The 114,241-nt window shown below is 44.8% G+C and carries 119 protein-coding genes and 1 other annotated feature (1 of these 120 cut by a window edge); of the genes, 76 read left to right on the plus strand and 43 right to left on the minus strand.

The window, feature by feature from the left end; genetic code table 11:
• Nucleotides 1–997: 997 nt before the first annotated feature.
• From ACSW3C_RS14120 to efeO, 3 genes are read right to left on the minus strand one after another with little or no spacing between them, the layout of a single operon-like run.
• The gene (locus tag ACSW3C_RS14120; protein WP_486563402.1) at nt 998–2,740 is read right to left on the minus strand and encodes an FTR1 family iron permease; all 1,743 of its coding nucleotides are present in this window, start codon (nt 2,738–2,740) and stop codon (nt 998–1,000) included.
• Nucleotides 2,721–3,992: an iron uptake transporter deferrochelatase/peroxidase subunit gene (gene efeB / locus ACSW3C_RS14125; RefSeq protein ID WP_486563404.1), complete on the minus strand. Its 1,272-nt coding sequence runs from the start codon at nt 3,990–3,992 to the stop codon at nt 2,721–2,723. Before efeB ends, ACSW3C_RS14120 begins: the two co-directional genes overlap by 20 nt.
• Before the next feature lie 3 nt (nt 3,993–3,995).
• Nucleotides 3,996–4,847 (minus strand): iron uptake system protein EfeO, encoded by an 852-nt coding sequence (gene efeO, locus ACSW3C_RS14130; protein WP_486563406.1) that lies wholly within the window; start codon nt 4,845–4,847, stop codon nt 3,996–3,998.
• A 511-nt stretch (nt 4,848–5,358) separates the two neighbouring features.
• On the opposite strand from efeO, the gene ACSW3C_RS14135 reads away from it, so the two are divergent.
• The 9 genes from ACSW3C_RS14135 (at nt 5,359) to ACSW3C_RS14175 (ending at nt 14,213) form a co-directional block, all read left to right on the plus strand.
• Nucleotides 5,359–6,273 carry an MBL fold metallo-hydrolase gene (locus ACSW3C_RS14135; protein ID WP_486563408.1) on the plus strand — a complete coding sequence of 305 codons (915 nt, stop codon included), beginning with the start codon at nt 5,359–5,361 and terminating at the stop codon, nt 6,271–6,273.
• A gap of 90 nt (nt 6,274–6,363) precedes the next feature.
• A complete protein-coding gene (locus ACSW3C_RS14140; RefSeq protein ID WP_486563410.1) occupies nt 6,364–7,188 on the plus strand; it encodes a YihY/virulence factor BrkB family protein in 825 nt (274 codons plus the stop codon).
• Complete coding sequence (locus tag ACSW3C_RS14145; RefSeq protein ID WP_486563412.1) at nt 7,185–7,856, plus strand: response regulator transcription factor; 672 nt, start codon at nt 7,185–7,187, stop codon at nt 7,854–7,856. Before ACSW3C_RS14140 ends, ACSW3C_RS14145 begins: the two co-directional genes overlap by 4 nt.
• The gene (locus ACSW3C_RS14150; protein WP_486563414.1) at nt 7,853–9,232 is read left to right on the plus strand and encodes a sensor histidine kinase; all 1,380 of its coding nucleotides are present in this window, start codon (nt 7,853–7,855) and stop codon (nt 9,230–9,232) included. The genes ACSW3C_RS14145 and ACSW3C_RS14150 overlap by 4 nt, the downstream gene beginning before the upstream one ends.
• Before the next feature lie 75 nt (nt 9,233–9,307).
• Nucleotides 9,308–9,706, plus strand: coding sequence for a hypothetical protein (locus ACSW3C_RS14155; protein WP_486563416.1), 399 nt, complete (start codon nt 9,308–9,310; stop codon nt 9,704–9,706).
• On the plus strand, nt 9,703–11,820 hold the full coding sequence (locus ACSW3C_RS14160) for an MMPL family transporter (protein ID WP_486563418.1): 2,118 nt from the start codon (nt 9,703–9,705) through the stop codon (nt 11,818–11,820). Before ACSW3C_RS14155 ends, ACSW3C_RS14160 begins: the two co-directional genes overlap by 4 nt.
• A gap of 782 nt (nt 11,821–12,602) precedes the next feature.
• Nucleotides 12,603–13,145 carry a sigma-70 family RNA polymerase sigma factor gene (locus ACSW3C_RS14165; RefSeq protein WP_486563420.1) on the plus strand — a complete coding sequence of 181 codons (543 nt, stop codon included), beginning with the start codon at nt 12,603–12,605 and terminating at the stop codon, nt 13,143–13,145.
• Between the two features lie 16 nt (nt 13,146–13,161).
• Nucleotides 13,162–13,320 (plus strand): YvrJ family protein, encoded by a 159-nt coding sequence (locus tag ACSW3C_RS14170; RefSeq protein WP_486563656.1) that lies wholly within the window; start codon nt 13,162–13,164, stop codon nt 13,318–13,320.
• A gap of 353 nt (nt 13,321–13,673) precedes the next feature.
• Nucleotides 13,674–14,213 carry a peptidoglycan recognition protein family protein gene (locus tag ACSW3C_RS14175; RefSeq protein ID WP_486563422.1) on the plus strand — a complete coding sequence of 180 codons (540 nt, stop codon included), beginning with the start codon at nt 13,674–13,676 and terminating at the stop codon, nt 14,211–14,213.
• Nucleotides 14,214–14,989: 776 nt separating this feature from the next.
• On the opposite strand, the gene ACSW3C_RS14180 is transcribed toward ACSW3C_RS14175, so the two are convergent.
• The 3 genes from ACSW3C_RS14180 to ACSW3C_RS14190 all read right to left on the minus strand — a co-directional run bounded on the left by ACSW3C_RS14180 (nt 14,990) and on the right by ACSW3C_RS14190 (nt 17,167).
• Nucleotides 14,990–15,142: a YvrJ family protein gene (locus ACSW3C_RS14180; protein ID WP_486563423.1), complete on the minus strand. Its 153-nt coding sequence runs from the start codon at nt 15,140–15,142 to the stop codon at nt 14,990–14,992.
• A gap of 692 nt (nt 15,143–15,834) precedes the next feature.
• Nucleotides 15,835–16,029: a hypothetical protein gene (locus ACSW3C_RS14185; RefSeq protein WP_486563425.1), complete on the minus strand. Its 195-nt coding sequence runs from the start codon at nt 16,027–16,029 to the stop codon at nt 15,835–15,837.
• Nucleotides 16,030–16,906: 877 nt separating this feature from the next.
• Complete coding sequence (locus tag ACSW3C_RS14190; protein WP_486563427.1) at nt 16,907–17,167, minus strand: hypothetical protein; 261 nt, start codon at nt 17,165–17,167, stop codon at nt 16,907–16,909.
• A gap of 246 nt (nt 17,168–17,413) precedes the next feature.
• Between ACSW3C_RS14190 and ACSW3C_RS14195 the strand changes: the two genes are divergently transcribed.
• A complete protein-coding gene (locus tag ACSW3C_RS14195) occupies nt 17,414–18,769 on the plus strand; it encodes a sigma-54 interaction domain-containing protein (RefSeq protein ID WP_486563429.1) in 1,356 nt (451 codons plus the stop codon).
• A gap of 175 nt (nt 18,770–18,944) precedes the next feature.
• A complete protein-coding gene (gene brnQ / locus ACSW3C_RS14200; RefSeq protein ID WP_486563431.1) occupies nt 18,945–20,279 on the plus strand; it encodes a branched-chain amino acid transport system II carrier protein in 1,335 nt (444 codons plus the stop codon).
• Nucleotides 20,280–20,333: 54 nt separating this feature from the next.
• Here brnQ and ACSW3C_RS14205 read toward each other — a convergent pair whose 3' ends face one another.
• Nucleotides 20,334–22,469 carry a type IA DNA topoisomerase gene (locus tag ACSW3C_RS14205; protein ID WP_486563433.1) on the minus strand — a complete coding sequence of 712 codons (2,136 nt, stop codon included), beginning with the start codon at nt 22,467–22,469 and terminating at the stop codon, nt 20,334–20,336.
• 208 nt (nt 22,470–22,677) lie between these two features.
• On the opposite strand from ACSW3C_RS14205, the gene pdxR reads away from it, so the two are divergent.
• From pdxR to ACSW3C_RS14245, 8 genes are all read left to right on the plus strand, one after another.
• Nucleotides 22,678–24,111 carry a MocR-like pyridoxine biosynthesis transcription factor PdxR gene (gene pdxR, locus ACSW3C_RS14210; protein WP_486563435.1) on the plus strand — a complete coding sequence of 478 codons (1,434 nt, stop codon included), beginning with the start codon at nt 22,678–22,680 and terminating at the stop codon, nt 24,109–24,111.
• Nucleotides 24,112–25,039: 928 nt separating this feature from the next.
• Nucleotides 25,040–25,375: a PadR family transcriptional regulator gene (locus tag ACSW3C_RS14215; RefSeq protein WP_486563437.1), complete on the plus strand. Its 336-nt coding sequence runs from the start codon at nt 25,040–25,042 to the stop codon at nt 25,373–25,375.
• Complete coding sequence (locus ACSW3C_RS14220; RefSeq protein ID WP_486563439.1) at nt 25,376–25,915, plus strand: DUF2812 domain-containing protein; 540 nt, start codon at nt 25,376–25,378, stop codon at nt 25,913–25,915.
• 32 nt (nt 25,916–25,947) lie between these two features.
• The gene (locus ACSW3C_RS14225) at nt 25,948–26,889 is read left to right on the plus strand and encodes an ABC transporter ATP-binding protein (protein ID WP_486563441.1); all 942 of its coding nucleotides are present in this window, start codon (nt 25,948–25,950) and stop codon (nt 26,887–26,889) included.
• A complete protein-coding gene (locus ACSW3C_RS14230) occupies nt 26,882–28,096 on the plus strand; it encodes an ABC transporter permease (RefSeq protein WP_486563443.1) in 1,215 nt (404 codons plus the stop codon). The genes ACSW3C_RS14225 and ACSW3C_RS14230 overlap by 8 nt, the downstream gene beginning before the upstream one ends.
• Nucleotides 28,097–28,696: 600 nt before the next feature.
• Entirely contained in the window at nt 28,697–29,530 is an 834-nt protein-coding gene (locus tag ACSW3C_RS14235; RefSeq protein WP_486563445.1) for a gluconate 2-dehydrogenase subunit 3 family protein, read from the plus strand.
• 15 nt (nt 29,531–29,545) lie between these two features.
• Nucleotides 29,546–31,291 (plus strand): GMC family oxidoreductase, encoded by a 1,746-nt coding sequence (locus ACSW3C_RS14240; RefSeq protein ID WP_486563447.1) that lies wholly within the window; start codon nt 29,546–29,548, stop codon nt 31,289–31,291.
• A gap of 119 nt (nt 31,292–31,410) precedes the next feature.
• Complete coding sequence (locus tag ACSW3C_RS14245; RefSeq protein WP_486563449.1) at nt 31,411–32,247, plus strand: cytochrome c oxidase assembly protein; 837 nt, start codon at nt 31,411–31,413, stop codon at nt 32,245–32,247.
• A 319-nt stretch (nt 32,248–32,566) separates the two neighbouring features.
• On the opposite strand, the gene ACSW3C_RS14250 is transcribed toward ACSW3C_RS14245, so the two are convergent.
• From ACSW3C_RS14250 to ACSW3C_RS14260, 3 genes are all read right to left on the minus strand, one after another.
• Complete coding sequence (locus ACSW3C_RS14250; RefSeq protein ID WP_486563451.1) at nt 32,567–32,698, minus strand: hypothetical protein; 132 nt, start codon at nt 32,696–32,698, stop codon at nt 32,567–32,569.
• A 146-nt stretch (nt 32,699–32,844) separates the two neighbouring features.
• Complete coding sequence (locus ACSW3C_RS14255) at nt 32,845–33,600, minus strand: AAA family ATPase (RefSeq protein WP_486563453.1); 756 nt, start codon at nt 33,598–33,600, stop codon at nt 32,845–32,847.
• A 294-nt stretch (nt 33,601–33,894) separates the two neighbouring features.
• Nucleotides 33,895–34,482, minus strand: coding sequence for a LysE family transporter (locus tag ACSW3C_RS14260; protein ID WP_486563455.1), 588 nt, complete (start codon nt 34,480–34,482; stop codon nt 33,895–33,897).
• A 55-nt stretch (nt 34,483–34,537) separates the two neighbouring features.
• Between ACSW3C_RS14260 and ACSW3C_RS14265 the strand changes: the two genes are divergently transcribed.
• Entirely contained in the window at nt 34,538–35,149 is a 612-nt protein-coding gene (locus tag ACSW3C_RS14265; RefSeq protein WP_486563657.1) for a helix-turn-helix domain-containing protein, read from the plus strand.
• Nucleotides 35,150–35,209: 60 nt separating this feature from the next.
• Here the strand turns inward: ACSW3C_RS14265 and ACSW3C_RS14270 are convergent, their stop codons facing one another.
• From ACSW3C_RS14270 to ACSW3C_RS14290, 5 genes are all read right to left on the minus strand, one after another.
• Complete coding sequence (locus ACSW3C_RS14270; protein ID WP_486563457.1) at nt 35,210–35,776, minus strand: NADPH-dependent FMN reductase; 567 nt, start codon at nt 35,774–35,776, stop codon at nt 35,210–35,212.
• 14 nt (nt 35,777–35,790) lie between these two features.
• Nucleotides 35,791–36,846 (minus strand): LLM class flavin-dependent oxidoreductase, encoded by a 1,056-nt coding sequence (locus tag ACSW3C_RS14275; RefSeq protein ID WP_486563459.1) that lies wholly within the window; start codon nt 36,844–36,846, stop codon nt 35,791–35,793.
• A 2-nt stretch (nt 36,847–36,848) separates the two neighbouring features.
• On the minus strand, nt 36,849–37,793 hold the full coding sequence (locus ACSW3C_RS14280) for a ring-cleaving dioxygenase (protein WP_486563461.1): 945 nt from the start codon (nt 37,791–37,793) through the stop codon (nt 36,849–36,851).
• A gap of 50 nt (nt 37,794–37,843) precedes the next feature.
• Nucleotides 37,844–38,287, minus strand: coding sequence for a MarR family winged helix-turn-helix transcriptional regulator (locus ACSW3C_RS14285; protein ID WP_248512508.1), 444 nt, complete (start codon nt 38,285–38,287; stop codon nt 37,844–37,846).
• An 85-nt stretch (nt 38,288–38,372) separates the two neighbouring features.
• Entirely contained in the window at nt 38,373–38,840 is a 468-nt protein-coding gene (locus tag ACSW3C_RS14290) for a DUF4306 domain-containing protein (protein ID WP_486563462.1), read from the minus strand.
• 176 nt (nt 38,841–39,016) lie between these two features.
• Here ACSW3C_RS14290 and ACSW3C_RS14295 point away from each other — a divergent pair, with 176 nt between their 5' ends.
• Genes ACSW3C_RS14295 through ACSW3C_RS14315 form a run of 5 tightly spaced genes read left to right on the plus strand, consistent with a single transcriptional unit; the run spans nt 39,017 to nt 43,005 of the window.
• A complete protein-coding gene (locus tag ACSW3C_RS14295; protein WP_486563463.1) occupies nt 39,017–39,694 on the plus strand; it encodes a response regulator transcription factor in 678 nt (225 codons plus the stop codon).
• Nucleotides 39,691–40,746 carry a sensor histidine kinase gene (locus ACSW3C_RS14300; RefSeq protein ID WP_486563464.1) on the plus strand — a complete coding sequence of 352 codons (1,056 nt, stop codon included), beginning with the start codon at nt 39,691–39,693 and terminating at the stop codon, nt 40,744–40,746. The genes ACSW3C_RS14295 and ACSW3C_RS14300 overlap by 4 nt, the downstream gene beginning before the upstream one ends.
• Before the next feature lie 41 nt (nt 40,747–40,787).
• Nucleotides 40,788–41,510, plus strand: coding sequence for an ABC transporter ATP-binding protein (locus ACSW3C_RS14305; RefSeq protein ID WP_486563465.1), 723 nt, complete (start codon nt 40,788–40,790; stop codon nt 41,508–41,510).
• Nucleotides 41,507–42,250: an ABC transporter permease gene (locus tag ACSW3C_RS14310; RefSeq protein ID WP_486563467.1), complete on the plus strand. Its 744-nt coding sequence runs from the start codon at nt 41,507–41,509 to the stop codon at nt 42,248–42,250. The genes ACSW3C_RS14305 and ACSW3C_RS14310 overlap by 4 nt, the downstream gene beginning before the upstream one ends.
• Nucleotides 42,247–43,005, plus strand: a complete 759-nt coding sequence (locus tag ACSW3C_RS14315; protein WP_486563469.1) for an ABC-2 transporter permease — start codon at nt 42,247–42,249, stop codon at nt 43,003–43,005. Before ACSW3C_RS14310 ends, ACSW3C_RS14315 begins: the two co-directional genes overlap by 4 nt.
• A gap of 52 nt (nt 43,006–43,057) precedes the next feature.
• Here ACSW3C_RS14315 and ACSW3C_RS14320 read toward each other — a convergent pair whose 3' ends face one another.
• Complete coding sequence (locus ACSW3C_RS14320) at nt 43,058–44,641, minus strand: DUF4179 domain-containing protein (protein ID WP_486563470.1); 1,584 nt, start codon at nt 44,639–44,641, stop codon at nt 43,058–43,060.
• Complete coding sequence (locus ACSW3C_RS14325; RefSeq protein WP_486563472.1) at nt 44,631–45,158, minus strand: RNA polymerase sigma factor; 528 nt, start codon at nt 45,156–45,158, stop codon at nt 44,631–44,633. Before ACSW3C_RS14325 ends, ACSW3C_RS14320 begins: the two co-directional genes overlap by 11 nt.
• Nucleotides 45,159–45,362: 204 nt before the next feature.
• On the opposite strand from ACSW3C_RS14325, the gene ACSW3C_RS14330 reads away from it, so the two are divergent.
• The 4 genes from ACSW3C_RS14330 (at nt 45,363) to ACSW3C_RS14345 (ending at nt 47,429) form a co-directional block, all read left to right on the plus strand.
• The gene (locus tag ACSW3C_RS14330; RefSeq protein ID WP_486563474.1) at nt 45,363–45,521 is read left to right on the plus strand and encodes a hypothetical protein; all 159 of its coding nucleotides are present in this window, start codon (nt 45,363–45,365) and stop codon (nt 45,519–45,521) included.
• Nucleotides 45,522–45,940: 419 nt separating this feature from the next.
• On the plus strand, nt 45,941–46,351 hold the full coding sequence (locus ACSW3C_RS14335; protein WP_486563476.1) for a GNAT family N-acetyltransferase: 411 nt from the start codon (nt 45,941–45,943) through the stop codon (nt 46,349–46,351).
• Nucleotides 46,352–46,492: 141 nt separating this feature from the next.
• Nucleotides 46,493–46,936 (plus strand): NUDIX hydrolase, encoded by a 444-nt coding sequence (locus ACSW3C_RS14340; protein WP_486563477.1) that lies wholly within the window; start codon nt 46,493–46,495, stop codon nt 46,934–46,936.
• 73 nt (nt 46,937–47,009) lie between these two features.
• Nucleotides 47,010–47,429 carry a GNAT family N-acetyltransferase gene (locus tag ACSW3C_RS14345; protein WP_486563479.1) on the plus strand — a complete coding sequence of 140 codons (420 nt, stop codon included), beginning with the start codon at nt 47,010–47,012 and terminating at the stop codon, nt 47,427–47,429.
• 98 nt (nt 47,430–47,527) lie between these two features.
• Here ACSW3C_RS14345 and yedF read toward each other — a convergent pair whose 3' ends face one another.
• From yedF to ACSW3C_RS14360, 3 genes are all read right to left on the minus strand, one after another.
• The gene (gene yedF / locus ACSW3C_RS14350; RefSeq protein WP_486563481.1) at nt 47,528–47,767 is read right to left on the minus strand and encodes a sulfurtransferase-like selenium metabolism protein YedF; all 240 of its coding nucleotides are present in this window, start codon (nt 47,765–47,767) and stop codon (nt 47,528–47,530) included.
• The gene (yedE, locus tag ACSW3C_RS14355) at nt 47,757–48,959 is read right to left on the minus strand and encodes a selenium metabolism membrane protein YedE/FdhT (protein WP_486563482.1); all 1,203 of its coding nucleotides are present in this window, start codon (nt 48,957–48,959) and stop codon (nt 47,757–47,759) included. The genes yedF and yedE overlap by 11 nt, the downstream gene beginning before the upstream one ends.
• A gap of 168 nt (nt 48,960–49,127) precedes the next feature.
• Nucleotides 49,128–49,694, minus strand: coding sequence for a nitroreductase family protein (locus ACSW3C_RS14360; protein ID WP_486563484.1), 567 nt, complete (start codon nt 49,692–49,694; stop codon nt 49,128–49,130).
• 161 nt (nt 49,695–49,855) lie between these two features.
• Between ACSW3C_RS14360 and ACSW3C_RS14365 the strand changes: the two genes are divergently transcribed.
• Nucleotides 49,856–50,407 carry a hypothetical protein gene (locus tag ACSW3C_RS14365; RefSeq protein WP_486563485.1) on the plus strand — a complete coding sequence of 184 codons (552 nt, stop codon included), beginning with the start codon at nt 49,856–49,858 and terminating at the stop codon, nt 50,405–50,407.
• 126 nt (nt 50,408–50,533) lie between these two features.
• Nucleotides 50,534–52,057, plus strand: coding sequence for a Na+/H+ antiporter NhaC family protein (locus tag ACSW3C_RS14370; RefSeq protein WP_486563487.1), 1,524 nt, complete (start codon nt 50,534–50,536; stop codon nt 52,055–52,057).
• Nucleotides 52,058–52,155: 98 nt separating this feature from the next.
• Here the strand turns inward: ACSW3C_RS14370 and ACSW3C_RS14375 are convergent, their stop codons facing one another.
• Nucleotides 52,156–52,308 (minus strand): hypothetical protein, encoded by a 153-nt coding sequence (locus tag ACSW3C_RS14375; RefSeq protein WP_486560570.1) that lies wholly within the window; start codon nt 52,306–52,308, stop codon nt 52,156–52,158.
• 508 nt (nt 52,309–52,816) lie between these two features.
• Between ACSW3C_RS14375 and ACSW3C_RS14380 the strand changes: the two genes are divergently transcribed.
• The 10 genes from ACSW3C_RS14380 (at nt 52,817) to ACSW3C_RS14425 (ending at nt 66,168) form a co-directional block, all read left to right on the plus strand.
• Nucleotides 52,817–54,421 (plus strand): sensor histidine kinase, encoded by a 1,605-nt coding sequence (locus tag ACSW3C_RS14380; protein ID WP_486563489.1) that lies wholly within the window; start codon nt 52,817–52,819, stop codon nt 54,419–54,421.
• Complete coding sequence (locus ACSW3C_RS14385) at nt 54,414–55,088, plus strand: response regulator (protein WP_486563491.1); 675 nt, start codon at nt 54,414–54,416, stop codon at nt 55,086–55,088. The genes ACSW3C_RS14380 and ACSW3C_RS14385 overlap by 8 nt, the downstream gene beginning before the upstream one ends.
• Nucleotides 55,089–55,441: 353 nt before the next feature.
• Nucleotides 55,442–56,419, plus strand: a complete 978-nt coding sequence (locus ACSW3C_RS14390; protein WP_486563492.1) for a tripartite tricarboxylate transporter substrate binding protein — start codon at nt 55,442–55,444, stop codon at nt 56,417–56,419.
• Between the two features lie 72 nt (nt 56,420–56,491).
• A complete protein-coding gene (locus ACSW3C_RS14395; protein ID WP_486563494.1) occupies nt 56,492–56,935 on the plus strand; it encodes a tripartite tricarboxylate transporter TctB family protein in 444 nt (147 codons plus the stop codon).
• Between the two features lie 16 nt (nt 56,936–56,951).
• A complete protein-coding gene (locus tag ACSW3C_RS14400; RefSeq protein ID WP_238079001.1) occupies nt 56,952–58,463 on the plus strand; it encodes a tripartite tricarboxylate transporter permease in 1,512 nt (503 codons plus the stop codon).
• Nucleotides 58,464–58,483: 20 nt separating this feature from the next.
• A complete protein-coding gene (locus ACSW3C_RS14405) occupies nt 58,484–59,863 on the plus strand; it encodes an SLC13 family permease (RefSeq protein WP_486563496.1) in 1,380 nt (459 codons plus the stop codon).
• Nucleotides 59,864–59,886: 23 nt separating this feature from the next.
• The gene (gene prpB / locus ACSW3C_RS14410) at nt 59,887–60,789 is read left to right on the plus strand and encodes a methylisocitrate lyase (RefSeq protein WP_486563498.1); all 903 of its coding nucleotides are present in this window, start codon (nt 59,887–59,889) and stop codon (nt 60,787–60,789) included.
• A gap of 16 nt (nt 60,790–60,805) precedes the next feature.
• A complete protein-coding gene (locus tag ACSW3C_RS14415) occupies nt 60,806–61,945 on the plus strand; it encodes a PrpF domain-containing protein (protein WP_486563499.1) in 1,140 nt (379 codons plus the stop codon).
• Between the two features lie 28 nt (nt 61,946–61,973).
• Nucleotides 61,974–64,664 (plus strand): aconitate hydratase AcnA, encoded by a 2,691-nt coding sequence (acnA, locus tag ACSW3C_RS14420; protein ID WP_486563500.1) that lies wholly within the window; start codon nt 61,974–61,976, stop codon nt 64,662–64,664.
• Nucleotides 64,665–64,986: 322 nt separating this feature from the next.
• Nucleotides 64,987–66,168 carry an MFS transporter gene (locus tag ACSW3C_RS14425; protein WP_486563658.1) on the plus strand — a complete coding sequence of 394 codons (1,182 nt, stop codon included), beginning with the start codon at nt 64,987–64,989 and terminating at the stop codon, nt 66,166–66,168.
• A 127-nt stretch (nt 66,169–66,295) separates the two neighbouring features.
• On the opposite strand, the gene ACSW3C_RS14430 is transcribed toward ACSW3C_RS14425, so the two are convergent.
• A complete protein-coding gene (locus ACSW3C_RS14430) occupies nt 66,296–66,724 on the minus strand; it encodes a GatB/YqeY domain-containing protein (RefSeq protein ID WP_486563501.1) in 429 nt (142 codons plus the stop codon).
• A 138-nt stretch (nt 66,725–66,862) separates the two neighbouring features.
• Between ACSW3C_RS14430 and ACSW3C_RS14435 the strand changes: the two genes are divergently transcribed.
• Together ACSW3C_RS14435 and proS are read left to right on the plus strand one after the other, a co-directional pair.
• On the plus strand, nt 66,863–67,606 hold the full coding sequence (locus tag ACSW3C_RS14435; RefSeq protein ID WP_486563502.1) for a hypothetical protein: 744 nt from the start codon (nt 66,863–66,865) through the stop codon (nt 67,604–67,606).
• Between the two features lie 44 nt (nt 67,607–67,650).
• Nucleotides 67,651–67,865, plus strand: a binding site (T-box leader).
• 48 nt (nt 67,866–67,913) lie between these two features.
• The gene (gene proS / locus ACSW3C_RS14440) at nt 67,914–69,350 is read left to right on the plus strand and encodes a proline--tRNA ligase (RefSeq protein ID WP_238078988.1); all 1,437 of its coding nucleotides are present in this window, start codon (nt 67,914–67,916) and stop codon (nt 69,348–69,350) included.
• 29 nt (nt 69,351–69,379) lie between these two features.
• Here the strand turns inward: proS and ACSW3C_RS14445 are convergent, their stop codons facing one another.
• Nucleotides 69,380–70,111 (minus strand): HAD-IIB family hydrolase, encoded by a 732-nt coding sequence (locus ACSW3C_RS14445; protein WP_486563503.1) that lies wholly within the window; start codon nt 70,109–70,111, stop codon nt 69,380–69,382.
• Entirely contained in the window at nt 70,080–71,300 is a 1,221-nt protein-coding gene (locus tag ACSW3C_RS14450) for a glycosyltransferase (RefSeq protein ID WP_486563504.1), read from the minus strand. Before ACSW3C_RS14450 ends, ACSW3C_RS14445 begins: the two co-directional genes overlap by 32 nt.
• Nucleotides 71,301–71,569: 269 nt before the next feature.
• Between ACSW3C_RS14450 and ACSW3C_RS14455 the strand changes: the two genes are divergently transcribed.
• Complete coding sequence (locus ACSW3C_RS14455) at nt 71,570–72,535, plus strand: c-type cytochrome (protein WP_486563505.1); 966 nt, start codon at nt 71,570–71,572, stop codon at nt 72,533–72,535.
• Nucleotides 72,536–72,591: 56 nt separating this feature from the next.
• On the opposite strand, the gene ACSW3C_RS14460 is transcribed toward ACSW3C_RS14455, so the two are convergent.
• A complete protein-coding gene (locus tag ACSW3C_RS14460; RefSeq protein ID WP_486563506.1) occupies nt 72,592–73,788 on the minus strand; it encodes an alanyl-tRNA editing protein in 1,197 nt (398 codons plus the stop codon).
• A gap of 81 nt (nt 73,789–73,869) precedes the next feature.
• A complete protein-coding gene (locus ACSW3C_RS14465) occupies nt 73,870–74,226 on the minus strand; it encodes a hypothetical protein (RefSeq protein ID WP_486563507.1) in 357 nt (118 codons plus the stop codon).
• Between the two features lie 238 nt (nt 74,227–74,464).
• Here ACSW3C_RS14465 and ACSW3C_RS14470 point away from each other — a divergent pair, with 238 nt between their 5' ends.
• The 4 genes from ACSW3C_RS14470 (at nt 74,465) to ACSW3C_RS14485 (ending at nt 77,380) form a co-directional block, all read left to right on the plus strand.
• Nucleotides 74,465–75,382 carry a carbohydrate kinase family protein gene (locus tag ACSW3C_RS14470; RefSeq protein ID WP_486563508.1) on the plus strand — a complete coding sequence of 306 codons (918 nt, stop codon included), beginning with the start codon at nt 74,465–74,467 and terminating at the stop codon, nt 75,380–75,382.
• 122 nt (nt 75,383–75,504) lie between these two features.
• Nucleotides 75,505–75,705 (plus strand): PLDc N-terminal domain-containing protein, encoded by a 201-nt coding sequence (locus ACSW3C_RS14475; RefSeq protein ID WP_486563509.1) that lies wholly within the window; start codon nt 75,505–75,507, stop codon nt 75,703–75,705.
• Entirely contained in the window at nt 75,702–76,598 is an 897-nt protein-coding gene (locus tag ACSW3C_RS14480; RefSeq protein ID WP_486563510.1) for an ABC transporter ATP-binding protein, read from the plus strand. The genes ACSW3C_RS14475 and ACSW3C_RS14480 overlap by 4 nt, the downstream gene beginning before the upstream one ends.
• Nucleotides 76,598–77,380 (plus strand): ABC transporter permease, encoded by a 783-nt coding sequence (locus tag ACSW3C_RS14485; protein WP_486563511.1) that lies wholly within the window; start codon nt 76,598–76,600, stop codon nt 77,378–77,380. Before ACSW3C_RS14480 ends, ACSW3C_RS14485 begins: the two co-directional genes overlap by 1 nt.
• A 70-nt stretch (nt 77,381–77,450) precedes the next feature.
• On the opposite strand, the gene ACSW3C_RS14490 is transcribed toward ACSW3C_RS14485, so the two are convergent.
• Complete coding sequence (locus ACSW3C_RS14490) at nt 77,451–77,687, minus strand: hypothetical protein (RefSeq protein WP_486563512.1); 237 nt, start codon at nt 77,685–77,687, stop codon at nt 77,451–77,453.
• Nucleotides 77,688–77,708: 21 nt separating this feature from the next.
• Nucleotides 77,709–78,014, minus strand: a complete 306-nt coding sequence (locus tag ACSW3C_RS14495; RefSeq protein WP_238078967.1) for a DUF3243 domain-containing protein — start codon at nt 78,012–78,014, stop codon at nt 77,709–77,711.
• Nucleotides 78,015–78,160: 146 nt separating this feature from the next.
• On the opposite strand from ACSW3C_RS14495, the gene ACSW3C_RS14500 reads away from it, so the two are divergent.
• Entirely contained in the window at nt 78,161–79,165 is a 1,005-nt protein-coding gene (locus ACSW3C_RS14500) for a hypothetical protein (protein ID WP_486563514.1), read from the plus strand.
• Between the two features lie 22 nt (nt 79,166–79,187).
• On the plus strand, nt 79,188–79,607 hold the full coding sequence (locus tag ACSW3C_RS14505; protein WP_486563516.1) for a hypothetical protein: 420 nt from the start codon (nt 79,188–79,190) through the stop codon (nt 79,605–79,607).
• A gap of 183 nt (nt 79,608–79,790) precedes the next feature.
• On the opposite strand, the gene ACSW3C_RS14510 is transcribed toward ACSW3C_RS14505, so the two are convergent.
• Nucleotides 79,791–79,985: a CsbD family protein gene (locus tag ACSW3C_RS14510; RefSeq protein WP_486563518.1), complete on the minus strand. Its 195-nt coding sequence runs from the start codon at nt 79,983–79,985 to the stop codon at nt 79,791–79,793.
• 208 nt (nt 79,986–80,193) lie between these two features.
• On the opposite strand from ACSW3C_RS14510, the gene ACSW3C_RS14515 reads away from it, so the two are divergent.
• Complete coding sequence (locus ACSW3C_RS14515; RefSeq protein WP_486563519.1) at nt 80,194–80,586, plus strand: hypothetical protein; 393 nt, start codon at nt 80,194–80,196, stop codon at nt 80,584–80,586.
• 57 nt (nt 80,587–80,643) lie between these two features.
• On the opposite strand, the gene ACSW3C_RS14520 is transcribed toward ACSW3C_RS14515, so the two are convergent.
• A complete protein-coding gene (locus ACSW3C_RS14520) occupies nt 80,644–81,453 on the minus strand; it encodes a flagellin N-terminal helical domain-containing protein (protein ID WP_486563520.1) in 810 nt (269 codons plus the stop codon).
• Nucleotides 81,454–81,829: 376 nt separating this feature from the next.
• On the opposite strand from ACSW3C_RS14520, the gene tatA reads away from it, so the two are divergent.
• Together tatA and tatC are read left to right on the plus strand one after the other, a co-directional pair.
• Nucleotides 81,830–82,024 carry a twin-arginine translocase TatA/TatE family subunit gene (tatA, locus tag ACSW3C_RS14525; protein ID WP_486563521.1) on the plus strand — a complete coding sequence of 65 codons (195 nt, stop codon included), beginning with the start codon at nt 81,830–81,832 and terminating at the stop codon, nt 82,022–82,024.
• Between the two features lie 13 nt (nt 82,025–82,037).
• Nucleotides 82,038–82,850, plus strand: a complete 813-nt coding sequence (gene tatC, locus ACSW3C_RS14530) for a twin-arginine translocase subunit TatC (protein ID WP_486563522.1) — start codon at nt 82,038–82,040, stop codon at nt 82,848–82,850.
• A 56-nt stretch (nt 82,851–82,906) separates the two neighbouring features.
• On the opposite strand, the gene ACSW3C_RS14535 is transcribed toward tatC, so the two are convergent.
• Nucleotides 82,907–83,038 carry a hypothetical protein gene (locus ACSW3C_RS14535; protein ID WP_269135807.1) on the minus strand — a complete coding sequence of 44 codons (132 nt, stop codon included), beginning with the start codon at nt 83,036–83,038 and terminating at the stop codon, nt 82,907–82,909.
• A gap of 146 nt (nt 83,039–83,184) precedes the next feature.
• Between ACSW3C_RS14535 and ACSW3C_RS14540 the strand changes: the two genes are divergently transcribed.
• Nucleotides 83,185–84,918: a methyl-accepting chemotaxis protein gene (locus ACSW3C_RS14540; protein ID WP_486563523.1), complete on the plus strand. Its 1,734-nt coding sequence runs from the start codon at nt 83,185–83,187 to the stop codon at nt 84,916–84,918.
• A 62-nt stretch (nt 84,919–84,980) separates the two neighbouring features.
• A complete protein-coding gene (locus ACSW3C_RS14545; protein WP_486563525.1) occupies nt 84,981–86,189 on the plus strand; it encodes an MFS transporter in 1,209 nt (402 codons plus the stop codon).
• 15 nt (nt 86,190–86,204) lie between these two features.
• Here ACSW3C_RS14545 and ACSW3C_RS14550 read toward each other — a convergent pair whose 3' ends face one another.
• Nucleotides 86,205–87,851 carry an SLC13 family permease gene (locus ACSW3C_RS14550; protein ID WP_486563527.1) on the minus strand — a complete coding sequence of 549 codons (1,647 nt, stop codon included), beginning with the start codon at nt 87,849–87,851 and terminating at the stop codon, nt 86,205–86,207.
• A gap of 722 nt (nt 87,852–88,573) precedes the next feature.
• Complete coding sequence (locus tag ACSW3C_RS14555; protein ID WP_486563528.1) at nt 88,574–88,771, minus strand: hypothetical protein; 198 nt, start codon at nt 88,769–88,771, stop codon at nt 88,574–88,576.
• 141 nt (nt 88,772–88,912) lie between these two features.
• Here ACSW3C_RS14555 and ACSW3C_RS14560 point away from each other — a divergent pair, with 141 nt between their 5' ends.
• The 6 genes from ACSW3C_RS14560 (at nt 88,913) to ACSW3C_RS14585 (ending at nt 93,751) form a co-directional block, all read left to right on the plus strand.
• Nucleotides 88,913–89,242: a L,D-transpeptidase gene (locus ACSW3C_RS14560; protein WP_486563659.1), complete on the plus strand. Its 330-nt coding sequence runs from the start codon at nt 88,913–88,915 to the stop codon at nt 89,240–89,242.
• 81 nt (nt 89,243–89,323) lie between these two features.
• Nucleotides 89,324–89,743, plus strand: coding sequence for a metallothiol transferase FosB (gene fosB / locus ACSW3C_RS14565; RefSeq protein WP_486563529.1), 420 nt, complete (start codon nt 89,324–89,326; stop codon nt 89,741–89,743).
• Nucleotides 89,744–89,813: 70 nt separating this feature from the next.
• Nucleotides 89,814–90,389, plus strand: a complete 576-nt coding sequence (locus ACSW3C_RS14570) for a nucleotidyltransferase domain-containing protein (protein WP_486563531.1) — start codon at nt 89,814–89,816, stop codon at nt 90,387–90,389.
• Complete coding sequence (locus ACSW3C_RS14575) at nt 90,386–90,895, plus strand: P-loop NTPase family protein (RefSeq protein ID WP_486563533.1); 510 nt, start codon at nt 90,386–90,388, stop codon at nt 90,893–90,895. Before ACSW3C_RS14570 ends, ACSW3C_RS14575 begins: the two co-directional genes overlap by 4 nt.
• A gap of 23 nt (nt 90,896–90,918) precedes the next feature.
• Nucleotides 90,919–91,458, plus strand: a complete 540-nt coding sequence (locus ACSW3C_RS14580) for a DUF3267 domain-containing protein (RefSeq protein WP_486563535.1) — start codon at nt 90,919–90,921, stop codon at nt 91,456–91,458.
• 1,258 nt (nt 91,459–92,716) lie between these two features.
• Nucleotides 92,717–93,751, plus strand: coding sequence for a CotH kinase family protein (locus ACSW3C_RS14585; protein ID WP_486563537.1), 1,035 nt, complete (start codon nt 92,717–92,719; stop codon nt 93,749–93,751).
• 202 nt (nt 93,752–93,953) lie between these two features.
• Here the strand turns inward: ACSW3C_RS14585 and ACSW3C_RS14590 are convergent, their stop codons facing one another.
• Nucleotides 93,954–94,259: a winged helix-turn-helix transcriptional regulator gene (locus ACSW3C_RS14590; protein ID WP_486563539.1), complete on the minus strand. Its 306-nt coding sequence runs from the start codon at nt 94,257–94,259 to the stop codon at nt 93,954–93,956.
• Between the two features lie 101 nt (nt 94,260–94,360).
• Between ACSW3C_RS14590 and ACSW3C_RS14595 the strand changes: the two genes are divergently transcribed.
• Nucleotides 94,361–95,203 (plus strand): VOC family protein, encoded by an 843-nt coding sequence (locus ACSW3C_RS14595; RefSeq protein ID WP_486563541.1) that lies wholly within the window; start codon nt 94,361–94,363, stop codon nt 95,201–95,203.
• Nucleotides 95,204–95,931: 728 nt separating this feature from the next.
• On the opposite strand, the gene ACSW3C_RS14600 is transcribed toward ACSW3C_RS14595, so the two are convergent.
• The 3 genes from ACSW3C_RS14600 to ACSW3C_RS14610 all read right to left on the minus strand — a co-directional run bounded on the left by ACSW3C_RS14600 (nt 95,932) and on the right by ACSW3C_RS14610 (nt 98,244).
• Entirely contained in the window at nt 95,932–97,074 is a 1,143-nt protein-coding gene (locus tag ACSW3C_RS14600) for a hypothetical protein (protein ID WP_486563543.1), read from the minus strand.
• A 236-nt stretch (nt 97,075–97,310) separates the two neighbouring features.
• Nucleotides 97,311–97,469 (minus strand): hypothetical protein, encoded by a 159-nt coding sequence (locus tag ACSW3C_RS14605; protein ID WP_486563544.1) that lies wholly within the window; start codon nt 97,467–97,469, stop codon nt 97,311–97,313.
• Nucleotides 97,470–97,500: 31 nt separating this feature from the next.
• A complete protein-coding gene (locus tag ACSW3C_RS14610; RefSeq protein WP_486563545.1) occupies nt 97,501–98,244 on the minus strand; it encodes a helix-turn-helix domain-containing protein in 744 nt (247 codons plus the stop codon).
• 1,185 nt (nt 98,245–99,429) lie between these two features.
• Here ACSW3C_RS14610 and ACSW3C_RS14615 point away from each other — a divergent pair.
• From ACSW3C_RS14615 to ACSW3C_RS14650, 8 genes are all read left to right on the plus strand, one after another.
• Nucleotides 99,430–100,221 (plus strand): VTC domain-containing protein, encoded by a 792-nt coding sequence (locus ACSW3C_RS14615; RefSeq protein WP_486563546.1) that lies wholly within the window; start codon nt 99,430–99,432, stop codon nt 100,219–100,221.
• Complete coding sequence (locus tag ACSW3C_RS14620) at nt 100,190–100,861, plus strand: DUF4956 domain-containing protein (RefSeq protein WP_486563547.1); 672 nt, start codon at nt 100,190–100,192, stop codon at nt 100,859–100,861. Before ACSW3C_RS14615 ends, ACSW3C_RS14620 begins: the two co-directional genes overlap by 32 nt.
• Nucleotides 100,862–101,000: 139 nt before the next feature.
• Nucleotides 101,001–101,567 (plus strand): sigma-70 family RNA polymerase sigma factor, encoded by a 567-nt coding sequence (locus ACSW3C_RS14625; RefSeq protein WP_486563548.1) that lies wholly within the window; start codon nt 101,001–101,003, stop codon nt 101,565–101,567.
• Complete coding sequence (locus ACSW3C_RS14630) at nt 101,564–102,670, plus strand: DUF4179 domain-containing protein (RefSeq protein ID WP_486563549.1); 1,107 nt, start codon at nt 101,564–101,566, stop codon at nt 102,668–102,670. The genes ACSW3C_RS14625 and ACSW3C_RS14630 overlap by 4 nt, the downstream gene beginning before the upstream one ends.
• 137 nt (nt 102,671–102,807) lie before the next feature.
• Nucleotides 102,808–103,887, plus strand: a complete 1,080-nt coding sequence (locus ACSW3C_RS14635; protein ID WP_486563550.1) for an AI-2E family transporter — start codon at nt 102,808–102,810, stop codon at nt 103,885–103,887.
• Nucleotides 103,888–104,206: 319 nt separating this feature from the next.
• A complete protein-coding gene (locus tag ACSW3C_RS14640; protein ID WP_486563551.1) occupies nt 104,207–104,974 on the plus strand; it encodes a DUF4184 family protein in 768 nt (255 codons plus the stop codon).
• A gap of 77 nt (nt 104,975–105,051) precedes the next feature.
• Nucleotides 105,052–105,456 (plus strand): DUF4440 domain-containing protein, encoded by a 405-nt coding sequence (locus ACSW3C_RS14645; RefSeq protein ID WP_486563552.1) that lies wholly within the window; start codon nt 105,052–105,054, stop codon nt 105,454–105,456.
• A gap of 39 nt (nt 105,457–105,495) precedes the next feature.
• A complete protein-coding gene (locus ACSW3C_RS14650) occupies nt 105,496–105,981 on the plus strand; it encodes a hypothetical protein (protein WP_486563553.1) in 486 nt (161 codons plus the stop codon).
• Between the two features lie 25 nt (nt 105,982–106,006).
• Here the strand turns inward: ACSW3C_RS14650 and ACSW3C_RS14655 are convergent, their stop codons facing one another.
• A complete protein-coding gene (locus ACSW3C_RS14655; RefSeq protein WP_486563554.1) occupies nt 106,007–106,333 on the minus strand; it encodes a CHY zinc finger protein in 327 nt (108 codons plus the stop codon).
• 75 nt (nt 106,334–106,408) lie between these two features.
• Here ACSW3C_RS14655 and ACSW3C_RS14660 point away from each other — a divergent pair, with 75 nt between their 5' ends.
• Complete coding sequence (locus ACSW3C_RS14660) at nt 106,409–106,684, plus strand: hypothetical protein (protein ID WP_486563660.1); 276 nt, start codon at nt 106,409–106,411, stop codon at nt 106,682–106,684.
• A 41-nt stretch (nt 106,685–106,725) separates the two neighbouring features.
• On the opposite strand, the gene ACSW3C_RS14665 is transcribed toward ACSW3C_RS14660, so the two are convergent.
• Nucleotides 106,726–107,427: a hypothetical protein gene (locus ACSW3C_RS14665; protein ID WP_486563555.1), complete on the minus strand. Its 702-nt coding sequence runs from the start codon at nt 107,425–107,427 to the stop codon at nt 106,726–106,728.
• 94 nt (nt 107,428–107,521) lie between these two features.
• Between ACSW3C_RS14665 and ACSW3C_RS14670 the strand changes: the two genes are divergently transcribed.
• The 5 genes from ACSW3C_RS14670 to ACSW3C_RS14690 all read left to right on the plus strand — a co-directional run bounded on the left by ACSW3C_RS14670 (nt 107,522) and on the right by ACSW3C_RS14690 (nt 112,181).
• Complete coding sequence (locus ACSW3C_RS14670; protein WP_486563556.1) at nt 107,522–108,793, plus strand: acetyl-CoA hydrolase/transferase family protein; 1,272 nt, start codon at nt 107,522–107,524, stop codon at nt 108,791–108,793.
• A 103-nt stretch (nt 108,794–108,896) separates the two neighbouring features.
• Nucleotides 108,897–109,247: a rhodanese-like domain-containing protein gene (locus ACSW3C_RS14675; RefSeq protein WP_486563557.1), complete on the plus strand. Its 351-nt coding sequence runs from the start codon at nt 108,897–108,899 to the stop codon at nt 109,245–109,247.
• Between the two features lie 210 nt (nt 109,248–109,457).
• On the plus strand, nt 109,458–110,279 hold the full coding sequence (locus tag ACSW3C_RS14680; RefSeq protein WP_248512413.1) for an ABC transporter permease: 822 nt from the start codon (nt 109,458–109,460) through the stop codon (nt 110,277–110,279).
• A 4-nt stretch (nt 110,280–110,283) separates the two neighbouring features.
• Nucleotides 110,284–111,066 (plus strand): ABC transporter ATP-binding protein, encoded by a 783-nt coding sequence (locus tag ACSW3C_RS14685; RefSeq protein ID WP_486563558.1) that lies wholly within the window; start codon nt 110,284–110,286, stop codon nt 111,064–111,066.
• Between the two features lie 14 nt (nt 111,067–111,080).
• Complete coding sequence (locus tag ACSW3C_RS14690) at nt 111,081–112,181, plus strand: ABC transporter substrate-binding protein (RefSeq protein WP_486563559.1); 1,101 nt, start codon at nt 111,081–111,083, stop codon at nt 112,179–112,181.
• Nucleotide 112,182: 1 nt separating this feature from the next.
• Here ACSW3C_RS14690 and ACSW3C_RS14695 read toward each other — a convergent pair whose 3' ends face one another.
• The 4 genes from ACSW3C_RS14695 to ACSW3C_RS14710 form a co-directional block, all read right to left on the minus strand.
• Nucleotides 112,183–112,410, minus strand: a complete 228-nt coding sequence (locus tag ACSW3C_RS14695; RefSeq protein ID WP_486563560.1) for a hypothetical protein — start codon at nt 112,408–112,410, stop codon at nt 112,183–112,185.
• 501 nt (nt 112,411–112,911) lie between these two features.
• Nucleotides 112,912–113,133: a hypothetical protein gene (locus ACSW3C_RS14700; protein ID WP_486563561.1), complete on the minus strand. Its 222-nt coding sequence runs from the start codon at nt 113,131–113,133 to the stop codon at nt 112,912–112,914.
• Between the two features lie 430 nt (nt 113,134–113,563).
• A complete protein-coding gene (locus ACSW3C_RS14705) occupies nt 113,564–113,782 on the minus strand; it encodes a DUF2188 domain-containing protein (RefSeq protein WP_238078925.1) in 219 nt (72 codons plus the stop codon).
• A 33-nt stretch (nt 113,783–113,815) separates the two neighbouring features.
• Nucleotides 113,816–114,241, minus strand: partial view of an XRE family transcriptional regulator gene (locus ACSW3C_RS14710; RefSeq protein WP_238078924.1) — the 3' portion only. 759 nt of this gene lie beyond the right edge of the window; only the last 426 of its 1,185 coding nucleotides appear in the window; the start codon falls outside the window, past its right edge; it ends in the stop codon at nt 113,816–113,818.

A 114,241-nucleotide genomic window follows, 5' to 3' on the forward strand; every position in this document is an offset into this window, starting at 1 on the left:
TGTGCTCTTATAAGTTGGATACCGGAGTAAAGCGCTTTGCCGCTTTGCGATAATTTACACCGGAGGTGCAAATTTCGCAGGGCTTCCCCTTGTGAGAGTAGCACGTCGCTGGGCAAAGGCCATCCCTTGTGGGGGATGTTTTTTTTGTGTATTAAAAAAACAGATACCGCAAGGTATCCTAATAGATCTTGTTAAAAATTTTAAAATTCTTGCATGAATAGATGGCTAGTAAAGCGGATTTGCCGCTTCCCTGTGAGAGTAAGATATCAGATACCGCCAACTTGTAAGAACCGATGGTAGTAAAGCGGCAAAGCTGCGTCCCTATGAGAGTAGGACGTCGCCGGGTAATGTCCATACCCTGTGTAGGATGGATTATAATATGGCGAATGAGACTTGGTGAGTTGCGATAGAGATCGTTGATTAGCAAAGCCACTTGGCACCTGATTAACATCAGCTTAGACAGTTGTAATATTATCCGTGTCAAAAATGTTCTTCATTATATGTATTGTTTATCACGGCCTAAACGGAATGGCTCACTGCTTGAGAACAATTCAGGTAGATTTGCCATGGCAATTCTTCTTATAAAGATAGCCAGGCAGGTGCTGCAGTCTTAAGCTGATAGCAGACACGCTGGAGAACCTCAGGCCACGCAAAACATGGTCTCTCCTGTCATAATCCCCATGGCCAAAAAGGTCCCCATGACATCGTCTATCCCCGATTAAATCCATTCTATCACCGTCTAAACGGAATGGAGATCACATATTAAATTATCTCCTCAATAGATCTTCAGCTATGTGCAATCAGTAAACGAACTACAAAAGTAATTCATACTAACCATGCCTACCTAAGCTATCTCCCGAAACCTGACTATCCCAGCTGATCGGACGTTACTATAATAAATGCTCCAAACCAAATCTCACGACCTCTATATTCACACAAAAAAACTGCAGCCTCATCAGAAATCTGATAAGGCTGCAGCTTGCATCGATAGACAAATTCAATTTGTAGAAAGCTCTTGTTTCCTCTTGTAAACCATTGTTCCCGCGATGACGAGCAGCAGGAGTGATTGGCCAATCAATGTTTCTTGAGTTGGGTAGAAGCCGATGAGGTTGATGATCGGCAGCCCCGTGATGATATGAGTTGGTAAGACATCCGTCACTTGTAGCATGTGCAGGCTGACGCCTATGATTTTAAAGGCTAGCAAGTAAATGAGCACGGTTGCTACGGCGAAGAAACGGTGGACCGGGATCCGTCCGGTAATCCGCAGCAATACGACGGTCAGGATGGCTAGGATGGCAAGTGCCACTAGAATGCCTGCAATGAACTCACTGGTCGGCATCTTAGGCGCGATGCCTGCGTAGAAGACGATGGTTTCGGCACCTTCCCGGGCGATGGAGAGGAAGCTGATGGCTCCCATAGCCCATACGCTTTGCTTGGAGATGGCGTGGTTTAGGCGCTTGGAAATGTATTGATTCCATGATAAGACGGTCGATTTGCTATGCAGCCAGACGCCTACGCCAATCATTAGAATGGCAGCGGCCAGGCCGGTGTAGCTTTCCATTTTCTCGCGGCTCGTACCAATCGTCACGGACTGGAATAAAGTCGACATGAGAATTGCAACTAATATACTTACGAGAATGCCTGCAATGGCGCCTCCGTAAATCCATCGCTTTCCTTGTTCTTGGTTGGCGCGTTTGAGAAAGGCGAGCAGCCCGATGATCACTAGAAGGGCTTCGACGCCTTCGCGCAGCATGATGAGCGCGGAGTCCCAGAAATGATAGGAGGTGTCTTCCGTCAACAATGATAATTCGGTATGCAAGGTATCAATTTTCTTGGTCGCCTCCTCTGCCTTCACGGGTTCATTACTCAGATCGCTGATAATGAACGGCAGATCGTTTTCAATCTTTTGATACAACGTGGCGTTCTTTGTTCGAATTTCACCTTCGACATTGGGCCAGGTGACAATAAATTCACGGAGGATTTCCGCCGCTTCGTCATATTGCTTCTGCTGGATGGCTTCTTTACTTTGCTCCAATTGGCCGATCAGTGTGGCGACAGTATAGGTACCTGTCGTTTTAGAAGCTTGTTTACCTGCGGCAAAATCGTCAATGGCGGCTTTTAATGCGTCGTATTGGCCGCTGATTTGCTCGAAATCCGTTTCGTCTGCTGCGAGTGCAATCCGCATAAATGACATTTGAGTTTCGATTTTACCGTAAGCCGCAATATCCTGCTCGCGGACCGGTCTTTCATTTTTAGTCCAAGATGCGAGAAACTTCTTGGTGGCTTCTTCAATTGTCTGCTTGTCATTCGTGGAGATGGCTGTCTCCAGTTCAGTAAGGGCCGGTTGAATGGCCTTCTTGAATGCTGCGCGCTCCGCGGCTTCATCGACCGGGTTTTCCTTTTTCTCGAATGCATGCAGTGCTTTTGATAAATCAGTTAGTGCGGCAAGCTTTTGCTCCTCGTTCGATGCTGCCAATGCAGCTTGGAGCTTATCCGAGACGCTTTGTGACGCTTCTTTGTCAGTCGGCGTCATCGTCTTCCATGTTTCTTCAAATTGCTGAAGTGCTGCAGTCGCTTCTTGGTCCTCACCTGCTTTTGTGCTCATGATGGCGTCTCCAATGGCGATATATAAATCGCTGAACGACGTTTGCTCCGCAAATACAGGCTTTTGAGCGATCAGCAGCAGACAGAACAAGAAGAGGACGGGAATTCGTAAGTAGTTAGTTGAAAAGTGCTTCACCAATATAACTCCCTTTTTGAATACCAGGGAAGCAAGCGAACAGCGCACTGCCTCGGTGTGTGATGTATTCATTTAATTTATCGGCCCGTCCAAATTTCCGCTGGATCTTAATGAATTGCTCCGGGTCTTTTTGAAATGAAATGAAAAGCAGACCCGCGTCATACGTTCCTGTAGAATCGATGATACCGGATGAATAGGAGAAGGAGCGGCGTAAAATGCGCGTGCCTGCTTCTTTCGCCAGGCGAACATGTGAATCTGCCGGCATGACCGGCCGTCCGGAGGCATCCTTTTCTTCCAAGTCGACCTCATCGAACTCTTGCTGTTTGCCGAGCGGTGCACCGGAATCACGATGGCGTCCAAATGTCGCTTCCTGTTCACCTAGTGCAGTACGGTCCCACGTTTCCAAATGCATTTGAACCTTCCTTGCAACTAAGTAGGTTCCCCCTGTCAGCCAAGGCTTGGATTCATTCGGATTGATCCATACGACTTCGTTCATGTCGGTTTTGCTTCCAGTATTTATATTGGCAGTGCCGTCTTTAAAGGCGAATAGATTCCGCGGTGTTTGTTTTTTATTTTTTTTCATCGGGAATGAGTTAAAGCCAGCTTGCGACCATTTCAATGAAACCTTGCCGGATACCGCGCGAATCAGGTTTCGGACTGCATGGAATGCGACTTGCGGATCGTCAGCACACGCCTGGATGCATAGTTCGCCGCCTGTGAAGGCTGGATCCAGTTGATCCTTAGGGAAGTGAGGAAGATCCTTCAATTCTTTCGGTCGCTTGGATGCCAAACCGAATTCAGGACGGTCGAAAAGGGAAGGGCCGACCCCGAAAGTAAGTGTCAGGTTAGCTGCATCCAATCCTTTGGCTTCCCCTGTATCCTTCGCAGGAACGTATCCATTTGTCGAGGTATCTCCCACCGGTTCTCCATTCATTAGACGGACGGAAAGCGGTGTCCATGTTTTAAAGATGTCCTGAAGCTCCTTCTTGGTTTTAACAACGACGTCCAAAGAGGCAAAATAAATGTGCGTCGGGACGTCTGTCGCAATACCGGATTGATGGGCGCCGTAAAATTTGATTTTATTCTTGGCGGTTTCATCATCATCGGGCATTGCCATGCCAAATACATTGAGAACGCTGCCGATGCCGGATGCGCCAATCATGACGCCTGCAGCTCCAACGCCGGTATACTTCAGCATTTGGCGGCGGGATATCTTTTTCTCGTAGAACTTTTCTTCTTTTGGTTCGCTCATGTATTATCCCTCCATGATGATGCCCATGTTGCTAAGCGGTTCACCGAGATGATTAACAGCTTCTGATAATGCTTTTGTATCTTCCGCAGTCAGTTGTTCATAGGAAATAAAACCGCCCTTGCCATCTTCATATTTTGATAGTAATTCATTGATAGCGGAAAATTTCTCTGTCAATTCCTCGACAAGTGCAGGGTCCTTCTTGCCAATCTTGTCTTGAAGGATTGTAAAAATCTTTTCTGCTCCTTCGATATTTGCTTTGAAATCATAGAGGTCAGTATGGGAATAAATCTCTTCCTCACCTGTAATCTTTGAAGTTGATACTTCATTCAATAAGTCTACGGAACCAGTAATCATCAAATCTGGCGTGACTTCAACAGTTTCCACACGGGCCCGGAGTTCTTTCGCATCTTTGAGTAATTGATCGGCAATGTCTTCGTAGCCAGCTGTTGTGTTATCCACCCATAGGCCGTATTCTATTTTATGGTAACCCGTCCAATCTTCCTCTCCCTTGCCTTCCTCTTGTAAGTCGGCCAGGCGTGCGTCAATCCGAGGATCAAGATCTCCGAAGCTTTCTGCAATCGGTTCAGACCGTTCAAAGTACATGCGGGCAGTCGGATAAATTGCTTTCGCTGTCTCCAAATCACCTTCTTTGACAGCAGTTACGAATTTCTGCGTCTCCAAAACAAATTGATCCATCTGCTCTAATGCGAATTGTTTGTATGCGTCTGTTTCAGCTGTTAAATCTACCACAGCTGTCTCTGTTGTATTTGAACTTGGCTTAGCTTCTTTTTCCGTACAGCCCGCCAAAATGATACCTACTGTTACGATAATGGAGGCAAGTCCTTTTGATTTCATAGGGTACCTTCTTTCTATTTTTTTGTACATTATTAATGATAATCATTCTCAACCAGTTGTCAATGCAATTTTAACGTCCTTTTTATGACAATTAGCTGAGATGAAATTGATAATTCATGTAGTAGGCAATTTAATGGAAGGTATTTTGCAGTAGAGCACTAGATAACCGGCTTGAGCGCCAGGGAATCAATGTGACCGCCAGAAGTCCGAAGCGAACTCCAGAAACCCGGTGCCAATGCCAGAAACCACGGATGAACTCCAGAAACCCGGTGCGAACGCCAGAAAACCAGGATGAACGCCAGAACCCCGCCGCGAACGCCAGAACCCCGCCGCGAACGCCAGAAAACCAGAATGAACGCCAGAACCCCAGCACGAACCCCATCCAAATCCCAAGCCAGAGGCATTTCATAGAGTCGCTCTCAATGAGTTGCCATGGTCACTGAAGAAAGAGTTTTTCATTGAAGAGATGATCCTTAATTTCATAAAATAGGGAAAAGGGGGATTTATCAAGATGCGTTATTCTAATTTGGATGATGTGGATGTAACTGGTTCGTTCAAAGATTTGCTGCAATGGCAGTGGGAGCGCCGGAAGAAACGAAAAGATTTGTCTTATCAGCATCCCCAGGCGGAAATCAAAGAGGTCAGCTGGCTGAAGGGGAATCGGGATGTGCCATCCATTACGTTCATTGGACACTCCACTGTGTTAATTCAGCTTGGGGGCGTGAATTTAATTACGGATCCGATGTGGGCGAACTGGCTGGGCATGTACCGGCGGCTGACTGAGCCAGGTTTGCGTCTTGATGAATTGCCAGAGATTGATATTGTGCTGCTTTCCCATAGTCATTATGACCATCTCCATTATCAGTCGATCAAGCGGCTGCCGGGGAAGCCGAAGTTTTTTGTGCCAGCGGGGCTGAGGCGTGCATTTGAGCGGCATGGTCTTTCCGATGTGCAGGAGTTTCACTGGGGAGAGCGTGCTGACTTTAAATCGCTCTCGCTCACATTTGTTCCTGCGCAGCATTGGACCAAGCGTACGCTGTTTGATACGAATCGGTCACATTGGGGCGGTTGGGTGATTGAGCCTGATAATGGGCCGACTGTCTATTTTGCAGGAGACAGCGGGCATTTCCGAGGTTTCAAGGAGATCGGAGAACGGTTCTCCATTGATTATTGCCTTATGCCGATCGGGGCGTATGAGCCCGAGTGGTTCATGAAGAAACAGCATGTGAATCCGGAGGAAGCAATTCAAGCGTTCCTTGATACGAAAGCGTGCCACATGATCCCAATCCATTTTGGCGCCTTCATGCTGGCCGATGATACGCCGAAGGAAGCGCTGGACCGGATGCATGCGGAATGGAACAGGCTGAAGATGGATCCCTCCCGTCTTCATGTGCTGCAGCTCGGGGAGTCACGAAAACTGACATAAGGTTTTGGATGCGTTCGAAGCGGATAGTGAATGTTCAATGGAATGAATGCGTACACTTGTTTCAAGGCTTTTTCATAAGAAAAGGAGACGATGACCATCATCCGAAACGTAGCGGTCCGCTTTTTCAAAGAGCGATTTTTCGACCAGGCTGCCCAGACGGCCTATTATCTATTGCTTTCGATGTTTCCGTTCCTCATTTTCCTCTTTTCGCTTCTCAGCTATTTGCCGGTGAATGAACAATGGCTGCTGGCATTCATTCGTCCATTTGCGCCAGAAGAGGCGTATGTCATCATTGAACAGAATGTCAAAGGCCTACTTTATAAAGTGCAAGGCAATGTCCTCTATACCAGTCTCGCTGTGGCGTTCTGGCTGTCTTCTGTGGCCGTCCAATCGCTTGCCCGGTCACTTGACCTGGCGAACGGCTACATCCGAAAATACGGCATTCTGCAGGCGATTATCCGGGACCTGGGGGTGACGCTGCTGTTTATGGCTGTCATTTCGTTATCGCTATTTCTGCCTTTGATCGAACGGTCCCTGCATGAGGTCGTGTCATACTACGATACCCTGGAGGATTGGCGAGGCTGGCTCTATGTATGGCCTTTGCTGAAATGGGGAATCGGGACGCTGTTCCTGTTCAACTTTTTTCTTCTCTTTTACAAGGTAGTGCCGACGGGGAGAATGACATTGATGGAAGTGCTGCCCGGTGCAGTGTTTTCGGCACTCGGCTGGCAATTGTTCTCGCTCGTATTTGACGGGTATGTGCAAAAGGTGGAGTATAATCGATTATATGGCCAAATATCGGGTGTCATTCTGCTCGTCCTCTGGTTTTATCTGACGGCGGTCATCATCCTGGTTTCCGGGCTGTTGAATGCGGAATGGCGCAAAGCATTGAAAAGGAAGGAGAGGTCTGGATGAATATATTAGTTGTGGATGACGATCCGCATATTTTGGAGCTGGTGGCGATTCACTTGACGCAGGCAAGGTATACCGTGCAAAAAGCATTGAATGGCATGGAGGCGCTCGCCTTGCTTGAAAAGAATGTGCCAGATCTCGCAGTTGTCGATGTCATGATGCCCGGAATGGACGGCTTCACGCTGACGAAAAAGCTGCGGGAGGCCGATGTGCCGGTTTTATTGCTGACGGCAAAAGGGGAGCTAGAGGACAAGGAAAAGGGCTTTCTGGCCGGGTCTGATGATTACGTCGTCAAGCCGTTTGAGCCGAAGGAGCTGCTGTTCCGCATCAATGCCATTCTGCGGCGTTACGATAAAGCGGTCGGGGTGCAGATCGAAGCCGGTCCCTTGCAGATCAATCGACAGAGCTATGAAGTTACGGTTGGCAATAAAGTGCTACTCCTGCCACTTAAAGAATTCGAGCTGCTGTCTCTACTCGCATCCAAACCGAATCATGTATTTGAGCGCGATTTCCTGATTGAGCGTGTCTGGGGTTACGATTACGCAGGGGACGAGCAGACGCTCAATGTCCATGTGAAACGGCTCCGCGACAAACTTGGCAGCCTCGGAGATCCTGTCCGAATTACGACTGTGCGCGGCGTTGGCTATAAGCTGGAGACAGATGACGTATGAAGTCGTTATACGGAAGGTTTCTGTCTTTCACAGTCGGCATCATGATGACGAGCGCACTGGTCGCCTTTCTCGTTGTCAATACATATTACCACCAGCAGCTCAAAGGAAAAAATGACGCAAAGAATATGAACATTGCCGAGCAAATTGCGTCATTCATCGAGAACGACGAGGAACTTGACCTCGACCTGTATTTGCAGACGCAAGCTGCGATCGGGTACAAGCTGTATATTGTGAATGAAAATCGGGAGGCGGTTCTGTACGGCGCGCCTTTCAGGAAAATGGACCTTCCGGCCGCTACATTGGACGACGTGCTTGCAGGTGATTCCTACCACGGGATGCGCGACTTGAAGACGGAGACATTCATGACGGGATTCTTCTCCGATCAGCTGGCGAACACGGTCGGCGTGCCGTTCACGCATGGCGGGAAGAATTATGCATTGTTCATGCGGCCGGATATTAAGTTCCTGTTCACGGAAGTGCATTATTTGCTGGGCGGCATGGTCATTGTCATGGCGATTTTCAGTTTACTGTCGATGCTAATTGTCGCAAAGAAGCTGATCGAACCGATTACCATGCTGACAGCTGCCACGAAAAAAGTAGCGCAGGAGCGTTTTGATGAGCCAATCGATATTCAGCGGAGGGACGAAATTGGCCAGCTGGCGAGTAGTTTTCAAAAGATGGTCGATCGGCTCCAGCAGAGCGACCGAATGCGGAAACAATTCATCAGTGACGTGTCGCATGATTTTCAGTCGCCGCTCTTAAACATTAAAGGGTATGCGACGTTGCTCCTGGACCCGGCTGTCCGTGAAGAAGAACGCACGAACTACGTCAGCATCATCAATTCCGAGACGGATCGGCTGTCGACGCTCACAAAGCAGCTGCTTCTCCTTACGTCACTAGACCAATTGGAATCCCCATTGCGCTACAAACGGTTCCGCCTGGATGAGCAATTAAAAGATATTGTCCGGAAATATCGATGGGCGTTGGAGGATAAAGTGCTGTCCTTGTCCATGGATATTGAGGAGATCGAAGTCGAGGGGGATCCTGCATTCCTCGAAAAAGTATGGGAAAACCTGCTCTCCAACGCGGTGAAATACACAGAGGAAGGCGGGGAAATTGAAGTGGCGGCAGTGAATAGGGAAGACTGTGCCACAGTCACGGTGCGTGATACAGGCATCGGCATTCCTGCGTCTCATTTTGACAAGCTTTATGAACGATTTTACCGGGTCGATGATTCCCGCACACGGAATATCGAAGGGACCGGACTTGGGCTCTCCATCGTCCAACAGGTCGTCACACTCCATAAAGGAACGATCGAAGTGGCTAGTGTCGAAGGCGAAGGAACGACATTTACCATTACCATTCCGAAACTGTAATGTCTTGTTCATGTTCCGTTCATGTTGAGGTTTTATGATAGCCATATAACATGAACGGAATAGGAGGAAAATAGAATGCAAGAAAAATGGAGTTTACGGTTGATTCGGGTGGCGGCGATTTTTGGTGTAATCGGTGCGTTTTTAGGTTCCCACATGGCAGGTTCGGGTTCCTATGCATTCCGGCCGATCCACGCTCATATTCTCGTAGTCGGTTGGTTGTCTGTCTTTGCATGGGGTGTATTTTATAAGATTTATAAAGTGCGCGCTAAAAAGCTGGTGACCGTCCACGGCTGGTCTGCTATTTTAGGATCGATCGGGTTAACGGCGGGAATGTGGTTTCAATTCATCCAGCCATTCGGTGTGAATGAAACCTTCTCTCTCATTTTCTATATCGTCGGTGGAAGCATTCTCTTGCTAAGCTTTGCGCTCTTTGTCATTGTGATATTGTTTGTCCAAAAGGATGGCGATAAATGACAAAAGCGAATACGAGAAAACGGTTCTGGTGGCTCTCCGTCGCGGTTTGGATTCTTCTGGCAGGCGTGCTGTCTGCCTTAGCTCCAGGAGGCAAAGAGTTTGTCGTTGCCAATAAAGACGGCGGGCTGCCTTCTGATGCGGCATCCATCATCGCCGCTCACGAAGTGGAAAAGTATTTCCCGAATGACGGCGGGCTGCCATTATTCGCTGTGTTCCATACGGACCAAGGGTTTTCAGAAGAGGAGATTACAGAGACTGCGAAAGCAGTTGAATCTGCTCTGGCAAGCGATGAACAATTCAAAGACATTGAAGTGCTGCCGCTTTCCATGCTGCAGAAGGAGCAACGGCAATCGTTTGTTTCAGAGGATGAGAAAACGTTTTTCATTCCGCTCTCCCTGCCTGAATCATTGGAAGGGAAGCAGCTGAATGAGCTGGTCAGTGCTGTGAAAACGGCTGCAGAAGCCGATTTGAATGATAAAATCGAAGCATCCTTGACGGGGCCGGCAGGGATTGCATCGGATGCGGTTGAGTTATTCAGCCGGGCGGACTTGGTGCTGCTTTTGTCGACAGTCGGTTTGATCCTTGTGTTGCTGCTCGTCATCTACCGTTCTCCGCTGCTGACGCTCATTCCGCTCGTTGGCGCAGGCATCGTCTATGCCTTGGTGGATCGAATCATCGGATTTGCGACGAAAGAGGCATGGTTCGGAGTCGACAGCCAAGCGCTGTCCATTATGACGATTTTGCTGTTTGCGGTCGTAACGGATTACTCCTTGCTCATCTTCTCCCGGTATCGGGAAGAGTTGAAACGGCATGAAAATGCTAGTGCGGCCATGCGCGAAACGATGCGCCATGTGCGGGAGCCGATTTTCTTTAGCGGCAGCACGATCGTGTTAGGAGTGGCGACGCTCTTCTTCGCGCTTTATGAACCATACCGCAATTTTGCACCGGTCTTCGCGATTGCTGCCGCTGCCATGTTAATAGCAGGTTTGACACTGCTGCCTGCGTTGTTTGCTTTGATTGGCAGAAAAGCATTTTGGCCGGTCATTCCAAAGTACGGAGAGGAAACGATCGAGAAGAAAACGGTCTGGGGGAAAGTGGCGCGTGTGGTGACAGAAAAACCGCTCCGTTTCATGATTCCCATTATCCTTCTTCTTATCTTAGGAGCTTGGAATGTCACGAATATGAAGGAATCCTATGATTTGATCGCTTCCTTCCCGGAAGATCTCTCTTCCCGGGTCGGATATGAACGGCTCGGTGATGCATTTTCGGAAGGCAGCTTGGCTCCAGGTTCACTCCTCATCGTATCTGACAAGGAGCTGAATCAAGAGGGTCTCCAGTCCGTCGTCAACGAAATCAAGGAAACTCCCGGTATTGCGAATGTGACGGCGCAAGGCAATCCGCTCAATGCGGATGGGAATGCTGCAAAATTCTCCATAACATTTAAAGGGAATCCATATGACGCGCAAGCGTTGGATACCGTGCTTACGCTGCGGGAGAATGCAGCTTCTTTATTGAAAGACGCCGGGCTGTCTGGCGCTGAGTTGCATATTGCGGGAGAGTCCGCAATCAATGCTGACGTACGGGATGTCAATGACCGGGATACATGGGTTGTCATGATTTTGATGACGATTTTGATCACGATCATGCTTGGATTGCAGACGAAGTCAGTTGTGGCCCCGATTTATATGATGGGCAGTATACTTCTATCATTTGCGGCGACGCTCGGACTTTCGTACTTCCTGTTTGGGGTTTTTCTAGACTTAGATGGCATCAGTTACCGAATGCCGCTCTATGCGTTTGTTTTCCTCGTGGCACTTGGCGTGGACTATTCGATTATGTTGATTGCGCGAATTCGGGAGGAAATGAAAGCATTGCCGTTTGATGAAGCGGTGCGGAGAGGTCTGGAACGGACGGGTGGCGTCATCAGTTCGGCCGGTTTGATTCTCGCGGCGACATTCCTCGTCTTAGCGACGATGCCTATTTATGAATTGAAGCTGTTCGGGTTCATCATGGCACTTGGGATTCTGATTGATACGTTTATCGTCCGTCCTCTGCTCATCCCGGCAATCCTCGTCAAATTAGGCAAGTGGAGCTTCTGGCCGAAAAAAATGTAAAAGTTTTCATGAAAGGCATCTCTGTTGGAAGGACAACAGGGGCGCCTTTTCCATTTGATAAAACAGTTTAAAAGCAATCCGCTTTTTCCGTTAGAAGAAGACTGATCAAATGAAGTCCTCTGCCTAACTTTACCGCACTTGAACCTATATACGAGCAGTCTGTGAACGAGCAAGAGAACTTCTCCATTTTAGTGTTTCTATTATGGATAAATTTCCTTTTTATCATAACCTTGTTTTAATTTACGACCGAAAACTAAATGGATAGATGTTGACTACTAGCAGGCTAGGCATATGTTACCTTCCTTAACTTTCCCGTGAAAAAGTGGTTACTTTATATAAAAGGAACACTCTTCAGAAGGTTGAAACTAAAAAATGTTTCCTTTCGTCTAATGATTAAGTTGTCCCAGGGAGAGGACGGAAATGGTTAATAAGCGGATGGATCTGTTGAAAGTGGCGGAGTAATTAACACGATCTCCACATATTTTTCTGATGCCAAGTATGTAGAGGACTACTCTAAACCAACTGAACAAGGAGTTGATTGCGGCTACTATTTGTCACTAAAGAACGTGAAGGGGAATGGCTCTTGATTGGAGTTGTAAGAGATGTTCATAGCCGTTAATAAAAATTTATTACTTTAAAGACAAATAGGTAATACTTCCTGTTTGTCTTTTTTAATCACTAGGTCTATTGGGTTTTATTTTAAAAGGGTTGTATTTAGTCCTTTTTTTCCACCTTTAATAGTTATAATAAAGAACACAGACTCTATTAATTGGGGGGTATTTATGTTAATTAATGGTCGTAGTATAAGAAACCCTTTAATAATTGGATTTTTAAGTATTGATAGTAATCGACAATTGTACAATGAGTATCTCTTGAGCAATTCAATAGAGTTAAAAGAAAAAATCAATAAAAGATTTTATATTTATTGTTATAAGGCCAGGTTAGTGTCATATTTCTCCAAAACGATTTATTTTGAAGCAATCAATTATGATAAAAAGATTCGAAAATTCTCGGAGAATACTCTTTTAATCCTGGACAAGCCAATCAGTGACGGAAATTCGAGTTTAATTGAACAAATAAAAGATGATAGTATCAATAAATATTCTCTGGAGAGTAACAATATTGAAGATTATATAAACGACTCTAGACTGCTTAACGCAGTCAAAAATTTAACGGAAAGGCAGAAACAAATACTGTATTTAGCCTATATTAAAGATTTGAAGGACACGGAGATATCAAAATTATTATTAGTTTCCCAACAATCGATTAGTAAAACAAAAAATAATGCCTTGCGTAGAATTCGAGGTGAATTGGATGCTAGATGAAATTACGATTATTCAAATGATAGGTAATGGAGCTTTTCCTATTCTAATTACAATATATTTGTTACAACGATTTGAAAAAAAGATAAATAAACTTGAATTGGAAATACATGAGTTGATTCATGCAATAGATGTAACGAAGAGCTTGGAATATAAAAAGGTAAGGAGTAAAGTATAGTTAATCGAGGTCTGCTCTACAACGAATCAATTGTTAAGCAAAAAAACTAACCACTCAGGAACCCCTCAAGACAAAAAACTTGATCATCTCACTGAGTAAGCGCCTAACTTCAATAATGTGAAAAATTTTGCTTTAACATAACAGGAAAACCTGGATTGGGCACGTTCTGCGTGTTCTTTCTGGGTATTTTTTTGTGAAAAAAAGGAAAAGAAAACGTCCCTACTTGAAAATCTCAAAGAAGGGACATAAATAAAGTAACATAAATTACGAAAAAAATTTAACGTAGGTTGTAAATTTCCTCTTAACTCCCCTTTAAGTAATAACAAAAAATAATATGAAAGAGGGGAAAACCCATGGCTAAAACTTATCAACCAAAACCTTCTATGACTACTAGAAGCCAATGGGGGGCAACAGCACCTAGTTGTACTCTTCCTAAGTTAGCAAAGAGTTCTGTTACTCAAATCATAGTTCATCACTGTGCTTCTAATAACACCACTGTTTCTAAACGGACAGAAAATCAGCATCAGAAATGGTTGCAAGATTATTTTAAAAGCATTAATTACTGTGACTTGGCTTATCATTTTACTATTGGGAAAAACGGTACGATCCTTGAAGGCAATCCTAGTATTAAAGTGGGTTATCATGCAGGTAATGCTAATAGTTATTCTATTGGTGTTTCCGTTCATGGTAACTACGAAGAGCGGTCTTTTACTGCAACCCAAGAATCTAGATTAGTAAATCTATTAGCATGGCTTTGCTACGATTACAACATAGAGCCATCTAAAATAGTTGGTCACAAGGATATATCTGCAACATTATGTCCAGGTAAAAATATTTATAGCAGAATGCATGCTATTCGTAATGCCGTATTTGCTAAACTTTACCCGGACTGAGTTCAGTAACAAATCTAAAGAAAGATCAAACAGACTACGAAAAATTAATCCGTAGTCTGTTTAATTTAGAGCTATGAGATCTAAAAGGGGGCCAAACGATAATTGGATATGGTGGAAGCTTCATTCTTATAGAAAGGAGAAGAGGCCATTGGGGCATTATCTAGTGCTCTCTTTCCTCTACAGCAGCGCTTTCTATTTCAAGTATTCCTTTCCCAAAACCGTGATTGCATTCTTAATAGGCTAGAGGATATGATCTTTTCTCTAGAGGAGTTACACAGACCTCGTTTCGATAATCGTGGTGAAAGATAGTTCCTCCGAATGAAAAAAGGGTTCGGTCAAAGGTTGAGCGTTTTGTAGTTTATTATGGTTTTCGTTATGAATTCTGCCACCCGGGCGGCGGTAATAGGAGAATCGATAGTCAAATACATACGAATCACTATCTGTTGCCTGCCACTCTTTGGCCATTTTGAACAAGCAGGCACTGACTGCTCGGTAAACTTTACAAGCAAATGGGAAGCTTGAAGTTAATATTTGACGAACTCGTTACCTTCATAAAGAGAGTTTCCTCTTTTACGAAGTATAGTGGTAAGTCTGGGCAATTGAACTACGTCCTTGGAGATCTGATTCTGACAGAGGAATTAATTGATTGTTTATCCTAAAATTGAATGAAGTATTATGAAACTGAAGATGGATATGTCTTTTGGAATTATGGAGGAGAACAAGGAGCAAGGACCAAACATGTGTAGGTTCAGTGTCCTTTTCCATTCGTCAAGTAGTCATTTTCTTTTTATGGATATGATTTTAGCTAATTCTTGTATTACTTGTTCTAATCTTTCTATTTTTTTTTCGAACCGGTGTAATAAGTAAACCGTCATCACAATCGGAAAACCGAAATTCCCTATCAATTGAAATAAATCGACGTCACTCATTTTACATCCTCCTCTAATGTACGTATTAGTTTCACTAGTTCTTTTTTTGTTATGAAGGAACTGACATTGGCTTCGTTTTAATGTAAAGGGATAAAAATAAAGAATACTACAACCAGTAATATAAAAATCCACAAAAAAGAGCTATTCGGTTGTGAATAGCTCTCAGAGCGTAGACAAAAGCATATTAATTTGTTGTGGCGTATAAAAATAATATACAACCGCTACTTACATTTAGATTCCTAGTAAAGTTGATTTACGCTTCTGGCGTCGCTTTCCGGGGGGCGGGCGGTGAGCCTCCTCGTCCGCTGCCCTCCCTGTGGGGTCTCACCTGTCCCGCTGATCCCCCAGGAGTCGACGTCTTCCGCTCCAATCAACGGATGTTCTGCTAACAAGGTATGTTGTTATTAATAATTAATATGATAGACCTCGTATAAAAGAAGTTTAGAGAGTCTTCATGTATTTACTCAACAATTAAGAAATTGTATTAAAGGCAGGGAGCGCAACGAAGACTCCTATGGGAATAGCTTGAGCTGAAGACCCCGCAGGAACGGAGTGACGAGGAGGCTGAAGCCAAGCCCATGGAAAGCGAAGTTGCGCTCACTGCCGATTGGTATATGCAATTCTATTCATCTCAAAGTGACTTTGTCTACAGTCTGAGAGCTATTCGGTTGTGAATAGCTCTCTGTTTTGATTTACTTTGGGATAATCTCTTTATCAAGAAGCTCAAAAAAATTGGGGATATTTACTTTGTTGATATTCGGTAATTTGGATAGTACTTTCAATTTTAGTTCTTGTTCGAGATCATTTCTTTCCTGGAAGTTAGTTTTTGACAAGACACTTTGAATCTTAGGCTGCAACATTTCCAATACTTCGATATCTTCAAGCATATCAATATCCTCCTTTTTATTAGTTACAGTATTTTTGGGAACACAGGTTCTTATTAAGTGTAAATTAAAAGCCTTTTATTTTAAAGGCTTTTAATTTACTATATATACAAAACAAAAGATTGTTTATTTAAATAGAACGTCTTGACGTTTTCTTCCTCTGGGGAATTTCCGTATATTCACAAGTGGATAAGTGACAAAATTTGAAAGGGTTATCAAAGGGGAGTATCAATATTTCGTTGTACAACTATATCAACTATATCACTACTATATCATATTAAAGAAAGCTAAAAAAATTTGTGTGCCGACAATTATTTAGCACTTTTTAATGCGAAGAGTTGTTTTTATATTTTTATGTTTTGATCAAAGACAATAAAATGGATATACGAATAGTTTTAACTATGTTGTTAACATTATTTTATAAAATTAATTAAATTAATATATTATTTAAAAATATATTTGATGAAAAAAAGATGATATTTTGAACCATGGCAAAAGAATCAAGAATATTAGAGAGTTAGCGTATGATAATGTCCTAAATAAATTCATTCCCAATGCCGGGGGCTACCGGGGAGCCATCTTATTTGCCATTTTCGTGAGTATGTTTGAAACCAAAACAGCACACCATATTCACTTTCCCTTATTAACGAAGCGGTCGGCAGATTGCCGTTCCGTGAAAATGAAATGCTTGGCTTGTACCGGCGATTGTCGGGTTTATTACGGGATTGATCTTGCACGCGATCTTTTCAAAGAAACCAGTTGAGGTGGCTGTTGTGGCGGAGACGGACAGAGATGCAGAAGTAGAATTGAAACTAAAACGACGGAGCCCTATTACAGGGGGTCCGTCGTTTTTAATTGCTGACTTACTGAAATACTAAATTTAGTTTGCCGTTTTCAAGCGACAGACTGGCATTGAATTGATTGCCATTGTTGGCGGTGAAACCTTCGAAGAACTCGCCAGCAAGTTGCCTTCAATTGCTTGGTAAAGGACTCGTCCTTTAGTCGTCAGGGAAACAATATTCTTCGTCACGGAAATATAGCCATGCTTTTTTATCATTTCGATCAACCTGCTTTGTGTAACTTCCGTCCCGAACCCCTCAATTTCTTTCGGGATATCAGTTTCATCCATTTGATAAAACATTCCAAAGGCAATCCGCTTTTTCCGTTAGAAGAAGACTGCTAAAATAAAATGAATTCAGCGTAAGCAAGTAGCAAATAATAAAAGGGAATCTGCCATGTCTTGTGGAACAAACAAGACAAGGAGGGATTGCTTGTGGTGAAGAAAATTTTGTTTTATGTCGTTATGCTGGCCATTATCATTGCACTGCTTCTGTTCTTTCGAAATGTGTAAGCAGTGATTAAACAGCGTGGAGTAAGGTGGGGTTAGATGATACGAGACTTGGAAAATTTCAAACGGTTATCGGATTTTGATAATGTTCTGGTCGTTGATAATAAAGGGAAGACGCTTTACTATGACTTGGCTGACTTGAATGTGTTGTCCAAGTTAGGCCATCGCCCGGAGGATTTCTTAGGCAAGAAAGTCACTTCGTTTTATACGAATTTAACAGATGAGAACAGTACCATTATGACGGTATTACATACGGGTGAAGCGATGACGATGGTCCACCAGAAACTCGTAACGAAAACAGGACAAACCTATGATTCGCTCAGTTCCACATATCCGATTGAGGAGAATGGTGTTGTGGTCGGCGCCATAGAATTTTCCAAGCATTTTTATTCAAAAGAGCATATGCACTACTTGGATCACTACTCCACCCATAAAATTTACCGAAAAAACAATACAGTTTATACGATAGACGATCTCATTACGCAGAATGAGGGAATGAAAGCGATCAAAGAAAAAATGGAGCGCATTGCCCAGCATGATTCAACTATCCTGATCTATGGAAAGACAGGAACGGGAAAAGAGATCGTGGCACAGGCGATCCATAATCGAAGCAACCGTTTTGGCCAGCCGTTTATCACGTTGAATTGCCGTGCCTTGTCTGAAGATCGGGCGGATCAGGTTCTATGGGGAACAGAGTATGACGGAGAAACACAAATCGGCATTGTTGAACAGGCGAATGGCGGTACGTTATTCCTTGACGGTATTAATGAATTAAGCCCTCAGCTTCAAGCCAAGCTATTGCAGGTAATCGAAGAAAAGACAATCCGCCGCTTAGGAGGAACAACGGATATCCGTTTAGATGTCCACCTCATTTCTTCGACCAATGAAGAGCCGGAAACATTATTACAAGAAAAGCGGATGCGTGAGGACTTTTATTACCGTGTCGGTGTTATTCAAATCGACTTGCCTGAGTTGAAAGAACGGAAAGAGGATATTGAACTGCTCGTCTGGCAGTTTATCCGTTTTTATCAGCAACATATGAATGTAGCGATTGAGGCAGTGGTGCCAGAGGTCATCCAATTGTTCCATCAATATTCGTGGCCGGGCAACGTTAGAGAACTGAAAAATGCCATTGAGACAGCCATTAATCAAATGCAGGAAGGTGTCATTTCCGTAGATGATCTGCCAAGAAAAATTCGGCATCACGAAAACCGGCTGGATGTACCGGGAGAGCGGAAAATAATGGACTTAAAAGAGAAAGTCGATGAGTATGAAAGAGCGATTATTGCAGAGGAATTGAACAAGGCAAATGGCATAATTGCAGAAACGGCGCGGCGGCTGGGCGTTTCCAAGCAGACATTGAAATACAAGTTAACGAAATATGAATTAAGGTAAAAATTTTTTGACGAGAGAGGGAAAAAACTTCCCCTCTTTTTTTTATGGAGACGTTCGGTATAGTGAAAGAATAGAAAACATTCTTATTACAAGGACAACAAATGATGGAACGGTCGTTAATGAAAGATTTGAAAACGGTTCCATCCAAGAGAGAGACAACGAAGAGGTGAACAGAATGGGACAAACGATTCGACATAGCATCATTTTAGGCTTTGCCTTGTTTGCGCTTTACTTTGGCGCAGGGAATCTCATATTTCCGCCGAGCATTGGTAATATGACAGGGACGGATTGGATTCCGGCGTTAATCGGATTTTGTATTACGGGCATCGTCCTGCCATTACTTGCGGTCATTGCAATCTTAAACGCAAACGGGAAATTTGAAGAGCTGACTAGACCAATCAGTCCTTGGTTTTATGCTGTATTTAATCTGGCTCTGATGGTCGGCATCGGAATGTTTGTCACGATTCCTAGAATGGCGGCGACTACGCATGAACTAGGAGTGGGCATTTTATTTCCTCAAGTACCTCAAATTGTTACGATTGTCTTGTTCTTCGCCATCAGTTTTTACTTTGCGATGGACAAGTCGAACGTCATTGATAAAATAGGGAAAATCCTTACACCGCTTTTGGTGATCATCTTATTATTCATCGTCGGAAAAGGGATTTTCTCGCCAATCGGAACGCCGATTGACACGGGTTCCAAGGCTCCTTTTTCAGATGCCTTTATCAGCGCCTACCAAACAGGTGATGTCGTAACAGGTATTTTATGTGCGCCGATCTTTATTGCGGCAATTATCGGTTATGGATATCGAGGAAGACAAGTCCGTAAAGTCGCATTGACGGGGACGGTCATCGCAGGAATCGGGCTGTTGATCGTATATGGCGGCTTGTTGTTTATCGGAGCGAGCGGCAGCTCGGTGTTTCCTTCCGATATTGAGAGCACGGCGCTTGTTTCAGAAATTGTTCAGCACTTGCTTGGAAACTTCGGTTCAATAGCATTAGCCATTGCCGTTGCGCTGGCATGTTTAACATCTACGATCGGCGTGATGGCCGTGATTGCAGACTTCTTGCATAAATTATCGAAAGAAAAAATCAGTTATCGGGTATGGGTATTCATTATCAGTGTAGTTGGAATCGCAGTTGGCTCCATGGGAGTCGGTAAAATTGTGGACTATGCGATGCCGATTTTCACAGTGCTGTACCCTGTCGCGATCGTGTTAGTGTTCTTAGGTGTCTTCAATAAATTCATCCCCAATGCCGGGGGCTACCGAGGAGCTATCCTGTTTACGATTTGCGTGAGTACGTTTGAAACGATCACAGCCCATCATATTCACATCCCTTTCATCAGTGAAGCGGTCGGCAGATTGCCGTTCAGTGAAAATGGATTTGCTTGGCTCGTGCCAGCACTCATCGGGTTTATTGCAGGGTTGATTTTGCACACGCTCTTTTCAAAGAAACCAGTTGAGGCGGATGTTGCTACTGAGCCAGACAGCGAAGCAGAAATAGAATAAAAACAAAAACGACGGAGCCCTATACCAGGTGCTCCGTCGTTTTTAATTGCAGATTTATTGAAACACTAAATTCAATTTACCGTTTTCAAGCGAAAGACTAGCATTGAATTGATTGCCATTGTTGGCGGTGAAACCTTTGATTACGTTTGTTTTTCCTTTAGTACAGAGCAGTTTCACTTGAGCGGGCGTCAGCTTTTTCTTTAAATAAAGGCCCGGAAAAGTTTGTTTGCAGCCATTTTTATAGTTGCTGCAGCCATAGAAGCCTTTACGAGCTAAAATCATGCCGGTTTTGCAGGCTGGACACGGCGCCACTTCAACCGTTTGATAGGAGCCGCGGGATTTGGATGGGCGGGGAGGCACTGCTGTTGCATCTATTGGCTTCGCCTCCAATTGCCTTGGCACTTCCACTAATAATTTGGCAATGAACTTCGCAATATTATCGAGAAAATGCTGGCTCGTTCCTTCGCCATTCCCGATTTTTCGCAAATACGCTTCCCATTTGGCGGTCATCGAAGGGCTCGCCAACAAGTTGCCTTCAATTGCTTGGCAAAGGACTCGTCCTTTAGCCGTCAAAGAGACAATATTCTTCGTCACGGAAATATAGCCGTGCTTTTTTATCGTCTCGATAATGCTGCTTCGAGTCGCTTCGGTCCCGAGCCCCTCAATTTCTTTCAGAATATCGGTTTCTTCCTTATCTTCGACGAGCTTCCCACATGTTTTCATCATCGTAATGAGCTGGCCTTCCGTGTACGGCTTCGGCGGCATCGTCTTGCCTTCTTTGATGCCAATTTTACTCGACACGGGTTCCCCCTGTCGAAGTGGCGGCAAAGCAGGTTCTTCCTTGTCATCTTTCGAGCTTTTGAATAAAGACTTCCAGCCGATGTCACGCTCGGTCTTCCCGGTTGTGAAGAAAGGCAGACCGTTCACATCGGTTGTCACTTTCGTTTCTGTATAGAGATAATCACGGTGGAACATGGCGAGCGTGGTCCGCACAATTTCTTCGTATAAATTCCGCTCGAGCGGCGACAAGCGGCCAAGGACGGCCTGCGTCGGCACCTTTTTCGTCGGGATGATCGCGTAGTGCTCCTGAACTTTAGAGCTGTCCACATAACGCTTACTTGGCGAAAGGGAAGCGACCTGAAACGGCTCGTTAATGAGTTGTTGATAGGCCCCGACCTGATCTTTCAAATAAGCAAATTCATTCGGCGTAATATGCCGGGTATCAGTACGGGGGTAGGTGACGAGCTTTTTCTCGTATAGCCCCTGCATGATTTTCAAGACATTCGCAGGGCTCGTCTTCCACCTGCGATTTGCCGTCGCCTGCAAGGTGGAAAGCGAGTGGAGCTGCGGTGGCGGCGTCCGTTTATCCGCATGAGTGACGGACATGATAGTGCCGGGTGAATCCGGCCGGATGCCATGCTTCGCGAGCAATTCCTGTACAATTTCCCGCTTCGGCTCTTTCACTTTCGCCTTGCCTTTATACGTGCCATGCTCCGCCCGAAACTCTGCTTCCACCTCGAAAAACGGCTCCGACACAAACGTCTCGATCTCCCTTTCGCGTTGATAAATCAGATAAACTGTCGGCGATTGCACCCGGCCAATCGGAAAAACTTCCTGCACTCCTTTAGCCTTTAAGAGCAACGTATACAGCCGGGAGCCGTTCATCCCGACAAGCCAGTCGCTGATCTGCCGGGCTTTCGCCTCCTCATACATCATCAAGTCCTTGCGATTGTCCCGAAGATTCGCAAACCCTTTGCGGACTTCGTCGACCTCCAGCGAATTAATCCAGAGACGCAAAATCCTCTGATTGCGGGCGCCCGTCTGGTTGTAAATGCTATAGAAAATATTCGAACCTTCCCGATCCACGTCACAAGCATTAATAACGGTATCTGTCCCGCGAATTAATTTCTTCACCACTTGAAACTGCTTGAACTTCCCTTTCGCCACTTGAAACTCATAACGGTCTGGCAAGATTGGCAGGCTACCGAGCGACCAACGCTTCCAGGATGGATTATATGCATGCGGCTCTTTCAGTTCGACGAGGTGGCCGACACCCCACGTAATATAGGCGCCTTCTGGAAAGGTTGGGCATGGGTTAATTTCTAAGTAACCTTCGTGTCGACGTGTGGAAAAAGCGTCTGCATATGCTTTGGCTTGGGACGGTTTTTCCGATAAAATAACTGGCTTCACAATAGGCCCTCTTTTCTTTATACGATGAAACGTTAGTTCTATTATTATCGCATAAATAGAGGAAGTATACGAGTTGAGGGCAAGAATCTAAAGTAAGAATAGTTTTCACGAAGGTTTAAACAAAGCGGATGTCTAGGAGGTGATATAATAGCCTTAATTATATCGTTTTGAAAATAATTGAAAACTTATAAATAAAGGGTGGAGTATATTGCAATTTATGCTGGACCGTTCAATAAAAAAACCTATGTATAGGCAACTTGTAGAACAAATAGAGAATGGGATTATATCGGGAGATTTATCTCAAGACCAGCCATTGCCATCTGAACGTGAGTTAGCAAAAAAGTTACAGATAAATAGGAGTACAGTTGTGACTGCTTATGATGAGCTAGAGGCGATCGGATTAATTGTCAGAAAAAAAGGAAGCGGCACTTATATAAATACGGATATATGGGGACTAACTCAAAAAAGGGTCCCCAATTGGGGGAGATATGTAGAGGATGGCTCATTTCTTCCAAATCTTCCGTTAGTACAGAAACTTCGTAATGAAACGGATCAAAAAGGAATGATTAACCTATCAAGCGGGGAACTTGCGGCAGATTTACTACCTAATGTCCAATTCGCTAGGATTTTTAAGGAGCATGCGTTTGATGAGCACTTAGGTTACGATCATCCTTTAGGCGATGAAGGATTACGGGAGACCATTTGTAAGCATGTAAAAACATATAAAAATATGGATGTTGAGCCGGATTCCGTATTGATTACATCGGGTGCTCAGCAAGCAATCCACCTCATCGTTCAATGCTTGTTAAAACCAGGGGATACTGTAGCGATTGAAGACCCATCCTATGCATTTTCTTTACCGATCTTTCAATCATTTGGTGTTAGAACTCTATTACTACCAGTTGATCAATATGGCGTAAATCCTGATGATATTGAAACTTTACAAAGAAAATATCGAATTCGCATGCTCTTTTTAAATCCTGATTATCAAAATCCTACGGGCACAAAAATGTCTCTGGAACGCCGAAAGAGAATATTGGAATTATCCTCAAAGTACGGTATTCCCATAATAGAGGATGATCCTTATAATTTGACATCTTTCGACGGATGCATTGGACCTACGTTAAAGTCAATGGACGGTAATGAAAATGTTTTATATATTAGTTCGTTATCTAAAGTTGTTGCATCAGGACTACGCATTGGCTGGATTATTGGTCCCGAAAAGGTGATCAAGCGTTTGTCGGATGGCAGACAGCAAATCGACTTTGGCCATAGTGTTTTTCCTCAATGGATAGCGAATCAATTTCTAAATTCCCCCCAATTTGAAAAACATGTTTCAAATTTACGGATTCAATTGAGGGAGCGTAGGAATGCGTTAATTTTAGCATTGGACAGCTTATCTAATGAGGTTACATATTTAGTGCCACAAGGCGGAATTCATTTATGGTGTAAAATAACTGACGAAATTGATGAATATAAGCTACTTGAAGAATCCATGAGAAATGGTGTTTCATTTGTACCTGGGAGAATAATGGGCTCAAAAAGTGGGTACGCCCGATTTACTTATGGCAAAGGTAACGGAGCTTCAATACAAGAAGGAATTTCAAGGTTTGTCAAAGCGCTAAGAAGTTATGGGGTTTAATGTTTGAAAAGTATCTACATTATTCCCTAGAATTGAGTTGCTGTGGTACATATTTCAGGGAACGAGTGCCTGGTCAAAGGGTTTCAAGGGGATCCAATAAGCATAATAAGAACTTTTTAGACGGCTCTTGGGACATGAAAAAAATGATTTTTCACTGTTCACGAACCGTCCTCCGTTGTTAATAAAATATAGCTATCGCTATAAAAGTCACTATAATAATAAATGGAATTGTTAAAACATAAACCCATAGTAGACTGGAAAAACTTTTTCCCCCGTTGTAATCTCTATTCATAGAGTTAGCTACGGATATGGTCACAATTAGTCCGATAGCTAAAACAATGAATACAAAAATGGCTGCAACTATAAGAGCTACCTTCATGCCTTACTCCTTTTTATAAATAAATTTTTTATTCTATACGTTATAATTTTAAAATATAAAACGTTTCCGAGAACCATCCACTTAAGCATGATTTAAACCAACCACTTTTCAAGGGAATTGTATTATCTTAATAAGGATAAGATTGTTTATTATGTACATATGATTTTACGAAGATATGTCCACATCACACAAATTAATAGCGGTATCCGTCCCGCAAATTAATTCCTTCACCATTCATGTAAAGAAATGAAGTATTGGTGGAATTAAATCATTTTATCACAATGAACTTGCAATGCTCGGTTAAAGTTAGACACTAAGTGGGACCGATAAAATCAGGGGAAGAAAAAACATTTACGTAATGTTTTTTCTTCCCCTTTTTATTTCCAGTCTAGAAAATTATTTATCAAAACGATGGACGTAGTCTATGTAGCCATCGTCTACAACTAGCCCAAAGGGAATATCATTTATTAGATTGACACATATATCACTTAATGATATATTTCATTTATTGATATATCGTTAAGTGATATATGTGAGCAGGAGGAAAATATGGCTAGAAATCGTTCATTAGAGATGGGAGAGCTTACGGATACGGCTTATTACATTCTCTTGTGCTTTGTGCAAGAGAATCATGGATATGTCGTAATGCAGGCGGTGGAAGAGATGACAAAGGGCCAATTCTCCATTGGACCGGCATCTCTGTATTCCACGATTCAGAAGCTGCAGGCCGCCGACTTAATCGAAATTACAGAACTGGGGGATAAAAAGAAGAAAACCTATCGGGCAACGGGAAAAGGGATTGAGCTGCTAAAACAGGAAGTGGAGCGCAGACGGGATATGGTGCAACATGCTGAGGAAATTTTGAAGAGTGCGGGTGAATTGTAAATGACAAAAACTAAATATATTTTTAGCGGCGGCTTGGCATTTACAGAACATAGCGATATGGAACGATTACGGGAGCTTGCTAGTGAGGGGTGGCTGCTGGAAAAGATGCATTGTCTTGGATATGTGTTACGGAGTGGAAAACCGCAAGATATCGAGTACTCGCTGGATTATCAAAAGAGGGCGGATGAGGAGTACTTTACATTCTTTGAGATGTCTGGCTGGACACATGTTTGTTCAGTTGGTAAGGAAATTCATATTTTTAGTGCGCCGGCGGGAACGACTCCCATTCATACGGATCAACTGACCACTATTGATAAATACGAGACGCAAAAGAGATATATGGGGATCATTGCGTTGCCGACTTTGGTGATTACACTTTTGCTATCCATGGTCGCTATGCTGAGTAATTACGGCTGGGTGCCTAAAGGGATGGGAAATGCTTCCGGAATATTGAGCTACCTGTCCTCCTTGGTATTAATTTTCACGGGGATGCCTTACATCGGATGTAGCTATAAATTAAGCAGACTGCGAAGGGGTTAATGAATATACAAAGAGAAGGGGAGGGGTTCAAAGTGGAAACTGTTTTAACAGTGACAGGCTTAGGTAAATCATTTAAGAATAGAAAGGTGATCGAAGATATCTCCTTTGAGGTGAAAAAAGGGGAGATTATGGCGGTTTTAGGGCCGAATGGAGCCGGAAAGTCGACAACCATCCGAAATATAATGGGGATCATGTATCCAGATGAAGGAACAGTTCATTTTCATGGCTGCCAGCCAGGTGATATTCCCCGCCATAAAATCGGATACTTGCCGGAGGAACGAGGCTTGTATAAAAACGTGAAAGTAATGGATATGATTTTATATTTAGCGGAGCTGAAGGATTATCCGCTAAAGAAAGCTAAGCAACGGGCGCTTGACTACTTGAAAAGACTAGGTCTGGAAGGAAAGGGGAATGTCTCGGTTGAAGAGCTCTCCAAAGGAATGGGGCAAAAAGTGCAATTTATCGGTTCCATCATACATGAACCCGAATTGCTAATTTTGGATGAGCCATTTTCCGGTTTGGACCCGGTTAGTCAAGAAGTATTTAAGACGGAAATTCAGAACTTGGCCAACAATGGTACAGCCATATTGTTGTCTTCGCACCAGATGAACATGGTGGAACAAGTATGTGACCGTTTGTTTATGATCAATCGAGGCAAGAAAGTCATTTATGGCACGCTGGAAGATGTGAAAAATCAGTATGCTAATTTTAAATGCACAATCAAAGGGACAAATGCCCTTCCTATTTTGGAATCAATCCCTCAGGTGCAACGAGTCGAAACCCGAGACGAGGCTACGATTTTATATCTCGAACAAGATATCAAACCGGCTGCATGGCTGCGCTCGCTTCCCGATCACCTGAATATTCAAGAGCTGTCGATCGATCGGATTTCATTGCACGAGATTTTCATTGATGTCGCGACAGGCAACCACTCGCAGCTGGTAATTGAGAAGGGAGAGGAAGTACATGCGTAATAGTTGGAAAGTGGCCCGTTGGGAAATCAGGCGGAATTTAAAAAACAAATCCTTCTTGATTTCATTAATTAGCACACCGATTATCTTTATGCTGTTTGCATTTGTCCCTTCCTTTTTTAATAAAGAGTCGAATGAGAAGATTACTGTACATGTGCTGGATGAAATCGGTGTTTATAAACAAGTCGTACAAGCAGCGACTGAAAACGAAGCGAACTGGGATGTTCAAAGGACAGAGGCAAGCGAGTCTGAATTTCCAAAGCTTGTTAAGGAACATGATCATACAGCCTATATTGCATTAACAGAAGAAGGGCTGGAGAACGGAAAGATTCGTGTATATACGAGCAAAGACATTCACGACCGTTTCTTAAACGAAACAGGCATACTGGTCGAGCCGCTCCGTCAACAACAGTTAAATCAATCGGGACTGACCGATCAACAATTGACTATTGTGGAAAAGGGAATTCAAGTGGAAGCTGTTTCGTCCGGAGAGGAAGCGGCGGCTGCAGTGGGAGAAGCCGACAGGATGAAGCATTTGATTCCAGGAGTGGTAGCCGGGATCGTCCTCTTTTCAATCGTCATGACAGGCATGATGATTTTCACGTCAGCATCACAAGAGAAGAAAGAGAAGGTTGCAGAAATCGTCCTCTCCTCGGTTACGACAACTGAACTCATGCAAGGGAAAATTATCGGTTACTTTGTCCTGGGAATTACGCAAGTGACAGTCTGGCTGCTCTTTTTAATTCCGATTGCGTTGTGGAAAATCGATTTTCCATTATTGGAATACCTATTGGTTCCGCAACTGCTCGTGTTATTGTTTATTGCTTTGACGGGTTACCTTCTCTTCGCAGCCATCTTTGTCAGCATCGGGGCTACGGTTGAAGATATGACAGCGACAAGCAATTTCCAAGGAATCGTTATGATGCTTCCATTCTTGCCGTTTGTCTTTGCAGGACCACTTCTTAGCGATCCAAATGGGCTAATCGCCAAAGTGCTGACCTTTGTTCCAATTACGGCACCCAGTGTATTGCTATTCCGACTGGCTCAGCTGGAACAATGGCCTTGGGTGGAAATTATGATCTCCATCGCCGTACTACTGCTATCTATTTGGTTAGCAATGAAAGCAGCGGGGAAAATCTTTAAAATCGGTATTTTGATGTATGGTAAAAATGCGACACCGAAAGAGATTTGGAAATGGATGTGGACATGAGTGCCATCTCTTGAGGGATAATAAGTTCTGCAGATCGGCTTTCCATACTGCGACAGCCGCTGTAGCAATAAGCAACCACCATTTGTTGCAGATGGGCAGGGTGGTTACTCTTAGCAATAAACCGCACTTCATGCGGGTGTTAGTTGCAAATGACTGGGTGTTGGCGCACCTGGTCTTTTTTGTATATACATATAGCAGCGGGCAGCTGTAACAACACGACATGTGAAGGTTGGAAACTCCCAACCTACTTTCGGGCTTATAAAACATCCCACTCTGCAAAAGTACGTTGAAACCCATGATCGCAAACTGTGTGGAAAGAAATTTGTATATGAACCCCTTGGTACCAACCTCACCCAGCTGTTTAACATCCCCTGACTTATCTCTGGCACTCTGTCGGAGAAATATTATGAATCCTTCTCCCTGTAGCACACACCAACTACTCGAATCCCAACTATCTCTACTAAAGCCTTACTTCATTTACCGTCACCTCCATTCAGGCGGTTCTTCTTTTCTCTTACTCCTTCAACTATATGAATACGATTGGATGGTTTTGGAAAGCATGGATAGAAAGTATGCAGTCAAATAAGGAGGAGTCATGCAGTGTCAGAGAAACCAACAGAGACAAACGGCAATAAAGGGATGAGCCGGCGTACATTTATTAAGAATACAGGGCTTGTGGCAGGGGGGCTTGTCGGGGGCGGCCTGATCGGTGGATTGTTGACGAATCAGCTGCAGCAGAAGCCGGAAGTGGCACCCGCCATGGAGAGTAGTGGCGGCCTTCAGGAAGCCCGGGTATTTTTTAGCCGTGTCGAGGACTTCGATATCCTTTCGGCGGCAACCGAGCGCATTTTGCCGAAGGACGAGCTGGGACCGGGGGCTATTGAGCTGGGGGTTCCGTACTTTATTGACAAGCAGTTGAATACGGACTGGGGCAGCAATGCGAAGGAATATATGAAAGGTCCGTTTGTCTTGAATATGAAACATACAGGCAATCATAACCAAAACAAAGACCAGGACAGCCAGGGGCCGAATGCGGATACGCAAGTCCCAGTGCCTTCCCCGCGGTATCAGACAAAAATGACAAGGTCAGAAATTTTCATTCTCGGACTCCGGGAAATGGACCGGGTCGCCCAGGAGGAGTTCGGGACCCGATTCGTGGAGGCGAATCCGGATCAGCAGGATGATGTGTTAAAGAAGTTTGAAGCCGGAGCGTACGAGCTTTCGGGTGTGGGCTCGCAAAACTTCTTTAACCTGCTCCGTTCGTGCACGTTGGAGGGCGCTTATTGCGATCCGGTATACGGCGGGAACAAAGACATGATGGGATGGAAGATGAAGGAATATCCAGGGCCTCGGGCAAGTTATGCCGCTCAGGTCGACGCAGAAGAGTTCATCGTGTTGGACCAGCAAAGCTTACGGAATTATCAAGGACATTAAGGGGAGGTATTTGATATGGTAACAAAGTTGAAAAAAGTAGATGTAGTTGTCGTGGGAACTGGCTGGGCAGGCGGTGTCATTGCGGCGGAATTGTCGAAGGCAGGCTATAAGGTGGTTGGACTGGAGCGCGGAAAGAATCAAGTTCGTGAAGACTATATCGGCGTGAAAGATGAACTTCGTTATACGAATCGTTATGAAATGATGCAGAATCTCTCGTCTGAAACGATTACATCCCGGAATTATCTTGACGAAGTCGCATTGCCAGTGCGGACACGCCATGAATTCATGGCGGGGACCGATCTTGGTGGCGGAAGTGTCCACTGGGCAGGTGCCACGTATCGTTGGAAGCCGTACGATTTTGAAATTCGAACAAAAACGATTGAGAGGTACGGCAAGGATAAAATCCCGGAAGGCATGACGATCCAGGATTGGGGCATCACGTATGAGCAAATGGATAAATACTATGATAAGTGGGAGAAGACGGCGGGGATTTCCGGAGAACCTGATCCGCTTGGACCCGAACGCTCAAGCGATTATCCAAATCCGCCTATGAAGGAATCTGTTCCAATCAAGTTGTTTAAAGAAGCGGCAAAGAAGCTGGGCTATCACCCTTATCAAGTACCTGCAGGCAATCTATCGCAATCTTATACAAATCCGGACGGCGAGGCGATGAACGCTTGTATGTATTGTTCATTTTGCACGCAGTATGGATGTGACTTCGGGGCCAAATCTGACCCGCTTGTCACGGTATTGCCAACGGCCATGAAGACAGGGAATTATGAGGCAAGGGTATCCGCTAATGTGCGTCGTGTTCTCTATAAAGGAGGAAAGGCGACAGGAGTCCTCTATGTAGATACAATGACGGGTGAAGAGTTTGAACAGCCTGCGGATGTCGTCGTGCTGGCAGCATTCTCCATTACGAATAACCGGTTGCTCTTCCTGTCAGGAATCGGCCAGCCCTATGATCCGAACACGAGAAAAGGAGTCATCGGCCGGAATTTTAACGGCCAGTTTGGCATCACGTTCCTTGGGGCCAGAGGGTACTTTAAAAATCAAAAGTTTAACTACTATGCGGGAGCAGGCGCTTTAGGCGGCACACTCGGTGATTTCGCAGGTGATAATTTCGATCATACAAATCTAGATTTCATCAATGGCGGCGGCATTGAGATGCGTCAATATGGACAAGGCGCCATCGCAGGAAACCATGTGCCAAAGGGAACACCGACATGGGGACCGGAATTCAAGAAAAACTCCATTTTCTATACCAATCGCTCACTGATCGTATGGTACACGTCTGCCATCATGTCGTGGTGGCATAATTATACGAGCCTTGATCCGACGTACAAAGATGAACACGGCGATCCGTTGCTTCGAATCACGAATCGGTATACGGACCAAGACCGAAACATCGCCAAGTTCGGTATTGAAAAATGCCGGGAAATCATGGAGGCCATGGGCGCGGACATTATTGACGAGGATGAAGTGCCGCAGGAGTTCGACCATGTGTATGACGGCGGGCACTATGCCGGAGGGGTAATCATGGGAGCCGACCCGGCAACATCCGCGGTGAACAATTACTTGCAAATGTGGGATGTCGACAACCTGTTCGTCGTCGGCGGATCCGCTTTCCCTCAATTCGCCGGCCACCATCCGACCGCGACAATCGGTGCTCTCGCATACCGGGCGGCAGAAGGCATTGAATTGTATTTGAAGAACGGCGGCCAATTGGCTGAGCGTAAACACGAAAGCAGCACGGTATGATCAAAGATAGGCACGTCTCCTAGGAGGCGTGTCTTTTTTATCGCTCCTAGGGCTATCAAATAAATAAATGCTGCACTCATAGAATAGGATAGTCATAAAGGAAAGGGGGAATTCTGCTTTTGAGCCTGCTCGACATGCTGCTCCTCGAAAACCTGACATGGCGCTGGCACTGGTTGATCATCCTTACATGCCTTGCCGTTTTATACAGCTTTCTATTACATCGATTTGGAAAAAACGAAGTGGTGCGCATGCAGCCCATCTCCTTTTCTCTCGGATGCCTTCTTTTGTTTCTCATGCTTGGAAGCCCCTTTGCAACACTCAACCATATCTCCTTCACCTTGCATATGGTGCAGATGAGCGTGCTGTTCTTCTTCGTGTCGCCTTTGCTGATGCTGGGCATCCCGGAACCGTGGCATGATTTCATAATAAAAACGAAGCCTGCGTGGTGGCCCTCCATCCCTTTCACTTCCGTAACATTCCTCTCCACCTTCTCCATCCTTTTTCTTCTGTACCATATTCCCAGCATCCTATCCATCCTTGTTGCCTATCCCGTTTTTCAAAAGAGCTATCTGCTTCTTCTCTTCCTCTTATCATTCGGCATGTGGCGGCCGCTCGCTTCGCCTGATCCGTTAATGCGCTTCTGTGAATGTAAAATGAAAAAGTATGCGTTTTGGAGCGGCCTGGCCATCATGCCCGCCTGCTTGCTATTTGTGGCATCCGCCTTTCTCGAAAATGCCCATAATCCATTTCTACTCCAACTCGTCGCCCACCTATGCGGTCCTGGCTTCCTCGACTCCTTTCAGCTTCCCGTCCAACCGAAATACGACCGCCTGCTAGCCGGCACACTCATGCTGGTCTTGCACAAAGCCTCCCTCGTCTTCACGCTAAAATGGCAACGCCTTGTTTCGGCAGATTTCTACGATGAATTGGATAAGGAAACCTCCACGAAGTGCTAGCAAGCTGAGCTTTGCGGTCTAAGCGTGGAGAGGTGGGGAAAAGACAAGCCTTCCGATGAAAAGTTTCAACTTCTTGGGGAATGAGCATCGACTTCCAGGTGTTTTCTATGGCCTCTCACCAACTCGGTGATGGACGACGTGGGGCATTCCTCTGTTCATAGTCAAGCCGGGAAGCATGAATTGTAGTCAAGTGGTGATCAATTCAATTTTGCCGGTGATAGACTTGTTTCAGGCGGTGATAGCAGTGATTTACCCGGTGATAGAACCCATTTACCCCGTGATAGCGACCTGGCAGCTTTCGCAGCGAAATACGATCGATTCACAATAATAAAAGGGCACCCACCGCTTTACCACCGAGTTGAATGGCGTTACCACCGACTCTAGGTACTTTACCACCGACCTGCACCCCCTTACCACCGCCTCTCACACGATTACCACCGTTTCTCGCCATGTTACCACCGACTCGCCAATTTTTCCGATCCAAATTAACTTGTCACACACCTCATTCCAATAAAAAACGCCCCCCAGGGCTAACAACCATTAAAAGGACAACCTAAGATAGAAGGTTGTCCAGATTTTCTATTGCGAACTTGATTCCTATTGAAAAAGATGATGGAGCAAACGATCTTTGTCATCAAAAAATTGTTTCATAATCGAATAGTGTTCAGTCTCCTCCAACGTCGTTTCGTGCATCCCGTCTTCCGTAATTTCAAGTATTTTGGAAAGCGGGTGCGCCATGACAATGGGTGAATGAGTGGAAATGATGAACTGTGACCCCTCTAAAACAAGTTCATTCATGCGTGCCAGTAAAGAGATTTGCCGTAGGGGTGACAACGCGGCTTCCGGTTCGTCCAAAATATACAAGCCATTTCCACTGAACCGTTCTCTAAAAACGGCAAAAAAGGATTCTCCATGCGATTGCTCGTGCAGTGACACGCCTCCGTACGAATTGATAATTGGAGGAGCCGAGGTTAACTGTCGATCCAATTCCTCAATATTAGTGGCAACGTTATAAAAACTTTCGGCACGAAAGAAGAAATGATCAGTCGGCCGCTCAATTCCTCTCACTAGTTGCAAGTATTGATCGAGTTGCGAGTGCGAATCAAAGCTGGAGAAATTGAAATTCAACGTACCGCCTTCTGGATTAAAACCATAGGCAACCGCGATCCCTTCCAACAAGGTGGATTTCCCCATCCCGTTCTCCCCAATAATATACGTAATATTTGGATGAAACTGCAGTTCATTCAAGTTCCGTATAAAGGGGAGGGTAAAGGGGAATGTGCCATGAGGCAGTTGTTCCTGCCGCAAGCGGACGGACCGGATATATTGAGAATTTGCGTCTAATTTTGTCACAGGAAAATTCACTCCTTTTCAGTAGGGATTTTAGCAATCCGGATAGCGGCTTCATCCCGCAGCTGAGCTACGAATTTGTCAACAGAAACTCTATCTGCATTTGGTTTGAGCGGATTCCAAATGTAATGGCGAGGGCTACTGCCACCCCGATAAGAAAAAGTATGATGTATTTTCTCATTCTCTGCCTTCTTCCAAATAATCTCTTTTCGTATTGTACGAATGAGGGGGAAGGAAGTTCCAGTATTTGTAGGGAAGAGATGAACCTTGAAGAGGTGAGCACGTGGTATGAGTTGTTTATTTTACGAGAATTGTAAATGCACTATACACCAATAAAACTGCCATCAAGAGATTAAACGGTTTTTGATATTGCTTTACGACAGTTTGCAAAAGGGAGCCAAGTAAACTCCATGTAAATGTGCTTAGAATGCCGACGATACCTAAAAAAGCAGACAGCATGAGATAGCTGCTCATTGACGAATAGTAGGGAAGAATATATGTAGATACGACCGCAACACCATATAGAATGGCTTTCGGATTAATAAATTGCAGTAGCGCGCCGATTAGAAAAAAATGCGTATGCTCCTTGCCGTAGCTATCGTTGCCTGCGTCTTTGCTCGTCAAGATTTTATAAGCTAAATATAACATGTAGCCTACGCCAAAGAGGGATAATGGCAGTTCGATCGCAGGCATGAGGTTTAACAGCAAACGATTAAACAGTAAACAACACAGGATAATGATAAAAAATCCTAAACCGACGCCGACACAAAAGGTTGTCGTTTTTTTTAATCCATGCTTGTTAGCAAACGCCATGGCCATCAAATTATTAGGACCCGGCGTAAAACTGGTAACCACTACAAACAGTAAAAACGATAGAACTGGCATCAAAAATCCCCCTTTAATTAGTTTTGTATAACGTCTATAATGATCTTTATAACGTATTCGTTTTATTGTACAGAATAGACGCTATATTGTAAATAGAGGAGGAGTGAGTTTGATGGAAGACATTCAACGCATTCTTGCAAGAAATTTAAAGGCGATCAGGGAGAGGGAAAAGCTCAGTTTGGAAAAGGTCTCTGAGTTAAGTGGAGTCAGTAAAACCATGATTGGACAAATAGAGAGAGGGGAATCGAGCCCTACGCTGACAACAATTTGGAAGATAGCCACTGGGCTGAAAATCTCTTTTACGTCGCTCATTCACAACCCGCAGCCTGACACGAAGGTCGTTGCACGAAATGAAATTCAAGTCTTAACTGAAGACGAGGGGAAGTACAGAGTCTATCCCGCTTTCCCCTTTCAAGAGGACAGACGTTTTGAAATATATTCGGTTGAAATTGACGTGGAAGGGGAATTGAGTTCTGCCTCCCATAAGCCGGGTACGGAGGAATTTATCACTGTTTTTGATGGCGAGTTGACGATACGGGTGAACGATTGTGAGTATGCCTTGAGAAACGGAGATTCCATCCGATTCAAAGCAGATCGGCCTCATACGTATTGGAATTCTGGAGACCGGGTAGTTCGATTAAGCATGACAATTTATTATCCAGAATAAAGTGCGATCCAAAAGAAAGGGAATTGACCAGAAGAACATTCCGATCAATTCCCTTAATGCTTAGAAATCATATTCTTCATCTTGTTTCTTGCGGATACCCTCGAACGCTTCTACAGTCAATACGGTATCCTCCACTAGCCGCTCCAAACGGAACAGGACATCGTCATTGATAATCTCTTTGCGTAAGAAGTCTTTTTCTTCAATAAAGACATAGGTGGGGACGATGTTCGCTTTCATATAGGCTAAAATCGGTTTTAATTGTTGCTCGACCATCAAGTAGTGCTTTGATGTGCCTGCTGTGACGATCATGCTTACGACTTTATCCCGGAAGGCATTGACAGGCAGCAAGTCGAAAATATTCTTTAGGGTTGCGGGAATGGAAGCTTGGAACGTAGGTGTGCCGAGAATAATGGCATCAGCTCCCATAACCGTCTCAGCAACCAATTTGGTATCCCCGTCGTACTCAAAGTAATTACGACCGTCACTGAACTCGACTGTATAGTCGGCCAAATCAAGTAAGGTGACCTCATGCTGCGGGTATTTATTTTGAAGCATCTCGACGGCCGTTACTGCGGCTGTCCTTGTTTTTGAGCCTACAATAGAGCCAGCCAAAACAACAATTTTCATTTGAATCCCCCTCGTTATTTGGCAGTATATTTTTTAATCGCCGGTATGATCTCTGTTCCGATTATTTCTATGTTTTTCATAATCTTATCGAATGGCACGCCGCCAAAATCAATTTGCGCCATGAAACGCTGCATGCCATAGAGTTCATATTGATACAAAAGTTTTTCAATGATTTGCTGCGTGCTTCCAACCATTAACGCGTCACGTGTATCAGGAGCTTGAGCGAATTGCTGTTTTGGATAGCCTGCACCGCGGATGGCAATGAAACCACCATTAATATGTGGATACATACCTTGCAACGCTTCTTTTGTTGTGTCTGCGACATAGAACAAGCTTGTTGTGGCGATTGGCAATGTTGCGGGATCAAAACCGCTTTGTTCTGCCGCCTCACGGTAGGAGTCAACAGAGTGTTTGAAATTGATGGCTGGTCCACCTAAAGTCGTCAGCATCATCGGAATCCCCATATACCCGGCTTTAATGGCACTGGCAGGCGGTCCGCCGACTGCGCGCCAGATGGGAATTGTCCCGTTCACAGGCTGCGGCAGGATCTGGGCATTTTCAAGGGGAGGACGGAATTCGCCATGCCATGTTACCCGTTCCTCTTCATTAATCTTCTTAAGGAGCTCTAATTTCTCTTCGAAAATCTCCTCGTAATCCTGTAAATCTACTCCGAGCAAGTGGTATGCACCGACACGGGAGCCTCGTCCAGCAACGATTTCTGCTCGTCCCCCTGAAATCAAGTCGATGGTGGCAAAATCCTCATAAACACGAACGGGATCCGACACACTTAAGACGGTTGCGGAGCTCGTAATTTTAATGTCAGTTGTCGCTTGTGCGATAGCCCCTAGCACGACCGTATGGGCTTGCGTTGTAAAGTATGTTTGATGGCTCTCGCCAACACCGAACACATCGATTCCTGCTTGTTCGGCTAGTTTTGCTGCCTCGATTAACTCATGAATTCGCTGCTGGGCGGACACCCGGTCGCCCGTTAGCGGGTTAGGAATGTGATCGCCTAGAGAATATAGTCCAAATTCCATTCCGTTTGATGGATTGATACGATATTGTTCCATGCTTATTCCTCCTCAATGGGTTGTAGTTTTTGTTCGATTTCGTGGCGGCGTCCCTCTAAAAATGGCGGCAAATCCAGTTTTTCACCGAGCGTTTCGATCGGCCCGTCGATTGTGAACCCCGGTCCGTCCGTAGCAATTTCAAACAAAATGCCGTTTGATTCGCGGAAGTATAGGCTTTTGAAATAAAACCGATCCACAATGCCAGAAGAATGAAAGCCGCGTTTGCGCACTTGCTCATCGTAGTAGGCGAGTGCTTCTTCATCTTGTACACGAATTGCCAAATGATGAATGCTACCACGCCCTGGTTTTTCGGCAGGTCCATCCATGGCTTTCACGACGATTTCGCCGAACAGTTCACCGTTAATTGATTGGTAAATAGCTTCTTCTTCCGAACGCGATACTTCGGTATAGCCGAATATGTCCGTAAGCGTACGTCCTATCTTCTCGAGCCGGCGCACCGTGATTTCAACGGGACCCATGCCTTGAATTTGATGTTCAGCAGGAGCGGATGATTGTTCCCAAGTTTCCCAGTGGTCGATTTTTTGTCCATACGACGGTACCAGCACCATCCGCAAGCCTTCTGCGTCTTCAAAGTGCAGGGCAGGTCGGCCGGCGTATGTTGTGATCTCGCTATGTTGTACGCCAAATTCTTCAAAACGGGATTTCCAAAAAGTTAAACTCGCTTCAGAGGGAACAAGCAAACCGATTCGGGTAATAGCGTTCGTACCTCGGTGCGTGCTGCCGACAAACGGCATTTCAAAAAAGGATAACTCCGTTCCAGGACTGCCTGTTTTGTCTCCGTAAAATAAATGATACATTGACGGATCATCTTGATTCACCGTCAGCTTCACCCGGCGCAACCCAAGTATGTCGCGGTAAAAACGATTATTTTGCTTGGCGTTTTTCGTAATCATTGAAATGTGGTGATGGCCTGGTATTGGATACATAGTATGTTCCTCCTTTTTCATTTGACTAATCAAGTGATTTGGTAAAAAAATTACCGGTCCGGCAATTTCTTCTGCTCACTATTTTTATGCACACGTGACATGAGCGTATATAACGTCTTTTTCTCTTCCTCCGATAAACATTCATCGAAAAAAGAGGACTGGAATGCAAGCTGAGCATCAAAGGCATTTTCTAATTTGTTACGGCCTTTATTTGTTAATGAAATCGTTTTAGTCTTCCAATCCTGTTTGCGTTCAATGAGTCCGTCTTTTTCAAGGCGAGCGAGCATACGCGAAATACCCCCTTGCGTCACGGTCACCTTTTCAGCCAACTCACTTTGTGTCAAAGGCTCGTATGTTGAGATCTGCATGAGTACATCAAACTGGGCTGTCGTTAAATCATAGGGCTTTAAAAATTCATTGGAGAGCAAATTGCTCTGATGGGTGAATCGAGTCAGTCTCAGCCAAATTAATGATCCGCGTGTATTTCTTTGCATATGTGCATCACTCCCTTTCCTTAGTTTCACTTTACTACTCAAGTGATAATTTTGCAAGGATTTTATCTTGAATTCAATATAACTATTACTTACCTATTATTTTATTCGTACCCAGCGTGAGATGAACGATCAGTTCAACTGATAAAACCGCTAGTACAAGAAAGAACCACGAGAGCAATTGGAGCCCATATGTCGGTGATTGCTTTAATAGGAAAAATATTAAAAGGGAGCCAAATAGGGAAAAACCATAAAAAATGCTTAAAGTCCGCCGAGTTCCTTTACTCAACCAGCTGACCGCCTGCTGCAATAGCAGAATACTTGAAACTAGCATGAGCAAAGGGAAGAAAGGGGAAAACTTAGCTGCATAGAAGAAGTGATCAATCGGCAATATTGTATCCGGGGATTCGATGGTTCCTTTCAGCAGACTTGTGAAGATCGCTGTATGTTCCCATTCCCAAGGTTTGGATAAGAGGGCTGAACCTTCGTACCAAGTTACGAAACTTGAAAATAGGAATACAACTGAGCTGATTACGACTATAACTATACTCCGCATCCTGTTGCCTCCTTACTGAAAAGGATACTATTGGTTAGACGTTTGCAGATTGGAAGAGTTACTCCTGCAAAGTTACAAATTTACATAAGTAAGCTGATTAAGCTGATTGGAAATTAGATTCCTATGTTAATGTTATAATATAAGACAATTTCGAAACTTAGAGTGAGGGATGCTGCTTGAGAAGAAGCGTATTATATATTGAAGATAATGAGAAGATAGGCAGTTGGGTGAAAGAAGAATTAGAACAGCGAGGATTTTCCGTTCAATGGCTGCTTACTGGAGAAGGAGCCGAAGAACAAGTAAAACAGCATGAAATTGTTATTTTGGATATCATGTTGCCTGGCTTGGACGGATTTACTGTAGGTAAACGGCTAAAAAAGGCAGCTCCTGCTGTTCCAATCTTGCTGTTATCCGCTCGAACATCGATACATGATAAGGTAGATGGTTTACAATTTGCTGATGATTACGTTACGAAACCATTTCATACAGATGAATTAGTGGCAAGAATAGAAGTGTTAATCCGTAGAAACGGTGGAAACCATTCCGAACGTATTTCATTAGGAAATCATATTGAAGTAGATCCAGAGATTCAAATGGTCTATGACAAACATACAGGAGAGGAAATTATTCTAACAGGGAAACAACATCTAATCTTAATGTATTTCTTACGCCATCCGAACCAAGTGTTACCGAAAGAACAAATTTATGAAGCGATTTGGAACGAACCTTATATGACTGGCGATAAAACAGTATTGGTCCATATCAGTCGGTTGCGCCAAAAGCTGGAACGGTATCCCGATTCCTCGGAGATTATTGAAACGTTGAAGGGAATTGGCTATCGGGTGAAACTATGAAACAGAATAGATCATTATTTCATCGTTTTCTAATGGGTCATTTTCTATTTATCTTTTTTCCTCCCATTGTGCTCATTCTTCTCCTTATGCCCATTGGGTTTTCGGGTATTAATGAAGAAGATCTGAAAACGGTAAACCAATTTTACTTTATCCTGCTTTTGTTTGGTTTTATTATGATCGCGTTTGTTGTCATGTCTTGGCTGTTCTTTTTAAGACTTCGTAAGCGTGTTACCTACTTGCAGGAAGTCATGTCATTTTCAGCTGCAACTAACTCATTTCCTAAACCACTATCTGTTCAATCGGATCGGATGGATGAAATCGATCAGTTAGGAAGTTCATTTAATTGGATGATTCAGCAGCTTGAAGACAGTCAAAAACGCGAATATGAAGAGGAATTATTACGACATCGGCTCATTGCAAATTTATCTCACGACTTGCGAACACCTCTTACCATTTTGAGAGGGCATGTCACGAAATTAAATAAAGAATCAATGAGTTTAGAAGGTCATAATTCATTGACAGAAATGAACTATACGATTTCAAGAGTCGGAGAACTCATGGATGATTTACTTTCTTATACATTGCTTACTTCGGGGAAACATCCATTTCACCCTACTTCAACAGACATAGGACGCTTGGTACGAGCATCTGTTGCTTCGTGGTATCCCGTTTTTGAAGAAAAAGAAATTCAGCTCGATGTTGAGTTGCCAACAGAGGAAACGTTTTATTGGGATGCAGATCCTGCCTGGATATCACGGGTTTTGGATAATTTATTTCAAAACATTCTTCGCCATGCAGCAGATGGGAAATATGCAAACATTGTAGTGGATATAGAAAAAGAACAGATCATTGTGGCAGATAGAGGGCCAGGTATGGATCACTCTTCTTATGAGCAAGGGGCGGGAATTGGTTTATCGGCTTCCCATTATATGTTGAAAAAAATGAAGCTGAAAGCGGAATTTACATCAAATGAAGTTGGCACAAGAGTCGTGATTGGCAGAGCTTTACCTAAAGTTAACCCAGAAGTAAACAACATGATAACCGAGATGTAACTTTGCTTCCTTATAATGAGAGCCATAACAGCAGAAAGGGCGTGTTATGGTTGCTTACAATTACTAACTTAGTCAAACATCGCGGAAATCATGAAATCTTATCAGGTATCAGTTTTGAAGCCAGGCCAGGCAGAGTAACTGGTTTTTTAGGTCCAAACGGGGCAGGGAAAAGTTCTACACTTCGCATTTTGCTTGGATTGGATCGTGCCACCTCTGGGAGCGCACTAATTGATGGAAAGCCATTTGCAGAATTGCAGAATCCACTTTCAACGGTAGGTGCTGCACTTGATGGATTTGGAGCGCATCGTATGCGAACGGGACGTGCACACTTGCGATGGATTGCCCGAGCTGCAGGATTGCCTCGCTCGCGTGTCGAGGAAGTTCTGGAAATAGTAGGTTTGACAGACGCAGCGGGGAAACGGGTCGGCACTTATTCCCTTGGTATGGGAAGAAGACTTGGGATGGCGGCTGCATTACTTGGAGATCCTGAAATATTGATTTTGGATGAACCCGTAAACGGGTTGGATCCAGAAGGAATTCGCTGGATTCGGACATTTTTACGTGAACGTGCTGCGTCCGGAAAAACGGTACTGCTATCCAGTCATTTAATGGGCGAGCTAGCAGAGACTGTGGATGATGTGGTGATCATTAATCGTGGAAAAGTCGTGGCAAATGGAACTTTGGAAGAAGTAATCGGTAGCCATTCCACACTGGAGGAAGCCTTTTTTGCCCTGACTACTGAGGATGCAGGTGCTGTTGTATGAGAGCATTCAACGCGGAACTATCCAAATTATTCTCCCTGCCGGGCATATGGCTTGCCTTTCTCATTGGCGCTTGTGCCCCCGCAGTCATTGCTGCGCTGGACTGCATGGCAGAAAAAGATGATATTCTAGCTGGAGTCAGCACGCGGCTATCAGAAGTAGGCTTTATAGGATTAGGTGCTGGTGTCCAAGGGATTATTATTCTTGGAGTGCTTGCTGTCAGCAGTGAGTATTTGACAGAGAGCAGTGAATCTGGCGGAGGGAACCAGATTACAACGAGTTTAACCGCTGTTTCATCCCGTCTCCAATTTTTGCTCGCAAAAGCAGGTTCTGTGGCAGTGATCAGCATACTCCTTTTCGTTGTTGCTATTGTAACAACTATGTCAGCAACAAAGCTTATTTTGGGTGAATATGCCCCTGTATTTGAAGGATCGAAACTAGTCGGGGTTGGTTGCTACTGGACATTTACTGCTCTACTAGCATTTGGAATGACTGTCCTGACAAAGAATGGTATTATTCCGCTTACTGTGCTCATTATCAATTCATCTGTTGTAACAATCTCATACCTATTAACGAGGGTTACAAAGTTAGCGTTTTACTTACCGGATCGAGCTGGTATGGATATGTTTATGAACGAAGGATATCACACCCCAATTACAGGCGGGTTCATCATGTTTGCATGGGTAACCGTTCTTTTCATAGTAGCAGCCATTGTATTTCATAGGAGGGACGTTGCATCATGATGGTCTCTTCTAGTAGAAAAATAACATCGATTCTTGGCGCAGAACTGGATAAATTAGTTACACTGCCATTGATATGGCGCACTTTGATGGCTACATTCATTGTAAATGTAGTGTTAACCGCAGCTTTTACTTCTGCCAACCTCCAAGGGGCAACAGGTACGCAAAGTATACTGGATACAGGACTTGCTTCTATGGGTTATCTTCAAGCGGGGTTCATTATTCTTGGCATCTTGGCCACTTGTTCGGAGTATACGGGAGGACAGATCCGAACTACTTTAACTGTGATACCTTGGCGGGGATTTCAATTATCAACAAAGCATTTGGCCTTGGCAGTTATAACGGTGCCTATGGCGTTTCTCATGGCTGCATCAGGTGTACTCTATGCTTTTATTATGATGAAAGACACAGCAGCAGGGATTGAAACAGGCACCGTTATAAGAACGGTAATTGGTGCAACAGGCTACTTAACATTAACTACACTTCTCAGTGCCGCTGTAGGGTCTTTATTCAAACGAACCACTCCTGCGTTAGTGGTATTGCTTGGTTACTATTTCATTGTCAGTCCGTTGATGAGAAATTATTTGCCACGGATTAAAAATTATTCTCCCGATACGGCAGGATCTTATATGTACATGCCGCTTTCCCCTGACGAGATAAATGCTCTGACAGTGATGCAAGGGACAGGTATTTTACTGTTATGGACACTGCTCTTTATTACAGTAGCTATCATACTTTACCGAAGACGAGATGCCTAAGTTTTGAAGGGAAAGAGAAAAACGAGAGCCGCATAATAGGCTCTCGTTTTCTTCAGTCCAAAGGAATATCCACAACCTTTTCCCTATACTCGATCATCCGGTACCCGTCAATCGACAGTTTGGCTGGAATGAAGTCTGCTCCATCTTCCCTAGAAATCTGGATTTCATGCTCGGTTGGATAGAGGATCGGTTCTTCCAGTTCATGAAGGCGATAAAAATTTTCATATGCTTTGTATTGCTTGCCGTTTTTATCAATGATATAGCCGTCCGCGTTACTAACAGTGGATTTACTGTGATCCTCTGCATCTGAGAAATGATAGTCGAGTGATTGGTAAACACGATTTGCATTCAGCTCTTCACTCATCATAATCTTTGTCGGATGTCCGATCTCCACGTTATCAATGGAGATTGTAGTCCCCAAATAATTAAATGTTTGAGGTAACGGTTTAGAAGGATCGATAGAGAAGTCGGCTTTTTCTTTTACGGTAAATGCCATACTCCCGAAATGGACTTTTATATGGGACGGGTTCTCAAAATAAAGGGATTCAAATGTTGCATTCACCTCACTCCATCCGTTGCTATGCCATGTTGAACCTCCGACACCCCCAAAATCAAATGCACTTCCTGTTACATAGTTTTCTTTACTTTCGATCCCGGCAATCGAGATGGACAAGCCATCTAGCTTACGCTCTTCATTCTCGTTGCGGTAACGATAGGATAGAACTGTCACGGTCGGAGCGATTGTCAGTTTGTCGATGATCACCGGATTCCCCTCATACTCTGTCTCCACGTTAAGATCATGAATAATTGCAGGGTGTTTTTTGACGGGGATCTTAAAATGCCAGTCCCCTTCGACATATTCGGGTTCTTTTATGCTTACATCTACTTCTTCAGTTCCGTCCAGACTTTGGATTTTATTCAAAGATAGCTGAATGGTTCCTTTCTCTTCGGATAAAGGTCTCAAGCCCAATCTGCCTTTGGAAATATGGGGATTCTCTGAATGCAACCGCAGGTGGTTACGGACAGGAGAATAATCTCGTTCTTCTTTTGAGTTAAAAAGTTCTTCCTGATTGTCGACCTTGAGCCCTTTCGGAAAGTCAATCAAATATTCGTTTTCTCTTTTCTGATCTTCTATTTCATAATAGACAAGCGTTTGCATATCATCTGCTACGACATTTGTGATAGTAATTTTGATGCCATTACTTTCAGCACTCACATTCACTTTGTCGCCCAAGCCTTGCTGCACAAAGTTCTCCACTTGCTCTTCCTGCTTGTGGCCAAAGTCTTTCCACCAGTCCGCAAATGTAGCAAAACCATTCGTCGCAATCGCTGTGCCGACAAAGACGGTTAGAAAGAGAGCTGCGGCGGCGCCGAGTAAGGCAGTACGCTTAACTGTCTTTCGTTTATTCCATTGCGTGCTTGCAACAGAAGCCCGCACGTTCTTCATAAGATTCTCTGGCACATGAATGGCCTCGCTCTCTTCTTCCAAGGAGGCGATCAGCTGTTTAAGCTTGATCAATTCCTCTTTGCACGCAGCGCATTCCTTAATATGAAGTTCAAGCTCTTTTCTTTCCCATTCATTCAAGTTGCCTTCAAGATAATCTATCATTTGGTCCTGTGCATGTTTACACTCCATGCTTTTCACCGCCTTCAAATAGTTTCCGAAGCATCGTCAATCCTCTATATAACCTCGACTTTACTGTCCCTACAGGCACGTTGATGATGTCTGCAATTTCTTTCTGCGAATAGCCCTGTATGTATTTCAAAAGGATAACTTCCTTATGCTGGCTATCGAGCTGGTCCAAGCTTTCCATCAGTTCCAGCCGATGCTCGATCGGTCGTTCATCTGACATATCCGGCGGGCTTTCGACCACTTGCTTACTTTTCTTTCGATGAATCGCTCTGCATTCGTTTATGAAAATCGAGGTCACCCATGTTTCAAAGTAGCGATCTTGCTTCAACTGACCGATATTCTCATGAACTTTTAGAACGGTATTATGAAAGACATCTTCAACGTCGTGATAATCTTTCAAGTACGCCCAACCGATTTTAAAGAATTTCGACTGCCGTTCCTCAAACCAATCCAATAGGGCGTGCATGTCTTGCTTTTTAATTCGTTTTAAATAAATTGACCCTGCCATCGATGTTTTCACAAATGGTGCTCTCTCCTTTCCGAGTGGCCCTTTTCCAATTAGAGTAACGACAGTGGAGAAAAGTTCCCTTTTTAAAAAAATTAGTTTTGTAGATGAGAATTCATTAAACTTTTCTGCCATAAAGGAAGAGTATTCCGCTGACAATTGGTACAATATTGGTAAATGGTGAAAGTGGATAAAAAATCGGGGGAAGGGGAGTTCTTTTTGAATAACTACATGTATTCGTTGTATGCCTTGATTCTAGGTGTCGTATCTTTTTTTACGGGTGAAATGGTTACGTTTATTATGCTTGGTTTTATATTAATTGCGCTTATTAATATTAACACGACTTTGAAAAAGATTTTTTTGAAAGAGGAGAAGTAAGGTTTGGAATCATAGGTTGGCTAATTTCAGAACTGCGAGGGAGATTGGATGTTTAGTTTTAAACCATATAAAGATAAGCGTTATTGGATTCTGCTAATTCCATTCATGATCTTTTTAGTAGGTTTTATTGTCTTTAGGCCAAGTGATTTTTTTGAAAAGACTTTGAATTTGGTTTTATTCTTACTTCTATATGGAGCCGTGTTTTGGTCGTTATATTATCTCTGGACGTATTTGGGGGATAGAAAAAAGGAGAAGTAGGGTTGGTTTGAAGAAACTCATTGTGCAAACTATTGAAATTCAGTATGATGGAAATAATAAATCCATTCTGAACGTAGATAACCAGCCATTAAAGGAGGCATCAGACAGTGGATAAATTATGGAATATCTCTTCAAACTAAAAATTTGAGGAGGAAAAATAAATGGCGATCAGTTTACAAAGCAGTAAAGAGATAAATATGTATCAATTGGAGAAGTTATATAATGATGTGGAATGGTATGCTTATACAAAAGATTTAGCTGTTCTGCAGCAAGCGCTATACCAATCATTAGATGTTATTTCAGCTTGGGACGGAGATGAGTTAGTCGGCCTCATTCGGATTGTTGGTGATGGATTAACCATTATTTATATCCAAGACATCCTTGTCCTGAATGCTTATCAAAATCAAGGAATCGCGACTCAACTCATGCAGCAGGCTTTGAATAAATATAAAGACGTTCGGCAAAAAGTTCTTTTAACAGAAGAAGCACCGGATGTCAGACATTTTTATGAAAAGAATCGCTTCCAATCTTGCGATCAAGGGACATTGGTAGCATTTGCTTTGTTGAATTAATCGGGGAAGACGTAAAAATGTTGCATCCTAAAAGTGGGGTGCAACATTTTTTGTTCAACTGCAATTACTGCGGGGATAGCTTTGTGAAACAGCTTATACAGTTAATTGTGGAATGGTTTAATTAGAATAGAGGAGAACGTTATGAATTACATTCAATCATTAAGAAGTGTAATAGGGACAAAACCAATAATTGCTCCAGGTTCTGCCATAATAGTGCTTAATGAGGAACAGGAGATTTTATTACAGCTACGTTCAGATACACATGATTGGGGCATACCAGGTGGTGGCATGGAGTTGGGGGATAGTTTCGAAGAGACAGCCCAAAAAGAGCTGTTTGAAGAAACAGGTCTTATCGCAGAACGATTTGACATCTTGGGATTAGCCTCTGGAAAGGATTTTTATTATAAATTTCCTCATGGAGACGAAATATATAATGCTACTGTTATATTCAAAGCCAAAGAAGTAACTGGAGATTTAAAAAAGGGCGATGAAAGTTTAGATTTAGCTTTTTTTTCATTGGAGTCTTTGCCAAACTTAAACTATACAACAAAAAAGATCCTTGAAAAGGTCTTATTAATATGGTAGAGCAGCACTTCCTCTCAATAAATGAGCTTGAATCAAAAAATTTAACTTATTCATAAAGAAGTGAGGTGTTTTTATGGAAATCAATATAATCAATGATTTTTCCAAAGTGAATATCAGCGAAATGCAAGAGGTGTATGCGTCTGTTGGGTGGACAAAGCATACGCCGGAAGTTATTAAAAAGGTGTTTGAGGCAAGCCAGGTCATCGCAATCGTCACAAGTAACGAACGAATTATCGGGTTTGGACGGGCAATGACAGACGGCGTATTCAACGCAGCCATTTACGATGTTGTCGTTCATCAGGAGTACCAGCGACAAGGCGTCGCTAAAAAGATTATGGAGCATTTGCTTGAAGAATTACGAGATGTATCTTGTGTGCATTTGATAGCAACTAAAGGAAATGAAGAGTTTTATCGAAAGCTTGGCTTAAAAAAAGTGAAAACTGGCATGGCTAGATATTTAAATGCTGATTTAAGCGATGCATATTTGGAATGAAATCAATTTTATTAATCATTTACTTTGTTAACTCCCATACATTTATTCAATAAAAAGAGTAAGCCAGAACCCCATTACAGAGGGCTCTGGCTTTTCTTTCACGCATAAATATAAAACAAATATTCCTGTCCATTCTTCACGGGTTCCTGGGCAAATGTGTAACCATGTGCCTTGGCTTCTTCCGGCACATTGCGGAACGAGCCGGGACAATCGGTAATGACGAGCAGCAGCTCGCCGTTGTTCATGCCTTCAAGTGCTTCCAATGTGTAGATGACGGGGTACGGGCAGGATTCTCCCCGAAGGTCGAGTGTGAAGTTGGGTTCCAATTCAGCCTGCATGGTCTGTCGCTCCTTTCTTCATTGTCCGTTTTTGATGGTATCGTTTTTCTCGATAAATAGTCAGTGCATATAGCAAGCCGAGCATAGCAAGGGTGGCGAGAATAGCACCGGCGGGGTGGAGCGAATCCAATAGGTTGATGGGTGCTCCGCTTTGCACGAGCGTCGAATAAATGCCGAGATGATCCCAAGCGTAGGCAAGGAATGTGGCGCCGATAATGTTGCCTGCAAAGACGGGCAGGAACAGAACCTGTCCTTCCATCAGCCGGTACATCATGCCAGTTTCACAACCGGATGCCATCACAATCCCGAGGCCGAACAAGAGGCCGCCTATAAACGTGCTTGGTGCAGCAATCTGAGTAATTGGCGTCAAATCATAAACGGAAATGATGATGATCGTCAACACAGAGCTGACGGCCATCCCAAGGATGATCGCTTTTGCCATAAGGCTCCGTCCGACGAGAAATAAGTCGCGGAAAGCGGAGGTAAAGCAGATTTGTCCACGTTCAATGAGAATGCCAAAGGCCAGTCCAAATAATGCACCAAGTCCAAGCAATTTCTGCCCGGTTGCAAAGAAGTAAACGATCCATCCGATATAAAGAACGGCAATAACGCTGCCTACATACGGCTGGATTACACGTTTTTTGACCGTCGACGGCTTCGCAGCGCCTTTAGTCAGTGTAGGGCGTCCTTTCCACCAGCGTGTTTTGGTCAATTTGGTCCCGAAGAAGGTACCAATGCCTGTTGCTACAATAAAAATCCAGGAGTGGAACGAAAACTGAGGTACGCCTGTAAAGAAAGCAGCCAAGTTACATCCGAGTGCCAGGCGGGCGCCGAATCCTGCAATGATGCCGCCGATCAGCCCTTGTACATAACGGCGTTTTTGCTGTGGTTTGCGGATTTTAAAATTATTGCTCAGCAGCACCATAATCAAGGCACCGATAAACATGCCCCATACCATCCAGCCATCAGGGCGACTCCACGTCGTGCCTTGCAAATGTACCTTTTCATAATAGTCCCAGCCAGATATATCGACTCCCAATAATTTTAGAAGATCGCCTCCAAGGCGGGTAAATTCACCGGTCACCGCCCAGACAGTTGACGTGAGACCGAAATAGAAAGCGCTCAGGATTCCCGCAATCACAAGGACGACGTAAGGATTCCAGTAGCGCATAAATAGAGTATGTTTTTTCATGTTGTGGGTCCCTTCCGTAAAGTACTTTTCTATTGTATTCCTAATTCAATAGAAATCAAGAGTCTGGGACTCTTTGGAAGGAATCTACAAACGGATGTAATACGTAGTTATTTGACCTATTGCAATGTAGAAAGAAACCGCCCTTCTATTCGAAGATGCGGTTTCTTGTCAGTTGTCGATAATCATGAGCCGTTCACGGATGTCAGTCCGTTCTTGTGGGCTCGGAATATGCTTCGGATAGCCGATCATCAGCGTAGCTACGACTTTTTCGCCCGGTTTGACACCGATTGCTTCTCGGAAGATCGGATCGTAAATCCAATCATTTGAACGCCAGATCATACCGATGCCACGTTCCCACGCAGCAAGCTGGAAGTTTTGGATCATGGTAGAGACGGCGCCGTAATCTTCATCCCATCTTCTTTGCCGCGGGTCTTCGGGCATGATGACGACGAGATGGAGCGGGATATTGCGGAAGTACTCGGATTTCCGCTGCACTTTCTCTGGGATATCTCCATCTGTTTTCGTTTGGGAATCAACATAAGCTTGGACAAATTTGTCTTTTCCTTCTTCCGTGTATAATTGAAAACGCCAAGGCTCCGTCAGTTTATGGTTTGGTGCCCATTTCGCAACGTTCAGTAATTCAATAATTTCTTCAACGTCCACTGGGTCTGGCTTGAATGCTTTAATCGTTCTTCGGCTGATGATGGCCTGCTCGACTGGATTTTTTCCTTTCATCTCTCATACCCCTATCTGTTGTTAATGAAAATGAAAATCATTCTCATTAAAAGTATAGCACAAAGAGTGCTGGTTTTCTTACTTCCTATACAATTGATTAAATTTAATATTAATTGGAACTATTTCACTTCTCATCCGTAGCATTACAGGGAGGTGAGGATATGTTGGATCAGAATGAGCCCCGCCATGTAATGATGGCTATTACGTTCGGAGTTTTTCTGTTATCACCCGTATTTCTAATAGCAGCCCCTATGTTTATCGCTATTTCCATGCATGGTGTACCACACTCTTGGGTAGTGCTTGCGCCAGCGAAAGCCTATCTATTCTACGGAATTGGCCTGCTGTCCTTATTCATTGCTTGTTTCATACTATTTTTATTGCGCCTAAATAAAACTTCAAAGTGGATCAGTGTGGTCAGTGTGTTAGTATGCATTCTATTCATAGCCGAAGGGACTCAGCATTATGTGGGCGTGTCAACGGATGATGTATCCTTTAAGCGTGGAATGTTTGCGTCTGAACAACGGTATCCATGGAGTGAGGTGGAAGTGGTGACATACCGGGAATTCCCGAAAGAAGGAGGTTTCCCGAAGTTCGATTTTCATTTTACGGACGGAGATGTCATGACGCTCCCGGAGACCGAGCACGTCCGGCTGCTGCATAATGCAATCAGAGAGAAACTGGAAAAGAATGATATTGAATTTCAAAGAAGATAATTCGTCCGAAAAAAGCCGCCAGCTGGTGGCTTTTTTTGTGTGAAACTTTCTGTATGAAAGCATATTGTATTTTTATATTATAATATGTATAATTATTCAGTATTACATTTAAAAGGAGTGAAGGGCATGGAACATATGGGTTTGCTCTCCTTAATTCCGCCACTTGTAGCCGTCATCTTGGCTATTCTTACGAAAAACGTCATTATTTCTTTATTTTCTGGTGTGTTTGTCGGCATTCTTCTGCTTGTAGGCGGGAACCCGCTGACCGCTACGACCGGCATGATTGGGGATTATTTATTCCCGCAGCTGACGGATGGCTATAATGCGGCTGTACTTGTGCTGTTATTTTTCATCGGCGGTTTCGTTGCCCTGATGGAAAAATCGGGAGGCGGCGCGGCATTGGCTGCTTCCTCGGCAAAATACATAAAAACACGCGCGAGCGCCCAAGTATCGGCGTGGTTCGGGGGAATCCTCATCTTTTTCTCGGATCTCGGCACACCACTCATCGTCGGTCCGGTGTTTGAAAAGATTTTTGATAAGGTGAAAGTGTCCAGGGAAAAGCTGGCCTGGATCATTGACTCGACTGCTTCTCCAGTCGCGGTGCTCATTCCGTTCATCGGATGGGGCGTCTATATTATGGGGCTGATCCGCGCCGAATTCGATAAATTGAACATTGCAGATTCGGAGTTCAGCACGTTGATCCACGTCATTCCGTTTCAATTCTATGCGATTTTGACCGTGCTTCTCGTACCATTGATCGCGTACACGAAACTGGATTTTGGCCCAATGGCGAAAGCGGAAAATCGGGTGCGCCAGACGGGCCAGCTTTATTGGCCGGAATCAAAGCCATTGCGGAAAGCAGAGGAGATGACGGAGTATACGAATGGCAGCCGTGCCATCCTTATTTGGCTTCCTTTGCTTGTTCTTTTCGTCACTTTATTCGGCCTGCTGATCTCTAAAGGTTTTCCAGTCACTCCGGTGCCGGGCGGCGATTTCCGTGTTGCACTCAGCACAGCGTATTTGTTCGCAGCCATTACCATTATCATTCTGATGATTGTGTACAAGGTGAAAAAGTTCAATGAGATTTTTGATATTTATACAACGGGCATGCAGAAGATGGTATATGTCGCAGCTACGCTTGTTTTGGCATGGTCTCTTGGCAAGGTCATTGCGGAAATGGGAACGGCGGCTTTCATCGTTGAAGTGATGAAAGGGAATGTGCCGGCATTCATCATCCCGGCCATCCTGTTTGTTGTCGGGGCGGTCATGGCACTCGCTTCGGGCACCTCTTGGGGAACATTCGCCATCATGCTGCCAATCGCGATACCGATGGCTGTGTCCCTCGATGCCCAACTGCTTGTGTGCATAGGCGCCGTCTTATCGGGCGGTATTTTCGGGGATCACTGCTCGCCTATTTCAGACACGACGATCCTATCGTCCACTGGGGCCGGGGCTGATCATATCGATCACGTCAAAACTCAATTTCCTTACGCTTTGCTGAATGCGTCTGTCGCGTTCGTCGGCTTCATAGTGGCAGGAATTACGGGTAGTGTGTATACATTGCTGCTGACGGTTGCTCTGCTTGTTATCGCAATCTTCTTGTTATCGAGGAAAAAGGCGATGCCAGTGGAAGCGAAGGCAAGTGCATAATAAGAAAATGAAGCTCCAGGGTTGATTTTCCCTGGAGCTTCAGAGCGTAGACAAAAGCATATTAATTTGTTGTCTCGTATAAAAATAATAATCAACTGTTACTCACATAAGATTCCTAGTAGAGTTGATTTCCGCTTCTGGCGGTCGCTTTCCGGGGGGCGGGCTGTGAGCCTCCTCGTCCGCTGCGCTTCCTGTGGGGTCTCACCTGTCCCGCTCATCCCCCAGGAGTCGCCGCCTTCCGCTCCAATCAACGGATGTTCTGCTTACAAGTTATGTTAGTAATAATAAAAATGATGAACCTTGTATATAGGAAGTTAAAAGAATTTTCATATTTACTTAAACATAAAGAAATTATTTCAAAGGCAGGGAGCGCAACGTAGACTCCTATGGGAATAGCTTGAGCTGAAGACCCCGCAGGAACGAAGTGACGAGGAGGCTGAAGCCAAGCCCATGGAAAGCGAAGTTGCGCTCCCTGCCGGTTGGTTTATGCATTTCTATTCATCTCGAAGTGACTTTGTCTACAGTCTGAAGCTCCAGGGTTGATTTTCCCTGGAGCTTTTCAGGTCCCATACATATCATGTTGAATCAATTGGAAATCAAATCGAGCGTTAGGATTAAGGGAAATAAAGTAGATAAAACTGCCGTTCCCGTTGAATATAAGCTGCTGAATCTAAGGGCAGTTACAAGGAAGGAAGAATCGTCTATCACCTCTCTAGGAAAAGCGTTATACTAAAGTCAATCTATTCTGGAAGTGATTGAGTGTTTAAAAGCAAATTACAAAGAAAAATACTGCTTGCTGTCATTTCATTGCTGTCGTTTATCATTTTACTCATGCTCTCTTTGTTTCTGGTCTTGGATTACTTGAATTTAATGGACCGTAGTAAAGTGGTCGGTCTTCAGTCGGCCAAGATGCTTTCCTTTATGGATGCTGTGCAGGACGGAGTGACCCACAGTGATAGTGAATATAAATTGTCAGAGCTGCAAGCGCTGATTACGTACTACGAAGCACAAATTGATGCAACGTTCATTGTTATACATAATAAGGCAGGCGAAGTGCTGGCCTCTCCTCAGCTAGAGAAGATTGGCAGAGAGGAAGAATTTGATGACGGGTTCAAGGCGATTGTATTTGGAGCGAATTATTCTATGGAATCAAGTGAGATTATTGGTCCGTCTGTCGTGAGCAAAGCCCCGATTTATAATGAACAAAAGCAGATCATTGGCGTGGTTACTGTTGGATATTTGCTTTCGGATCTGCGTGAAATCGTTTATGAACGATCGTTTAAATTGTTATATTTCTCGTTGTTTATTTTAGCGCTCGGCATTTTGCTGAGCTTGCTGCTGGCAAGAAGCATCCGAAAAGATACATTCGGTTTGGAGCCGGAGGATATTGCGAAGTTTTATATGGAACGAAAAGCCATTTTGGCTTCTATTGATGAAGGTATTATCGCGGTGAATCGAAATGGTGAGATGACCATCGTCAATACGGCTGCAAAGAGGATACTTGGTGTGACGAATGAAATTAAGGGGAAGCAAGTGTCAGAAGTCTTTCCTGATTTCCCCTCTCCTGTGAACCATGATGGTATGGCGGTCAACAGAACACTTGAAATGAATTACAACGATAATAAATTAATTGTCCAAGTGAGTCCGATGCAGCTGCATGAAAATGTCAGGGGAGCTGTCTACACCGTGCGTGACAAGACGGAGATCATGGAGGTCGTCAATACGCTATACGAGGTAAGGAAGTATTCCGATGACTTGCGTGCCCAGACTCATGAATTTACAAATAAACTGTACTTGATATCGGGCTTGTTGCAGCTGGGGAAATATGAAGAAGCCATTTGCACCATACAGAAGGAAATGGAAATCAATGATCATACTAGCCAATTTATCTTGGAAAACTTGATAGATACGAATGTGCAGGCGATTCTATTTGGGAAACTGGGCAAGGCGTCTGAGTGGAAAGTTTGTTTCGAAATAGATGAAAACAGCAGTTTGGAACCACTTCCGGAATTTATTAGTCCCGGTGCTTTGACGACCGTGCTTGGCAACTTAATTGACAATGCCTTAGAAGAGACGTCTGGACAACCTGATGGCCGTGTTACATTCTTTACCATAGACCTTGGCGATTACATTATCTTTGAAGTGTCCGACAACGGTAGAGGGATCCAGCCGGGCAAGGAGGATGAGCTTTTTAACCAAGGTTACTCAACGAAGAACGAGTTGAACCGGGGATTCGGACTTTGGAATGTCAAACGGATCGTAAAGGATCTTGGGGGAGATATTCAAGTGAGTTCTGAGGATGGGGCGGTGTTCACCGTCTATATACCGAAACGGGGAAACGTGGGGGATGAACAGAATGATTAATGTATTGATTGTAGAAGATGATTATCGAATTGCCGGCATTCATCAGCAGCTGCTGGAAAGAATAGAAGGTGTCAAGGTTGTCGGCCAGGCACTTCGTGCGAAAGAGGCATGGGAATTTCTCGAGAAAATGCCTGTCGATTTAATCGTACTTGACATATATATGCCTGACCAACTCGGGACGGAGTTGATTCGTGAGGTGAAATATAAATATCCGAACACGGATTTTATTATGATCACGGCTGCAAGGGAACGGGAATTGGTAGCAAGCAGCATGGCGGCAGGAGCCTTTCATTATTTAGTGAAACCGATTGAGTTGTGCAAATTGAAGGCAGTGATTGAACAATATATGAAAAGGCGTGAAATGATTCAAAATGGAGAGATTGAAGATCAGTCGTCCATTGATTTGCTATTTGGACGGCCTGATTTTCAAAAAACGGAGAGCATCGATTTGCCAAAAGGAGTCAATCCTCTGACATTAGAAAAAGTCCAGCAAATTTGTGCGTACTTGCCCGAAGGAATGACAGCAGAAGAAGTCGGGGAAAAGCTCGGTGCTTCTAGGACAACCGCTAGGCGTTATTTGGAATATCTAGTTTCCAAGGGGGAGCTGCGCGCCGAATTGGAATATGGCATTGTTGGTAGGCCAGAGAGAAAGTATTTTTCTCTATGAGCATAAAAGAAAATGGCTTAGAGCTTGGAAAAATACGAGAACGGCAGTACTTTGCGGTTTTATTCTATTACCACATAGAAGAGCTCTAGCAAAGTTGAATGCCGTTTTAAGCAGACTTTGCAGAGTGGGAGCCAATTACTTGGAAAGCATAGTTGCGCTACCTGCCAATTTGTCATCCACGTCTACTCATCTTTTTCTACAGTCGGGAAGCATCTGAGAAGATGCTTTTTTGTGTGAACAAAATGAACAAAATTAATTAAAAATATTTAATAGACTTAAATTTGTAAACGATTACAAGACGAAAATGAAAATGTATTATGAACAAAGAGACTTTTAAGTTAGGAGAGGATTTCATGAAGAAAACGCTTTTGTTTTTAGGAATGTCCTTGCTTTTGGTGTTGGGTGCTTGTTCATCTGCCAACAGTGATGGCGATAAGTTTCCAAAGAAGAATATTGAATTTGTCGCTCCTGCAACACCAGGTGGCGGATGGGATGCCACTGCTCGTGCAATCCAAAAGATCTTAAAGGAAGAGAAAATTGTTGACCAAAGCATGACGGTTGTCAATAAGCCGGGCGGAAGCGGTGAAGTGGGCTGGCAGTATCTATCGAAAAAAGATGCTCATACACTTGCGATCGACTCTAGTTTGTTGGTTACTAATAATCTATTAGGCCAAAGTGATTTGACTTATGAACAATTTACTCCTATCGCGACGTTGACGACTGAATGGATTTCAGTTGCGGTGCCGAATGATTCGCCTTATCAGGATGCCAAGGCGCTTATGGAGCAACTCAAGAAAGACCCTTCGTCTGTGAAAATCGGTATTGCACCGGGGCTTGGAAACAATGACCACTTATCGTTTGTGCAAGCTGCAAAGACGTACGGCGTTGATGTGACGAAGTTGAACTTCCTCGTATATGAGAGCGGCGGTGACGTCGTTACGAGTTTGCTAGGTGGACACGTCGATGCAGCGACAATGGCTGTATCGGAATCTTCGGAGCAGCATATTGCAAAGAAATTTAAAGTATTGGCAGTCACTTCCGATGAGCGGCTGGAAGAGCTTCCAGATGTCCCTACGTGGAAAGAGCAGGGTGTCGATATGGTATTCCCTCACTGGCGCGGAATTCTTGGACCGCCAGATATGACGGAAGAGCAAATTGCTTATTGGGATGAAGCCCTTTCTGAAATGGTGAAGACAGATGCTTGGAAAGAATTACTTGAAAACAACGGTTGGGAAGATTTCTACAAGGACAGCGCCGATACAAAAGCTTTCCTTGCAGAGCAAACAACGATGTACCAGAATTTGATCGAAGAATCCGGCTTGAAAAAGTAAGCTTGCATGAGGTCGAGTCCTGCATTTGCGGGCTCCCTTTTTTAATTCATCTTCCAAAGGAGGAAAAAGAAAATGGTACGGTTCATTACCCCTTTGTTTACTGTTGTACTCGGTATCATATTTTTAATTGCATCCTTGAACCTGCCGAAATCGAACCTCGGTAATCCAAATGGGCCTATGTATTTTCCGGTATTGATCGCCATTATTCTAATTGGTGGCGGCCTCGTCTATTTATCCCAGGAGTTTAAGGCGAGAGGAGTTGCATTTAAGGATTTTGCAGGGCTTCGAGAAGGCAAAGCGCCGCTCTACCTCGGCGTATCACTTGTGCTCATGGTTTTATATACGTTGGTGTTTGAGCGTATTGGCTTTTTGATTTCAACCATTTTATTCCTCGGTGGCCTATTGTTCTTGCTGAACGGACGGAAAAAGTGGATTACCAATGTATTGGTTGCAGTTATCTTTTCATTTGTCACGTGGTATGCATTCGGCACGTTGCTGCAAGTAAGCTTACCGTAAGAAAGGAGGATAAAAGATGGGTCAAGATATGCAAGTGATAGTGGATGGGTTTTTGACCGCAATACAGCCAGCCAACTTGTTTTGGATTGCGCTCGGTGGATTTTTAGGAACGGTCGTCGGCATGCTGCCCGGCCTGGGACCTGCAACAGCAATCGCGTTGCTGATTCCAATCACGTTCGGAATGGATCCGACCAGTGCGCTTATTTTAATGGCTGCGATTTATTACGGAGCGATGTATGGTGGATCGCGCAGTTCGATTTTGCTCAATACACCAGGGGATGGCTCGGCGATCGCAGCGACGTTCGACGGGTACCCGATGGCGAAGAAGGGGCAGGCGGGACAGGCGCTTGCGATATCCGCAATTGCTTCTCTTATTGGCGGTATGATAGCGGTTGTTGGTTTCATCGTGCTTGCGCAGCCTCTCGCAGGGTTTGCGTTGAAATTTGGTCCGGCTGAGTATTTCCTCTTAATGGTATTTACGTTGTCGGCTATCGTATCCCTTGCGAAGGGGGCAATGGTAAAAGGTTTTATTTCCATGGGGATCGGTCTCATGATCAGTACAGTCGGAATCGATTTGCAGACAGGGGTATACCGCTTTACGATGGGCAACCCGCATCTTAGTGAAGGAATTGACTTCCTCGTCGTTATCATCGGAATTTATGCGGTTGGAGAAGTGCTGTATAACTTCTTGTCGATTGATAAGCCGGTCGGTGAAAAGAAGAAGGTCGGAAAGATCTGGATTACGAAAGAACAGTGGAAACGGTCCAAATGGCCGATTATCCGGAACGGTCCGCTTGGCTTTGTAGTCGGGGTTCTTCCGGGGGCTGGCGGCGCAATCGCGTCCATGCTGAGTTATTCCATGGAAAAGCAGATTTCTAAAAAGCCGGAGGAATTCGGAGAAGGGGCAGTCGAAGGCCTCGCTGCGCCGGAGTCTTCCAATAACGCTGCTGCCGTGGGTGCCTTTATCCCGATGATGACGATGGGGATTCCAGGATCGGGTACGACCGCGGTCATCCTTGGCGCAATCGTCATGCTCGGCATGAAGCCGGGTCCATTGTTATTTGAGAACAACCCGGATATGGTTTGGACGTTCATCAACAGTATGTTTGTAGGTAATATTTTCCTTGTTATTTTAAACATTGCGCTTGTCGGTTTGCTTGTAAAAATTTTGGATACACCGCCTCGTATTTTGTATCCGATAATTATGCTTCTTGCATTTATCGGTACATATACACTTGGTTACACGACGGTGGACTTCGTCATCCTGATCATCTTCGGCATAATCGGACTCGTTATGAAAATGTTGAAATTCCCAGTGGCACCTTTGATTTTAGCTGCTATCGTCGGCTCGGACATGGAGCAAAATTTCCGGATGAGTTTGGTTTCGTACCCGAATGTTTTCGGAATGCTCACCGCATCGCCAATCACGATCGCGCTAGTCATCATGACAATCATTTCTCTCGGGTTCCCATTCCTATCGTCGTGGCTTAGGAAGCGCAAGATGGAAAGAAACTTGAGCGAAAACTAATTCTAGAGGAAGTGTTGGCAATGAAAAGCAGGAAAACGCTATTGTTCTTTAGTTGTCTGCTTGCTTACGTGTTCACCTTCCTCCCGGTTTTCCAAGTGCCGCTAGTCATAAAAGCGTTTGCATGCCTCATCATTATCCAAGCTCTTTGGATTGGTGGGGTCTTTCCATTGGCATTCAGTTCCGTGTTGCTCATGCTCATGTTATCCTTCCACTTTTTTACGTATGAGGAGACATTGTCATTCTTTGCTTCAGAAATTGTCTGGCTGCTTTTTTCGACTTTTATCATAGCCGGCGCATTCATCGAATCCGGCCTAGCCAGCAGGCTGTCCTTGAAACTTCTTGCCTTGTCACGGGGATCCAGCCGGCTGCTTATATTTTTCTCCTTCATCCTAATGTTTGTCCTGTCTCTCTTTATTCCATCCAATGTGGGGAAAGCGAGCCTGGTCGCATCCGTTTTGGATGAAATCGTTGAGAATCTCCGGGCTATGTGCAAAGTAGAAAACGTGGCAAAGTCGCTGTTCATCGGCCTGACATTCATGGTGCCCATTTCTGGAGCTTTCGTGGCCACGGGAGCTAGTTCGACGATCTATGCATATGGACTGCTTGGCGGGTTGACGGGAGGGCTTGATTATGTAAAATGGCTTGTCTTTATGGGACCGCCGATCCTGCTATTCATCCTGTTACTGTATGTTCTTTTCATTTTCATCTTTCCACCTGAGCCGATCGATAAGCAACTCCTAAAGGGACTGATGGATGACAGGATTGAGAAGCTTGGTAAGATGAGCGTGCCGGAAATCAAAGTGCTGTGGATTATAGTATTCGTTGTGTTGCTCTGGATGACGGAAAGCATTCACGGGTATTCCGTTTCGCTTGTTGCATTGCTTGGTGCTGCGTTGACGATGCTGCCGTATTCGGGTGTCTGGAGATGGGAACAGGCGAGTAAAAAAATTGGATGGGATCTCATCTTGTTTTTCGCGGCAACATTAATGCTGTCAAATATGTTGATTGCGACTGGTGCGGTAAATGCATTCGCAAACATGCTCGTTACACTTTTCGCGACCGATTCCTATGTATGGATTGTTCTTTTGCTACTTGCCGTAACGGCATTGTTGCGCTTGGTGTTCGTGAACGTTCTCGGCTTTTTGACGATCATTTTACCGATTGCGGTTACCGTCGGGCAAGCATTTCCTGATCAAAATCCGCTTTTCCTTGCAATGGGTGTGTTTTTAATGGGAATTCCCGGGTTTCTGCTTGTGACGCAGTCGCCTATCCATTTGATCAGTTATGAATACGGTCATTTTTCGAAGAAGGATTTATTGAAAATCGGTTCGCTATCGATGGGAACATGGTTTGCCATTTTGATAGCGACCATGTACGGCTATTGGAAGTTATTTTATTAACAATAAAAGAAAGAGGGATACATATGACGTGGCTTATTACAGAACAGAAGACGCAGAAGGAACTGGCGGGGCAGTTTTTATCGCGAATTAAACAAAAGCCGATTTTAAAAATTATTGGTGCTCATGATGGGATGTCAGCGCTCATTGGAAAGCGGGTTGGGTTTGAGGCTCTCTATTTGTCAGGCGCCGCTTTTACAGCCAGCCGCGGCTTGCCAGATCTCGGCATTTTGCATTCGCAGGAAGTGGCGGAACGCGCAAGGGAACTGACACGGGCAGCGGGGTTACCGGTGCTGGCCGATATCGACACAGGGTTTGGTGGCGTTTTAAATGTCGCCCGGACTGCGAAAGAAATGGTTGAAGCGAATGTGGCGGCGGTGCAGATTGAGGACCAGGATCTGCCCAAGAAATGCGGCCATTTGAATGGCAAGAAATTGATCCCTGCAGAGGAAATGGCACAGAAGATTAAAGCAATCAAAGAGGTGGCCCCTTCTCTCGTCGTCATTGCGCGCACGGATGCACTCGCTGTGGAAGGGATGGACGCTGCGGTGAATCGGATGAAGCTCTACGTGGAAGCAGGAGCGGACGGATTATTCCCGGAAGCGCTCACGACGGAGGAGGAATTCCGAAAGATCGGAAGCCTGTTCGATGTCCCGCTGCTTGCGAATATGACCGAGTTCGGAAAGACGGATTACTATACAGCCGATGAATTTGAGTCTTATGGCTACTCCATGGTCATTTATCCGGTGACGTCTTTGCGGGCAGCTGCTAAAGCATACGAAGAAGTGTTCACGGAAATCTTCGAAATGGGCACTCAAAAGGGCAAGCTTGACCGGATGCAGACACGGAAAGCATTGTACGACACGATCGGCCTGGAGGAGTATGAGGCGCTGGACGGAAAAATCGCCAAAACTATTTTGCCGGAATGAACAGGAGTTGATTCGCATGGAACAAAGATCGATTAAATGTGCAGTGTATCGTGGCGGGACGAGTCGTGGGATTTTCTTCAAGGAAGAGGATTTGCCAGCATCCCGCTCAGAATGGAATCGGATTTTCATGGAGGCAATCGATGCGTACAATCCTTCCCAGGTGGATGGCCTGGGCGGAGGAACCTCTCATACGAGCAAGGTGATGGTAATTGGAGAATCCGATTCAACGGACGCGTGCCTTTCCTATACATTTTACCAAGTCGGCATTGGCACACCTGTCGTGGACGCAGAGGGGACGTGCGGCAATCTGATGGCGGCCATCGGGGCATTCGCAATTGACGAGGGATATGTGGAGGTGCCGGAAGGAAGCACCTCAGTATCTGTAATTGTCCACAATGCGAATATCGACCGGGATGTCCGCATGGAAGTTCCAGTGACTGCTGAAGGATATGCCGCAGCGACCGGGGATTTCCTCATGCCGGGCTTAAATCGTCCAGGGGCACGAATCGAGGTGTCCATCCTTTCGCCGGGCGGCGGCAAAACAGGTGCAACATTCCCTTGTGGACATCGAGCAGATGTGGAAACCGCAAGCGGGAGATTCACTGTGACGATTGCCGATATTGTCAATCCCTTCGTGTTCGTCTCCGCCTCGGATTTCGGATTGGACGGCACGGAGCCGAACGCAGAGCTTGCGGCGAATGAAGGGCTGCTTGAGAAGCTGGAAGCGATCCGGCTGACAGGGGCGGTGAAGGCGGGCCTTTCTCCGTCCATCGAAGCGGCAAAAGCGATTCCTTCGATTCCGAAGATCGCACTCGTTTCCCCTCCGGCTGATTATGTTTCCACATCGGGGCGGCAAATCAAGGCAAATGAAGTGGATGTTATCGCACGCATGATATCGATGGGGAAATTTCACCGGACATTCGCAGGAAGCGGGCTCTATAATTTAGCGGCGGTTCTATTGATTTCCGGAACGATTCCGGGAGATGCCTTCCGCGGCCCTTCGAGAAATGGCCGGCAAGTTGTCCGCATCGGCCATCCGGACGGGATAGCTGAGGTAGCCGTCTCGTTGACCGAGGACGGGCGAGACGTCGCAACTGTCGGGCTGGATCGGACGGCTCGCCGAATGATGACGGGCCATTGTTATATACCGGAATGAAGAACGCTTCTTGAAAGGTGTGAGGAAGATGCAACAACTATTGGATTTAAAGATAACGGAACTGATGGATGAACTGTCAGTCGGCGGAACGAAATATCAATACATATCATTGTGTCGTTTTGAGGAGCTCGGGTACACCAAGGTCAGCTCTTTGCCGTATTCAATCAAGATTTTATTGGAATCGGCGCTTCGGAACTACGACGGAACTTATATTACTAATGAGCATGTGCAATCATTGGCAAACTGGGGAAGCGGTCCGGCTGCGGAAGTTCCGTTCAAGCCGGCGCGCATCGTCCTGCAGGATTTCACCGGCGTTCCCGCGATCGTGGATCTCGCATCTATGCGGGATGCCGTTGCGTCCCGGGGCGGGGATCCGGCATCCGTCAACCCGATGATTCCGGTAGATCTCGTCATCGACCATTCGGTCATCATTGAACATGCGGGAGACCGGGAAGCATTCGGCCGCAACCTCGCACTGGAATACGAGCGGAATGCGGAACGGTATTCATTCGTGAGATGGGCGCAGAAAAGCTTCAAGAACTTTGGGGTCGTTCCGCCGTCGAATGGGATCGTGCACCAGGTGAATCTGGAGTATTTGGCAACTAGCGTTCGGACTGAGACACGCAGTGACGGGCCATGGGTTTATCCGGATTCGCTTGTTGGCACGGATTCCCATACGCCGATGGTAAACGGGATTGGCACCGTTGCATGGGGCGTCGGCGGTATTGAAGCGGAAGCTGCCATGCTTGGACAACCTCTGTATTTTGTCATGCCGGAAGTGATCGGCATCCGGTTGAAAGGCCAGCTGCGTGAAGGCGTGACGGCGACGGATCTTGCGTTGACGGTTACGAGCATGCTTCGTAAAAAAGGGGTCGTTGGCAAGTACGTCGAGTTCTTTGGAGAGGGCGTGCAGGATATTTCGGTGCCAGACCGGGCAACCATCTCCAATATGGCCCCGGAGTACGGCGCGACCATGAGTTTCTTCCCGGTGGACGAGCGGACACTCGATTATTTACGGAATACAGGCCGAAGTGAAGCCGTTCCGCTTGCTGAAGCGTACTGGAAGGCGCAAGGCCTGTTTGTTTCAGGACAAGAGGAAGCACCGGACTATACGGAGACGATGGAAATTGATCTGAGCAGCATTGTGCCGATCGTAAGCGGTCCGAAACGTCCACAGGATACGATTCCGCTAGCCTCGATGAAAAATGCGTTCATTGATGTACTCAGGAAACCGGTGACAGAAGGCGGCTATGGGACAGACCAATTACCTTCTGCGGAGCCAGACTGTAACCAGATCGGAACGGGTGCTGTAGTTTTGGCCTCTATCACCAGCTGCACGAATACATCAAATCCTTCCGTTATGATTGCTGCGGGTTTGCTCGCTCAAAAAGCGGCGGACAAAGGGGTGCGGCCCCCTAGCTACGTCAAGACGACACTGACGCCGGGGTCGCGGGTCGTGACGAAGTATTTGGAGAAAGCCGGCCTTTTGGCACCGCTTGAACAACTTGGCTTCCATATTGACGGATATGGCTGCGCCACATGTTGCGGAAATAGCGGGGCGCTGGCGCCTGAAGTGGAACAGGCGATACAGGACAAGGAACTGATCGTAGCTTCCGTGCTGAGCGGAAACCGGAATTTTGAGGGACGCATCCATCCGTCCATTAAGGCAAATTATCTCGCATCGCCTCCGCTGGTCATCGCGTTTGCTCTCGCGGGCAGAGTCGATCTCGATATGGAGATGGAGCCGCTTGGCATGGATGCCGAGGGATCTCCTGTTTATCTGCGTGACATTTGGCCGTCCGCTGAAGAAGTGCAAGCCATTATTTCAAATACAATTGACGCATCCTTGTTCAAGGACGAATACAGCCGGGTGGATTCCAACGAAACATGGGAGTCGATCGACGCGCCGGATGGCTTGCAGTATGAATGGAATAAAGAGTCGACTTATATTCAAAAGGCTCCTTATTTTGACAAAGGCTATGTGAAGACATCTATCGAGCAGAACACAAGGGAATTGACGCCTCTTGCGGTGCTGGGCGACTCGATTACAACTGACCATATATCGCCGGCTGGGCAAATTCCCCTTCATAGCGAAGCCGGAAGATTTCTGAGTGAGCAGGGAATCGAGGCGCGCTCGTTCAACAACTATGGAGCAAGGCGGGGCAACCATCTTGTCATGGAACGTGGTACGTTCGCCAACATCCGCTTGCGGAACCGGATGGCCGGCGGGAAGGAAGGCGGTTTTACGACACACCGGCCGACAGGAGAAGTGGTCAGCATGTTTGAAGCGGCGCGGCGCTACAAGAAAGAAGGCCGCAATTTGATCATCATCGCCGGGAAGGAATACGGGACGGGCAGCTCGCGCGACTGGGCGGCAAAGGGCACCTCACTCCTTGGGGTGAAAGTTGTCTTGGCTGAAAGCTTCGAACGGATCCACCGCAGCAATCTTGTTGGAATGGGCGTCCTTCCTGTCCAATTTGGGGAAGGCCTATCCGCAGAAGCACTAGGCCTGGACGGCAGCGAAACATACTCCATTTGCGGTGTGAACGATCAATCCTTCATTGCCGGGCAAACAACCGACATGAAAGCGGTCCGGAAAGACGGCACTGAACTCCATTTCCCGGTCATCTTGCGAATCGATAATGAAGTGGAAAAGGAATGCTACTTGAACGGCGGCATTCTTCCATCTGTCGTAGAAATGATAGTAAACCAGCAATGAATAGATGAGTGAGACAGTGGTGAGCGTGAAAAGGGGCGCTCACCATTGTTCATTTTATGGGTTTGTCGTGTGGATTTGGCGGGTTTGCAGGATAATTTGGCGTGTGGGAGGTCAGATTTGGCGAGGTTGGTGTGTTATTTGGCGCTTGGGTGTTCGGATTTGGCGCAAAAACCAATGTATTTGGCGGATCCCCTGTTTCATTTTACAAAAAGATAGAATAAGTCAATCGATTCACAGATTCGTCACCCCGTGCCGTCTTTTTGCCGTTCGTGACTTATGGTACGATGTGTTATAGCGTTTTAGTAGCAGGGGGGAGTCTGTCATACATATTCGTCAAACGGTTGAACGGCATCGCTTTTGGGTGCTTGTTCTCATCGTGTCGGTCGCGGGATTTTCGCAGGGCATGCTGCTTCCGCTGATTTCGACCATCTTTGAAAGGGAAGGGGTCTCGAGTACGTTAAACGGGCTGAATGCGACCGGATTATACATCGGCACGTTGCTCGTCTCTCCATTCATGGAGGCGCCGCTGAGGAAATATGGGTACAAGCCAATTATCATATTTGGCGGTATTTGCTTGCTGGTGTCTTTGCTGGCGTTTCCGTTATGGAAGAATGTTGTTTTTTGGTTTGTCCTCCGCATGCTTGTCGGGATTGGGGACCATTCTCTCCATTTTGCGACGCAGACGTGGTTGACGAGCACCGTTCCCCAGCATAAATTAGGCCGGAGCATTTCCATTTATGGCCTGTCGGTCGGGCTTGGTTTTGCGATTGGACCTATGTTTGTACCGCTTGTTGATATTTTTGAAGGTTTGCCGTTTATCGTTTCGGCCGGTCTCAGCGTTCTAGCATGGTCGTCTGTATTTCTGTTGCGCAATGATTTTCCGGATGTGCTCCCTCGGGACGTTTCAACGGGGCGTCCCGGTTCGCAATTTAAAGCGACGATTCTGATCTCCGGCATTGCTTTTCTTGGGCCGTTCGGCTTCGGCTTTTTGGAATCATCGCTCAATGCAATGTATCCCGTCTACGCTCTGCGCAATGGAATTCCTCTTTCGATGGTGTCCCTGATCATTCCGGCTTTTGCGCTTGGCGGTATACTGACGCAGATTCCACTTGGTGTGTTGTCAGATAGAATCGGACGGAAGCCCGTTTTATTATTGGCATTCGGCGGCGGGAGTTTGTCATTTCTGGGAGCCGGCTTGGTGGGAGATCATGCGGTCCTCGTTATGGTCATGTTTTTCATGGCCGGCTTGTTCGCAGGTTCTGTCTTTTCGCTTGGCGTATCCTACATGTCCGATTTGACGCCAAAATCGCTCCTGCCTACAGGCAACTTGTTATGTGGAATCTTTTTTAGTATTGGCAGTTTATCAGGCCCAATATTAGGCGGCTTCTTCTTAGAGCTGGATACGGAAGTAAGTTATCTTTTCTTGTACGCTTTGTTTCTTGGTGTTTTATTTCTTGCTACGTTGTTCGGTAAGAGGAGGACGCCTGTTGCTGCAGCTGAATGACATGGGGACAATTTCCTCGTTCCGCCGCCCGAGTAAGGGTGGAAAGCTGGCGATGAAAAGGGAGCGAATCCAGCTCCCTTTTTTTATGCAAAAAATCCCCTGCCTATCAGCAGGGGACTTCAACTTCTTATTGAATTAAGCTCTTCACCACTTTTGACATCGTGGCACCATCTGTCTTGCCCGCGAGCAATGGTTTGGCGATCTTCATCGCATCGCCCATATTCATTCCTTGGGAAACACCCGCTTCTGTCAATAAAGCCGCGACTTCTTCCTCAGTTAATTGCTTTGGCAAAAATGATTTCAACAGGGTCAATTTCGCTTTCTCCTGTTCGATCAAATCATCCCGCTGTGCACTTTGTGCCCCTTCAAGCGCCTGGTTGGTCTGCTTGATTTCCCGGTTGACGATCGCTGTCTCTTCTTCCTCCGTAAGTGGAGCCCCTTTTTCCTTCTCAGCTAGGTCAAGCGCCGATTTCAATAAAGTGAGCACGCCTTTTGATAACGTATCTTTCTCTCTCATAGCCGTTTTCAACTGCTCAAATACTGTAGTCTTCAACATATATAAAACCTCCCATTGATAAGTAACGAAAAAACATTTTGTGTAAAAAGTATAGAAGAGCGGCATCGGAAAAGCAACTGTATGAATTAATGTGAATTCGTCTGCTAGAATAGTTTGTATAAAGAGGGGGACTGTTTCATGAAATCTATCTTATGCTTTGAAACTGCGGAGGAATGCGAACGGCATGCAGCTTTGATCAAACGCCAAATGGAAAGGCTGGGGGAATACGAGGAAGTACTGCGCTCCTCCTATCGACTGGAGGAAACGCCGAAAGCTGTTATGTGGACATCGGCTGAACTCGCGACGACTGTGTTTTCCACTATTCCGATTCCAGCATATACGAATGAGGAGTTCATTTACCTATCGCCGGAGCTCGAGCAATGGCGGGACTTGATGCTTCTTCAATTGGATGGGAAGGAGTTGCCTGAGATCCAGGCTTATTATGAGAAATTTGGCGAGGATCATCTGTTTGAAATCTTGGCGCATGAGTTGACTCATCATAGTGAGCTGTTTGTGGATGAATTTGATGAAGAAAGGGAGGATTCCATCTGGTTTGAGGAAGGCATGTGTTTTTATTTGCCGCGACGCTTTCTTGGTGAATCCTATTTCAATGAAGTGACGAAAGTGGAAGATGTCCTAGTAAAGGCTCATCAAGTAAAGTATGGCGGTCATTCGTTGGATGACTTCGGATCAGGTACATATGAAGGTTCGATACCGAGCATTATGTTTGATTACTGGCGCAGCTTTTTGAAGGTGAAAGACATCGTTGAGTTCCATCATGGGGATGTCCAGCAGGTATTCCGCCTTTATCACGAGTGGCATGAGACCGGGCGCAATCAATCACTGTCTGCCTATTTTGACGATATTTGCACAACTGTATAAACGCGATTGTATATGACAATCCTATTTGGTATAGTAGAGTCAATATGAAATCCATGAAGTGGCCGAGTAGATGGAAATTGTGATACAGAAAGCATAGCGATAGCTGAGAGTTATGCCACCGCTTTTCATTGAAACCTACCACGGAGATGTCATGCAAACATGACCGGGTCGTTCCGTTACGAAACGTTTGAGGGCTTATGGCAATCATAGGCTGAACAAAGGTGGTACCACGTCGACCCAGCGCAAAGACGTCCTTTTTAGTGAGGACAGCTTTGCGCTTTTTATTATGCAGAAGGAGGTTTTACGTATGAGTAATCAACAAAATGATTTTTCAAAATGGTACATTGATACGATCCAAAAGGCAGATTTGATGGACTATACGCCAGTTCGCGGATGTATCGCATTCAAACCGGATGGCTTTGAGATTTGGGAGCATATCCAGGAAGAGATGAATCGTCGTTTTAAGGAGACGGGCCATCGCAATGCGTATTTCCCGATGTTAATTCCTGAATCGTTTTTCCAAAAAGAAAAGGACCATATCGAAGGCTTCTCGCCAGAGCTTCCTTGGGTGACCGAGGCAGCAGGTGAAAAATTGGAGGAGCGGCTGGCACTCCGTCCGACGTCCGAGACGATGATCGGTCATTTGTATTCCGATTGGATCAAGAGCTACCGCGATCTTCCGGTTTTGATCAACCAGTGGGCGAACGTCTTCCGTTGGGAGAAAAAGACGCTGCCGTTCATCCGGACATCTGAATTCCTATGGCAGGAAGGGCATACTGCACATGCGGATGAAGAAGAAGCACGTCACGAGACGATGCAAATGCTGAATATCTATAAGGAAGTAGTCGAAGGACTTCTTGCTATTCCTGTATACGATGGTCAGAAGACGCCATCCGAGCGGTTTGCGGGAGCGGTCGATACGTATTCCATCGAAGCGATGATGAAGGACGGCAAGGCAGTTCAAGCCGGGACTTCCCATTACTTAGGCACAAAATTCGCGGAAGCGTTTGATATTAAGTATTTGACGAAAGAAAACCGTCATGAGTACGTTCATACGACATCGTGGGGTACGTCCACTCGCCTCATCGGATCGGTCATCATGGTGCATGGGGATGAGCAAGGATTAGTCTTGCCGCCACGTATTGCACCAACGCAGGTCATTTTGATTCCAGTCGGCCCGTGGAAGAAAAATCCGGCAATCATGGAGAAGCTAGATGAAGTTTACGCGGCACTGAAAGCGAAAGGGATCCGCGTCCGTTTGGATGATTCCGATCAATCTCCTGGCTTCAAGTTCAATGAGTGGGAGTTAAAAGGAGTACCGGTCCGTCTGGAGCTTGGACCGCGTGATCTGGAGAACAACCAGGCATTGTTGAAAGCTCGCGACGAAGCGGATAAAGTGGCAGTTGATCTTGCGAATGTCGTGGAACGCATCGAGCAGGAACTGGAAACGATGCAAACGCGCCTGCTTGAAAAAGCACGGAAATTCCGTGAAGAGCACTCCCATACGCATATCGACAAATTGTCGGAGCTGAAAGAGCATATTGCCAGCTCTCAAGAAAAAGGGGAAATCCCAGGCTGGATCCTTGCCGGCTGGTGTGGTGACGATGCGTGTGAAGAGCATGTGAAAGAAGAAACCAAATTCACGACGCGCAACATACCATTCAACCCGCCTGCAGAAAAACATGTATGCATCAACTGCGGTAAAGAAGCGAAGCATACAGTTTGGTTTGCAAGAGCGTATTAATCAAAAGAGACAAGCATGTATAGGTTGCCCTATGCGTGCTTGTCTTTTTTATCATAAAAATGCAGCCAGGCCTCATGGATGCCGGCGGCGCAATGCGTTTTGGCACGGAATAGATTGGGATGATCGTTCATATTCCATAACTCCGTCTGGGCGTTTCCGACAATGACAGCAGGATGTCCGAGTGACAACATGTCAATGTCGTTTCCCGAATCGCCTGCGATGAGCAGCTGGACATCTGGCGCCGCATAGTGCTCGATGACATACTTTAGTGCCCGGCCTTTCCCGGAAGAAGGCGGCAGCACATCGATGTCCCGATTGGAGCTGAAGATGAACGTGTGGGGGACACCTTCTTGCTCAAGTCTCTCCCGGAATTTCTCTACTTCGCACGAATTGTCATGCACCGTAAATGAAACTCGGCGATTATTCGGAAGTTGTTGCCGCTTTAACCCCGGGAAGTCAGTGGCAATCTCGACAATCCGATCAGGCAGCCAATGCTCATTCATTTTCTGCTTCCATTCGGAATCTTCGCCGTCCTCATGGTAGATTGCAGTCCCGACATCTGTAATGAGCAGGTCCGGATCAGGCAAGGACACTTCTTTGATCAACGACCTGGCAGATTCGAGATGTCGCCCCGTTACATACACAAGGGCCACCTCATAAGGCGCTTCTTCGTAATAAGCAAGCAGATCTGCAAGTCCCTCCTCGTTTCCGACAAGCGTTCCGTCCAAATCAGTCGCCAGCATATATTTTTTCTGTTTCACGTATGACCACCTCATATATGTTGTCCATCTTCTTGGCAACAGTTGGCCAATTAAACGCCCGCCTTGCAAAAGAAGCGGCTTTTCGTCCAAGCAGGCGGGCGAACTCTTGATTGGCCGCTAAGAACTTCATAGCGCGTGCCAGTTGCAAGGGGTTTTCCCGTTCCACATGAAGGCCTGTTTCCCGATGTTGTATGACATCTTTTAATCCGCCAACAGCTGATGCGATGACAGGACAGCCGCACGCTTGCGCTTCCGCAGCAACCATGCCGAAGGATTCGTATGTGGAAGGAACGACAACAGCCGTTGCTCCATTAAACAATTGAGCCAATTGGGACTGGGTGCGTGCGCCTACGAATAGGATATGATCTTCCACTCCATTGACTGCTTTTTTTAATTTAGGGCAGATGGGTGTTTTGTTCTGTGGATCCACTTGGTTCGTGTCGCCTCCCGCAATCACGAGCTTTGTAGATGTAGGAAGTTCGTTTTGTTCTTTTAATAAACGAAAAGCGCGGATAAGTGTGAAGATCCCTTTTGTCGATTCCAAGCGGCCGGCAAAAGCGAAATAGGGGGAGTCGCTTTGTGTAGTAAGCGTTTTGGATTCAAAGCTTTTATCAACCCCGATTGGAATCACTTGGATCGGTGCAGGGTCCGTCACAAATCCTTGGATTAGATTCCGTTCCGTTTTAGTTGTAGCGACAATTGTGTCTGCGTGCTCCAAGATGACCCGCTCCGCCTGAAGGCGCTCTTGCTCGCGCTGTCCTGTCGCTTGGGCTTTCGCAATTCCGAGTGAGTGAGACGTATGGATCCACGGCATTCCGAAATCTTTGGCCATGTTTAAGCCGAGCAGGCCGGAAAGCCAATAATGGGTATGCATGGCGTCATATGACGACGGATCGACCGTCTCACACATCTCTGCGTAAAAGGCAGGAAGCATGTCATACAAATCGCTTTTTGGCACGTATCCTTTCTTGCCGCCAGCGATGCGAATTACACGGCATCGATTGCCAAATGATTCAACTTGTGGTTTTGATTCATCCGCCCAATGTGTGAGCACATCAACATGATGTCCTTTTTGATCGAGTGCCAGGGCCAGTTGTTTCACATAGTTGTTTTGTCCGCCTGCTTGTTCACCACCAAGGGCTGCCAGCGGATCGCCATGATCGGAAATAAATAATAGCTTTTTCCGCATGAAATTTCCCCTTTCCAATTTGGATTCTAGTGAACGTCTATCACTATATCTTTACCCTATTGATTGTGACAGTAACATTACGTCTTGATGAAGATAGAAAAGAGCCGAGTGGTATCAAGTAAATAGGAAAAATGAAGAAGAATAATGAAAATGTTAGAAAAATAACATAATGTTGTTTCAAATTTGAGAAATCATGCTAGTGTGATTGAGCTAGTAGAAAAGAAGGGGGTAAAATGAAAGTAACAATAGGACAATAGGAGGCGATGGAATTGAAACGTACGACATCTCTAGTACTAGGCATCCTCTTCGCAGGCGCACTGCTCATCATTGCGTTAATGGCGAACCAACTGCAGCACGTCAAAGAGGACGCGGAAAAAGGTCCTGACGTAGAAACTGCTGGCGGAGAAGAAAAAGGCATTGTCCATAATCCGCCGTCATTGGAAAACGTGCCGGAAGGGCCGCTGGGCGAAGCCATTTTACGGGGGCATGCACTGGTCGACAATACGTCTGAAGTGCTTCGAAGCGAAGCATCATCTGTTGAAGAAGGGGAGGCCCGTGTGAATGAGCTGTCGTGTACGAGCTGCCACGCCGGAGCCGGAACAGATGAACAAACATCTTCCTTAGTCGGGATGACTTCGGTATACCCAATGTATATCGGTCGTTCAGGACAAATTGTCACATTAGAGGAACGGATTAACGGTTGTATGGTACGAAGCATGAATGGCCAGAAATTCGCAGATGACGATGAAGACCTGGATGCAATGGTAGCCTACTTACATTATATTTCTGAGGGGATTCCGGTTGGAGCGGAACTTCCTTGGCGAGGTAAGAGCGATATGAAGGAAGTGCCGGTCCCAAATATTGAGGATGGCGAACAATTGTATCAGCAGTCTTGTATCGCCTGCCATGCAGGGGATGGCACAGGTACAGGCTCGAATACAGGGCCTGCCCTTTGGGGAGATGGTTCATTTAATGATGGAGCAGGAATTGCGCGTATGTCCAAAATGGCCGGTTATATTCAAAACAACATGCCTGTAGGCCAGGCAGGCACTTTGACAGACCAAGAAGCAAGTGACTTGGCAGCCTTCATTCTGTCAAAGGATCGTCCGGAATGGAAGAATCATGACAAAGATTGGCCAAAAGGCGGCCGGCCAACTGATATTATGAATAAAGAACGCCGTGACCAGATCAAAGACGGCACAATTGACTGGAACGAAGTGTTAGGGAAAGAGTGAAAAATAGGCGGTCCTGGATATCCAGGCCGCCTGTTTTGTGGTTAATTCGTTGGTGATTATTGCAAGATTGCCTTCTCCATAGCTTCCAGCAATTCCTCCGCCAGCATCGTACGCTCGCCGCCGCCTTGGACGAATGAATCGCTGCCGCCCCCTTTTCCATTTAGAAGAGGAAGTACGTCCGATGCGACTTGTTTCATGCTAGTCGAAACAGCTGCGCCTCGTGCCGCAACAAATTGAAGCTTCGTATCATTTTTGGCTACGAGGAAAACAATTGCAGATTCGTCTTCCTGCGCGATGAGCCGTGCCAGTTTTTGCAATTCTTGAATGGTCCGGTTAGTGAAAGCTGCCTTGATGACAGCTGTTTCCTCTTTGGAAGACGCCAGCTCTTTCGCTTCGACAGCTAATAACGTCTCTTTCGCATCTTCCAATGACTTTTCGAGAGTGTGATGGGAAGATTGCAGTTTTGCAATGGCTTCGCTGACGCCATCCTCAGGTGCGCTCAATAACTGGGATGCCTCCCGCAACTCCGCATTTTTCTTCTGTAGCTGTTTAAGCACCCGTCCGCCGCATACGAAATGAACCCGAGTTTTCCGTTTTTGTTTTTCTGTGCCGAGAATCGAAATGAGACCGACTTCTCCGGTCGATTTCGGATGAGTTCCCCCACAGCCGTTATAATCAAATTCAGGGATGATAACGAGACGGATCTCATCAGTGACAGCGAGCTGTTTGCGCAAAGCGTATTGGTCCAGCTCTTCCTCTGTCACCCATTTGGTTTCAATCGGCCGGTTTTCCAGCAGGATGTCGTTGGCCAACCGTTCTGCTGCACGCAATTGTTCCTCCGTCACTTCTTCAACATCCAGGTCGATGCTGACGAGCTCTTTTCCAAGGTGGAAACTGACAGTAGGGAATCCGAACAACTCTACAAATGACGCAGTTAAAATATGCTGGCCCGCATGCTGTTGCATATGATCGAAGCGGCGCTCCCAATCGATGACGCCTTCCACTTGACCGGATTCTTGGAGCGGTTCGGCCAGGTAATGATGTATTTCGCCTTCGACTTCCTCTACATCTACAACCGCAGTGCCCTGGATCGTGCCCGTGTCATGAGGCTGCCCGCCGCCGGTCGGATAGAAGGCGGTATTGGAAAGGACGACATAAGGCCGGTCATTCTCATCTTCCGCTTGCCGCAAAACTTCCGCTGTAAATTCCGTCTGATACGCGTCTTGGTAATAAAACCGTTCATGAAGTGCCAAATTGAACCACTCTTCTTTCCGTTATGTAATACAAATATTGTAACGCGGCAAAGGATGGATTCAAACAAAAAAACTCCTCGCTTATTTCAGCGAGAAGCTTCGTTCGGTCTTGAAGGTAATAATCCAATCCAGCATTTTTTCATATTGCTGGTGCCATAATTTTTTCATGGCGAGCGTTACGAATAAAAGAATGACGATCAGGACGAGCGAGATGATGGTCGTCAGCTGGAAAAACAGGAGCGACTCTTCGAATCCGCCTGTACCAAAAAAGATGGCAAGACTCGTAATGAATGTGAGAATAAAGACAGGAATCAATTGAAAAAATATATCGTAGTTCCTTTTTTGCAAGACTTTCATTAGGATGGGCGTGATAAAAGCGATCAATGCGATGTACAACAGGATAATGAGCGTGTCGAAAGCCGCGAGGATGATATCCATCGATTGTACCTCCTTGTCATGGTGAAGTTCCTGCCAAGTTATAGATAGATGGCGGAATGCGGAATACATATCAATCTATACCCTAACTGACTTGTAAGTATGCATAGACTCAAAAAAATAGTTATTTTAGTTTATTCAAAGGCGAGAAGAATGTCACAGCACTGGCATGGATTTCAGGTGATGAGACCAGTTCTTATTTTGTATAATGAAATTGAAAAGAAAGGGAGTTATCGTTGGCATGAAACAAGTAGTAGTGTATGGTGATGCGTTCGTTGATTATGTAGCAGATGACGCAACAAATCGAACCTTTACAACGCATGTGGGCGGAACGACTGTCAACGTGGCAGTCGGAGTCTCGAGGCTCGGTGTTCCGGCGTCTTATATAACGGTGACAGGGGATGATGAGACCTCGTCTGATGTCAGGAAGAAGATTGAAGAAGAAGGCGTCGACTTGTCTTACGCTAAACGGGTTCCGGAAAAACGGGTAAGTGGCGTGGTCGTCCATTTAACAGAAGGATTTGAACGGATTTTCCATTCGTATATCGATGAAACGCCTGATATTCAAGTGGAGCCTGATGACTTGCAGGAAGAGGCATTTGAGCAGGCGTCCGTTTTTCATTTTGCATCGGGCACCATGTTTCATCCTACAGCGCTCCGAACGACTCAGGAAGCCGTCAAGATGGCAAAGCAAAGAGGGCTTTTCCTTTCCTTTGATGCCAATATCCGGCTGAAGCGATGGAAAAGCGAGATGGAGTGCCGGGAGACAATTGCTTCTTTCCTTTCGGATGTGGATTTATTGAAAGTGACAGAAGAGGAACTGTCCTTTCTAACAGGTTTCAATACAGTGGAGGAAGGAATCCGGCGGCTTGCGGTTAATGAGATCTCTGTTATTCTCGTCACAGCGGGTGAACGGGGCACGACCGCGGTTATCGACGGGGAACAGTATCACGTCGGCGTGGAACCTGTCGAAGTTGTGGATACGACAGGAGCGGGAGATGCATTTATGGCAGGCATCCTGCGGGAAGTGTGTGAAAAAGGGATACCGGAGAATTGGAAGGGGTGGATTGAATCCATTCGCTTCGCCAATCGAATCGGTGCGCTGGCAACGACAAAGCAAGGCGCATTGACCGCTTTGCCGAGATTACATGAACTATAAGAAGCAGAGGAGAGAGGCGGATTATCGTCGCTCTCTTTTTTATTTTTTATTTTGTTATATACATAATAGAACAGTCGTATTATACTTAAGATAATACAGAATTGAGGAAAGGTTGTGAGGGAATGGCTGAATTGGCTAATATCCCGTGGAATCTCATCTTGCCGATACTTGGCTTGCAGTTGATTCTCATGATTGTTGCGTTAGTTGACCTAATTCGGAACCAACGGACGAACGGGCCGTTTATCATGTGGATTTTCATTATCCTCCTGCTGAATCTTGTCGGTCCGATTCTATACTTCATATTCGGGAGGCGGCAAGCATGAATGTCCTGTTAGAAGCAACGGGTTTATCGAAACGATATGGCGAGCAAACGGCGGTCGATGCAGTCAGTTTTACATTGGATGCCTATACGGCGACAGCGTTGATTGGACCGAATGGTGCAGGCAAGACGACAACTCTGTCGATGCTGGCGGGCTTAGTCACGCAAACAGAAGGAAGTGTTTCATTCGAAGGATCAGCGGATCAGGAAATTCGTTCCCATATTGGTTTCCTCCCGCAATATCCGAAGTTCTTCCCTTGGTTGACGGCAATCGAGTTTACGGAAATGGCAGCGAAGCTCAGTGGCTTAGGAGCGCGAGAAGCCCGAGCGGAGGCGCAAAAGACGCTTGAGTTCGTCGGTCTTGGGAATGCATTGAATAAGCGGACGGGTACTTTTTCGGGTGGGATGAAACAGCGGCTTGGCTTGGCGCAAGCCATCGTTCACAAGCCGAAACTTCTATTGCTGGATGAGCCGGTTTCCGCCCTTGATCCGGTGGGAAGGCGGCAAATCATGAATTTATTGAAAGAATTGCAGCACCAGACGACGATCCTTTATTCCACTCATATTCTGAATGACGCGGAAGAAATGACGGATCAGCTCTTGTTTATGCAGCATGGAAAGTTGATTGAGCAAGGTTCGCTCGATGAGTTCAGGCAGCGGTATGCGGAGCCGAAAATCCGGATTGAATTTGAAGGAGCGGAGGAGTCGCAGCGATTCGGGCAGGCAGCTCCGTGGAAAGTGGAATTGACAGGTTCTGTCGGTTGGATTGATTTGACTGGGGAACAAGTATCGATGCCGGACGTGATGTCCGTATTAAGTACCGGGCGTTATGGCGTCCGAAAGGTGGAAAAACAGTCCGCGAGCCTGGAAGAAATCTTTATGAAGGTGGTGCAATGATGAAGGGATTCGGTGTGTTGCTTCATAAAGAATGGCGTGAACAAGTCCGCAACTTCAAGTTGCTTTGGATTCCTCTCGTCTTCATCATCTTTGGAATTATAGAGCCGGTGACCAATCATTTCTTGCCTGAAATCATGAAAAGTGTTGGGAATATGCCGGAAGGAACGGAGTTTCCGTGGCCAGAATTGGCTCCAAAAGATATCCTCGTTTCGCTCATGGGACAATATCAGACAATCGGTCTGCTGATCATCGTGCTGGCGTTTATGGGGGCGATATCAAGTGAACGGAAAAACGGGACAGCGACGTTGTTATATGTACGGCCAATTTCTTATTCAAGTTATTATCTAAGCAAATGGACGATGATCAATATTCTCGTGTTGGCTAGTGTCTGGGTCGGCTTTTTTGCGGGTTGGTACTATACGTCCCAATTGTTCGGCTCCATTCCGGCAGCGGACGTGTTTGCCTTTCTTGCAGCTTACAGCTTATGGATCATCTTCGTCGTGTCGATCGTGTTGGCCCTCAGCGCATGGTTGCCGACGGGCGGAGTGGCGGCGCTTGGCTTATTCTTGACATTGATCATGGCGATATTAGACTCCGTCATAGGTGCCTACTGGACGGTAACGCCTTGGAAGATTTCTACGTATGCCTCTTATATTTTGATGGGAAGCATGGATTACCCGACATTTTGGAAAGCGGCGGGGCTGACGGTGTTTTTGATTATTTTGCTCGTCCTCTTTGGCTCCTACATGTCCGGGCGAAATGCAGCCAAGACAACAGTATAACGAATAGAAAAGAGCAGCGGACTTGGTTGTCCGCCGCTCTTTCTTTTTGAGGGATTCTAGGCTATGGGTATTACTCTGGATATTTTTCTTCTGAAGAGGAATCACTTTTTGTCTTATGGTGATTCTCCTGCTTTTCTTCGTTCCATTCCATTTTGGCATCTTCGAGAGCGACTGTATCCACTGTCTGCATATCTTCATGCATATCGTAAATACTTTCCTTGTCCGTCTTCATGTTTTCCGGATTGTCCATGTACGGCCCTTCCGCATCTTTTCGGTCGTGCTCCGTAAAAACTCTCTTTCGATTCATGAAAACCACATCCTTTCGATGTTATGCTTGGCGAACTAATTTCAACAGCATATGCGCAAGCGCATGTTGCTCTTCCTTATCGCCAGCATTCCATAATTCCTGCAAAAGATACTGCTCACGGTTACGCGGTTCTTCGTGCTTGGATAAATAATTGGCTACAAACTCTGTCGTCTTGGCAAGCTGCTCCTCGCTCAATCCTAAGCTCTCGCCTTTGCTTACCTTATCTGACAGATACATTTTAAAGCGATTGAAGTTTTCCAAAATATCTTCTTTCTTCTCCGCGTCCATTTGATTCAATTCCTTAGCCACACGATCTTTCGCGTCCATCTATCCACACTCCTCTTAGGTGATACTCCAAGTATTGACCTTTCACATCATGTCTAAACATCCAATTTCGACTTGCTTCGCCAAAAGCCATGCCGAAGAATGAAGACTGGAATTTCAATGATGGAGCGTGGAAGCAGGTGGATGCCTTGAAGATCGGCGATGCCATGGGAGTGGTTGCTGTGAAATGCAATCGCTTAAACAAGCGGTTACCGGTATATACGAGAGGTACGAAAGCAGAAACGAGCGGTTGTCGGGATATACGAGAGGTACGAAAGTGGAAACGAGCGGTTGCCGGGAAATACGAGAGGTACGAAATCGGAAACGAGCGGTTACCGGGATATACGAGAGGTTCGAAAGTGGAAACGAGCGGTTACCAGGATATACGAGCAGTACGAAAACGGAAACGAGCGATTGCCAGGATATACGAGAGGTACGAAAACGGAAACGAGCGATTGCCAGGATATACGAGAGGTACGAAAACGGAAACGAGCGGTTACCAGGATATACGAGAGGTACGAAAGCAGAAACGAGCGGTTGTCGGGATATACGAGAGGTACGAAAACGGAAACGAGCGGTTGTCGGGATATACGAGAGGTACGAAAGCAGAAACGAGCGGTTACCGGGATATACGAGAGGTACGAAAACGGAAACGAGCGGTTACCGGGATATACGAGAGGTACGAAAGTGGAAACGAGCGGTTACCAGGATATACGAGCGGTACGAAAACGGAAACGAGCGATTGCCAGGATATACGAGAGGTACGAAATCGGAAACGAGCAGTTACCGGGATATACGAGAGGTACGAAAGTGGAAACGAGCGGTTACCGGGATATACGAGAGGTACGAAAGTGGAAACGAGCGGTTACCAGGAAATACGAGAGGTAGGAACTCGGAAACGAGCGGTAGCCGTGAGATACGAGAGGTACGAAAGCGGAAACGATCGGTTACCAGGAAATACGAGAGGTAAGAAATCGGAAACGAGCGGTTACCGGGATATACGAGAGGTACGAAAGTGGAAACGAGCGGTAGCCAGGAAATACGAGAGGTGCGAGATCGAAAACGAGCGGAGCCAGGAAATACGAGAGGTAACTCATTCCAACAGGATAAAATGCCGGTGTGTGAATTCCATATTACTGGGGTACAGTGAATAAAAAGGAAAAGGAGTGTGTCAGGATGGATATGAAATATGTCGGAACGTTTCATTCGGTTAATGTCGCTTTAGATAAGATTACCCAACTCAAGTCGGAAGGCTATGAGGAGTCTGCTATTCATGCGGTCGCCCAAAGGGAAGATGAGCTGGACCAGTTGCGAAATCAGTCCTATGTGAGGGTAATCAGCCGGGAAAATAATCAATTGATAAGCAAATCCGGGATGGAAGATGCGAATACAGTCAATGCACGAGTGGATGAGGACATCCGGAAAGGCGGCATTGCTCTATTCGTAGACGGTAATCCAAAAACCGATGGCCAAATTGAACACGACAGCCAGGCAGCATTGTCTGAGAGTGGGGAGTCGTTGCAAAACGATGCGGATTACCAGCCAAGAAATGATAATGAAGGAACCGTACCTAGGCTTAATACAGATGGGTTATAAAAAATTCGTATTCTTAGAGCTGGTATAGTGCAAAAAGCAAGGGCGCCGGAACTTCTTTTGCGTAAATGCAGCCGCCAAGGCTTCGAACGGCTATTTTGCCGTAGGAAGTCTTGGCGGCTGATCTCTCTAAAGTGGCCGAAGCCAATTTGTGTTGTTTATCAATAGGCACCTTCCGGCAACCGGTTACCATTTATCGTCATCGTTTGCACGGTCTTTCATGTTGCCGACCTGCTTTTGCACTTCGCCTTTCATCTTATCCAATTTTCCTTCTGCTTGAAGCATCGGATCATCGGAAGCATTGCCGACCTGGTCCTTCACTTCGCCTTTCGCTTTGCTTACAGCGCCTTTCACCTTGTCTGAAAATCCATTGTCTTTCATAAGCAATCCCTCCATTTTTTGTGGTTATTACTATATACCCGTCACGAATTATGTTTAAACGAAATGAAAAAAGGGTAAAGTTTATAGTTAGTATAATTTTTGTAGGTACAATTAACTGGTTAACTTTGGTAAAATGCATCTAAATCATCTATCTAAATTATCGGTACATTCGTATAATGAAGGTAATCAATAATTCGGGGGTGACGGAATGATTCGGAAAGGACGCTTTGCCATTTGGAATGGAAAAGAATATGCACTCGTATCCTATCAACGACAGTATTATTTGCAGACTGAGGAAGTTTTTGAGGAAAGTAATGGATTTGAACGGATGAACGGAAAAGAGCATGTATTAATTCGTTCTGTTTCGTTAAAAGAGTTGCAAGAGGCCTATGAGATAATTCCGTATACAATGCTCGAAGGGTATCGTTTCGCAGTGGAAGGCATCAACCATGCAAATGGAAAGGTCGCGCTCGTGACAAATAATCCATTTGTGAAAGGAAAAGTCGATGTTCAGCCGTATGGCAGCCTTGAGTATATTATCGAGTTGCCGGTCGATCAAGTCGACTTTCTAGAAGAGCGTTTCCCGCTTTACGGAATGTAACGCGTAAACATATAAAAGATCAACTTGATGTCGAAGGACAACTGTTGATCTTTTTTCTTATGTCTTTAATAGTTGCAGAACCGACTGGGCTTGCTGCATATGGAGCGATAATACATACTGGCTCGCCTGTAGCAGGATATTTGCTTTTGTTAGAGCCATCATTTCTTTTGCGATGTCTGCGTCCCGAATGCGGGATTCAGCTGCAGTTAAATTCTCTTCCATGGTCATGGCGTTGTTGTAAGCATGCTCCAGCCGGTTGGCGTAAGCCCCCAGTTTGGAACGCTCGGAGGATACATTGTCAATGGCTTTATCCAGCTTGGAGATTGCCTCATTTGCTCCCTCTTGGGTGGCTATGGAGACATCGTCCAAGCCTAGATTATTCAAATTCCCGATATTCAGTTCGATCGTTTGCCCCGCATTCGCCCCTGCTTGAATTTTAATGGAAGTTTGGCTGCCATCGAATAAAGGCTTCGTATTAAACTCCGATTGCTTAGCCTGTCTTGTTATTTCATCTTTCAACTGCTGGAACTCCTGGTCAAGCATCTCACGGTCTCTGTCAGACAATGTTCCGTTTGAAGCCTGCACACTTAATTCACGCATCCTCTGTAATATGGCATGCGTTTCATTCAATACGCCTTCTGCGGTTTGCACCATGGAAATGCCGTCCTGGATATTCCGTTGTGCGACTTGAAGACCCCGGATCTGGGCTCGCATTTTTTCTGAAATGGCTAGGCCAGCTGGATCATCTGCAGCCCGGTTAATCCGTTTTCCTGTTGAAAGACGTTCCATGGATAACATCACTTGATTATTATGCATCGTCATGTTGCGGATGATGTTTAACCCGGTGGCATTCCATTTACCGAGCAAGTTTATCCACCCCTTTTTGTGCTGTTAATCCTTCTATCGGCCTGTTGGGAAAATTATGAACCGTTTTCCAGTAGAATTTATCCAAATTGAAAATAAATATACAATCGTTTATTGCTGGAAGACTCACCATAAAATTTCGTTACCCGGTATGAAACGGGATTAAAAACGGACATGCTGTAAGGTAGTATCTCCATTGGGCTTGGACAATAAAGGAAATGGACATATTCCATATCTGCAGACTATGGCAAGCAGTATCACCTATGGGATTCCTGCAGTTGTCTAAGGGAGCAGTATGAATATCAGGCGTTTCAATCTCTTAGAGTGGAAGCAAGAGCCATGGAGGAATTTATTCAGAGGAACGAAAGGAGAGTGCAGTATGAGTTTAGCAAGCATTGGGGTTCCGGGACTCATCATTATTTTGGTCATCATTTTAATTTTGTTCGGTCCACGGAAATTGCCCGAAGTCGGTTCTGCAATCGGAAAAACATTGGCTGAATTCAAGAAATCGGCGAGGGAAGTTTTAGACGAAGAGGACAAGCCTGAAATACCTGCGAAAAAAGATCCTTCCTAAGTGGGTGAATGGTATGGATCCAGTTGAGCACCAAAATCGCAAAATTGTCAGTTCCTTGGATTCGAGTGAGTTGCCTGATCAGAAGCAAGCGACTCCAAATGATCATACGGAGAATGACCCGACGCTTGTCGAGCATTTGACGGATTTACGGAAACAGCTCATCAAAAGTGCGTTTGTTTTCCTCTTTTTCTTTATCGTTGTATTCTGCACAATCAACCTATGGTTTCCGTTTATTACAAGAGGGCATGAATTGATTGTCCTCGGGCCTCTTGAAGTGGTGACCTTTTATATGTCCATTTCGACGGCATTGGCATTTGGTTTATCGTTGCCCTTCCTTTGCCATTTTCTCTGGCAATTTGTTAAACCGGGGCTGCTTGAGAGGGAGAGCCAATTTCTCAGTCTCTATTCGCCCATCATGTTTCTTTTGTTTATCGGTGGTCTTTCATTCGGCTATTTTATCGTCAATCCGCTTAGTTATGATTTTTTAGTCTCCATCGGTAAAGTGAATTTTTCCGTATTAATTTCCGCACAGGAATACGTAAGATTCCTTCTCATGACAACGATGCCGGTCGGGCTTCTTTTCGAATTGCCCATTGTTGCAATGTTTTTGTCGGCGATCGGCCTGTTGACTGCAGATGCAATGAAAAAAATCCGGAAATGGTCGTATGTGGTGCTGGCGGTTATCTCCGCTCTTATCACGCCTCCTGATTTTGTAAGTCAATTAATTGTCCTCCTTCCGATGATTTTATTGTATGAGGCGAGCATTTTCATTGTCATGCAAGACGAGCGGCGGGCAAAGAAGATGGAAGAAGTGAGCGTGGATTAACAAAACGAAAAAATCGGAGTCCTGGTTGAGGACCCCGATTTTTCGTTTTCCGGGCGTTAGCTGCTTTTCATCATGCCCATTGCGCCCGTAAGCGATCCAAATTGTTTCATCAGCTTGTCACGGGCTTCTTTATTCCGCATTAAATACGCAGCACCCAATCCTATAGCGGCTATGGCCATTTTGTTCATGGGACATACACCCTTTCGCTTCATGATTTTTGAATCGACTTATCTTTACCGTTTTGAAGAAAGTTATGCAGTTTAAGTAGAGTTATGATAAAAAAGTCTTATGAATTTCTAATTACCTCCGATATAAATAGTCAGGAGGGATTATAATGAAAGCTTCAATTCGAATAAAACTAATAGTCATTACGTTGGCTCTTTTGATCTTACCGAGTGTGACAATAGGCATATCAGGATACTGGACGGCCAAAAACAACTTGGATGAGCTTGGATCCACAGGACTTAAAAATAATGTCATGTCAGCTCTAGACTTAATTGCTATGCTGAATGAACAAGTCGAAAACGGTTCCATGACACTTGAGGAAGCGCAAAACAAGGCGAAAGAGACATTGATCGGTCCTCTTCAGGCGGATGGAACGCGCTCGATTGAGAATAAGGTCGATATGGGTAAGTATGGGTACTACTTCGTTTTTGATAAGGAAGGAAACGCACTCGTCCATCCTACGATGGAAGGGAAAAACTTATTTGATTCCCAGTCGAACGATGGGCGTTATACAACGCGCGAAATGCTGAAAGCCGCAGAGGGTGGAGGCGGTTTTGTCACATTCGATTTCAAAGTGCCCGGTGAAGAAAGGGTAGCACCGAAAATCGTTTATACCGAAACGGATCCTGCATGGGGATGGATTGTCATTTCCGGTACATACTTGAGTGACTTCAATAGCGGGGCGAATGATTTGCTAATTACGCTCGCCATTGTACTGGCCGTTTCGATCATTTTAGGAGCCGCTCTTATTATTTGGTTCTCCGGCCATTTATCAAAGCCCATCCGGATGGTGACTGAGCAGGTCGGCAAGGTAGCGGATGGCGACTTGTCGTCTGAGCAAATGGCAATTAAAAATAAAGATGAAATTGGTGAACTGGCTCGCTATGTGAACCGGATGTCTGGGAATTTGAAGCAGATGATCGAGCAAGTATCGACGGCATCTATGCAAGTGGCGGCAACATCAGAGGAACTATCCGCAAGCAGCGAGCAGACAAGCCGCTCCGTCGAACAGGTTTCAGGGGCCATTCAGGATTTGGCCTACGGAACGGATGCCCAAATGGAAAAAATGGAACAATCCAACGAGGCCATCCACCAAATGACTGACGAAATGAAAAAGCTGTCGGATGCCATGGGTCAGGCGAATGAGACGTCCAAGAAGACAGCGGATATAGCGGGTAATGGCGAGGAAGTTATCTCCAGAACCATTAACCATATGCAGACCATTCAGCAGGAAACCGCATCCACTGCTGACTTGATTAACGAACTTGGCAATAAATCCTTGGAGATCACAAAAATTCTTTCCATGATTACCGATGTTGCCGAACAGACAAATTTACTCGCTCTGAATGCAGCGATCGAAGCAGCACGGGCAGGAGAACACGGCAGAGGTTTTGCAGTTGTCGCAGATGAAGTAAAAAAATTGGCGGAGCAGTCCGCGAATTCAGCAAGCCAGGTAGGTCATCTCATTGAAGCGATTCAACAGGACATAGACCAATCTGTCATCGCGATTAACCGAGGCCATTCTTCTGTCAATGAAGGAATTGACTTGGTCAACGGAGCGGGGGATGCTTTCCGCAATATTTCCACAGGTGTCGAAGAGGTGCTTATGCAAATGGAGGACGTATCCAAGTCATTGCATGCGAATGTTCAAGAGTTTGAGACTGTTTCGATTTCTATAAAAGAAGCTTCCAAGATTTCAGTCGACTCGGCGGCCCATACACAAAATATTGCCGCCGCGGCGGAAGAGCAGACGGCTTCCATGGAGGAAATTGCAGCTGCCTCGGATACACTGGCGAAGATGGCAGAGGAACTTCAAGAATCGGTCCGTGCGTTTAGGTTATAAACAAAAATAGACATCATCCTCTCGGCACCTATTATAATAGGTGCATGAGGGGGTGTTTTTTTATGGAAAAACAGAAAGGGTATACGGCACAGGATGCTGCGTTTTGGAGAATCATATTGGGCACCGGCATGTCCTCGGTCTTCATCTTCGCAGCGATGTATGCCATGCAGCCCCTTCTCCCCGTTTTTACAGAGGAATTTTCCATTTCCGTTTCCTATGCAAGTATGGCGATGTCCGCTACGACAATCGGTTTAATTCTCGGCCTGGTCGTATTAGGTTTCATGTCAGACCGGAAGGGCCGGAGTATATTTGTCAAGTTATCCTTATTATGTGCTGTTCTTCCGTTTTTGATTATCCCGTCGGTAGACGCATTCTGGCTGATCGTCGTGTTGCGTTTTATCCAAGGATTCGCATTGGCAGGCGTACCTGCAGCTGCTCTCGCCTACATTAGTGAAGAGGTGGACAGACGATATGCCAATTTGGCGACTGCTTTATATATTTCATGCAACAGCCTCGGCGGAATGATTGGCCGCTTCCTGACAGGCTATATGGCAGAACAGGTTTCCTGGCAGTTTTCTTTATATATTTTGGCCGCTTTCGGAGCAGTGCTTTTTGGCTTCATCTGTTTCTTGTTGCCGAAATCGAAAAACTTTACATCGAGTACCGTCCGTTTTGCCGAAGACTTAGAAGGATTCTTCTTTCATTTGAAAAATCCTTCGCTGCTTCTTGTTTTCGGTTTAGGCGTGGTGTTGCAATTATCGTTTACCGGTATATGGACGTATGTGCCGTTTTATTTATTAGCGCCCCCGTATTCACTGTCTCTTGAAACAATTTCCTATTTGTATCTGGTCTATAGTTTCGGAGTGGTGGGCGGCCCGATCGGCGGCTGGCTTTCTGGAAGGTTCGGTTTGCGGAGCGTCCGCCTTGTCGCGATCCTCTTATTTTCGATTGGGATTCTGTTGACGCTGGCATCCGCCATCTGGCTGCTAGTCGTCGGTTTCTGTCTCATCTGTCTCGGATTTTTCACGGCCCATTCCTTGACGGCCGCCTCGGTCAGCAAGGAAGCAACCCATCATAAAGGCAGTGCTTCGAGTCTGTACTTAGTCTCTTATTATATTGGCGTGACACTCGGAAGCACTTTGCTCAGTCCGTGGTGGGGCGCGTTTGGCTGGAGTGGCCTCGTCGTGCTGACTGCGATGTTGCCCGTGCTCTACGTAGTTTTTATTCAAAGCCGCCAAGGCAAACAGAAAAAAGGAAGCGCAGTCCAATGACTACACTTCCTTTCTTTATTTGAATGAATCCGGAATGGATGTCAGGTCAATTCCCCAGACGAGCGGCAACAGAACATAAATGGCGACCGTCACGAGAATGACGCCGATGATATTGAGCGCAAATCCTGCTTTCGCCATATCGGGAATACGTAAATAGCCCGAGCCGAAAACAACAGCGTTCGGCGGTGTGGCAACCGGAAGCATAAAGGCGCAAGAAGCGGCCACACCTGCGGCAATCATCAATGCGTAAGGATGGAACCCGAGAGCGACTGCAAGCGAAGCCATGATTGGATACATCATGGAGGCGGTCGCCGTATTCGACGTAATCTCCGTCAGGAAAATGACAAGCGTTGTAACAATAATAATGACAACGAGTATATTAACACCTTGCAACCCGGACAACTGCGAACCGATCCATACAGACAGTTCGGAACTGACGAAGCCTGCTGCAATGGCCAGCCCGCCTCCGAATAGAAGAAGGATGCCCCACGGCAATTTCACTGCCGTATTCCAGTCCAGCAGATGATCCCCTTTTTTCTTGACGGAGGGGATGATGAATAAGAGGATGGCAAAGGTCATAGCGATGACGCCGTCTGAAACGCCAGGTATTACCTTTGCAATCAGGAAGGTGCGTGTGATCCATGACAAAGCCGCTAAAACAAAAATAATGAAGACCAAAACTTCCTCGACGGAAGCGCTTCCAAGTTTGCTTCTTTCTGAATTGATGACAGCCCTGCCTCCAGGGAGTGTCTTCAGTTTGGAAAGATACGCAAATTTGACGAGATAAAACCAGGCAATGAAAATGAAAGTCCATGCCAAGGGAACGCCGAACAACATCCATTTCGCAAACGAAAGCTCAATGCCGTACATTTTATCAATCGCCCCTGCGAGCAACGTATTAGGAGGTGTTCCAATTAATGTGGCGATTCCGCCAAGCGAAGCGGAATAGGCAATGCCGAGCATAAGTGCCTTTCCAAACCCGAAATTTTCCTTCGATGTATCAATGGATGGGTCGTCCTTCAACGCATCAGAAACTTGATAGATAATCGCCAGCCCAATCGGCACCATCATCATGGCCGTTGCCGTATTGGAGATCCACATGGATAAAAAGCCTGTTGCGACCATGAACCCGAGTACAATCCGGTCCATATTTGTACCGATTAGAGAAATGATCGTCAAGGCAATCCGGCGGTGCAAATTCCATTTCTCCATCGCCAACGCAATCATGAAACCGCCCATGAAAAGGAAAATGGTTTCATCCCCATATGCTGAAGCAGTCGACTTCACTTCCATCCCGCCTGATAACGGAAAGAGCACAAGCGGCAATAAAGAAGTAACCGGAATCGGAATCGCTTCCGTAATCCACCACGTCGCGATCCAAAGCGTACTCGCTAAAATGGCAACTCCTTCTGGTGAGAGGTCCGCCGGATGGAAAAAGAGAAGCGTCAGGAAAAATAAAAGCGGTCCTAAAACAAGTCCAATCAACTGAGCGGGTGAATAACTCCGAGGCTCACGTCCCCCACCCTCATTATTCACTCCAATCGGCTGTCCACCGCCGCCACCCGAAGCCATTTCCGAGCTGTTCGGATGAAAGAAGAATCGGAAAAGATCTTTCACCTGATCGTGCATATCCCACATACGCTGCCAAGCAGTCGAAAACATCATGTTCTCCTCCTTCAATAAAATGATGGCCCCTTTTCCAAATAAATGGAGCCTCAATGATTTCTATGAGTATACTAATAAAAGAATAATTAGACAAGTTAGATAGGGGGAATCTGTGGAAAATTGTCGTTTTATATATAGAATGGCTGATACATTGAGATTTGGACTTGTGAAGTGGGTTCGACGAGAGGTGACTGACAGAAGGAGCATAGGAATTTGGCGTATGTCGAGATGATTTTGGCGCCAGTCTTGAAGCATTTGGCACTTATTGAGTTTATTTGTGGGTTCGTAGAGATGTAATGGCGTTCAGATCGTTATAATGGCGTTCATAGGGATTTAATGGCGTTCAGGTCGTTATAATGGCGTTCGTTCGGATAATCTGGCGTTCAGGCCGTTATACTGGTGTTCCTCCTGGTCATGGGTTCAAACTTCTGGCAATCAGGCTACTAGCGGCCATCCATAATTATTTGGCGCTTCACGCATGGGATTTGGCGTATTTTCGATTTATTTGGCGCGTCTCGCACAGGTGCTGGCGTATAGTAGGAGTAATTTGGCGCGCCGCCGGCAATAGGGGAGCGTGGAATCAAACGTAATCACCAGTCCGATCTTTTACCAGATAAAAGCTTTTAATTATTCCATACTATGTCCGAAAGCAACAGAGCATACATTAAAATAAAAAAGGGTCAGTCTCGTGGACTAACCCTGCTATCACTATACTGCGGTCAGCCCAGCAGATTGCCGAGCAATCCTTTGCCGCGACCGGTATTTTGTGTTTTTGTTGCTGTGCTCGATTTCTCGCCTCGCATTGGCGTGGAACCGAATGAATCAAATTGGTTTGAAAGTTTTTCCCGGGCTTCTTTGTTTCGCATGAGATATGCAGCCCCTAGTCCGAGTGCAGCGAGTGCCATTTTCTTTTTCATGAAATGCTCCTCCTTCTCGAAATGAATTTCGTGATACTTGTTTTCCCGATTTCTGCATAGCTAAACTAGCGAACCCTCTCGCCGCTATCAGTTCACGTTCATATACTAGTAGAACAATCGTGGAATGGAGGGGTGACATTGATGTGGATTGAAATTTCTGTAGCGAATCGGCAACTGCGGTTATACAATGATCAGCTCGTGAAAACGTATCCGGTGGCTGTCGGGAAGATGGTGACGGCTACGCCGACTGGGACATACCGAATCATTAACAAACAACCGAATCCCGGTGGCCCGTTTGGAGCATTTTGGATGGGGTTGTCCAAACCGCATTACGGGATTCATGGAACGAATAATCCGGATTCAATCGGCAAGTTTGTATCGCATGGCTGCATCCGGATGTATAACAAAGATGTCCTTGAACTGGCATCGAAAGTGCCGATTGGAACAGTCGTCATCATTCGGGTCAACTGAACATTCCATTTGAAAAAAGGGTTTTGATTGCCATCCATCGAATACCATTAATAGAAAAGCACTAAAGAAAGGAAGAAGCGAATGATTCAAGGAGTAAATCACTTCCTCTTTTCCGTCTCGAATTTGGAACGAGCCATCGCATTCTATGAAGATGTATTCGATGGAAGACTGCTCGTGAAAGGGAAGACAACTGCTTATTTGGACGTAAACGGAATGTGGTTCGCATTGAATGTTGAAACGGATATTCCGCGGAATGAAACCAGGCAATCGTACACGCATATCGCTTTTACAGTAGCTGAAGAAGAAATGGATGCATTGAAAGCCCGTCTGCAAAAACTAAACGTACACATCCATCCGGGAAGAGAACGGGATGCACGGGATCGGCGTTCGATCTATTTTGAAGACCCTGATGGCCACCAATTTGAATTTCACTGTGGCACGTTGAAAGACCGGATCGCCTATTATAAAGAGGCCAAACCACATATGACGTTTTTTGATTAACTACAATTCATACAGTGATCAGGGGTGACAGGTGTCACTCCTTTTTGGCTGGAAGAAAGGACGATCATACATGCAACCATATGAAAAAACGAAAGAATGGTTCACAGAATACGACCGGCCGTGGGGATTTGCAGGCGGGTGGGCGATTGACCTATTTGTCGGCAGAAATACGAGAGAGCATTCGGATCTCGAAGTCGCTGTACTGCGGTCGGATCAACATCATTTGAAGACGGTACTTGCCGATTGGTCGTTCCGAAAAGTGGTAAAAGGAGAGTTTCATGAATGGGATGGGGAGCAACTCGAACTTCCCGTCCATGAAGTACATGCGGTCCATCATGCAACAGGAGATCCATTGGAAGTGCTACTAAATGAAGTGAGCGCTGCTAAATGGGTGTTCCGCAGAGATCCGACCATTACCTTTCCGGCGTCTTCCCTGTTTCTAAAGACGAAAGAAGGTCTGCCGTATTTACATCCGGCCATTGTGCTCCTCTATAAAGCGAAAGGGACAAGGCCAAAAGATACGATGGATTTTCAAAATGCCTACCCTTTGCTGGAAGAGCAGGACAAAAAGTGGCTGTATGAGGCTTTGCAAACCCATTCACCAGAACATGAATGGATCTCCCGAATGGAAGGGGAATTAAAATGAAACGTGTCATGGTAATCGGTGTTTCGGCGGGTGTCGGAAAATCTACTTTTGCGAGAAGGCTTGGTGAAAAGCTCGGGATTGAAGTGACGCATCTGGATCGCCTTTATTGGCAGCCGGGATGGAAGGAAGCTCCGGCTGCGGAGTTTTCACAAGCGCAAGAGCAGATTGTCCAAGGGGAACGGTGGATCATGGAAGGAAACTACACATCTACATTTCCCATACGCGAGCCACATGCAGATACGGTTATCTATTTGGAGCTTCCGCTATCAATTTGTCTGTACCGGGTCCTCAAGCGCCGTATTGAATTCCATGGCAAAACACGCGACGATTTGACGGAAGGCTGTCCAGAAAAAATTGACTGGCCTTTTCTCCGCTTTATCCTAACGACCTACAGCAGGCGGAAAAAGAAAATGAAAGAGCGCTTGGAGCGATATACATCCGAGGGGAAAACAGTCTATTACTTACAATCCTCCAAGCAAATCGAGGAATACTTGAAAAACGTGTAACTGCACAATAAAGAAAGGGGAAGATGGCTTTCATCATTTGGTTCCGCCACTTACCACACATACATATGAATTTGGCAGAATGGACGCCCTTCATTCAAAATGATTGGTATCGAAAACATTATATGAAGTTTGTCTATCTGCTTCAGGTCATCCTGTTTCTATTGCCGAATTTCTTTGGAGGTCGCTTTACTCATCAAGACATCTTTTTTCTCATAGCCATAAGCATCCTCGTCTTTATCATTCACGAATGTTTGCACATTTTGGTCGTGTACAAAGAAGGGGACATTAGCTTAACGTTCAGAGGCGTATTCTTTTGGTTGCATACCAATGCCGTTCTATCCAAGCCGAGATTTTGGATATTTATGACCTTGCCTTTTATTGGATTGACGATCGTGCCTGCCGTGTTGTCGTTCTATGTATCTGGGAATTTGAAATCTATCCTATTATTTGTTAGCTGGATCAACGCCATCATTTCCGCTGCAGACATTTATAATTCCGTTTTGATTGCAATAAAACCGAGGAACTCCATTTTTTGCAGGGGGTATTTTCAAGTAAAATCGTAAAATGAAAAAAGACCGATGGCGTGATCGGTCTTTTACTAATAACTCAACTGACTGCGCCTGTAGCGTGAAAAGATAAAACTGCAAATCATACCCCAGAGGATAGAAAAAGCAAATTTAATCACAAAATTATCGAGGAGTATCGTAACCACAAATCCTTTGATTTTTTGTAAAAGTGTAGCCTCCGGCACCCAGCAACTGATTGTGGACAACATAGACGGAAGGCAGAGCAATACATAAGCAAGAATAAAACCGATTAAGAACGATTTGATATTCAATCTACTCACTCCATATAGTGCAAGTTTTTTCGTATTCATTCGTTCCTATTACTTACATATCACTATATACTATATTTTCCATATTGTCATCGAAATGATTAAACACAAAAAAACTGGAAAGGACAAGTTTCACATTATTTGTCCAATATCCGGAATGGAGGGCTACGCAACTTATTATTGCTATGCCCTAAAACGATCTAATGATTAATACCATCGATTGCGACAAGTGGCTCGGTTTCTACAATTAGGTCGTATGTTGAACTTCTCATTACGTCTGCTTGTAAGTTGATGATTACTAGAGGTTATACGCCTTCTTGATGTAACTCGAACTCTTCTTCTTTGTCCGCAACATCCTGCCCGTGAAGTGACATTCATCCTGCCCGTACGGTGACGGTTCTGTGAAGTGACATTCATCCTGCCCGTACGGTGACGGTTCTGTGAAGTGACATTCATCCTGCTCGTACGGTGACGGTTCCGTGAAGTGACATTCATCCTGCCCGTGCGGTGACGGTTCCGAGAAGTGACATTCATTCTGCTTGTACGCCGTTGATTCCGGGACGTACCTCTTACTCTTTGCCCACAGCATCCGAATCGAGATGTGCGTCGAACCCGGCTTGTTCTGTTATTTTTTCGAGACGTGTGACGTCGTCTGCTTGTACGGTGCCGGTTACTCGTAGGATCCTGAAACATAAAGTCATTTAACCCCAGTTGATTCGCTTTTCCCAAGGCTCTTCGAATCTCATCCTCAAAAAAGAGTGACATATATCAACACCCCCTTTCCGCTTGGTCGAGGTGAAACGCGTAAAAAAACATGGCTTTTCAACGCATACCGCCCTCCTATCTACCATACGCTCGTTTTTTTGAGGGAACAGAGTGAAGTGCACACCTTATCATCAATTCTGCATAGAAATGGGATAACGAGCAAAGGAGTGGTGTAGATCGAGAAGTTACGGGAGTACCAGTTATTTATTCACCCTCTAGACATGAAGGAATTGAGGAGGGATGTTTGGATAGATGATTCTGTCCCTGCCAAACTAACGATAAATGGGAAAAAATATGAAGTGGATATTGCGTACCGCGGATCCCACATCCGTGAGTTTCCGAAGAAATCATATCAAGTATCATTCTATAGCCCAGCAAAGTTTCGAAACGCAAAAGTCCTCCATTTAAATGCGGAATTTAAGGATCCCTCGTTGTTAAGAAATAAACTATCTTTCGACTTCTTTCATGAAATCGGCTGCTTGGCGCCAAAAGCTCGTTTTGTTTCCTTAAAACTAAATGGGAAATACGAAGGCGTCTATTTGGAACTGGAATCAGTGGACGAAAACTTTCTCGTTCATCGAAAGTTGCCGGAAGGGCCAATATTTTATGCGGTGGATGGGGATGCTAATTTCTCATTAATGAGTGACTTGGATAAACAAATGAAAAAATCTCTGTTAAAAGGATATGAACAAATACACGGGACTCAGAAAGATGAGGATTGTTTACGAGAAACGATTATTCATATCAATACAATTCCACGGGATGAGTTTGAAGAGACTATCATTAATTATGTGAATATAGATGCTTATTTACGCTGGCTAGCGGGTGTTGTATGCACGCAAAACTTTGATGGTTTTGTGCATAACTATGCGCTGTATCAACGCAGACAGACGGGTCAATATGAAATCATTCCTTGGGATTACGATGCAACATGGGGCAGGGATGTGAATGGGGAAGAGATGGAAAGTGATTATTTACGTATTGAAGGTTTTAATACATTGACAGCCCGCATCCTCGATTGTAAAACTTTTCGTGACCAATATAAGATCATAATGGAGAATATTTTACAGAATCAATTCACAGTAGATTATTTAAAACCTAAAATACAAACGATGCACGAGCAGATTCGGCCGTATGTTCAACTCGACCCTTATAGAAGAGAAGGTTTGGATCATTTTGATCAAGAGCCGGACTATATCCTAAAATTTATCGAAGCTCGATCGGCCTATATCCGAAAGGAACTGCAATTTCTTTAATTGTTTCACGCTTACGAGACTTCACTAGTGGAGTCTTTTTTATATGCGTCTTTTAATTTCTTCAATGAGCAGACTTAGAGAAGCTTCAACTTACTGCAATCAAGATGTTAACTAATTGGGCAAGTACCCGAAACAAACGGTTGCGACCATTTCGGGTACGTAAGGTTAATTATCAAAGTGTGCAGTTTTAGGTAAATCTGATTTACATCCACTGCTTCGACCACTCTTCAATCGCCGTCATTATCGGAGCCAAAGCCATTCCTTTTTCCGTTAATGAATATTCAATCCGGACCGGAGTCTCCGGATAGACCGCGCGGATGACAAACCCTTGCTGCTCCAATTCTTTTAATCGCTCGGTTAATGTTTTGCCGTTTACGCCAAGTTTCTCGGTCATCGTACAGAAGCGCTGGGGACCGGACATTAGCTGGTATAAAATCAAGGCTGTCCATCGTTGGCTCAACACCCCGACTGCTTTTTCAAATCTAGGGCATAATTCAAATTCATTCATGGGTCTGTTCCTTTCCAAAAGATCTTATCTTGTTGACAATCCTAATTATATCTTATAAAGTTAGTTACATAAAGTAAGTAACTTACCTGGAGGAATTAACAATGAACTTTCATACATCCCCATTCACATATACAGGCGAAGTGCATTTATACGTAACGGATTTGGAACGCTCTCTCAAATTTTATACGGAGGTCATTGGGTTCAGCATACTGGAACAGGGGCCATCGGGTATTGTCCTGACAGCTGACGGGGCGACGCCGCTGTTGATCATTGAGCAGCCTGCAGGCGTAAAGCCGAAGGAATCCCGCAAATCGGGCTTGTACCATTTTGCACTCCTGCTCCCGGCGCGCGCAGATCTTGGCAAAGTACTGATTCATTTATCTAACTGTGGCATCCCACTTGGCGCATCTGACCATAAAGTGAGTGAAGCTCTCTATTTATCCGACCCAGATGGCAATGGCATAGAAATCTATTGTGACCGGGATCCGGCTGAGTGGGAATGGAGCAACGGACTCGTATCCATGACGACTGATCCACTTGATGCTCAGAGTATTGTAGCGGAAGTGGACGGTCCTTGGGAGGGGCTGCCTGCTGGAACAGTCATGGGGCATATTCACCTGCACGTAGCGGACGTAGAGGAGGCGGAAGCGTTCTATCGGGCGCTCGGCTTCGCGACTGTCAGCCATTACCCGAATGCCGTGTTCATGTCGACGGGCAATTACCATCATAATATCGCCCTGAATACATGGAATGGCAAGGGGGCGCCGCAGCCTTCAAAAAACAGTGCGGGTTTGCATGCTTTTACGCTCATCTATCCGGACGACCAAACTTTGAAAGACGCGGTGAATCAAGTTCGCGGGTTGAATAGGGAAGGAGAGCAGGTAGGCGATTATTATGTGACAGCGGATCCATCTGGAACAGGTATGATTCTTCGGGTGAATTGAATAGAGGAAAGGTAGCATATTCAATTAGGGAGAGGATATCCCATTTTCATTGATCTATAATATCAATTACCGATTGTTACCCTTGTTGTAAGTCCAGATGTTTTAGAATAAGGTCTATACTGAAGTATTATCCATGTATACGCTGAATTACAACTAGAACGTTGGTAGGAGTGCTTTCATTTACTGTTTAGGCGACACGAAACTTCAAAATATAAGTTAATCCATTCATAAATGAGAGAAAAGTCTTGAAAACTTTATTTTTTCTCGTTCTTTATAATCCTTTCTGATTTATTACATTTATCTATTTATTTTAGCCGTGGATTATTGTATAATTTAGAAGGAAATTAACAATAATGTACTTGTATTCACATTCTAAAGAGGGAGGTAATTTTCTTGGGGCAAAAACAAAAGCTGTTACACTATTCCCTAATCATTGCGCTTTCGTTAGTTTATTTCTATATTATTAGTTTAATCTATAATTATTTGCCGTTTGGTGTAGGACATTCTATAATTCTTGGAATTTTAACTTTAGCAGTAATCATACTATCGATATTTCTATCAGTTATATCAGCAAACAAAATTAAAGATTTATACACAATAAGAAACAGCTGAATACTTTTAAACTGGAAAACAGGGTAGCAATTTAGGACCCTGTTTTATTCTATTTAAATAAAAAGTCGATATATCCTACTGGACAAATCGACTTTTTACATATTAGAAAAAAACTATTAGTTAGATACTTTTGCGTTTGACAGATGGGACACTAAGAAATCTCCAATTTCGGGATACATCCCCCCCTGGGTGATTACACTGTAATCTAAATTTGTATAGCTATAACCACTATGCAGATTTACAATATTAAAATTAAAACCTAAACTATCTCCAACATCATATTTGTCAGTCAGATTCCCTTTGAATGCAAGATATTGGGGACCGTAATCGGTATCAAATTCAAAAATAGTTGCATTTGCAAGAGGATCAAATTCTATATTCTTTACCGTGTCAGTGACAGTGATGGAATCTCCTGCTACTAAGTTTTTAGCTACGTCGACTTTTTCTTGAAGTACATCATCATAATATTCAACATAAAGGTCGTTCATAGTAAAAACGTTTTTCCCGCGTTTAATACCCTGGCTGGATGTGAATTGAAGATGTTCGTCGGAGGGTATTAGATATCTAAATTCCCCTACTGTCTCAAAAACGACCCCTTTACCGTCTTGATTTTCAGCAAATAGCTTACTCTCGGAGTCTACGTCAGGCTGTGAAGTTGGGAGAGCACAGTTTCCTTTACTGTCACAGTAATTATGCAAATCTCCCCAATGGTAGTATGCCTGCCATAAGTTCCAGGAATGTTTACTAGCTGTTGTCCATCTAGCCACATGAATGCCTGGTTTTTCCACCGTGAACCAAGAATATTGATTGTGTCCTACGGTTCTATTTATGGCATCTGTGCTTGATCCAGGTTTAGATAATGTAACTGCAATGGACCCTAGCCAACCAATTTGCCCAGAGTTTGCCCACATTTCAATTTCGTGTCCTTTCTTGACTGCCTCAACGTCTTTTCTTACTGAGGCAGCATTCTCGGTACCTTGATTAAAATGAATTGTTCCAGAACTGGCAGTGTCTCTGCTATTACCTAGAGTTATCTGTGGTGATTTGCTAGTAATTCTACCTGTCACTCTATTGGCAAGTTGAAACAAGCCTTTTACAGCAACACTTCTAACAATAGGAGGTATTGCCTGTGTTTCAACTTCAGACTCAGTTACATTGGGAGAAACTGCTTGTAGTTGTGCTGATGCACTAATTGGTACTTGTAGCAATAATGCAAGTGTTAGAGCTGTTGCGAATGTTTTACTAACCTTTAATTTCATTCCATCCCACTCCCTAATAGTATTTGGTTATAGGTATACTGGTTTGTCCTAATTCCATTAGAATAAACATAAATTGCATTGAACTTCATAAACCTGTTCTTACATAACAAAAATATAATTATTATTAATCAAAAATCACCACCTTTTAATATTTAATTCTCTATAATTAATAGTGGACCAGAAAAACATTGTAGTTTGATTTTTAGTTTCCCTGGTCAACATTATAGCTTACCCTCTTATTTTTTCACCGGGGTATGCGGAGGCCCTACGTCCCCTTCACCGCCATTGGAAAGTGTTTCTATAATGTCGGTAGGTTGAAAACTGCCTGATGAATCTTGAATGGGATTTCCGAATAATAGACATGACAACAAAATTATTGTTAAATTTTTTTTCATTGCTATTTCCCCCTATTAATATTTTCTAATGCTAGGTTTCAGATTGATGGTAATCCTCCATTTCCCTGTAGATTACCGCGATTAAGTTATAACAATCACCTACTTTGTCCCACTTATGCTCCTTTAAATACAGCTCATTTGCTGATTTAGCATAAAATAGAGCATTTGAAAATAATCCTTGGATATAAAAGCATAGGGAAATATTGTAATAGAGTCTGCTTTTATAACTTTTATCTAGGTCAATTGTTTCTAAATAAAACTTTATGCTTTCTTTATAATTTCTTTTATAGTAGTTATACAATCCGGATGCATAAAGGTATTTTTTATACACTGAATAATTTAAAGAAGTTGTGTCAAAGTCTGATAAGTTTTCTTCGTAATGAACTACTGCATCTTCTATTTTGTTTGACATTGCGAGCTCAAGAAATTTCAATATATTAAAGTGATATTCTTGAAAAATAGATTCAATATACTGAAAACTTGAGGTGGAATTGGACATAAGTTGCTCGATACCTTGCACATCATTTAAATCAATTAATTTCTCATACTCTAAAAGAATTTTCTCTAATCTGGAATTATAAGAATTTGTATTTGTCAAATAGGTATAAGGAATATCTAATCGTTCTGCAATTAACCTCATAGTATCAATTGAAGGTGTAAATCTACAAGCTTCAATATTGCTATAATGGGATGGGGACACGATTCCATGGCAAACCTCCGACTGCTTCATTCCCCTTTTCTCTCTAATTCTTTTTAGTCTATTGTGTAATACCAAAATAACAACCCCCTTATATAGAATTAAATCGAAATTCGTTTAAAACTTTTCTCTTTATCTCTCGTCATGAAATTTAACTTTTTTTAGGTAAATAGAGTTGTGGAGACAGAATGAGCTATGTTAGAAAATAAAAAATACGCCCCGAAGGACGTTTTGCAGATCATGTTAATGAATATCCGAGATGTCTGACTTGAATAGAAACTGGTGCAATGCACTGCCCATTTGCACAAATCTCGGCGATCTTTTCAAAAACATACGTATATGAGTATCCGTTCATTACTTCGGTAATAAAAATTCGTCTTCAGTTGTTATCGTAACTTCACAATCACTAGCAGTTGCATCTCTGTAATAAATATTATTTTGATCGTTATTTAACAACGAATTAACCTCCTTCTCTACCGGTTCAAGGACAACTTCCTTTCCTCTGAATTGGCTGTAGGTGGATCAGCATCATCTATGTTAATTAAAACTTGGACAACTTGAAAAATGAATAGCCGTCCTCCTCTTTAACAGAAAGATATTCTCCCGCACGTGTAATTCCTTTTATCTTTTGGATTATGCTCCGACTCTCCTCTCTGAGAAATAATTACTAATTCGTAAGTTAGCATTGCAAATTCACACTATATTAATTAGTCCAAGCTTATATTCGACAAGGTTCCAGGTTTCTCCTTCTTTACCGTACAATCTCATTTTATCTCCCACCAAGCTCTTGCTTTAATATCGGTCGAATACATGGATTATTTTTTGGGGGTATTGGTGGAAGTATTGCATCAGTTGATCGGTTTGGGATGAAATTGCATGCTGAAGTTAATTCGATGATTTAATAAGGAGCTCTGAAGCTACATTTATTTTCTTAAATAGAAAGAAATCTTGGAGGTTTGGCTGGGGATAGATAGTTTTTTTGCCTGGATTTCGGTCCGCTAATGGAAGAATCCTTTTTTTTCTATTCAGTAATGTTTTAGGGGGTAAAAATCCCTTCACATAAAATCCAATACTTTTGACGAGTGAATTGTCATTAACTGGACCGCTTTTGAGAGGAGTGCGATTGCTCTCAGGCAATCGTTTTTTTATTTCACCCACCCTTTCTCACCAATCTCTAATCTAGTTCACAGCAAGATCCAATTTGAAAGGTTTAGGATTAAAGAACTTAGTAAAGAGAGGTTGTTGACAGAAGGAGGAGGTTCCATGGCAATCGAGATTTTCTGCCGCAAGGAACAGAAGTATTTGATTACCCGCAAGCAGTATGAGCAGCTCATTGAGGAGATGGGTCCTCGTATGCGGAACGATAAGAATGGAACGGACGGACGGTATACGGTGACGAGCTTGTATTTCGACAACCGGGAGCATTCCATTTATTACGAGACGAAGAACAAGCTGAAGTATCGGCAGAAGCTTCGGCTGCGGGTGTATGACGAGGCGACGTTGTCGAGCACGGCGTTTTTTGAAGTGAAGCAGAAGCACAACAAGGTTGTGAATAAGAGACGCCTGCTCATGCCGCTTCAGGAAGCGTACCGTTATTTGGACGAGGCGGATCCTGACCCGGCCGACTTTCAAACGACGAATGGCCAGGTGCTAAAGGAAATCGATTATTTCCGGCGTTTCTATCACTTAGAACCCGACATGGTCGTCAGTTACGATCGGCATGCGCTGCACGGTGTGGACAACGCAGATTTGAGGATGACATTCGATTTTAATTTACGTTGCCGGAAAGAGGATTTAGCGCTGGAGCATGGACCGTACGGCGATCATTTCATTGATCCGGATCTTGTCGTGCTTGAAGTGAAGGTGGAGCATAGTGTCCCGCTTTGGCTGGCGCGTATTTTGCAGAGACTGGAGTGTGAGCAGCGGAGCGCTTCGAAGTTTTGCACGAGCACCGAGTTGCTTCATGATGATGTAGCGGTTCCACAAACGACAAAAGAACAGACATTTATAGGAGGAATGGAAGATGCAACAGATCAACAACTTGTTTTCATTTAACGGAGTGGCGGGCGATCATTCTATCTGGATGAGCCTTGTGGCTATGATATTGGCTACGATTCTCAGCTTGGTAATTACAAAAGTATATAAGGTAACATTCAACGGAGAACGCTATTCCCAGTCGTTCGTCCATACGATTGTCATGATGAGCGTTGTCGTCTCAGTCGTCATGAACGTTGTCAGTAATAATGCAGGGGTTGCCTTCGGGTTGTTCGCCATCTTTTCCTTGATTCGTTTCCGTAGTGCTGTCACGAATGCCAAAGACATTGCGTACATATTTTTTGGACTATGCGTCGGCATGACAGCGGGTCTCTATCAATTCGAACTAGCGATTGTCCTTACTTTCTTCGCCAGCCTCGTCTTTTACTTGCTGTTCAAGTTTGATTATGGAAAAGGGAAGGACACGCAAATTTTAAAAGTAACCGTACCGGAGAACTTGAATCACGAGGACCTGTTTGAGGACATTTTGAATGACATGACAGAATTCCATCAGCTTCGCCAAGTGGAAACTACAAATCTTGGCACGATGATTCTTTATACATTTTCCATTCGCAGCAAGGTGGATACGCGAGATCAAGTGCTGCTCGATGCGATTCGTGAGCGGAATGCTAATTTGAAAGTATCATTATCGTATTTATAACAATAACAATATTATTAGGCTCCCGACATTTCATATGTCGGGGGTTTTTTTGCCCAAAAATCAAAACACGCGCGAGAAAAAATTTTCTGGTACGTTGTATAGAGTGTAAAAGCTTTTACGACGTTGAAGGAGATTGCATATGAAATCGACAAATGACAATTTTATTAGGCGGCTGAAAAAAGGGAAAGAGGATGCGCTGGAATTCGTCATTGATCAGTATTTGCCTTTGGTAAAAGGGGTTGCACATAAGGTGCTCGGCCCAGTGGGGAATCAAGGCATGATTGATGAATGTGTAAATGATATTTTTCTTTCTGTCTGGCATAACGCAAAAAAGTTCGAAGGGGACGGGGTTGATTTTAGGAAATGGATTTGCGCAGTCGCAAAGTTCAGGGCGATTGACTATTACCGGAAAGCAACGAACCAAAAGGAAATTTCTTCAGATCAGATGGAGATGAACGCTGAACGGTCTGTTGAGGAGCAGCTGATGGACAAGGAAGATGAGAAGGATTTGATCCGGCTCATCAACCAGCTCGAGCCGATTGACCGGCAGATTTTCATTATGAAGTTCTTTTTAGGATACAAGACGGATGCGATTTCCGAAAAGCTTGGGTTAAGCAGGACCGCCATCGACAACCGGGTATACCGCGGCAAAAAGAAGCTTTCGGAAAAAGCGATGAAATTGAATCCAGGAGGTCATGCACTGTGAAGGATAAATCAATTTATGAGTTGTTAAATGAACTAGATCTGGATGATACGGAAATTGAAGAGGTGGACGTGACGGAATTCGACAGGGCGAAAGTGAAAAAAGAGGTGAATCGATTGATTGGAAAAAGGAAAAGGAAAAGCTGGAAGATGAAAGCTGCGGCAGCGGTTGCGGTATGCGGGCTTTCCGTTGCGACGCTTGGCTTGGCGTTTCCGGCCTATGCAGGGAATATTCCGGTTATCGGCGATATTTTCAGGTTTTTAGATAATGGGAAAACCGGTTTATATGACGACTATCAGGCCTATTCCAGTGCGATCAACATGACGAGGGAAAGCAATGGCGTGAAGATTACATTGAATGATGCAATTTACGATGGGAAAACGGTCTCGTTAACATACACAATTGAATCGGAGAAAGACTTAGGGGACGATCCGTGGATTAGTGACTGGCTGGATATAAAGGGATCCGAAGGGATGGCGGGTTCCAATCACCTGGCGAAAGTGGGAGATCGCCAGTATGTTGGACTAATTACGGGCAGCAACCTCGGAACGAATGAACTTGATACGGTCAAGGTGAAATGGAAAGTGGAAGGAATTACAACGGAACAATCGGATGAGAAAATAAAAGGGCATTGGAATTTTGCACTCAATCTTCAGGCATCAGACAACAATGTGCAGGTCGTCAATCAAAGCGTACAACAGAATGGTGTCGAGGTGGAAATTGAGAAGATCACTGTGACACCAATGTCCTTCATCGTCTACTATGATCAATTAGTATCGAAAGAAGTTAGTGAAAAATGGCACGGCATCGATGCTGAAATTGAAATCAAGGATGATTTGGGCAATGTGTATCCAGGCGACGGAAATGGTGGCTCTGGAGATGGCGAAGGCAACATGAGTTGGAGTAAAACGTTTAAGAAATTAGATCCGAAGGCAACCAAGCTATATATCACTCCAACCGTCAGTCTATGGGAATACACGTCTGAAAATCATGGTGGCGTTGAAATTACAGAAGACGGAGAAAAGGCGATCAGGATTCCGACGAAGGAAGGAAAAGGCAGGGAAGAGTTCACACTTGATGAGATTGTCGTAGAACTAAACAAGTAATACAGTAAACGGGAGCAAAGCGATCTCAAGGAGATGCTTTGTTCCCGTTTTGATTGGAAGTGAAACTTCCTTTCGACAGTAGACGTATTAAACCGTATACTTAAACAAAAGACGTAGACGGTAAAGGAAGTGAGACATTGACGAAAAAATTATGGTTCCAAGTAGGCGTCGGCACGCTGCTCGCCATACTGATCATCAAATACTTCATGGAAATCAGCTTTATCTTCGCACCAATCGTCATTATTATTAAGGCGATCATCCTTCCCCTGCTGCTTGGCGGCGTCCTGTATTACATGACCGAACCGATTCAGCGCAAGCTGGAGGAACGAAAGGTGCCTCGGTGGGGAAGTATTCTTATTATCATTGTCGGATTGGTATTGATACTTTGGGCATTCGTCTCCATTATCGGGCCGGTTGTGACAAAACAGGTGAATACGCTGGTTGAAAATGCTCCGGCACTAACAAAAGAGATCAATGAAATTAGAGAAACGATCTGGGATCAAAGAGATGAATTACCGCCTCAATTGAAAACGTCGATTGAAAGTGCGGTCAATTCCTTGCAATCAATTGCGGTGAAATTTGGCGTTTGGATTGTCCAATTCCTGCAGTCCTTCTTCCAGGCAATGTTCCTGCTCATTCTTGTGCCATTCTTCTTCATCTTCATGCTGAAGGATCACGAGAAATTCGCACCGCGGATTTACAATTTGTTTTCCGGTGAGCGCCGTGAGTGGGTTAAGAAGACTTTGAGCGATATTAACAACGTATTGCGTTCTTATATCCAAGGCCAATTTTTGATTAGCGCTATCTTGGCTACAATCATTCTTATCGGCTATTGGCTTATCGGCTTGCCGTATGCACTACTGCTTGCCATTTTTGCGCTCTTCATGAACCTGATCCCATTCATTGGGCCATGGATTGCTGTAGCACCAGCTCTTGTGATCGGCTACTTGGATGATCCTAAAATGGTAATCTGGGTAGGGCTCGTTACACTCATCGCTCAGCAGATTGACAGCAATCTTATCACGCCGAATGTCATGGGCAAAACACTCGACATCCATCCGCTCACTGTTATCACTATTATCTTGGCGGCTGGTAACATCGCAGGTTTTGTCGGCATTATCGTTGCCATTCCGGTTTACGCCGTCATCAAAGTTATTGTAATGAACATCTATGAACGGCGGAAGGAAATCCGTCGGGCCGCTACGAAGAATGTGTAGACAGGGTTTGTGTGGGGGCTTCAATCCATTAAATTGAACGGATACTGTCTCTCAAAGATAGAACGATCTTTTCAAACATAGCTTAATTTTAATTACACGTAAGAGCCGTCATGGGGTCAGTTTTGCTGATTTTATGGCGGCTTGTTTTTGTACGTAAGTAAGAGAGAGTGGCTACTCGTTGAGAGCTGCTGTAAATGATATGTCTTAACTACTATTCACTACTACTGATACTGCTGATCAGCAGAGAAGTGTCGAAGGATTATGCTACAATAAAAGTAAGAAATTATTTTTTATTATGAACATTCAGGAGTGAATATAAATGCCACTGACCTTCGCTCATCCTGCAGTCATCTTGCCTTTTTCGAGAAAGAGCCAATATGTGAATTTCTTAGCGATGGTATTAGGGAGTATGTCGCCGGATTTTGAATATTTTTTGCGTGGCAGGCCATATGGTGAGATTGGCCATACCTTTTGGGGTTTTCTCGTTTTTAATCTTCCTATTGTGATAATCGTTTATTTGATTTACAAGGCATGTATACATGAAACGTTATTTAGACATCTTCCGTCTGTTTTGCAAGACATCTATTCTACGAAACCTAGCTCGAACCGTTTTTTAAAGGTGTCCGTCTTTTTCTATTCAGCCTTATTTGGAATGCTCACACATGTGGTTTGGGATTCATTCACCCATGCAGGAGGTTTTATGGTAAGGAACTTTTCCATTCTCACGTATCGGGTTTCTGTTTTTGATTTTGCGATTCCGGTCTTTAAGTTCCTTCAGCACGGGGGAACCCTGGTTGGCATCCTTGCAATTATTAGCTATATGTACATTCGGGCAGCGAAGTATGGGAGGCACGATGACCGTAGTGCAGAGCCAAAACAAAAATGGCTGTATTGGGGTCAAATAGCATTGTTATCACTACTTTTGTTTGGTTTATGGTATCTCATTGATGCTGTTTCGATTGAGTCCTATGGCAGTATTGTTGTACGGATCATCGATTCCGCTTTGGTCAGCTTATTGCTTGTCTCCATAAGTGTTCACCACTTTTATGAGTGGAAGCAAAACCGAGGCTCTTTCCAAGTACGATAATTAAAAAGGTTTTCAATAGAGCGTGGCGAATAAGTGAATATAAGAAATCGTATGGGGAAAATGAAGGAGAATGGGAAATGGATCAATTACAAAAACGATTGATTGAGTTTACGAGAATGCATGATGACTTCCTTGTTTCTTGGAACGACGCAATGAAAACGGGTGACACTTCCCGGCTTGATAGAATGACCGATGATTATTATGTGGCTTTCTTTCAACCCGGCACGAGTCAACCACTACTATTCGCTAAACAAGAGGCTCTTGAAGGAATGAAGCAGTCGGTCAGCCACTTTATCGGTGCGGCAAAGAAGTTTGAAAATCGGGTCATTCGAATGAGAGACGGTGAACATGCCGTCGTCTTCTATGAACTGCTACTTGTTAAAGATGAAGAAGTCGCAGCTAGGCTTTTTACCATTGAAAATTGGAAGCTTATTAACGAAAGATGGATGATAACGAGGGAAACAGAAGAACCGATTCATTGATGTGGAAATAGAAGTTCAAATGAAACGGAGGTATTTAGTATGAATCAAAAAACCACTCTTCTATTGATTTCTCTTCTCCTTGCCTTTATCATAGCCGGCTGCACGAAATCATCTGGTGAAACGGTGGCCGACGAGACAGAGAAAAGTGAAGATGCTTGGGAAGAGAGTGCTTTGTTTACGATCGATAATTATACCCTGATCGGTGAAGAAGGACGCATAGGTTTTATATATGATGACTCTGAAGTTGTCCGTTTTTATCCGGATAAAGTCCAAAAGTATATGTGGCATTTTTGGGGTGCAGAAGATGAACTGGATGGAGATTTGAAAGTAATTGGTACGCATGAAAAGGATCAAGACGCCATCGTTGTATTGGAAACAGGTCTTGGTGGACCGAACAATGGAGCGGACCGGCATGCTCCATCGAACATGTCACTGCCGAAAAGTGGCATGTGGAAGTTGGATGCGTACATTGAAGAACAGCTATTTGGCACGGTATTTGTAAGAGTGCATGAGGAGGATCAGTGAATAAACTGCTGCTCTTCCGCGCGTTCTATTCAAAATACAGTTCCCAATGTAACCCGCATCCCGGATTGAACTTTGCTGCGCAGTTTGGACACGCCGATTGACAGGCTTTGTATTCATTCACTGTCAATTCATACCCGCACGCGCCGCACAGAACAGCCTTCTCATCGAACTGGTCAGCTGGCCATACAGCTGGCTTGCCGCAGCCTGATTCTTCATGGCAATCAAAACAAGGGTAATACGTGTTGCAGCAATAAAATTTAATGGCGATGATGTCGAGTGGGGAATGGTAATGGGCACAGCGTGTTTCCGCATCGATTACATTCCCTTTCACAACATGTCCGTGGCACATCATTTTTTATTTCCTCCTTCGTGCATAAAGTCAGTCCACACGGCTATCCTATGGATAAAAAAGGACTGATGACAATTGATGAACGAATATCCGATTATCCATACGAATATTTGGGATGCCATATGGGCAGTACCGGTTATTTTACTCGTTGTGCTGGCGGCCAAGTGGTTCTTTAAAGTTCCCTCTTCTTGGTTATCGACAGTTGCTACGGTGTTTGCCTTGATTTTATCTATTTTTATCAGCCATCGTGGCAATCTGCCTGCCGGTATTTTTATGGGCTTCTTTTACAGTGCCGCCACGCTCGGTCTTCTTTATTCTGTGAAACATAGTTATTCGGCATTTCGTGAAACTTGATTTGACTGGAGACTCTTCCATTCTTGGGGAGTCTCCATTTTTCATTTTAACGGGCAGAAACCGCATTGTATAAGTCCGGGGACGTCCTTGGAAAAGCAGCAGGTCGTACGGACGGTTGTATTCAACAGGGCGGACGGTTCGCTGCCGTTTAAGTATTTCGCAAAGCGCGAGTAGGGTGCGATGCCTGCCCAGGTTTGATCGTCTTTTAAGATATTCAAGTCATGACGTGCCTCTGATGCGGTTGCAGGATGATTCAGCATAACGTGGTATTGCCACAGAAGAAAACCGAAGATGTTCTCCCATAAAGTGAGTGGCGAAACGGCCGCGGCTTCACGGATTTGCTGAATTAAGGAGTTGGCTTGAAGAAGAAGAGAACGGATGGCCTCTTCCCGGTGATCCACCAGCTTCCAATCGCCCTCGTCTGTATATGTGCTGACCGTTCGGTTCCCGTATTCCACTTTTGCGCCAAATGTTAGACGGCCCGGCGTTCCTTGCCACATCTCATCGTACATCGTCAGGTTGGTCAGCTGCATCGCAGCAAACATCCCATATCTTCGCATGAAGAAAGAGGCGGCAACCACGCTATTGGGACTTCCGCTGATCACTTCTACGGTTTTTAAGCAGTCTGCCGTTTTAGCTGCATCCATGATTTCCTCTAATGTAAATACAGGATGGTCTGGCTTCTCGGCATACACACTGTACTGATTTAATTGGATAATTTGGTCGTTTGATAAATTTTTCATAATTTCATTATATAATTCGGGGAACTTTACAACAAGTTGAGCGGTCGCTCAGGCTACGTTATACTAGGGGAAAACAGGCCAGGAAGTGTACACAATGACCCGTATTTTGCAGGATGAAGAATTTATTCGTTTAATTGAGCCACATACCGACCTGATCTTGCCTTTGGCGAATGGTGAGCCGCATCGACTTTTAGATATAGTGGAAGAGAATAACAAATTATTGGACGATGTGAACGTGCACCAGATGCTTGCCTTGCAGGAGCGTGCGTATATCAATGGGGAAATGAAAGGGCATGTATCGCATATTTCCTATTTTCTCAGCGGTGCGACACGCAAAGCATTCAGGGAAGGGCATGTCGAGCTGATTCCAAACGTTTTTCAGGAAGTGTCCCGCCTGCTGGAGAAGACCGCGAAGCGTCCGATGGTGTTGGCGACCGCCTCCCCGATGGACCGGCATGGCTATTTCTCTCTCGGCACACAAGCGGATTATGTCTCTGATTTCATCGGGAAAGTGCCCTTTGTACTGGAAGTGAACCAATACATGCCTCGCACATTCGGCGGAAACCAGATTCACATCAGCCAAGTGGCAGGTTTTATCGAAAACAATCGGCCGTTGACGGAAGAGAGGATACCTGTTGTTACGGATAAAGACGTGAAAATCGCTCAGTACATTACGGATGATATTAAGGACGGCGACACCTTGCAGATTGGAATAGGCGCCATTCCGAACGCTGTTATGAAAATGCTGAAAGACCGCCGCCACCTTGGAATTCATACCGAAATGCTGACAGATGGCATTGTGGATCTCGTCGAGGCGGGGGCAGTGGATGGCATGCGGAAATCAACCCGTCAAGGCAAAATTGTTACGACGTTCGCCTTCGGTTCCCAGCGTCTCTATGATTTCTTGCATGACAATCCAGCTGTGGAATTTTTACCGGTCCGTATCGTGAACGATCCATATGAAATTGCGAAGGAACCTCATATCGTTTCCATCAATGCTACAACAGAAGTGGATTTATACGGTCAGTGCGCTTCGGAAACGGTCGGGGGGAGCTATTATTCATCGACAGGCGGACAAGCGGATTTTGCCAAAGGAGTTCACTTGGCGAAGCATGGAAAAGGATATGTCTGCATGCATTCCACTGCGAAAGACGATATGATCTCACGAATTAAAATTCATTTGACACCAGGTTCAGTCGTGACGACTTCTAAAAATGATGTCGATAACATCGTGACGGAATACGGAATCGCGCGCCTCCACGGCAAATCATTGTCGGAACGGGCAAAAGCATTAATTCAAATCGCGCATCCGTCCTTCCGGGAAGAACTCACATTTGAAGCAAAACAATTCGGCATCCTGCATTGAGAGAAGCAATTGCGCTTCTCTCTTTTATATTGTCTTCTCAATACCCCTTATGGTATATTAATACCTACAGGGGTAATAAATAAGAAAAAAAAGGATGATATAGATGGGCTGGATACTATTTTTTATAGTTGTTGCTTTCCTCGTATGGCGAATGATGCCTGCCAAAGGAGTGCGTTCAATTTCAACAGAGGAGCTGAAAGGGATGCTGCAGGACAAAACGAAGCAATTTGTGGATGTCCGGACGCCTGCAGAATACAAGGGCCGGCATATTAAGGAGTTCAAGAACATTCCTCTTCAAGGGTTACATGCAAAATTGGATCAATTGGATAAAACGAAAGAAGTCGTCGTCATTTGCCAAAGCGGCATGCGTAGTTCAAAGGCGGCAGCCTTGCTGAAGAAAGCGGGTTTTGCCAACGTATTGAATGTAAGAGGCGGTATGAGTGCCTGGCGCTGAGCTGCAGTTATGCTTAGTGCGTAATACAAATGATTTCATTTCGGAATCATAACAAAGCATCGTTACAGTCGAAATCTACTGAACGATGCTTTTTTTGTGTATAGATCATTCTAAGGCAATTGCACATCCGCATAATTCCCGATATCTCGACGTTTGCCTATGTCGACCCATAGGCATAAACATATCATTTAGATGAAGAGGTGGTGGACATTGGATAGAAGAGGAACCATTGAAAAACATGATCCGTTTGAAATCGAGCAGCAAGAGTGGAAGCGGAGACAGTCGAAGGAACGGTATAAGCAACTGTTGACCATTGTATCGCCCATCTTCCTATTGTTGCTATGGGAAGTGTTGTCGAGAACCGGGATGATCGATACCCGTTTCTTCCCTCCGCCTTCCGCGATTATAGGGACTCTCTTTGATATGGTGGCAAATGGATCACTCGTAAAACATGTTGGGGTTTCATTGTATCGGATTTTTGTAGGATTTCTGGCAGGAGTCATCCCGGGTGTCATCATCGGCCTTTTAATGGGTCTTTATTCGCCGATCCGGCATCTCATGCAGCCGATTGTTATGGCGTTGATGCCGATTCCGACGCTCGCGTTGCTCCCAATGATAATTATTTTGTTCGGAATCGGTGATTTATCAAAAGTAGTGACAATTGCAGGCAGTGTTTTCTTTCCGGTCGTTATCAATACGGCAGCCGGTGTAATGAACATCGATCAGATCTATTTGGACGTTGCGAATAACTACGGAGCCGGAAAGCTGCAGTTCTTCTATAAGATTGCTTTGCCCGGAGCCCTGCCCGTTATGCTGGAAGGGATCCAAATGGGGCAGGCAATTGCGCTATTAACGATTGTCGCTGCGGAAATGATGGGTGCGACCTCGGGGATCGGCTACTTGATTTGGACGTCGTATAAGGCATTCCTGCTGCAAGAAATGTATGTCGGGCTCATTCTCATTTCCTTCTTCGGCTATTTGTTCTCTGTACTGTTGCGAGGGTTCCAGAAAAAATTGCTGCCATGGAGGTGATCGGATGAAAGGGAAAATTGCGATTCAGCATTTGACGAAGGCATTTTATAAAAAACAAGGCAGTGTCACCGCTCTTGACGATATATCCATGACAATCGATGAAGGAGAGTTTGTGTGCATTGTCGGTCCAAGCGGCTGTGGAAAAACGACGCTGCTCCGGATCCTGGCAGGCTTGGAGCAGCCAAGTGTCGGTGAATTCAGTATCGCGACCGATCATGAGGACCGACCACTTCAATCAATGGTCTTTCAAGAACGGGGCGTCATCCCATGGCTGACAGTTGAAGAAAATGTCGCTTTCGGTTTGAAGATGAGGCGGCTGCCGAAGAAATTGATTGAGGAACGGACGAAATATTACTTGGAGAAGACAGGGCTTGCAAAATTTTCGAAGCTATATCCAAGGGAATTATCGGGCGGAATGAAACAGAGGGTCAGCATCGCGCGGGCATTTGCGAACGATCCTGAAATCTTGCTGATGGATGAACCATTTGCAGCGTTGGATGAACAGAATAAATTCATCTTGCAGGAAGAATTATTGTCCATCTGGTCCGAGACGAAAAAAACAGTGATATTCATCACCCACAGCATCGACGAAGCATTGCTGCTAAGCGACCGGATCCTTTTGATGAGCTCGCAGCCAGGCAAAATCATCAAAGAAATCAAGGTGACGACTCTGCGCCCGAGAACAATCGAAGATATCCGAAAAGATCCGGACATGGCGCAGCAATTCATTGAAGTATGGAAGCATCTTCAAAGGGAAGTTCAGCAATCGAGAGAACAAAAAGCATGAAAAGGGGAGAACATATGAAGAAGCGGCTGAAAGCAGGATGGATACTCTTGCTAAGTTGTATTTGGGTGCTTGGGGCATGCGGCAAGACAGAGCCGGCCGCCCCGCCGACATCCGAAACGAAACCACCGGGTGAAGCTGCCGCAGAAGCGCCGTCTGGCGACTTGGCACCACTCGAAAAACGTACGAAAGTTTTTATTGCCGAAGATGGCGCTGCATCAGGTGCCGGATTTTATATCGCTAAAGAAAAAGGATACTTTGAGGACTATAACATCGAAGTGGAATTTGCTGATTTCGCGAACAGCGATGATATGCTCCCAGCCCTTGCCGCAGGGGAAGTAGATATAGCAGGCGGTGTATCGACAGCATCGTTCTTCAACGCTATTGCACAAGGCATCGACGTGCGGATCATTGCGGATAAAGGCCATAATGTACCAGGCAATTCCTATTTCACCTTCGTCATAGGCAATCATATGGTCGATGAAATCAAGGAATACAGCGACTTTAAAGGGAAGAAAATTGGGGTTTCATCTCGCAACTCAATTGATGGCTATATTTATGAAGAGATGCTGAAGCATGCCGGCTTAACAGAAGAAGATGTCGAGTATGTCCACATCGCGGATTTCGGTGCGATGCTAGGTGCCATTGATTCTGGAACAATTGACGCAGCGCTGAACATCGAGCCGCTTATTACCCAAGGAGTCGAAAAAGGGTTCCATGTACGTTTTGGTGACGCAACCGATTACGCGCCAGAATCACAAATTGCCATGGTGCTCGCCTCCCCGAAATTCATGGCGGATGATGAACTGTCACTCCGATTCATGCTTGCCTACCTGAAAGGATTGCACGATTACAATGATGCCTTCTTTAAAGACATCGGCAAAGCGGAAGTCATCGACATCATGGTGAAACATACAGCACTGAAAGATCCTGCACTGTGGGATAAAGTACATGTCACCGGACTTAACCCGAACGGCGATATGTACGTTGAGGACATCAAAAAACAATTTGATTCCTACAAAGCAAACGGCGCCATCCTAGGTGACATCGACTTCAATATCGCCATTGATACATCACTCGCGGATAAAGCAGTGGAAATACTAGGTGAATACGAATGAGTCAAAGCCCGCGAGTTGTCGCGGGCTTTTGTCTGTAGATCAAACTCGAATAATAACGGAGTTTGCCTACAGTCTTTTCTTTTACTAGGGAAGTAATACTAAAAAATGTTGATTTCCGCTTCGGTTGGACGCTTTCCGCGGGCACGGCTTCAGCCGCTTCCTTCGCTGCGCTTCGTCCAGGGTCTTCAGCTCGCGCTGTTCCCGCAGGAGTCGCCAGCCTGCGCTCCAATCAACAGTGTCTCCATAATAAGGATTAGGTAATTGATATGATGACGAAGAATCAGATGAATCAACGGTGAAAGTTGGAAATACGGACCAGGTGAACAGTTGGTGCCTCCTGTTCATCTGGTCCGTAAATTGGATCGGTCATTGATTTCTCGTTTATCCATCCATTGGTGGAAGACCTAGTATCGACCCCGTTGTGTTGGCCAGATGGACATCGAAATCGCCAACCGTGGTGTAACCAGAAGAAAAATAAAGAAGAGGTAGGGCTCATTCTCACAAAAAGCAGGAAAGGGGTTGGAAATCCATTTGATTTCCAACCCCTTTTGTCTACAGTCTAAGCCTTTCAATTTAGAAAGGCTTATTGAAGTTTTGGAACCAATATTAATTTCGAATTAGTAATTAAATAAAGCACTATTTGGTTTTTCGAGGAGGAGGTGGTGGTGGTGTTATTTTACCAGTTTCAGTTTTTCTAGAGCCGTTGGTAATCCGACTTCCGTGGCGAACTTCAAGATTTTTTTGTGATTTGTTCATAATTATCTCCTCTTCTGGATTCATCTATAAAGTATGAACCTATTTCTATTGACATTTCCTGGTCATAAGGAAAGCTGAAATACATTTTATCCTGGCTATATAAATATTTACTGGTTTCTTTTTCATAAATAGCGACATTCAGTAGAGTGAGTTCCCGTAAATTATTTTCATCAGAAAAATGTTCAACTTCACCCATAAAGTATTCTTCGCAACTCGATGGTCGTAAGGTAACCCATACTGTAGAACGATCATTGAATAAGGTTAGCCAAACATCATTGCTTCCGTATTTTGCACTGAGATGCATTTTTCCAGCTAATTTATACATTAGTTTGAAATTAATTGTATAGATGCAAGCGATAGATAATAAAAGGCTTATAGAAGTCGCGAATAAAATTTCATTAGCTGAAATATTTAAATCTCCTTTTAAGAGGAAGTTTAAGAAAGTGTATCCACTGAAACATCCTAACTAAATATGAAACTAAGGATAGTAAATATACGTAAATAACAAAAACTTTAAACTCAGATATTTTTACCGTTGTCAAGGATCCGATTAATAAAACTCCTAGTATTCCAGGTAAAAATAAAAATATTACTGTTAATGAAAGTTCTGTAATGTTCATTACTTTTTATCCTCTTGGAGGGTATGGATCGTTACCATAACTATTTCGATCTCGAATTTGTCCTTTACGATTGTGAATGAAAAGCTCACTCTTTTGATTTTTTGCGATTCCTTTTGCAACATCTATTGCCTGCTGTTGTGTTTGATGAATACTAGTAGCTCTTGAATTTCCTGAGCCTTTAACTTGCCATAAACCATTTTTTGGTGTTACATGTTGATTTCCCATTCAATTCATCTCCTTTAAATTTTAATCTGCTATTTATCCACTATGTTTTTGTTTAAAATCCTTTAATTTCAATACAACTCTGGATTCGCTATTATTAATAAATAGAGCAGGATCAACGCCACAAATCATTGCAAGCATTTTGGGAGTTAAGTATAGGTTGTACTGCTCTGCAATTTTAATAGGGATTTCATGGCCTTTTAATATATCCTCATCTATCAATAACTCCAAAGATTGTTTAAAAGCCACTGGAACAGTCGTTTTAGTTTCTAAGTCAAATGGCTCTGGATTTTTCCATTTGCGATAATGCATTTGTTTATAAAGTTTTACTTCTTGTTCACCGTTAATTAAGGAAAGATCTCTTGCCCGTTTAATCATAGCAGCCATCGATACATTCCATCTTCTCTTTAAGCTGTAGTACGTGTCAATTTCATCTGTAATCCTGGTGGCTAATTCGGCACC

The organism is Sporosarcina sp. AD_1, from assembly GCF_057373025.1.

What these genes read in the sequence shown, in the direction of transcription:
- efeB (WP_486563404.1), bottom strand. Translation starts at nt 3,992, where the DNA reads ATGAGCGAACCAAAAGAAGAAAAGTTCTACGAGAAAAAGATATCCCGC.
- efeO (WP_486563406.1), bottom strand. Translation starts at nt 4,847, where the DNA reads ATGAAATCAAAAGGACTTGCCTCCATTATCGTAACAGTAGGTATCATT.
- ACSW3C_RS14135 (WP_486563408.1), top strand. Translation starts at nt 5,359, where the DNA reads ATGCGTTATTCTAATTTGGATGATGTGGATGTAACTGGTTCGTTCAAA.
- ACSW3C_RS14140 (WP_486563410.1), top strand. Translation starts at nt 6,364, where the DNA reads ATGACCATCATCCGAAACGTAGCGGTCCGCTTTTTCAAAGAGCGATTT.
- ACSW3C_RS14145 (WP_486563412.1), top strand. Translation starts at nt 7,185, where the DNA reads ATGAATATATTAGTTGTGGATGACGATCCGCATATTTTGGAGCTGGTG.
- ACSW3C_RS14150 (WP_486563414.1), top strand. Translation starts at nt 7,853, where the DNA reads ATGAAGTCGTTATACGGAAGGTTTCTGTCTTTCACAGTCGGCATCATG.
- ACSW3C_RS14155 (WP_486563416.1), top strand. Translation starts at nt 9,308, where the DNA reads ATGCAAGAAAAATGGAGTTTACGGTTGATTCGGGTGGCGGCGATTTTT.
- ACSW3C_RS14160 (WP_486563418.1), top strand. Translation starts at nt 9,703, where the DNA reads ATGACAAAAGCGAATACGAGAAAACGGTTCTGGTGGCTCTCCGTCGCG.
- ACSW3C_RS14165 (WP_486563420.1), top strand. Translation starts at nt 12,603, where the DNA reads ATGTTAATTAATGGTCGTAGTATAAGAAACCCTTTAATAATTGGATTT.
- ACSW3C_RS14170 (WP_486563656.1), top strand. Translation starts at nt 13,162, where the DNA reads ATGATAGGTAATGGAGCTTTTCCTATTCTAATTACAATATATTTGTTA.
- ACSW3C_RS14175 (WP_486563422.1), top strand. Translation starts at nt 13,674, where the DNA reads ATGGCTAAAACTTATCAACCAAAACCTTCTATGACTACTAGAAGCCAA.
- ACSW3C_RS14180 (WP_486563423.1), bottom strand. Translation starts at nt 15,142, where the DNA reads ATGAGTGACGTCGATTTATTTCAATTGATAGGGAATTTCGGTTTTCCG.
- ACSW3C_RS14185 (WP_486563425.1), bottom strand. Translation starts at nt 16,029, where the DNA reads ATGCTTGAAGATATCGAAGTATTGGAAATGTTGCAGCCTAAGATTCAA.
- ACSW3C_RS14190 (WP_486563427.1), bottom strand. Translation starts at nt 17,167, where the DNA reads ATGTTTTATCAAATGGATGAAACTGATATCCCGAAAGAAATTGAGGGG.
- ACSW3C_RS14195 (WP_486563429.1), top strand. Translation starts at nt 17,414, where the DNA reads ATGATACGAGACTTGGAAAATTTCAAACGGTTATCGGATTTTGATAAT.
- brnQ (WP_486563431.1), top strand. Translation starts at nt 18,945, where the DNA reads ATGGGACAAACGATTCGACATAGCATCATTTTAGGCTTTGCCTTGTTT.
- ACSW3C_RS14215 (WP_486563437.1), top strand. Translation starts at nt 25,040, where the DNA reads ATGGCTAGAAATCGTTCATTAGAGATGGGAGAGCTTACGGATACGGCT.
- ACSW3C_RS14220 (WP_486563439.1), top strand. Translation starts at nt 25,376, where the DNA reads ATGACAAAAACTAAATATATTTTTAGCGGCGGCTTGGCATTTACAGAA.
- ACSW3C_RS14230 (WP_486563443.1), top strand. Translation starts at nt 26,882, where the DNA reads ATGCGTAATAGTTGGAAAGTGGCCCGTTGGGAAATCAGGCGGAATTTA.
- ACSW3C_RS14240 (WP_486563447.1), top strand. Translation starts at nt 29,546, where the DNA reads ATGGTAACAAAGTTGAAAAAAGTAGATGTAGTTGTCGTGGGAACTGGC.
- ACSW3C_RS14250 (WP_486563451.1), bottom strand. Translation starts at nt 32,698, where the DNA reads ATGGCGAGAAACGGTGGTAATCGTGTGAGAGGCGGTGGTAAGGGGGTG.
- ACSW3C_RS14260 (WP_486563455.1), bottom strand. Translation starts at nt 34,482, where the DNA reads ATGCCAGTTCTATCGTTTTTACTGTTTGTAGTGGTTACCAGTTTTACG.
- ACSW3C_RS14270 (WP_486563457.1), bottom strand. Translation starts at nt 35,776, where the DNA reads ATGAAAATTGTTGTTTTGGCTGGCTCTATTGTAGGCTCAAAAACAAGG.
- ACSW3C_RS14275 (WP_486563459.1), bottom strand. Translation starts at nt 36,846, where the DNA reads ATGGAACAATATCGTATCAATCCATCAAACGGAATGGAATTTGGACTA.
- ACSW3C_RS14280 (WP_486563461.1), bottom strand. Translation starts at nt 37,793, where the DNA reads ATGTATCCAATACCAGGCCATCACCACATTTCAATGATTACGAAAAAC.
- ACSW3C_RS14285 (WP_248512508.1), bottom strand. Translation starts at nt 38,287, where the DNA reads ATGCAAAGAAATACACGCGGATCATTAATTTGGCTGAGACTGACTCGA.
- ACSW3C_RS14290 (WP_486563462.1), bottom strand. Translation starts at nt 38,840, where the DNA reads ATGCGGAGTATAGTTATAGTCGTAATCAGCTCAGTTGTATTCCTATTT.
- ACSW3C_RS14300 (WP_486563464.1), top strand. Translation starts at nt 39,691, where the DNA reads ATGAAACAGAATAGATCATTATTTCATCGTTTTCTAATGGGTCATTTT.
- ACSW3C_RS14310 (WP_486563467.1), top strand. Translation starts at nt 41,507, where the DNA reads ATGAGAGCATTCAACGCGGAACTATCCAAATTATTCTCCCTGCCGGGC.
- ACSW3C_RS14315 (WP_486563469.1), top strand. Translation starts at nt 42,247, where the DNA reads ATGATGGTCTCTTCTAGTAGAAAAATAACATCGATTCTTGGCGCAGAA.
- ACSW3C_RS14320 (WP_486563470.1), bottom strand. Translation starts at nt 44,641, where the DNA reads ATGGAGTGTAAACATGCACAGGACCAAATGATAGATTATCTTGAAGGC.
- ACSW3C_RS14335 (WP_486563476.1), top strand. Translation starts at nt 45,941, where the DNA reads ATGGCGATCAGTTTACAAAGCAGTAAAGAGATAAATATGTATCAATTG.
- ACSW3C_RS14340 (WP_486563477.1), top strand. Translation starts at nt 46,493, where the DNA reads ATGAATTACATTCAATCATTAAGAAGTGTAATAGGGACAAAACCAATA.
- ACSW3C_RS14345 (WP_486563479.1), top strand. Translation starts at nt 47,010, where the DNA reads ATGGAAATCAATATAATCAATGATTTTTCCAAAGTGAATATCAGCGAA.
- yedF (WP_486563481.1), bottom strand. Translation starts at nt 47,767, where the DNA reads ATGCAGGCTGAATTGGAACCCAACTTCACACTCGACCTTCGGGGAGAA.
- yedE (WP_486563482.1), bottom strand. Translation starts at nt 48,959, where the DNA reads ATGAAAAAACATACTCTATTTATGCGCTACTGGAATCCTTACGTCGTC.
- ACSW3C_RS14360 (WP_486563484.1), bottom strand. Translation starts at nt 49,694, where the DNA reads ATGAAAGGAAAAAATCCAGTCGAGCAGGCCATCATCAGCCGAAGAACG.
- ACSW3C_RS14365 (WP_486563485.1), top strand. Translation starts at nt 49,856, where the DNA reads ATGTTGGATCAGAATGAGCCCCGCCATGTAATGATGGCTATTACGTTC.
- ACSW3C_RS14370 (WP_486563487.1), top strand. Translation starts at nt 50,534, where the DNA reads ATGGAACATATGGGTTTGCTCTCCTTAATTCCGCCACTTGTAGCCGTC.
- ACSW3C_RS14385 (WP_486563491.1), top strand. Translation starts at nt 54,414, where the DNA reads ATGATTAATGTATTGATTGTAGAAGATGATTATCGAATTGCCGGCATT.
- ACSW3C_RS14390 (WP_486563492.1), top strand. Translation starts at nt 55,442, where the DNA reads ATGAAGAAAACGCTTTTGTTTTTAGGAATGTCCTTGCTTTTGGTGTTG.
- ACSW3C_RS14395 (WP_486563494.1), top strand. Translation starts at nt 56,492, where the DNA reads ATGGTACGGTTCATTACCCCTTTGTTTACTGTTGTACTCGGTATCATA.
- ACSW3C_RS14400 (WP_238079001.1), top strand. Translation starts at nt 56,952, where the DNA reads ATGGGTCAAGATATGCAAGTGATAGTGGATGGGTTTTTGACCGCAATA.
- ACSW3C_RS14405 (WP_486563496.1), top strand. Translation starts at nt 58,484, where the DNA reads ATGAAAAGCAGGAAAACGCTATTGTTCTTTAGTTGTCTGCTTGCTTAC.
- prpB (WP_486563498.1), top strand. Translation starts at nt 59,887, where the DNA reads ATGACGTGGCTTATTACAGAACAGAAGACGCAGAAGGAACTGGCGGGG.
- ACSW3C_RS14415 (WP_486563499.1), top strand. Translation starts at nt 60,806, where the DNA reads ATGGAACAAAGATCGATTAAATGTGCAGTGTATCGTGGCGGGACGAGT.
- acnA (WP_486563500.1), top strand. Translation starts at nt 61,974, where the DNA reads ATGCAACAACTATTGGATTTAAAGATAACGGAACTGATGGATGAACTG.
- ACSW3C_RS14430 (WP_486563501.1), bottom strand. Translation starts at nt 66,724, where the DNA reads ATGTTGAAGACTACAGTATTTGAGCAGTTGAAAACGGCTATGAGAGAG.
- ACSW3C_RS14435 (WP_486563502.1), top strand. Translation starts at nt 66,863, where the DNA reads ATGAAATCTATCTTATGCTTTGAAACTGCGGAGGAATGCGAACGGCAT.
- proS (WP_238078988.1), top strand. Translation starts at nt 67,914, where the DNA reads ATGAGTAATCAACAAAATGATTTTTCAAAATGGTACATTGATACGATC.
- ACSW3C_RS14450 (WP_486563504.1), bottom strand. Translation starts at nt 71,300, where the DNA reads ATGCGGAAAAAGCTATTATTTATTTCCGATCATGGCGATCCGCTGGCA.
- ACSW3C_RS14465 (WP_486563507.1), bottom strand. Translation starts at nt 74,226, where the DNA reads ATGGATATCATCCTCGCGGCTTTCGACACGCTCATTATCCTGTTGTAC.
- ACSW3C_RS14470 (WP_486563508.1), top strand. Translation starts at nt 74,465, where the DNA reads ATGAAACAAGTAGTAGTGTATGGTGATGCGTTCGTTGATTATGTAGCA.
- ACSW3C_RS14475 (WP_486563509.1), top strand. Translation starts at nt 75,505, where the DNA reads ATGGCTGAATTGGCTAATATCCCGTGGAATCTCATCTTGCCGATACTT.
- ACSW3C_RS14480 (WP_486563510.1), top strand. Translation starts at nt 75,702, where the DNA reads ATGAATGTCCTGTTAGAAGCAACGGGTTTATCGAAACGATATGGCGAG.
- ACSW3C_RS14485 (WP_486563511.1), top strand. Translation starts at nt 76,598, where the DNA reads ATGAAGGGATTCGGTGTGTTGCTTCATAAAGAATGGCGTGAACAAGTC.
- ACSW3C_RS14490 (WP_486563512.1), bottom strand. Translation starts at nt 77,687, where the DNA reads ATGAATCGAAAGAGAGTTTTTACGGAGCACGACCGAAAAGATGCGGAA.
- ACSW3C_RS14495 (WP_238078967.1), bottom strand. Translation starts at nt 78,014, where the DNA reads ATGGACGCGAAAGATCGTGTGGCTAAGGAATTGAATCAAATGGACGCG.
- ACSW3C_RS14505 (WP_486563516.1), top strand. Translation starts at nt 79,188, where the DNA reads ATGGATATGAAATATGTCGGAACGTTTCATTCGGTTAATGTCGCTTTA.
- ACSW3C_RS14510 (WP_486563518.1), bottom strand. Translation starts at nt 79,985, where the DNA reads ATGAAAGACAATGGATTTTCAGACAAGGTGAAAGGCGCTGTAAGCAAA.
- ACSW3C_RS14515 (WP_486563519.1), top strand. Translation starts at nt 80,194, where the DNA reads ATGATTCGGAAAGGACGCTTTGCCATTTGGAATGGAAAAGAATATGCA.
- tatA (WP_486563521.1), top strand. Translation starts at nt 81,830, where the DNA reads ATGAGTTTAGCAAGCATTGGGGTTCCGGGACTCATCATTATTTTGGTC.
- tatC (WP_486563522.1), top strand. Translation starts at nt 82,038, where the DNA reads ATGGATCCAGTTGAGCACCAAAATCGCAAAATTGTCAGTTCCTTGGAT.
- ACSW3C_RS14535 (WP_269135807.1), bottom strand. Translation starts at nt 83,038, where the DNA reads ATGAACAAAATGGCCATAGCCGCTATAGGATTGGGTGCTGCGTATTTA.
- ACSW3C_RS14540 (WP_486563523.1), top strand. Translation starts at nt 83,185, where the DNA reads ATGAAAGCTTCAATTCGAATAAAACTAATAGTCATTACGTTGGCTCTT.
- ACSW3C_RS14545 (WP_486563525.1), top strand. Translation starts at nt 84,981, where the DNA reads ATGGAAAAACAGAAAGGGTATACGGCACAGGATGCTGCGTTTTGGAGA.
- ACSW3C_RS14550 (WP_486563527.1), bottom strand. Translation starts at nt 87,851, where the DNA reads ATGTTTTCGACTGCTTGGCAGCGTATGTGGGATATGCACGATCAGGTG.
- ACSW3C_RS14555 (WP_486563528.1), bottom strand. Translation starts at nt 88,771, where the DNA reads ATGAAAAAGAAAATGGCACTCGCTGCACTCGGACTAGGGGCTGCATAT.
- ACSW3C_RS14560 (WP_486563659.1), top strand. Translation starts at nt 88,913, where the DNA reads ATGTGGATTGAAATTTCTGTAGCGAATCGGCAACTGCGGTTATACAAT.
- fosB (WP_486563529.1), top strand. Translation starts at nt 89,324, where the DNA reads ATGATTCAAGGAGTAAATCACTTCCTCTTTTCCGTCTCGAATTTGGAA.
- ACSW3C_RS14570 (WP_486563531.1), top strand. Translation starts at nt 89,814, where the DNA reads ATGCAACCATATGAAAAAACGAAAGAATGGTTCACAGAATACGACCGG.
- ACSW3C_RS14575 (WP_486563533.1), top strand. Translation starts at nt 90,386, where the DNA reads ATGAAACGTGTCATGGTAATCGGTGTTTCGGCGGGTGTCGGAAAATCT.
- ACSW3C_RS14580 (WP_486563535.1), top strand. Translation starts at nt 90,919, where the DNA reads ATGGCTTTCATCATTTGGTTCCGCCACTTACCACACATACATATGAAT.
- ACSW3C_RS14585 (WP_486563537.1), top strand. Translation starts at nt 92,717, where the DNA reads ATGAAGGAATTGAGGAGGGATGTTTGGATAGATGATTCTGTCCCTGCC.
- ACSW3C_RS14590 (WP_486563539.1), bottom strand. Translation starts at nt 94,259, where the DNA reads ATGAATGAATTTGAATTATGCCCTAGATTTGAAAAAGCAGTCGGGGTG.
- ACSW3C_RS14595 (WP_486563541.1), top strand. Translation starts at nt 94,361, where the DNA reads ATGAACTTTCATACATCCCCATTCACATATACAGGCGAAGTGCATTTA.
- ACSW3C_RS14600 (WP_486563543.1), bottom strand. Translation starts at nt 97,074, where the DNA reads ATGAAATTAAAGGTTAGTAAAACATTCGCAACAGCTCTAACACTTGCA.
- ACSW3C_RS14605 (WP_486563544.1), bottom strand. Translation starts at nt 97,469, where the DNA reads ATGAAAAAAAATTTAACAATAATTTTGTTGTCATGTCTATTATTCGGA.
- ACSW3C_RS14615 (WP_486563546.1), top strand. Translation starts at nt 99,430, where the DNA reads ATGGCAATCGAGATTTTCTGCCGCAAGGAACAGAAGTATTTGATTACC.
- ACSW3C_RS14620 (WP_486563547.1), top strand. Translation starts at nt 100,190, where the DNA reads ATGCAACAGATCAACAACTTGTTTTCATTTAACGGAGTGGCGGGCGAT.
- ACSW3C_RS14625 (WP_486563548.1), top strand. Translation starts at nt 101,001, where the DNA reads ATGAAATCGACAAATGACAATTTTATTAGGCGGCTGAAAAAAGGGAAA.
- ACSW3C_RS14640 (WP_486563551.1), top strand. Translation starts at nt 104,207, where the DNA reads ATGCCACTGACCTTCGCTCATCCTGCAGTCATCTTGCCTTTTTCGAGA.
- ACSW3C_RS14645 (WP_486563552.1), top strand. Translation starts at nt 105,052, where the DNA reads ATGGATCAATTACAAAAACGATTGATTGAGTTTACGAGAATGCATGAT.
- ACSW3C_RS14650 (WP_486563553.1), top strand. Translation starts at nt 105,496, where the DNA reads ATGAATCAAAAAACCACTCTTCTATTGATTTCTCTTCTCCTTGCCTTT.
- ACSW3C_RS14655 (WP_486563554.1), bottom strand. Translation starts at nt 106,333, where the DNA reads ATGATGTGCCACGGACATGTTGTGAAAGGGAATGTAATCGATGCGGAA.
- ACSW3C_RS14660 (WP_486563660.1), top strand. Translation starts at nt 106,409, where the DNA reads ATGAACGAATATCCGATTATCCATACGAATATTTGGGATGCCATATGG.
- ACSW3C_RS14665 (WP_486563555.1), bottom strand. Translation starts at nt 107,427, where the DNA reads ATGAAAAATTTATCAAACGACCAAATTATCCAATTAAATCAGTACAGT.
- ACSW3C_RS14670 (WP_486563556.1), top strand. Translation starts at nt 107,522, where the DNA reads ATGACCCGTATTTTGCAGGATGAAGAATTTATTCGTTTAATTGAGCCA.
- ACSW3C_RS14675 (WP_486563557.1), top strand. Translation starts at nt 108,897, where the DNA reads ATGGGCTGGATACTATTTTTTATAGTTGTTGCTTTCCTCGTATGGCGA.
- ACSW3C_RS14685 (WP_486563558.1), top strand. Translation starts at nt 110,284, where the DNA reads ATGAAAGGGAAAATTGCGATTCAGCATTTGACGAAGGCATTTTATAAA.
- ACSW3C_RS14690 (WP_486563559.1), top strand. Translation starts at nt 111,081, where the DNA reads ATGAAGAAGCGGCTGAAAGCAGGATGGATACTCTTGCTAAGTTGTATT.
- ACSW3C_RS14700 (WP_486563561.1), bottom strand. Translation starts at nt 113,133, where the DNA reads ATGGGTGAAGTTGAACATTTTTCTGATGAAAATAATTTACGGGAACTC.
- ACSW3C_RS14705 (WP_238078925.1), bottom strand. Translation starts at nt 113,782, where the DNA reads ATGGGAAATCAACATGTAACACCAAAAAATGGTTTATGGCAAGTTAAA.